Below are 110,621 nucleotides of genomic sequence, written 5' to 3' on the forward strand. Positions count from 1 at the left end.
CGAGCTGGCTGCGGGCTGGGCTGGCAAAGCGTGGAGCGTGGAGAGTGCAAATCAATGCCAAGACGAGAGAGCGACCGGAGGGCAGCCTCGTCGACCGGACTCAGGAAACCTTCTTCGCATAGACGAGAGAACGCCTGCTCAGCGGTATGTGGCAGTGAAAAATATCGATTGCCCGCCACGTCGAGGAGAATTGTTCGGCCGCCCGTCCGCGTGAAATATATCTGAGGGTGAATGGCCATATTGCGCCTATCACGAACGGGCGCGCGCAAGCGCGCGCCCGAGGCGATCATTCCGGATCGAGGCCGGGACCGAAGGCCAGACCAGTCAGTTCATCCGGTTGGCCCATCGATTGTAGTCCCTTGGTTTCCTCGGTGACAGCACCGAGATCGATGAGGTCGTCGTCCAGTTCATTCTCGCGGCTCATGGTGTCCTCCATTCGCATTGGGTACTGCGGTGTGCAGCACGCCAGATCCTATCCGCGCGGAGGTTGATCACCGATCTGATAAGCTATCATTGACGACACGAGTTGTGACGCAGTCATGGCGGGCGGTGATAGTAAACCGGTCGAATGTGTCGTTTCTGGCACGAATTCAGTCGGATCGGCCGCCGTGAACCATGCCGCCGACCGCGGCGACCAGGTCTGTTACGCGACGGAGGCGGCGCCTGTGGTAGGCCCATATGGCTGTCATCAGGTCCGAGGTTCTACCGGTCACGGTCAAGGCTTGGACCGCCCCGAGCTCATCGGCCACGCCGCCGAGTACTAAAGGCTCTCTGAGTCTCACCACATGAAGGCGCTCACCAGCGGCAAGGATTGCACTGCGATGTTGTGCGTTTGGTGAATGACCCGCAATATGCGAGAAGAGGTTCGCCGCAGCGGCCGCGATAGCCGCTGCTGCGATCAGGTTGGTCAGGCTTTCGAACTCTTCGCGGGGTCGTTCTGGTGCGGCGCGTTTCCCGACATGGAGAGCATTGCGGAGAAGCTGGCCATGCCAAAAGTAGAGATCGCGAAGGCCGTCTTCCGTGATGTCGGGGACATCAAAGCCGCCTCCCGGATGAAGCTTCAGCAGCTTCTCGCCGACAAGGCAGTACGCTGCACTGCGAACAGGGCTGATGCTCACACCATATTCTACGGCGAGAGCGCGTTCTACGAGCCGAGTGCGTGGAGGAAAGCGGCCCCCGATGATGTCCGCCTTCAATTGCTCATAGATACGCGTGGTCGTTACCGGATCGGAGGACATGGATCGCGCTTCACGGATAGGCCGAAGCGCGGAATACGGTCGCTCGTGCAAGGAGATCGAGCCAAGACCAGGGATGGCACCCGTTACGGACGGCCCGCGTTTTCGTTCGATCGAAGCGGCGGATTTGTGAGAACGAACGCCGTTGGAGGATGACAGGCTGCCGTCCTGGAGTTCGAAGAGGCCGACTGAGCTGCGCGTTGCCGTAGCGCGGAATTTCGCCATTCGCCAATCGCACGCCAACTCTCCTTACAGGTGCAGCGGCTCCGAATGTCGAATGATCGGTTCAACTCATTGTCCGGTCAAAAAGAATTAGTCTCGCATGCGATAGTATTCTCAGGGCTTCGCTCGGTTGCCCTGAGCTCCCAGATACGACTAGCTATCGAACGCTTCGGCATTAAGCAGCGGCATGAGCCCCCGTTCGGCCGCGACGACACGCGCTTGGGTGAGGGGCTTTTAGGTGGCGACCCGCGCGCCCGCTAACTCAGCTGTGTGCCAAGCCTGTCGTCGGACAGGACGAGAACACCACCCCGCTCCAACACGATTTCAAGCGTTCGCAATTTCCAGCCTGACGATGTAGCTCCGAACCTGCGCACTACCTCATTGCTTGCGCGTGTAGCGAATGATGTCCCGCAAATCCGCTTCCGCCGCCCTTGTCAGGATGTGGCTGGCGGTCAAGCGCGGCTGTCCTCGTCCAACTCTTCCTCAACGATTGCACCAATGCTCCGGGGCGATACGTCGCCCGCCAAGCCCTCCGCGATCCGCCGGCCCAACAGGGTTTTCAGCTCCTGCCATGGCTGATCTTCCCCCGCACCGGCCGGAAACAGCCGCTCGATCGCATATTGCCTGATCGTCTTGCCGTGGAGGGCGGCCAAAGCCTTCAGGGTCTGATGCTGCCGATCTGTAATGTCGATGGTCAACCGACTCATGATTGCCTCACACATAGGAACGGACTCACATTAGCACAAATGTGGGTCCGTTCTTATGCAGCGCTAATGCAGCCCGAAATCGCTCTCATGCCGTCTCGATGTCCGTATGGGGGAAGTCATCGCCCTTGTAGAGCAGCGCGACGCGGGCCTGTCTTGCACAGGCATAGGCAAAGCAATCGCCGAAGTTCAGATTGGCGGGATGGCGCGATTTCCCGAACCGGTCGTAGGCCTCGATCGCGATCGCGCGCGCCTCCGGCGAGACCGCCACGACCACGATGTCGGCTAGGCGCAAGAACTGTTCGACCGCATCATGCGCGTCGCGCACCTCGAGTCCGAGATTGCGGGCGACCGCGATCACGGACTCCCAGATCGCAAGCGGAGAGGTGAGGCGCTCCTGGGCCTTCTGCAGCCTCGCCAGGAGCTCATGGCCGTCATTTTCGTCGCACAGGATCGCGGTGAGCGCAGAGGCATCGACGAACATCAGCTCTCCCCGTAGAGGCTGTCGATGAAGGCCTTGTCGCTCTTGATCGTTTTCCGCGGATTCCCGCGCGCGCGAAGGGCACGGGCAAATTCGAGGCCCCGCTCCACAAGGGACGGGACCGCCTCTTCACGCTCCAGCTCATGCTGAAGCGCGCTGCGAACCGCTTCCTTCTTGCTGATCCGCCGTAGCATCGCCAGCCGTTCTGCCATGCGCGCGACCTCGGCATCCTTCACATAGAGCGCCATCGCATATCCTCCTTGGATATTGGATATATAGAAGTGGCTATCAAGTCACAAGTTCGAGGTTGGCACTTGCCTGCCGAGGCCGCCGAGGCGTCAGCTCACTCGTTCGCCCAAAGCGAACCGAGCGAATCCATGAGTTCGTCAAACGAAGACCGCATCTCCGGCGTCAACCTGACGTTTATCCGCCGGTTGTCCATCGGATCGAGCATCCGTTCGACCACGCCCAGCCTGGCCAGGCGCCTGGACTGCCGATGCGGGTTGGCAGGTGGGGCCCCCGGCGCCAGACAGGTCTGGTAGACCAGGCGTCCCTCGAATTCGGCGAGATAGATATCGAGCAAAATGTCCCAGAGCGGATTCGACACGAAGATCTTGTCGATCAGCCGTCCGGCGATTTCCCGCTCCGCGATCAGAAGCCGGCACACCCGGGCGCGTCGCTCTGCCGCCAAGCTGGTTTCTCTATCGACGGTGGGAAGGCAGGCCTGCGCGCCGCAGTTCACTTGCCCGCACTCGCAATCTGGGCACCGGTCGCGGTGACGTTGGCCTCCCGCGGGGCGGGGATCGGCATTTTCTGCCCGAGGAGAGGAGGGACGAACGCTCCGGTTGCGTGGACCTTGGTCGGGAGCCTGGCTCGCGTGCGTTGCTGAGCCGGTTCGGTAGCCCGCCTCCCGCTCAGCGGCGCAGCCAACCGGTCCTCGCCAGGCCGCAGGCGCCCCAGACCGGGAGCGGCAGGTAACGACGATAGCATCTCCTCCTCCTCAGTCCGAAGGCTCGCCCGACAGGGCCAGCGAACGAGACCTTGCGCCCGCTCGGCGATGCGCCGGCACGATCGTGTTGCAGCAAGACCGCCCGATCCGAGCGTGACAATAGCATGACAAGCCAGCAAGTTCCGCCGTTTCCTTCGGAAATCGTTGCCAGAATGGGAGCATGTGCGGCCAACCCTTGATCAGCCGGACCGTGGCCAGTGTATTCGGTCTTCTCTCTCTCTTTGGCCGCTGGCTGAGCTTCGGCTCCATTCCCACCGACGCTCGGCAACTCGTTGGCCACGCGCGTGCGTCAAGCACCGGACCGATGCACTGCGAAAGGAAGGAAAGAGGGTGGGGAACTGGCGGCGCCAGGTGGCCTGAATGGTCCGGCCTCCGCCGCCAGGAGTAACACCATGAATTATCCGATCGTCTACGTACCGGCGCGAAACTGCGTCGTCTCCCCGCTCAACGTGCGAACCCAGAGCGATCCCGAAGCCGATGCCGAGCTGGAGGCGCTCATCGGCGAGACCGGCTACGTCATCCAGAACCTCATCGGCGTGGCCGTGAAGCGTAAAAAGGACAGCTACAGCATCTTCGGCGGCGGCCGGCGTCTCACCCGCGTCCTCAGCCTCATCGAGAAGGGCAAGCTCCACGAGGACTTCGAGGTTCCTGTCATGGTGTTGCCCAACACCAAGGATGCGATCACGCTCAGCCTGGCGGAAAACCAGAAGCTGCCCACCAGTCCCGCCGACGAGTGCATGGCGTACAAGAACATGATCGAGAAGGAGGGCAAGACGCCGGCACAGGTCGCCGCTCGATTCCACAAGTCGGAGCGTTTCGTCCTCGGTCGCGTGCGGCTCGCCGACCTTGCCGAGGTCGTCTTCGAGGCGCTCCGCAAGGGCGAGATCACGCTCGAGATCGCCATGGCCTATGGCAGCAATCCCGACGTCACCCGGCAGGCCGCCGTCTTCGAGGAGATGAGCCAAGGCTATTACAGCACAAATGCGAGCGAGATCAGGCGCCGGCTCGCCCAGGGCACCTATCTGGGCGGCGATCCCAAGGCCCTGCTCGTCGGTCGCGAGGCCTATGTCGCGGCCGGAGGCCGGATCGATCCCGACCTCTTTTCCAACGAGGCGACGGAACGCTGGATCGATGGCGACCTCGTCGATCGGCTTGCCAACGAGAAGCTCGCCGAGGCTGCCGAAGCCATTCGCGAGCGCGAAGGTTTCGCCGAGATCCGCGTTCTGCCGACCACCCATGTCACCTATCAGGAGACCTATGATCTTCGGCCGGTCCGCGCCGAACTGCCGCCGCTCGCACCGGAGCAGGAGGCACGCTGCGAGGAAATCCAGGCCGAGCTCGAAACGATCGAGGAGCGGGCATCGGACGAGGATGGCGAGGGCTATACCGAGGACGACGAGGCCCGAACCCGCGAGCTCGAAGCCGAATATCAGGCCATCGTGGAGCGGACCCCGGTCCTGACCGACGAGCAGAAAGCGACCGCACTCGCCTATGTCGTCATCGGCAGGGACGGCCAGCCGCGGATCCACGAGCAGCTCTATGTCGCGCCGGCAGCCGTGGACGACGAGGAAAGCGAGCCGTCCGAGGTGGACGGCGAGGACGAGACGGTCGAGGATCAGGCGTCGGGCAAGCCCGTCATCAGCCAGCGGCTGGCCGACGAGCTCGCGACCATGAAGGCGGAACTGTTGCGCCTCCATGTCGCCAGCGATCCCCGGTTCGCTCTCGATCTCGGCACCTTCTACATGGCCGACAAGGCGCGCCAGCGCTATGGCGGCGGGGATCTCGCGACCGAGCTCCGCTCGGACGAGGCTCCCTCGCGCGTCATCGGCTTCCAGAGCGACACGCAGGCGGCCGAGGAATGGGCCAAGCTCGATGCCGCCCTCGATCGCAGCTGGACCGACCATGTCGATGTCCGCGATCGCTACGACGCCTTCTGCGCCCTGCCCGAGGAGGCGCGTGCCGCCTGGCTCGGTTGGGCGATCGCGCGAACCATCCATGCCGTTCCCGCCGGCAAGACGGGCAGCGCGTTCATCGACCATCTCGGTCAGAAGCTGGAGATCGACGTGGCGAGCTGGTGGCGGCCGACGGCGAAGAACTATTTCGACCGCATCAGCAAGGCGTCGATCCTCGCGCAGTTCGAGGATGTCGGCGGCGCCGAACTCCGGCAGCGTTATGGTGCCTCCAAGAAGCACGATCTGGCCGCCTCCGCCGAAAGGCTCTTCGCCGGGGACATGCACATCGGTGCGGACGACAAGGCCCGCGCTTTGGCTTGGGTACCCGAGGCGATGCGCTTCGAGACGATCGCACCCCAGGCGGCCAACGAGGCCGAGCCTTCGGACGACGGCCTGGCCGACGTGACGGTTTGCGAGGCCGAACCGCAGGACGACGCGCCGATCGCCGACGCCGCCTGACTGCCCGGCAGTAAGACTTCAGGGGCCGTGGCTTCCAGCTGCGGCCCCATTTTTCATGCTGTCTCCGTTCCTGGGAGGAGAGGGGGAAGGTGACGGGTGGCGGGGCTGCGGAGCCCCAAAAATCAAGGAGCCCCCAATGAACCTTCCTCTCCTTCGGCTGGTGGAGTCGGCCGACGACACCCGGGACAAGGCCGCTCGCCTCTTCGGTGTCGCCCGTTTGCTCGCGGACGGCCTCGCGCGCGGCGAGGTCCCCACCAGGCAAAGCCTCAAGCGTCGAATGACCGAGGCCTTCGACAGCTCGGACGCGACCGGCGCCTGGTCGATGCGCGACGCCTATGATGCGCTCGAAGCGGCCCAGGCGCTCTACCTTGGTCGGGCGGACTGTCCGCTTCGCAACGCCTCCGATCCCGCCGCGACATTTGCTGCCATGCGCCAGCTCCAGGAGAGGCTGCCGACGCAAACCTACCGCAGCGAGCACCAGGTGGCGATGCAGCAGTTCAGCACGCCGCTGGCTCTCGCATGGCTTGCCGCGCTCGCCGCTCGGTTGCGGGCCGGCGATCACGTCCTCGAACCTTCCGCCGGCACGGGCATGCTTGCCGCCCACGCAGCGTCCGACACGATCGCGCTGACGCTCAACGAGCGCGACCCCCAACGCGCACGCCTCCTTTCGCTCGCGCTCGATCGACCGGTCGCCGAGCATGATGCCGAGTTCATCCATGACCGCCTCCCGGCTGGTGTCGAACCGAGCATCGTCCTGATCAACCCGCCCTTCAGCCGTAGCGAGGGCAGGGGCCGAGATCGCCACGCGGGGGCGCGACACCTCCGCTCCGCTCTCCTGCGCCTCGCCGCGGGGGGTCGCTGCGTCGCCATCATGTCGCCGGCTTTCGCCGCGGACGGCAGCGACGCCGGCGGTTACAACGCCGTTGCCGAGCTCGTGCCACCCCGCGTCGAGATCACCATTCTCGGCCATCCTTATGCCAAGCACGGAACGGGTATCGCGGTCCGCCTTCTTGTCTTTGACAAAGGATGGACCGGAACGCCCGATCGTCGCACGGTCGACAGTCTCGACGCCGCGTTCGAGGCAGTGTTGGTCGTTCCGCCGCGGCTGGATCCGTCGACCCCGCCGATACCGCCAGCACAAGCCGCATACAGGCGGCCCGCTCCGCGCATCGCCAACGCGGCGGGTTCGCTCTTCGAAAACCTGTCACGCCCCCGGATCGTCGTCCCCGCCCGGATCGCCGCCAAGGGGGATGAGGCGAGGCCCCTGGCTTACGCCATCCGCGACACGCCGAGACCGGCTGGTGATCCCGTCGGCATCTATGCGCCCTGGCGCCTCGCCCGGATCGACATCGATGATGCCAAGACCCATCCGGACGAACTGGTCGAATCCATCGCCATGGCCTCGGTCCTGCCGCCGGCGCCCCGCCATCGTCCGACGCTGCAGCATCGCGCGTCCTCAAGTCTCTCGGACGCGCAGCTCGAGACGATCATCCATGCCGGCGAGGCATTTTCGCGCGATCTGCCTGGCACGTTCGTTCCGAACCAGGCCGGCGATCAGCTGAACGAGGATCCTGCCGGGAACACCTATCGCACCGGCTATTTCGTCGGCGACGGGACCGGCGTCGGCAAGGGTCGCGAGGGCGCCGCGATCATTCTCGACCAGTGGAATCAGGGCAACCGCCGCGCCATCTGGATCTCAAAAAGCGCGAGCCTCCTCGAGGACGCCCGTCGTGACTGGAGCGATCTGGGCGGTCTTCCCATCGATATCCAGCCGCTCGACGCCTTTCCGCTCGGCCAATCGATCGAGATGCCGAGCGGCATCCTTTTTCTTACTTATGCGACCCTTCGATCGGCGCGCCACGACCAGGCCTCGCGGCTCCAGCAGATCCTCGAATGGACCGGTCCCCGTTTCGAAGGCGTTATCCTGTTCGACGAATCCCACGCCATGGGCAATGCCGCCGGAACCGAAACCGAGTTCGGCAACGCCAAGGGATCGGAACAAGGGCTCGCAGGCGTCCGGCTGCAGAACGCGCTGCCACGCGCCCGGATCGTCTATGAATCCGCGACCGGCGCCACCAAGCCCGACAACCTCAGCTACGCCTCGCGTCTGGGGCTGTGGGGGCCGGGCACGGCCTTCCAGGACCGCGGCGCCTTCATGGCGGCCATGGAGGACGGTGGCATTGCCGCCATGGAGATCGTCGCCCGCGATCTCAAGGCGATGGGTCTCTACACCGCACGCGCGCTCAGCTTCGCGGGCGTCGAATATGACCCGCTCGAACACAAGCTCACTCTCGATCAGATCGACATCTACGATGCCTATGCCGATGCCTGGTCCGTAATCCACCAGCATCTCGGTGAGGCGCTGAAAGCCGCGAACATCGTCGACCGCATGTCGGGCGACACGATGAACGCCATGGCCAAGGGCTCGGCGCTCTCGCGCTTCGAAAGCTCCAAGCAGCGCTTCTTCTCGCAGCTCCTCATCTCGATGAAAATGCCGACGGTCATCCGCGCGATCGAGACCGAGGTCGCCGCCGGCCACGCCGCCGTGGTCCAGCTGGTCACCACCGCGGAGGCCATCCTCGATCGCCGCCTCTCCGATCTGTCGCCGGACGAGCGCGCCAATCTGTCCGTCGATGTCTCACCCCTCGACACGCTCATAGATTATCTGAAGACGGCATTCCCGACCCGCCAGATGCGCGCCTTCCGCGCGACCGACGGATCGATGCGATCCGAACCCATGGTCGACGAGGCCGGCCACCCGGTCCACTGCCAGGAAGCGATCGCCGCCCGTGACGATCTTATCGAGCGCCTCTGCGCCATGCCGCCGGTGCCGTCGGCGCTGGATGCTCTCATCTGGCACTTCGGAACAGACCAGGTGGCCGAGGTGACCGGCCGGTCCCGCCGTATCGTCCTCGATGCCCAGGGCAAGCAGAAGATCGAGCGCCGCAGCGCACGCTCGAACATCACCGAGACCGAAGCCTTCATGGGAAACAGGAAATCGATCCTGGTCTTCTCCGACGCCGGCGGTACCGGGCGTTCGTACCACGCCGACCTCAACAGCAAGAGCGCCCACAAGCGCCGTATTCACTTCCTCCTCGAACCCGGCTGGCGCGCGGACGTGGCCATTCAGGGGCTCGGCCGGACCCACCGCACCAATCAGGCGACCCCGCCGGTGTTCCGACCCGTCACCACCGATTGCAAGGGCGAGCGGCGCTTCATCAGCACGATCGCCCGCCGGTTGGACAGCCTGGGCGCCCTGACGCGAGGGCAGCGTCAAACGGGCGGGCAAAACCTCTTCAACCCGGCCGACAACCTGGAAAGCGACTACGCTCGGGAGGCGCTCACCCAATGGTATCACCTTCTTCATGCAGGCAAGCTCGCCAGCGTCACACTCGAGAAATTCCAGCTTATTACCGGGCTGAAGCTCGCCGACGACAATGGCTCCCTTCTCGACAAGCTGCCTCCGATCCAGCGCTGGCTGAACCGTATCCTCGCTCTGCGGATCGCGACACAGAACGCGATCTTCGAGGAATATATGGGCCTGATCCAGGCGCGCGTGGACGCTGCGCGCGAAGCAGGAACTCTCGATGTTGGTGTCGAGACCATTCGTGCCGAGCGCATCGTGCCCCTTTCCGAGCAGGTGCTGCGCGTGGATCCTCTCACTGGTGCGGAAACCAGGCTGCTGCGTCTGGAACTTCACCTCAGGCCTCACATAACCAGTTGGGGTCGCCTCATGCAGCTCTGGGACGGCACCGACGACATCGCCTTCCTCCGCAACGGCCGGTCGGGTCGGGTCGCGCTCCGCGTGCCGTCCTGGTCCATCACCGACGAGGAAGGGCGGCCGGTGCCGATGTGCCAGCTCGTGCGTCCCACCGGCAGCACCCGGACCCGGCTTGCCGAGCTCTGGCACACGCATTGGCAACCGATCGACCGCGACAGTTTCCAGCAATTCTGGGAAGCGGAGATGGCGGAAGCCGCTTCGAAGGTCGATGTCGAGATCATCACGGTCGCAACCGGATTGCTCCTGCCAGTCTGGCACAAGCTGCCCGAGGACGATGTTCGCGTCTGGCGGATCGATGATGCGGCGGGTACGTCTATTCTGGGACGCATCGTCATGCCGATGGCTGTCGAGAAGCTGGAGGCGGAATTCGGTCTGGCGAGTTCGATCCGGCTCACCTCCGCTGAATTGATCGATGCAGCGCGCCATGGGGATGGCGCACCCATTCCCGGACTGGACGGGGCGCGCCTGATCGCGGCGTTCGTGAACAACAGCCGCCGATTCGAAATCCGCGATTTCAAGCCCCATGACCGGGAATGGCTGAAAGCCAGGGGCGCCTTTAGTGAGGTCATCCAATACAAGACGCGGCTGTTTCTGCCCGTCGACCGCGCCAGCGAACTGTTGGATGCCATGATCGCGGAACGCTCATAGCCAGGCGGCTGTCAAAGCTGTCCCTTTGCCTTGAGCTCGGCCACGAACGATGCAAGCGGTATGACCAGCGTTAGCGGAATATTGGGCAGCGTTTCGGCGCCGTAGCTCGCATACCATTGCGCTGCCCGCTCATTCTTCGCATCGATGATCAACAGCATGCCATCAGCATCCGCCGCGACCCGCAGGCATCGCAGGGCTGCGGCCACGAGAAGCTGGCCGCCCAGTCCCCAGCCGCCAACCGCAACATCGGTCGCCAGCCGGAAACCAGCAACCTCGTGCGGGGCCAAGCCTTTCGTCAGCGGTGCCGGCACATTGTGGTATGCAATCGCCGACGGCATGACGGTGTAGAATCCCAGCACGCGGCCGGGTGCGGCCGGATCGATCGCGCAAAAGGTCTTCGACGCATTCTGTTCATGGCTCTGGCGGGCATAGGCCGTGGCTATCCCGCGATTAGCCATGTCGCAATCAGCATCGGGTCGAAACATTCTGCCGTCCGACGCATACCGGACGGCCTGAGCGCAAGAAGGGAAGGGGGCGGCGAAATGCGATCGCGCGGTTGCGATCGCGTTTCGGAGATACCTCATGTCCAAGAAACCTGTGGTCGACAAGGATTTTGTCGACGCCTTCAACCTCGACCTGACGAGGCTCGGCAGTGTGGCCCAGATCGCCATCACCAATCTCACCGGTAGCGGCGATGTCTTCGAGCTCCTCGATGATGAAGGCCAGTTCGTCACTCTCCTCCCCGTCACCGCGACACCCGAAGTCACCGCAGCGGCCTACCGGCTTTACGGACAGGGCCTCAATCGGGGCCTGCGCGCCGGGGAGGAACTGGCTTGGTCGAAGCTCCGGCATCTAATCGGAGCGGCGGGCAAGGATTGACACCGCTTTTCCCGTCGACCCGATTTCGACGGGCCACGGGACGTTAAGAACGTGAAATAGCGATCGCCCTCGATAGGGGCTGCGGCTTTCGAAGCGGTAAAACACTGTTCCTGCTCATTGAAACTGGCTGAGTCAAAGGGGGAGGGAGGAATGAAGGAGTGGGCATCGCAATTTGCCCGCACCAACTGCTTCTCCCGGGAGACCAACATGGCAGACCGCGCTTCCGCCTCCATGCAAATTGGGGGCACCCTTTCACGCATCCAACTTCCGGCGTTCATCGAGGCAATAGCAACCGACCACGGGCGGCTCGATTGGGAGGGCGAGCCCGTCGAGGAAGATACGATCACCACCGGCAATGTCCTCGAAATCTGCGCCTATGACCTTCCCGGGGGCATGTTCGAGACTGTCGAAAGCTTCTGCCGCCAGCACAAGCTTCCTTTCCGGCGAACTTCCGGCGGCTGCTCCGGAGTCTTCGGTCCCGAGCTCGTCGTCTACGACTTGCAGGGCCAGCCGCGCCATTACGAAATGAACGAAAGCGAGCAGGTCGTGCTCACCCGGAACGAGATCCACGATCTCGGTTCTATCGAGAAGATCGAGGACTGGTTTCGCAGCGCCGAATTCACTCCGCCTCCGATTGTTTTGCTCGAGGCAGGGGACCCGGGCTCGCTCGCGGCGGACTTCCACCATGACTGATCACGTCCTCAAGAGCGACTTTCGCTTCGCGTGCGCCGCTCGCGAAGCCGCGCTTGCCCAGAAGGCCCTCCTGGCATGCGACGAGCTTGCGCGAATGGAGCGACGTGCGCCATCAACCGCTTCGCTTCCCGCTGCGTTTCCCCCGATCGATCCCGCCGATCTCTGGTCCGGCTTTCGCGCCATATTCGCTGGCCCCGACTATCCGCATCTCGGCGCAGAACGTCACCTCGACACCGGAACCGAAACGGCCCGGATCGCTGCTCGGCAATCATCTTCGGGATGACCGACGTCCAGCCCGAGCCGATCGCCTCGCCTCTCCGGCAATGTTGCAGCGAGACACTCAAGGCCGGTCCGATCGGCTTCGGATGGGCGGAAGCCTGTTCCCGCGCCCGCGCAGGCGAATTCGGCGGCGAGTGCCGTGCGATCTTCACCGATCGCATCGAGTTCGACACGACCGGGAAAATGCTGGCCGAAGCTCTCGCGCAGGAGGGTCTGACATGATCAATTCCTTCCGGACATACGGCCCTTGGGGCGAGCATCCCGACCATCCGGTGGGCGATTGGAAAGCCCAGGTTGCGAACGATGACACGCGCCTCGGCTATTGGGCCTGGATAGCGGCCCGTGTGGACGCGCAGACCACGCCCGAGCTGCCACATCGCCCGCACTGACACGCGGGCACCAATCCTCCAATACCGCGCCCGCCGCGGATCACTTCGGCCAAAGGCTCGGGCGACCGGGCCGCTGCCGCTTTCGGAGCCTCCCCATGCCGCCAACGTTCCGGGACCGCCAGCTGGCGGCGATGGCCAGACATGCCGCCACGGGCGAAACCTGGTGCCTTCTTGCGCCAGGGACGTCCATCTGCATGGCGCGTGAGACGGACATCCTCGCCGGCGGCCAGCATCTGATCGACGCCATCGTCTGGAGCACCGACGCCGCGGATGAGGAACAGATCGATCCCGCGCTCCGCGCCTGAACTTCTTCCCGTTCCAGAAAGGCAAATCCATGAACGACGCATCCGCGGCGAATGCTGGCACGCGCCTGTTTAGCCAGATCGAGCATGATGAACGAGGCAATTTCCACTACGAGGGGGATCTTTACCCTCCGAACGAGCCATTTCCTTCGCTCTGCCGGCGCATCGAGACCCATCTCAACGCGACCTGCCGCGAGATGCGCTTCTCGGTTCGCGGCGAAACCTTCGCCCACGGGCGAAAGATCATCGCAGAACTTCTCGACGCGCAGGATGACCTTGCCGATCGCGAAGCACGCACCGAATTCGTCGTCCAGATCCGCGACCAGCTCGAGCGCTTCGGCTTCACCCGGTCCAACTTCTACCAGGACTATATGCGCTGCTCCTTCTATGCCGATGTGCGGATCGGCTCGGCATATTGGGCCGCGCTCGCAAATAGACGGGGCAGGGCCAATCCCGTCGACTCCCTTGTTTCGCTCGCCGCGTTCAAGCGCCGGCTCAAGCCGGGAGATCAACTCAGGCTCGTCGCTGCGCCGAAAGGCCATCGCGCGCTGGGCACGACCAGGACCGTCACGGCTGTCAGGTCCGGTGACCTCATCTTCGAGACCAAATCCTATCTGACGTTCCCGCGCGCCGCCGGCTTTGCCTGCGACGGCCGCTTCATTCGCATCGCCAACGGCAACGAATATGATCCGGACGAGCACCTCCTCTACGAGTGGTTGCCGGCCAGCGCCTAGCGGTCGGCCTCATGACGTGCCGAAGAGGTCCCGCCGCACCAGTCCGGCTTGGGCTTTCCACGCGGCCACCAACGCGCCACTCCGGCGTCGACGAGGATTGCCGAGACGTCGCGCCCCTCGAGCCGGACGTTCGCGACCGTGCGGTTATAGCTGCGACCGACCCGCGCTAATTCGACGATGCGCCCCTCCAGCAATGCTGTCGCTCGCCTCTTCGCATCGTTTCCGATCGTCAGTTCGCGCCGACATTTGGCATTTCCCGCTTGGCTTTCCGCGGCATCGACCCCGGCGATGCGAATGCGCTCTCCGCTCTCCATGCGGAATGTATCGCCATCAATGACATAAGCGATCCGGCCCTTCGCGCTGGGCTCCGCCGACGCCAGCGCGACTCCCAACATGCAAGTCCATATCGACACGACCAGAACAGCGTGCCCCGTCTTCCGGCCGACGCCGCTCAAGATTCCACCCACGTCGTCACTTACTTCCTTGCTCCTCACATCGGTTCGGCCACCCGGTTCATGCTACCCCAACTATCAGCAATAACCGATGAACCGCTTTCCGAGATTGGCGCCGGAATAGCCGCAGACCGTGACTCCGCGGAAACGACAGTGGTGCCACCATCATGCCGCGCCTCACCGTATCAGCCGGAATCGGCCGCACCTGTCACCCCCCGCGCGCGATCGAAACCTGGCTCTCGCGATCCGCGCAGACCGGATTGAGGGAGTATAGGGGGAGGGGGAAGGCAAAGCCTGTCGGGGTCTCGATGAAAGCTGCGCTCGCCAAGACCAAGGACCGCATGGTGGCCGAGGCGACGTCTTCTTCCGGCGAAGCATCCCCGTCGGCCGCCCGCTGGCAAGCCGTCCGGAGCCGAGCCATGATCGAACATATCCGCGGAGATATGCTGGAGGCGTCCGCCCACATTCTCGTGAACGCCGTGAACTGCGTCGGGGTGATGGGGGCCGGTGTCGCGCTCGCGTTCAAGCGACACTATCCTGCGATGTTTCTGGACTATCAGCGCGCCTGTCGCGCCGGGATGGTGCGGCCCGGGCGTCTCCATGTCTGGCAGTCCGCGACAGGCAGGCTGATCGTCAACCTGCCGACCAAGCGGCATTGGCGGGATGCCTCGCGCTACGAGGATGTCGAATCCGGCCTCGACGCGCTCCATGATTTCGTCCGGCCGCTCGGTCCGACGACCATTGCCTTGCCGGCGCTGGGTTGTGGGCACGGAGGTCTCGACTGGGCCCGCGTATCGCCGATCATCCACCGAAAGCTCGGCGATCTCGAAGCCCATACCCTTGCTGAATGCCCCGGCGGCTATGGCTATCTCTACATCACCGTGCGTTCCCGCGCTGACACCGTCTTCGCGTTCGCGGACGATGTCGCCGCGCGTGTCGCCGACACCCTCTTCCGGCGGCTTGGCCGAAGCGACGATCTGCGCGTCGGTCATGGCTACACCAGTACCCCCTATTCGCGACCGCCATCCCGGCGCTCGACCGGCGACGTCGGGGCCAGCCAGACGCCTCCTTCGATTGCACCCTGACCTGCGATCGCGCCGGCCGAACCCAGCCACCTGCCGAGGATCTTGATCATGACCGAACCCGATGACGCCATGTGGCGTGCTCTTGTCGATTTCCGCGCGCGCCATGGCCGGCGCTGGAAAGAGGCACTGTCCCTCAAGTGGATGAACGGCGGAGACGATTTCGAACCCTTTGGCGCTTCTCTGCGTCGGGTTCGCAATCAATTGGGGCCGTCCTGGCTCTGCGATCTGAAGAAGGCGACGCTCGACACCGCCGAACGCCGGCTCGCCAATCTCGCCAGGCTCCCCGAGATGTGCGCTGCCTTCCTGCCCAGCAGCGGCGAACCGATCGTCATCAAACGCGGCGAGCCCGGTTACTGGCCGCTTCCGGAAGGCATGACCGCCGATCGGATCAACGCGACCTTCGACGCGTCGCCCGCGCAGATCGCCGCCATGCTGGCCGGATCGATGTTCGGCTGGCACGTACCTGGAGCCGACCCCGGCCGGTACGACGAGACAGGACGGCCGCTACCGCCACCGTCGGTCTAGATGCCGCCATGGCTATCGAGATCATGGTCGGGCTGCCGCATCTTCGCGAAGGTCCCATCCTCCGGCGCGCCAAAGGCATGCAGATGCCGGCGCTCATCTCGGCAAATGCCCTCTCACGCTGGACCCGGCGCCGTGGCTGGCCGGAATGGCTCGGATGGAACCTTCAACAGCTCCAGCATGCACCCGGTCTCGCCAGCCTTGCGCTCGACTCCGCCGGCTTCGTCGCCTTGGCCCACTATGGCGCCTATCCGTGGACCGTTGACGACTATATGATCTTGGCCGCGAGCTACCCCTTTCGCTGGTTCGCAAGCATGGACTATTGCGTCGAACCCGAGATCGCCCGCGACCGCGACGAAGTGCTCGACCGCATCGCGCGCACCATCCGCGTCAATCTCGACTGCCGTACCCGCGCCCGCGACCTCGGTATCGATCGCCGCCTGATGCCGGTCATCCAGGGACGGCGTCCCGAAGACTATGAACGTTGTCTCGAAGGACTGGCGCATCCCCTTTCGCCGGGCACGCTGATCGGCATCGGATCGATGTGTCGCCGTCATGTGGCGGGCCCCGATGGTCTCGTGGCCGTCTTCGATCATCTCGACCGCGTCTTGCCTCAAGGCGTCCTGGTTCATGCCTTCGGCGTCAAGGGCACAGCGCTCTCCTATCTCAAGGGGCTGGAGCACCGGATAGCCTCGATCGACAGCCAGGCATATGGTCAAGCCGCGCGCCGCGACGCCTTCCGCCGCGGCATCGCGAAGACCGACGCCTTGGTGGCCGATCACATGCAGCGATGGGCGCGCAGCCAGCTCACCCGATCGTCCGGCCCTGCACGCGATCATCAGAGGCAACTGACTTTACTGATCGCCGACCGGCCTCCCGATGACCGCTGGGAATGGGCGATTGCCCGAGCCAGAGCCGAAATCCGCGGGCTGGTCGAGGAGGGAGCGCTGGATCATGACGCGATGACCGCGGGATGGATCGAGCAGTGGGCGGCGGACATCTATAATTCCGCCCCGCAGCCTGCGTCGAGCGTATAGTTCCAGTCGCCGGCGCTTTTCAAAGAACGGCCGACCGGACAGTCCGTTAGGTCGACGGATTTCGTGGCGGTAGACCATCAGCCGCCCGACAGAAGTCCGGATATTCATCCATGTCCGCAAGCGTAAGCCTCTTCGCGCTGCTTCCGCCCTTCGCCTTGCGGGAAACGTCGATCGCGAGGAGCATCATTCGCTTTGCGCGCTCGTCGTCCGATGCGACACATGGCTCATGGACGACAGGCAGGCTCATCCTATGATTTCCGATCAGAGCGCTTTGATTCCTTTTTCCCGAGAGCAACGGGTGGACCGTCAAACTCCCAGGTTCACGGAGGCCAGATAAACCCCAATCCCCGGAACGCGCAAGCCTTCCCCACCGAAGCGCTCTTCGCATCGGCGGCAACGATCCATGAAGAAATGTCCGGGCTCCGGATCCCGTCCAGGGCGATAGCGCGCTCCATCTCCCGGCTTTCGGTCGGTGGCCGTTGACGTCGGACCGGAGGAGGGAGGTGGGGATGGATGGGCGCCGGTAGGGGCGCTCGCGCCGCCGGTTCGTCCCAACCTTCTCGAGGAGAGCCCTCATGGCCAGCCTTGCTCCGAGCGTCGACCGTCCGGTCGACGGCGCCTACCGCGTCGACATTTCCCGAGGCCGCAACATCGGCCGCGTTTCGTCCGAATGGTTTTCGCGTCCCGACGATGAGAGATTTCTTTCGCTGACGGACCTCTATGACAGCGTCCGCACGCGCGCCGATCGCGCGACGACGCGGGTCATCGAAAGCAAGGCGGTCCGTGTCGAGGCGCGCAGCGAGGACGCCGAGCGCCTCTCGTTGATCGTCCCCGGCGAAGACCGTCCGATCGCCCCGACCAACTGGTCCTTTGGCCAGCTGTGCAGCCTGGTGAGCGCACCGGCCTCGTACCTGCGCAATCTTCCGGCCGCGCTGGCCGGCATCAATCTCCAGCACGGCCTGCTCACGCACCGCGGCGAACAGGTGAAGCTGCTCCAGACCAATGAGGGACGATCGGAGCTTCGGGCCGTGACCGGGCCGGACTATGGCCGGATCTGGGATCATGAGCTTGTCGGCGCCGTCATGAAGATCGCCGGCAACGGGGTTGACGACACGCGCTGGAAGGTCCCGGGCGTGCTCGACTGGGGCAGCATGCGCTACGATCCTTATGTCGACGTCAGCCTGGAGACGACGACCCTCTATGCGTCCGACAGGGACGTCTTCCTCTTTCTCGTTGACGATACGCATCCCATCGAAGCCGGGAAGCTTCCCAATGGCGATCCCGATCTCTACTTCCGCGGCTTTTACTGCTGGAACTCGGAAGTCGGTTCCAAGACATTGGGAATGGCGACTTTCTACCTCCGTGCCGTGTGCATGAATCGCAACCTATGGGGCGTGGAAAATTTCGAGGAAATCTCGATCCGCCATTCCAAGTTCGCGGCCAATCGCTTTGCCCATGAGGCGGCGCCCGCGCTCGAGAACTTCGCCGACTCCTCGCCCATGACCTTCGTCCAGGGCATCAAGACCGCACGCGAGCGCGTCGTCGCCCGCAAGGACGAGGATCGCGAGGCCTTTCTGCGCAAGCGCGGCTTCTCCAAGACCGAAACCTCGAAGATCATCGCCACTGTCCTCTCCGAGGAAGGCCATCCCCCGTCGTCTCTCTACGACTTCGTCCAGGGGATCACGGCCCATGCGCGCACCAAGACCAATCAGGACACACGTCTCGAGGTCGAAGCAAAGGCACGCACGCTCCTCGCCAGCGCCAATTGAAACGATCGCCGCCGGGACCAATCCGGTTCCGGTGGCCGGTCCTTGCTAGGATTTCACGCCATGCCCACGACCACTGCCCGCAAGGAGCTTCTCGACAGGCTCCATGACCTCATGTCGAGCTACCTCGGCGAGGAATGCCCGGACGATGAAAACTGGGAGGATTTCGACCCCGACATCGATCAGCTTCGCACCGAGGTTGGCGATCTCCTGAACGAGGAGATCAATCATATTGCGCAAATGCCGACCGAGCCATCCCGGTTCGTGATCGAAATTGCCTTTCTGAGCGAGGGCGAGCCGTTCGCGAGCGAAACCCACATCGTCGAGGCGATCGACTGGCCCTCGGCAAAGTGCGTCGCGTTTCGCCGGTCCGACGACAGCGTCTACACCGACGATCGCATTCCGGACCTGACCCGCCGGGCGATCGATCGCTCCACGCGATATCCCTCGGCGCCCCGGTAGCCGCTGGACGCTCCCCCCTGCGGTCGCGTGACCACGCCGCCGCGGGGCGGAACGCTTGGAAAGTCGAGCGCCACATGCAAGCCATGGAACCGTCTGGCGCAGCAGGTCGCCGCGAACGCCGCCGCCTGCGTCACAAGACGAGGCTGCGCGCCCCGACCGGCCGCTGGATCATCGAGACCGATCTTGCTCCCGAAGCCCCATTGGGATGGCGATTTTGGCCCGGATTTCGCGTTCACGCGCCTGGGTTGCGATGAGCAATTCCTTGAATTGGCTCAAGCCGGCAGAAGTCATAGTCGCGACGTCACCGCCGCCGAAATCGACACGCGTACCTGGAATAAGGAAACGATCGGTCGGGAGTGGACCGGACCGGTCCCAATCGCCAATGACGCGGAAAGCTGCTTCGAGCAGTGCCCGGTCAGCGTCATGCGAACTCCAATCAATCGTAGTTTCGAGACCTCGCTGTCGAACGGCTATGCGCACCGCAGGAATGATCGTAAGCTCTTTGCGGAAACGTGATGTCATAGGTCGCCTCGTCATCCATACGAAGGGCCATCCACATCATCACCATAATTCTGGTGGCTCCGTAATTCATCGCGAGCCAAGCGTCACCGAAATGGATGCGATTCACACGTCATCTGGCCGCCCAGATCCTATTACAATCTCCGTCCCACGGCGAATAATAACGGATCATGGTCAGCTATCTCGCCCTTTTGCTCGCAGGCTCAACACCATCCATAGCAGTCGTCGGTGGTTGGGACGATCGTCCGACTGCCACCGTCGCCGAAGGCTTCGGGACGCAACTCGCCTCCATCAAGGTTGCTGCCGAGAAGTGCGGTTTTTCGCGAACGTGGATATGGGATGACGAGACTGCAGGCTCCCAGCTCTGGGTACTGGCGTCGGAAGTCCAGGATGGTCGCGTGGCGTGCCTTCGTCGTTGGAGAGCAACCGCGCGCGCAACTCCCATCGTGACGTGGAAACTTAAGGGGCTTCGTACGGGGCCGCGCCGGGGGAAGTAACTGCCTTCCACCATCTTGTACTACTCAGCCGAACCAGCGCCACCCGTCGAAGCGCTCGCCCAGCCCCCTATGCCGCCTCCGCCGCCGGGATCGGCCGCATATCCGCCGGCCACGCCACGGGCCGGCCCGTCTTCAGGTCCATGCACACTAGCACCACGGCGATGCGCAGCCGCGTCTCCGCGCCGCAGCGCACCTCCACCGCCACGTCGGCGGAGCTGCGGCCGACGCGCGTCACCTCGATCAGGAAATCCAGCGCGTCGCCCAGCCGGCTCGGCGCGGCGAACTCGGTTTCCAGCTTCACGGTCGGCACGCCCAGGTGCCGCTCCAGATGCATGGTGGCGAAATCCACGCCCACGGCCTCGGCGAAATAATCCTCCACCGCCGCGTTGAGCATCTCGAAATAGCGCGGGTAGAAAACGATGCCGGCCGGATCGACATGGGCGAAACGGACGGTCTGGCGCGATACGAAAGTCATTCCCTCTCCCTCCCGCCGGCCCCGGCGGCTTCGGCATCCTCGATGGCTTCGTCCGCGATCGATGCCTTGAGCGTCGCGAGCAGGCCGTAGAGCGTGCGCAGGTCGGCGCCGGAAACGCCGGCGAACATCGCCTTGATCCAGCCATGGTGCGCGGCCGCCAGCTCGGCGAAATGCGCGCGGCCCTGCTCGGTCAGCGCCACGATCGAGGAGCGGCGGTCGTCGTCCGGCGATCGCGTCGAGACCAGCCCCTGCCCCTCCAGCTGCCGCACCAGCGCGGTGACGTTGCCGTTGGAAACCAGCAGCGCGCGCGAAAGCTCGCCCATCGTCACGCCGCCGGCATGGCGCTCCAGCGTCGCCAGCACGTCGAAGCGCGGCAGCGTCGTGTCATACTGGTCGGCGAAGCGGCGCCGCAGCCTCTTCTCGATGATCGTCGAGCAGCTCAGCAGCCGCAGCCAGACGCGCACGTCCATCCGCCCGGCCAGCTGCCCGTCATGCTTCTCGCGGATCGCCATTATCGGTTCCCCTCCACCGCCCCTTCTCGATACACGCCCATATCCCCGTCACCCGGACTTCCCTCCCCCGTTCGGTTCGAGCGAAGTCGAGAACCCCTTTCGAGCGTAGTCGGGAAAAGCACCGCGGAAACCCTCGACCTCGCCCGGGACGAGTTCTCGACTTCGCTCGAACCGGACGGGAAGGGCAAAGTCCACACTTAAAAGTCCACACTTATCCTGCATTCCCCAAGTGGCGTGTCGTTTGAGGTGAAGATCGCCTGTATCCGAGCGCTAGACAAGGATTTTCTGCCGCAAGCGGCACCTGCGGTCGCGCAGACTGCTGGATCTGGACGGATCAGACCGCGAAGCCGCTGTTTCCTTGCCCAGGGGCGGCGTTTTTCAGCGCAGCGGACAGATCTGTCCAGCCGCTTTCGTTCAGTTTGAGCGTGGATCGCGATCATGCGCATAGCGGTGGCGCTCGCAATCGGCGGATAGCGGCGAGGATGGCGCGTACCATCGTGCCGGTGACAGCGACCTCGGCCAGCTGGAAGGTGATGGTGCGGGCGTGACGGACCACACGTGCCCCGATCTTGATCAGCTTCAGTTGCAGGCTGGTCAACGACCAGTCGGCCATGGCCTCGGGCAGCTCGATGCAGCGCAAGAAGGTGGCCAGGTTGTACGCCAGGGCGTGCAGTTGCAGCCGCACCTCATTGTCGCGGAACTTCCGGCACGACAGCCGCGTCCAGCGAAAGGCGTATTTGCCCTCTTTGATGTGCTGCTCGGCGGTGCCGCGCTGGTTGTAGAACCGCACCACCCAGTCCGGCTCCATCGGCAGGTTGGTGACGATGAAGCCGACACGCGGGAACAGTTCGCCCGGATGCCATTCGATCTTGGCGATCACCCGGCGTTCCTTGTCCCAGGACGCCGCCTGATACTCGAATTCCTCGAAGAACCGCTTGACCTTGGTCAGTGACGGCCGCCCGACAGGGCGCGTTAGCCGATGCGCGATCTTGTCCTTGAGGACCGCGTTTGCGGGCAGCCGGATGGCGTAGAAGAACCGCGCTTCTTCCAATCGCTCATAGATCGCCGGGATCGCGTAGGCAGCATCGGCCCGGAAGAACCTGCCACCAAGGTCGCGCTCCGCGTAGCGCGCAATGACGGGGTCGAGAACATCACGCCAGCCATCGGCGCTGTGGACGTTGCCATGGCGCAGGGCGCAGCGTTCCAGCATCCCGAACTGGTTGAACAGAAAGTTGGGGTGATAGCAGCTACAGTCGAAATGGCCATTCCAGGCGGACCCTTCCTGGTCGCCATGGGTCGGGCTGACCGAGCTGTCCATGTCCAGAACGATGTACTTCAGCCCGTTACGGTCATGGAACCGGTCGATCCATTGCCCGTTCAGGTCGGCCAGCGCGGCACGGTTCCCGGCCAGAGCCAGCGTCTCGGTCTCGAACCGTCCCATCTGCGATGCCGAGGCCGCTTGTGCATCGACCGCTCTGCCGCCGACAACTTGGCGCATGACCGGATCGCAGGCGAGACGGTTGGCGTCGTTGACATCCTCGTATCCGGCCAGCCGCCCAAAGACTGATTGCCGGAACAGGCCGTCGAGCCGATGGACCGTGTTCTTGCCAGAGCGAGTATCGCGCAGCGCCGCTGACGCCAAATCGGACAACCCGAGCGCGTCATCAAGCTCGCGCATCACCAGAAGGCCGCCGTCGGAACTGAGCTGCGTGCCGCGAAATTCCAGCCGCACGCGAGGGTCGAAATCCACCCGATCTGCCCGTTGCAAGCCCGCACCCTCTGGGTGATCCATGAAACGCGCCCCTCGCAGCCTTCAACACCATGTTTTATATAGGAAATATAATGGTCAGGACAGCGAAATCAGCGCCTTACTTGGGAAATGTGGGTTTGGACACTTGCGGGTTTTCCGTCGGATCCGGTCGAACCGCGACCCTATGGCGGGAGCCGCTGCATTCCGCTGGCACAGGTCGAGTTGCAGGGCTCGACCTACTGGCTGTGCGCGATGGAGTTGGACGAAAGCTTTGGGCTCTTCACCGCGCACGAGCTCTTCCCGTGTCCCGCGCAGCAGGGCGCAGCGGGATTTGCGCGTCGCATGATTGCACTCCACGCGATCGAACCCACGCTCCTCTGACATTCCATGCCTCCGCTCGGCATGCAAAGGCTATGGCTGCCCCGAGCGGTTCTTGCGGATTTCCCGGATTTCCCGTATTGTGCCCGCCAACCCCAGATCAGCAATGCGAGCGCAACCATGGCGAAGGCCCTTGAAATCGTCTCCTCGGGAGATGTCCAGAAGCAGTTCGGACGCTATTCCGACGAGGCGATGATCCGTCCCGTCGGCGTCACCAAAAATGGCCATCTCCGGTTCGTCATGGTGCCCATCGACGAGTATCAGCGCCTGCGTCGCCGGGAACGTGTCGCTGGCGGGGTCGAAGACCTGACCGACGACATGCTGGAAGCCATCCGCAGGGTCGAGCCTGGCGCGAAGTCGCAGGATGCAGAGCCACGTCTTGGAGCCGCCTGAGCCCGGCGAGGTCATCAACTACAGTTATCTCTGGTGATACGAATATGAGCGGGGACGCGATGAGGGCGTGAAGGACCGCCCCGTCGCCGTCGTTGTCGTCGTGCAGACCGCCGATGGAATCGACAAGGTGCTCGTCGTCCCAATGACGACCACCCGGCCCAGCAAGGACCAGGCCGCGATCGAGGTACCTGATGCCGTGCGCCGACAACTCGGCCTGAAGGCCGACCGCAGCTGGATTGTCGTGAGCGAGTGGAACGAGTTCTCCTGGCCCGGCTTCGACCTTCGGCCGATCAACCGGAAATCAGGCGAAATCAGCTACGGCGCGCTTCCTGCTGGGCTCTTCCGCCGCGTCCGCGACGCGATCGTCGCGGGGGCAGCCGGCCGGCCGATTGACAGGGACGCCTGACGCGACCGTGACGCGGCCGCCATGGTCATAGCGATCACTCTTATGCTCATGCATCCATATCCGCCGGGTCCGCCGGATCGGCGATTTGCGTTCGCACCCTGAAAGTCGTCGCCGGCGCGAAAAAAACGTCGCGCCGGTAACCCATCGGCCTTTGAGGCGCAGCCATCTTCCCAATCGCCGGCAGCCTTCGCGGATGGCACGATCGCCACCCATCCCTTCGACACGAGGCCGGATGCAGCCCGCCATGGCTTGTGCGGACTCGCCGAGCGGTGATCGGTGACGGGAGGAGAGGGGGGGAAGAGACGGCGATCATCCTAGGAGATCGCCCGATGCTCACCACCCGCACCCAACGGTGGCGCGACCGCCGTTGCCGCTGGATCCCCGATGCCAGCGAGATCGATCCCACGCGCCTTTCGGTCGACGTCATCGACACGCGCTTGCAAGCCGCGCCTTTCATCAAGGCCCACCACTATGCCGCTTCCATGCCCGTGGCGCGTCTCTCGGTGGGGTTGTTCGCCAACGGCAAGGGCGGCCGGCCGGAACTCGTTGGCGTCTGCGTCTTCTCGCATCCGGTGAACGACGCCAGCGTGCCGAAGAGCGCGGGACTCACCAACGCGCGCACGGCGTGCGACCTCGGCCGCCTCGTCATCACCGACGCGACCGGCGGCAACGCGGAGACCTATCTGGTCTCCAGGGCCTTTCGGCTCCTGCGGCGCGAAAAGCCCGAAATCCTCTCGGTCATCTCCTATGCGGATCCGGTGCGACGTGTCGATGCCGACGGCAACGTGTTCATGCCGGGCCATATCGGCGGCGTCTATGCCGTCATGGGAAGCCAATATACCGGCCGGTCGAGCCCGCGCACCGACCTGGTCATGCCCGACGGACGCCCCATTTCGTCGCGGGCGATTTCCAAGATCCGCAACGCGGAATCTGGACAGCGCTATGCGATGGACGATCTGCTTCGCGCCGGCGCGCGCGCACCTCGCCTTGGCGAAGATCGCGCCTCCTGGCTCGCCGACCTCGAACGCACCGGCTTCCTGCGCCGTCTCCGCCACCCCGGCTGTCACGCCTATCTATTTCCGCTTACGAAAGCCGCGCGCATCGCAGCTCGGAAGGTTCCCAGCCTTCCCTATCCGATCCTCGACCGCGTCGCGACCGAAGGCGATGTCACCGCGTTGCCGCTGCTCCATCTCGCTGCGTGAGCCACCTCGCATCCCGATCGCGGCGCGATCCGAATTCGGCGGCGGTAAATTCATGAGGAAATGACATGGCAGACAATTATCTTTCGGCGAGCTTCGCCTTCACCTGCACCGATGCGGAAATGGCGCTGCTGGTCGAAGCATTCCAGGCCGCGACAGACCTTTCGATGGGCCTCGACCCCGGCAATCCAACCGTGGAACTACTCGCCGTACTGCCGCCCTCGAAGGCAGAAGATCCTTGGAGCGGCCTGCGTGATCTGTTCTGCGATCCGGACTATCCGACTTTTGGCGCTGACATGAGCATCGACCCCGACCCGACCGAACCGCGCACGATTGGCTTCCACGGCATGACTGACTTCCAGCCAGAACCGATCGCTACCCTCATTCATCGCTGCTGTCAGCCAACCCTGAAGCAAGCGCCGATCGGCTTCGAGTGGGCCGAGACCTGCTCGAAGCCTTGGGTGAACGAGTTCGGCGGCGGGTGGTGCGCCATCCATGCCGATCGTGTCGAGTGCCAGGCCACGCGCGAGGGTCTCGCGGCTGCTCTTCGGACCGAGGCTCCCGCTGCCGAGACGCTCTCGAAATTCCACGGCGCATGGGGTGCGCTTCCCGACCATCCCGTCACGGATTGGCAATATGAAGTCGCAAACGGCGACACCCGGCTGGGCTATTGGGACTGGGTGGTCATCCGGCAAACCGTCGACGACTGTGTCGCCTCGGACCCGTTCCCCGACTGATGTTCCCCGCCCTCGCTTCCATTTGACAGCATAACCCGGAGCAGGTCCTTCCAAACGGATTCATCCGCCATCGCAGGTCATGGCATCGCCTGCGAATCTGCCCGGCCGACAATATGTTCCACCAGGCAGGACCTCGCTGCGCCTACCTGTTCCCGCTAACCGGGGCAGCGCGTAGCGCAGCCCGCAAGCCGCCGAACTTGGTCTATCCGACACTAAGCCGCGCCGCGACCGAAGGCGATGTCACCGCGCTCCCGCTGCTCGCCCTCGCGGCGTAGCGCCAAGGCGGTCATCCGGCCGAAGCTCTGGGTCAGACGGACGCCGGATGATCGACAAGCTCCAGAAACAGCACTGGCCGCATCGCGAGCTGCGCGCCGATCCCGCCGTCGCGAAAGCTCTCGGGACGCTGGAACACCATGGCAAAGCCGCGGTTCACGCGTGTCGTCTCCGCGATCACGCGCGCGACATCGTGCCGGTCGTGCGCGGCGGTTTCATCGATCGCGAACAGTTCCGGCGGGACGTCCTCGGATGCTATAGGCGCGTCGCGCTCCGATCCCGGCCGGGCGTTGTCGATAATTCGAAGCGGCTTCAGCCGCTCGAGCAGGCAGGTCTTGCCTGCGCGCGGCCGCCCGACAACGACGAGGACGCCGCCGCCGGCCATATGCTCGCGCAGCCGCCCATGGAGTTCGAACCAGTCGCTGCTGTCCTGGCGGTGGCCGGGCGCCGTGACGCTATGCCACCGCCAATGGCTGAACGGGACAGGGTCGCTCCGGATTTGCTTCCAGGCCTCATAGACCCGCGCAACGATCTCATTGCCGACATAGGATCGCAAGCGTTCTAGCGCCGCTAAAGTGCCGCCATAATCTGCCAACCAGGCTGGCTGTGCCGCTGTCACCTCCGGTGCCTCCCTTACGATCCGCACAACCATGTGCCGCAAAACGCGGCGTCCAAGCATATTCGACCGCGACCGATTGTCGACCAATCCCGCTCCTTGATGAATAGCCGATGTGCGGGCGGCGGTTCAACGCGGCGCAGCGCGTCAGCGTCGAGCGCACGCAATTGATCGATTGTGAAGCATCTCATCGGCCGAGGGGCCGCACGGAGGATCTTCCATGAATAGTATTGACAGGCGCGACCCCGCCCAGGTGCTCGCGCGCCTTCGGGCGGCGCTCGCAACTCCCGCGGATACGGATGCGGCAACCGCGGCAACGCTGGTCGAGGACATCCGAGAGGCCGAGCAACGTTTCACCCGTATTTCGGAACCTTCAACTGAAATTCATCTCGGGCGGGTCGACCATGAAGGAAGCACGACCATCGTCGCGGCTCATTCGCGAAACACGCTTTTGCAAAAGCTCGTATCCTGTTGCGATCGCCGCTGGCCTCATGACAGCGAAACGCCTCCCGATCTCAACGAGAGGCCCGAGCAGCGCCTGGGAGAATTCCAGCAACGGCTCCCGGCGCTCACCATCGCCATTTGGACAGTTCGCGACAGCCACGACGAAGCGCTACCTGACGACAGGCTCGAGACTGGCCGCTATTGCGTGCTTGGCACCGCGCACCTCTGCGCGGCGACAGCCAACCAGCTCGATCGATGGTGCAGCGAAAATTCGGATGGCGGTCCATTCGTCATCGCCCGCAGCATCTACGGATGGTTCATACCCACTCGCGAGGTCGCTTCGGGGCTTCACGAACACATCCCCGAAGATCTGCTGGCCGCCCTGCGCTTCGGTCGCGAACGCGGCTTCGATCATATCCTGTTCGATTGTGACGCCGGCACGATTGCCGATCTTCCCGTCTATGATTGGTAGCCATCCACCTTTCGTCGAGAAGGGGGAGGGAGGGGGCGGGGCAGCGGCGCATGAGCGGGCAGACGGCCTGCTGCGAAAAAAATCGATCGGAGGCACCCCAAATGTCAGATCGCGATAGCATGGTGCTTCTGCTTGAGGCACTCGCGTTCCTCAACGACCATCCCAATTTCAGCTTGCGGCGCGACAGGCGCCGCACCTCCTATGACCTTGCGGCACGTATCGATCGCTACCTCGCGCGCCGGGCCGGCCCTACGCACCCGGCCATTCCCGAAGCCCGTGATCGCTGGGCCTCCACCTCTTTCCTGCGGATCGACCCCGACGAATATCTGGTCGAGCCTGCCGAGTTTGGCTACTGGGTCCGAGGCTGGATCCTGATCGGCCGCACAAGCCTCGGCGAAGCCGATCCTGAGCTCCGCGCCAGATATGAAGCCGCCGTCGCGGCGTTGCCCGATATCACCCGCCAGGCCTTCATCGCCCATCGCGTCGAAGGGCTCGAATATGGCCCGATCGCCGAACGCCTCGGCATCAGCGCCATTGATGTCCAGGTCCGCATCGCCGAGGCGCTTATCGCCATCGCCAAGGCCGTCGAGATCCCATAAGCGATAGATCAGGATTTGAGACCGGCCTCCAGCAGCTGCATCCGGTCCGCGGCAACCTCGGCGACCCGGGCCTGAATCACATGGCCGCGGCTCTGCAACACCTCGGCCAACCCCCGAACCATACCGATCAGCGCGGTTGTCCGCACGCCCTCATCGAGGACACGCAACAGCTCGGTTTCCTCTGCGTCCAGTTCACGCATCCTGGTTCCAGTCCTGCTCGGGGGCTGCATCGCTTCGCACGACCCGTACGCGCATGCTCGGGCGATCACGGCGAGTCGGCTGAGCCAAAGCATAACACCATCCCGACATCACCCAAATTGCGGAGGCGATCATGCAGGCCCGTGAAATGGAAATCGTGCTCGATCACTTCGCGCGATCGGGCGGCGTAGCACCCGTTCGCCCCTACTACATCTGGGGCGAGTTCCGCGTCGAGACCGATGGCGAGACGCTCTACAGCGATGAGGGGCATGAATATTGTCGCGACTGCGCGGATCGCCTCCTCGAAAAGGTGCTTCCCCACCTGTCGGCCAGCGAGCGGCACGATCACCGCATCTCATCGACCGAACTTCACCATGAGGACACGTGCAAACACTGCCTCATCTGTGGGGCGCTTCTCGACTATGCCCTGAACGAGACCGGCGTCGCCGCCGAGCTCGACCACTACGTGTCGCATCCACCGTCTCGGCCCCTGCGCGCCGGAGATGCCTTCCATATCGCCAGAATGCTCGAGGCGGCCCCAGCCGACCATGGCGTGCTGCGCCTCGCCCGGGAGGCGCTTCGCCGGATTCCTCGAAAGCATCGACGCAATTGAAAGCGCGTTTCCACTCGACCGCTGCGCATCGCCGACCAATGCCCGGCGCGCTCCCGCATCCATGCCCCGTGCGCCAGACTTCAGAGCGATGTCCTTTCGTGGTCGGCAAAGCGAAAACGTCGAGCGAGTGAGGAAAGCCAGTCGGGAGATCATGTCATGGGTGAACGAGAACTATTCGCCATCACAGCAAGCGAAGAGGGATGGAGCGATACGACGCAGATCGATCTTCTCCTGGACTATATCGAAAACCAGGACTCGATCGACGCCTTCGCGGATTTCCTCGCGGAACGACGCGCACACGTCCCAACCCCGTCGCTTTACACCGACCCGGCCGACGCATTTCTCTGGGAAGTGGCGGAACTGCTGCAGCACGCCGGTCTTATCCAGAGCCCCGAATTCCAGACTTTCTGCGCCACCATATTCGACACGATGACGGCCGAGCAGGCCGCCGATTTCTGGCGCATGCGCGACGGCGACTGAGCCGCCGCATCGCCGCAGACAGGAGACATTCCATGTCGGCAAATGCAAGGCGCGATTTTGCGCAACTCCTCGCCGGCGCCCGTATGGCGCTTCAAAATCCCGACCGTCGCAGCGAAGAAACGCGCCTCCGCCTGGTCGACCAGTTGGCCAAGGCCGAAGGGCTGATCGAAACGCACATGGTCCCCTGGGAAATCGCCGTTCATGTCGCCCGGATCGACCATCGCCATGGCAGCGAATTCTTTGCCGCGCTCACTCGCCAGGCGTTGATGGCGCAGTTCGGCAGCTATTGCCGCATATGGTGGTCCGAGATCGATGACAAGCGCGACCCCGCCGACCTTGATGACGACGCTGTCGCCAGCACCTATTTCGACCGGCACCATGGCGAATGTCTCGAAACGGACATGATTTCCATCCCCGCGCCCGAGGCGCTCGTGACCATGCCGGTTCGCAGCGATCGCTACGTCACCCTGAGCAACCACCATATCCAGCCGTCGACCGGCGATCTCCTCGACGAGTGGGCGCGGCTACCGCCCGAGGACAGGCCGCTGGGCGTCGCCGAAACGGGCTACGGTTGGTTCGTTCTGACCGACCCGATCCACCAGGATTCGGTCGAAGAGGTTCCCGTGGAACTCACCGCTGTGCTGTCTTTCGCCCGCGATCAGGGTTGCCGATATCTGCTCCTCGACCGCGACGGCGATGAAGTGAACGGCCTCAATCATTTCGACTGGTAGCCGGGGCGCCCGACACCGTGCGCCTGACGTCTGCAGGACCGATCGAAAGTCTTGCCTGAACCTCCGCGACCTCGTCGCGCCATCACTGACCGCCGGCTCGCCGTAACCCAGCGTAGCGGACCAGCCTGCCCGACGGCAGCGCCCAACTTCGCTTCCGTGACAGGAGCACCGCATGCCTGAACTTCCTTCCCTCGAATTGCTGCGTGAAGCTCGCGGCCGCCTGGCGTCGCATGACCTCAACGATCCGGCGACCACGCAGCTCATCCTGAAAATCGACGTGCATCTCGCGGCCCTGGCGCCGAACCCTGGCTCAGCCGAACTGGTCGAGGCTGCCTGCAAGGAGTGGCGCAGCTTCGACGAGATCGACATTGATTCGGACGAACAGCGCGTCAGCATCGGCGAAGACGGCACATGGGTCCGCGCTTGGATCTTCCTGTCTCATGACGACGCCGCGCGCCACGGCGTATCAGCAGAAATCTGCGCCCCGACCGACAGTGCCCAAACTCCCTGACATGTCCGTACGACGGAATTCGATCTCCCATCATGGAGGGGAGCGCGGTGGGAGGTTTTTTGAAGACTATCGGGGAGATCGAACCCATGTCCGGATTTACCAACCGCGACTATGCCCAGTTGCTATCGCGCGCCCGCGCCGCCCTTGAAACGCCGGCGGACCTCAGCCCCACTGAAATCAACTATGTGATCAAGGACATCGCCCTCGCTGAAGATGCCGCCGCCGGCGGCCATCTCCCCTGGCGCATGCAAATCCATGTCGCAACGATCGCCCACTGCGAAGGGATCAATCACTATGCAGCATGCACCCGCGCCGCGCTCATGGCGGAGGTTGCAGCTTATTGTCGCGAATGGTGGGACGAGATCTCCCACCAGGGTGATCCGGCCCAGCTCGAGGACGAGCAGGTCGCGCAGCTCTATTTCGACAAACATCCCAGCGAGACGCTTTCAACGAGCGAACTGACGCTCGATCCCGACCCAACGGATGACGATACCGGCGAGGAACCACCAGACCTCGGCGCACCGGTCCCGGACGAAGCGATCGACGAGCAAGATGTAGCGTCCCGACAACGGGCCGCGGCCTCCGCCATCTACGAATGCTATGGTTTCGGGCGGCCGGTCGGGGACGCCGACACCTGGTGGACAACGATACCCGGAGACATATTCAGCCGCACCATCTGGTTCGAGTGCGACCACACCGGCATTCCTGTCCCGCCGGCGACCCTTTTCATCACCTTCGAACCGGGAACCGATCGCCTCATCTCCGCCGTCGCGACCGACAGCGACGGCAATCCCGTCGGTAGGCCCGCTCCCCTGATCACGGGATAGTTTCCCACGCGGTTCTGCGGTGGTCGACCGGCCCCGCATCGCCCGAAACTGGCCGGCCACCGCCGGTCTGCAGTGGCCGGACCCGCTCCAACTTCACTCCAATCCGGGAGGCAGCAATGCTTCAGTCCCGCGATACCGTGCGCGTCTACCGCCACGGCCACATGGCGTGCGGCATCGGTGCCGGCGCACGCGGCTTCAACCAGGCCAACCCTCGCATCGGCAACGTCGTCGCCCGTTTCGAATGCGCTGGCGGGATCGACGTCGACCCGGGCGCCATCCGCAATTTCGAGCGCATGACCGGCGTGAAGGGCACGGTCATGGACCTGTTCGACCGCGACCAATATACCGCCTTCCACGGGCACGAACCCCCGCCGGGCTGGAAAGAGGCGGTGCCGGCCGACATTCGCGCGGTGTTCGGACGCCTCGACGTCTGCTTTGCGTCCTATCCCTGTAAAGGCTTCAGCGGACTTCTTTCCAACGCCGTTTCGAAGACTCAGAAATATCAGGCGCTCAACGCGCTGACCCTCCGCGGCATGTGGCTGACCCTCGAAGCCTATCGCGACGATCCCATTCCCATCCTGCTGTTCGAGAACGTCCCGCGCATCATGACGCGCGGCCGCTGGCTCCTCGACCAGATCATCGCCCTGCTGCGCGGCTACGGCTATCACGTCACCGAGGACACGCACGACTGCGGCGAGATCGGCTGGCTCGCCGAATCCCGCAAGCGCTATCTCATGATCGCGCGCCACCCCGACAAGGTTCCACCCTTCATCTACCAGCCGACCAAGCATCCGCTGCGCGGAGTCGGCGAGGTCATCGGCAAGCTGCCGCTTCCCGGCGATCCCGCCGGCGGTCCGATGCATCGCGTCCCCGCGCTGCAATGGCGCACCTGGGTCCGGCTCGCCTTCGTCAAGGCCGGGCACGACTGGCGCAGCCTCAACGACCTCGCCGTCGAGGACGGCTTCCTTCGTGACTATGGCATCGTCCCCGAGACCGAACTCAGGCCCAACGCTTATGGTGTCGCCCGCTGGTCTGATTCCGCCGGCGTCATCACGTCCGCGCGCGCTCCGGGACAGGGGCGCTTCTCGGTCGCCGATCCCCGGGCGCCCTGGGTCCGCGAAGGCAGCGGCTTCCTTGGCGTCAATCGCTGGGCGGGCTCGAGCGGTGTCATCTCGACCCGCGCGCTTCCCACCAACGGCGCTTACAGCGTTGCCGATCCCCGACCGGGTTATGGCGACGCCACCCATCGTCACGTCCTGGGTGTCCGTGGCTGGGGCGACAGCGCCGGCGTCGTCTCCTGCACGCCCAAGCCAACCACGGGGCCGCACTGCGTCGCCGATCCGCGCCCCGGCTACAAGCCCGGCGCACATCACAACCTCCTTTCCGTCGCGTCCTATCGCGGCAGCGCCAGGACGATCAGCGGCGCCTCCCATGTCGCCGGCGGCGCCGCCAGCGTGGCCGACCCGCGCCAGCTCTCGGGCAATCTCACCTACCAGCAATATGGCGTCCGGCCATGGCGGGAATGGGCGGGAACCGTCACGGCGCAGTCGCTGCCCGGCGGCGGTCCCCATTCGGTCGCCGACCCGCGCATCCACGGTCGGCCGCGCTTTAACAATGTCTATCGCGTCGTACCGTTCAACCGCGATGCGCCCGCCGTCGCCGGCCCGGGTGGACCTGCCGGCGGCCTTTGCGTCGCCGACCCGCGCGCCCCCCAAGGCCGCCACGTCAACGGCAAATACCGCGTCACCGGGTTCACCATGTCGGCCAACGCCGTGATCGGCGCGAGCTCGACCGGCATGGGCGCGTTCGTCGTCGCCGACCCCCGTTGCACCTGGGGGCCGGACAGCCACCGCAACAAGCTCAAGGTCGTCTCCATGACGGGCCAGGCGCCCACCGTCACCGGTTCCGATCGCGTCGGAAGCGGTGCGATCTCGGTCGCCGATCCCCGTCCGGCTTGCCTGTCCCGCCCCGGGCGAGACAGCTACCTGACCCAGGGCCATTATGGCGTGGTCTCGTGGACCGGCGCAGCCGGTGCGATCCCCGCCTTTGCCAAAAACAATAACGGTCCCTGGTCGCTTGCCGATCCGCGGATCGACGCGCCACCGAATTTGCCCGACCCGGCGAATGACTGGAGCCTGCCACCTCTCGACGAGCGTCTCGTCGCCAGGATCATCGCGCTCGACGAAACCTGGCATCGCCCGTTCACGACCCTGGAGCTTGCCGCTCTACAGTCGCTCTTCGATCCCGAGGAGATATTCGTCTTCAATCCGGCGCTCGACGCCTATGTGCGTCGCTGGGAACGCAGCTGGGCGACGCGCGGCTTCGATCTCGAAGCCAGTTCCGATTCCACCCGCCGCGAATGGATCGGCAATGCGGTCCCGAGCGCATCCGCCAAGGCGATGGCCGAGGTGATCGGAGAAGCGCTGCTGCTCGCGAGCATGGGCGAGACATTCACGCTGTCGTCGCGTGAGATATGGGTCCGGCCGCTCGCGCTGGCGCTGGCCGTCAATCCCGATCAGGCGGCCTTTCAGCTCGATATGGGGCAGGCGGCATGAACGCGCGCTCGCGCCGCGCCGAGGTCCGAAACCCGGTTCTTACACTGCCGTCCGCCCGCGCGCTCAAGGCCCAGCAGCCGCAAATCCTCGCCCTTCTGGCTGCGCTGTTATATGATCTGCAGCGTGACGCCCGGCAGCGTGCCGACAAGGCGTGGGGAACGCGCAAGGCCTTCATCGCCGCTTACTGGTTCACCGTCGCCGTCTATGCGGGCCACATCGCGAAGGCCATTCGTCCGGCGCATTACAGCCGGAACAAGGCGACGCCCTTCCGCGTGCGCCAGCATGGCTATGCCGCCCTGGCCGCCGTGGACTGGGCGGAGGCTTCCAGACTCTACAGCGAGAGGCGCGATCGCTTCGGTCTTGGAACCAGCCAGTTCCCCGAGGGCGAGGTGCTCCTTGACGACATCCCGATTGCCCGCATCAGCTATAACGGCCGGATCTGGCCGCTCGGACCCTTTCGACCGGAAATGGAGCCCATCTACGACAATCGGATTGCGGCGGATCGATCATGACACGCCCGGCCGAATGGGACGATCCGCCCGGTTACGACCGTCATATCGGCCGGGCTCGCACGCCAAGCGACGATTTCTATGACCACCGCATACTGGTCCTTGAGCGGACCAGGCACGCCCTCGCTCCAAGAAAAGGAAGTTTGGCCGATGGCAAAGACCCGAGAACAGCTGATCGACTGGCTGGTCGACGACACCTTCGACACATGCCGACAGGACGACCGTTATATGCGTTCGATCCTCCAGCAATATTGGTCCGGCATGAGCGATGAGGAACTGCAATGCGCCTATGACGATCTCGTACCCGACAATTTTCGCGAAGATCCAGCCGACCACGATGTCGTCTCGCGCGCTATAAGTCTTCGGTTCAACCCGCAAGCCTGGATCGATGATTACGCCGTGTCCGTCGATGCCGAGCATCCCGACACATGGACCGTCCCCTTGTCGCTTCTGCTCGAAAGGTTTCCGACCCGGGAGAGTTGGCATGAGCGCGACGAGGATCGCGATGCCATGCGCTTGGAAGGCAACGCGCCGAGATGGGTGCGGGACTGGACTGGCCCGTTCGAGGTCGAGCTGCTCGACCCGGACGCATGGCAGATCGGAGGCGGCGAATGACAGCCCGACGTCACTTCGTCCATGTCTACGCCACGATCCGCGTCAAGGTGGCAGTGGACGCGATAAACCACACCGAAGCGATTCGGGCGGCCGACCGCGCACTCTTCGACAAGGGGTTTGCCGTGCGGCTGATCCCCAACGCCAGGGATGTGCTGGATGCGGAATATGCCGAAGAGGTCGTCGGCTACATGGTCGACGAAGCCGGTGATCCGACCTTCGAGCACACGCGCAACTATGACAACAATTACCAGCCCGAAGGCTCCGCAGGATGAACACCCAAACAAGCACGATCGCGGCCATGATCTGCGAGCTGATCGAAACCCATATGGAGAAATGCGAGTCCGCGTTCGAGCGTTCCGAGGACGGGCCACATCATGTCGTCTCGGATGTGCATGAAACCCGCGCAAACATCGAAACCCTGTCCAGCAGGGACAATGAGGATGGCGTCGAAATCACGCTGCTGCTGGATGACGGTTCCGCTTTTCGCGTCATGGTGGAGGCGCTCTGATGGCAACGTTCAAAGTCAGGATCGTCCAGATCTTCCGGGTCGAGCGCGAAGTCGTCATGGACGTCATCGCCGCCTCCGAAGACGAAGCCTGCGAACTGGTCGACACCGGCGAAGCCGACAAGCCGGAGTGGGACGCCTGGAAAGATCACTGGACGCTCGAAGGCGAAACCGCCCAGCCGGCATAAGCTGTCCATCGAGGCGCTGCCCGGGAGCGGAGGAGGGGGACGGCTATGCTCCCGGCATGGGAGCAGTCCGGAGGCTCCCATGAAGATCGAACTGCGCCGCATCACCTACAGCGATGCCCTGTCGCAGGAAACCAGCGCCTACACCGCCGACGTCTACATCGATGGAGAGCTCGCCTTCCATGCCCGCAACCAGGGCACGGGCGGCGCGGATTTCTTTCATCAGGTCGGCCGCTGGACCGAGGCCGAAGTCAATAGCTGGCTCGAGGCCAACCGGTCGCCTCGGGTCGATGACGGCTTCAGCTATGATCATGATCTCGAGATCGAGGTCAGCGACCTTCTCTCCCGCGAACTCGAAGCTCGCAGGGTCAAACGCCTGCTTCGCACCAATCTCGTGACGATCGAGAACGGGCAGATTTTCCAGTACCCCCTCCGCAAGCGCCCAATCGAAATCGTCGTTCGCGCCGTGCGGGCCACCAACCCCGCTGCCATCGTCGTGAATGACGCCGGCGACGACGTGCTCGACGAGGCGCTCGCCATCCTGCTCGCCCCGCGCTGACGCGAGGCCTTCCGGACACCGATCCGGATCGCGACCACGCATGACGACAAACGCGATCCGCGCCGGCTCACCGGCTCACCGTCGGATTCCCGCCGACAGCTCCCCGAACTCCGGCTCGCATTCGATTGTCCCGGCAACGCGTCAAGGAGACCGCACATGGAAAGCACTCATCTGGAAACTGCATTCACGATTGGCGTCACGCCGGACGAAGCGGCGCTGCTCGAAGAATGTCTTGCGACCGCGGGTCAGATATACACGGGATTCGCCGCGATCCCGCTCGACGAGATGGACGCCGCCAGGGCCTGCTACGCCGAGCGTAGCGAGGCATTCAAGGCCACCTTCCCGTTGAGGGACGACGAGGAGAACCCCTTTGCCAGTTTCCTCGCGCTCTGGTCCGATCCGGACTTCCCCGACTTTGGCGCGCGTACCAGCATCGCTGACGACGCCGGTGGCAAGGGGAAGGTCGCCATCATCCAAGGCCACGAGGCAGATGTATCGGCGCTCGCATCGCTGATCCAGAAGGTCTGCAAGTCAGCACTACCCTTCGGCTTCGAATGGACGATCGTCTCCGACAAATCCGGGCGGGACGGGTTCGGTGGTGGCTATTTCGTGATCACCGAGGCCGGGATATTCGGCGACTCCACGCGCGCGATTGTGGAACGAACGCTGCAGACTCCCCGGGCGGGACGCTGACCATGGCAGGCGGCACCACTGCGAGCATCACCCTCCATGTAGAGATAATCGACTCTCAGGCCATGTGGGATCACGCCTTTGGCATCTATGCAGGCGTGCATCTTCGCTACGAGGTATATGACCCGGCCGAACCGACCCGCCTGGGCAGCGCGCTTCACGACGGGTTCGTCGCGATCTGCGGGGACCGCGATACGCCAGACATCGGCGAATGTCTCGGCATGATCTTCGATCCCGGTGCGAGCCCTCCCGGCATCCAGATCGATGACAACTCGGTCGAAATCCTGCCGCCCCCGTGGGATGAAAAATATTCCCAGTTCATCGGGGATCGCGGCGAACTGGGCACCGACGGCTTCGGCGGCGGCCATGACTAAGGCCATCCTCAAGCAGCCCTGCGATGAATGCCCGTGGCGCCGCAAGCATCCGGCCGGCTGGCTCGGCGGCTATCGCGCAGAGGAGTTCACGCAGCAAGTCCAGTTCGATGGGCCACCGCTGCCCTGCCACAAGACCATCCCGGGCGACGGAACCGACGCCCGCGCGATGTGCGCGGGCGCGCTCATCTTCATGAAGAACAGCTGCAAGGGCGCTCACCACTCCGATTATGGTGATGCGCTGACCACCGTCGAGGCGGATAGCGAGACCGTGTTCCAGTGGGCGCATGAGTTCCTCGAACATCACAACAATCCCGGGGCCTGGTCCGAGAAAGTCAGGGCCGCTCTGATGGAGAAGCGCAATGGGACAAACGCGGACCGTGACGGAGAAGACGCTCGATGAGGCGGAGCTGGATTTCCGGGAAGCGCCGGGCCGCGATAGCGCGGCCGACCTGCTGACCGTCGCCACCGGCTATTGGAACGACGCCATGATCGGCGATGAAACCTATGCCGGCAAAGTGGGCCTGGTTCGCAACTGGCTGGCCAAGGCGGTGGTACCCGTCGACCCAGATTCATGCGGAACCGATCGCAGGTGCCGCACGCCGCATCGTGAGCTATACCGATGGCGCCGCCCGTACCAACGTCTATAGGGCCGCAAAACAGGAGCTGGCACAGCATGGCGATAAGCTTCGAACACTGCTGATCGAGCTTGCCGGGATCATCGACGAAATCGATGCCTTGCCGATCAATGATGAGGGCGCGCGCGAATTGCCTCCCGGCATGCTGGACCGCGCCCGCGAAATCGCCGCCGTCGCTCAAGATCTGGAAAGCGCGACATGAGTGAAGATGAATTCGACCAGCTGGTCGACGAGGCGACCCATGCCGTCAATAATCTCATCCCCGATCGATTCCTCGACCGGTTGGGAGGAAACGCGCGCCGCGGTCTGCTCATCTCGATCAACGACGCTCTGACCGCAATCCTGCGCGACGTCATCGAACCGGACGACGAGGCCTGATACCATAAGGTGCCGCGCTCTTCACGAAGGCTTCTCGTTCAATCCAGCCCCGCGATCAGCCCGGGCGTCGGCATCACGTCACCGAACAATGGACATTTCGTTATGGTCATCATATATGACCAGTCACTAGACATAACCAGGAGCAACCGCCATGCGGGCAGAAACCTATGGCGCCGCGGACTTCAAGACCAACTGCCTTGCTATCCTCGATCGACTGGCCCGTCACGATGTCGACCAGGTGACGATCACCAAGCGCGGCCGAGCCGTCGCGGTGCTGACGCCGCCTCCCAGTACGACCGATGCGATCGAGGGACTGCACGGCTTCATGCGCGGGTCCGTTTCAGTGCCCACGGGCGTCGATCTCCTCGCTCCCGTGCTCGATGAACCGCTGAACGCCCAGGACGGAAAGCTCCACGGATGAGCGCGGCCGGAGGGGAAACCGACAACCCTCGAGCAGTGCTGCTCGACACATGTGCCGTTATCTGGCTGGCCAATGGCGATCCAATCGCTCCGGCAGCGCTCGGGGCCATCACCCATGCGGCCCTGGCCGATGGGGTGTTCGTCTCGCCGGCGAGCGCGTGGGAAGTGGGATTGCTGAGTCGCGTTCGCGGCGACAAGGCACCGGCCATCTCCTTCCTGCCAGATCCGCAAAGCTGGTTCGCTCGCTTCATGAGCGGACCAGCGATCCGGGAAGCGCCCTTGCTCCCGGAAATCGCGATTGCGTCCTCGCTCCTGCCCGACCCGCTGCACGGCGATCCCGCCGACAGGTTCATCATCGCGACCGCCCGGCTTCACCGGATGCCCGTTGTCACACGTGACGGCAAAATTATCGACTACGCCGCCAAAGGACACGTCGCTGCCATAGAATGCTGACCACACTCCACGTCAAACGCCTCGCGCATCACCGTCGCCTGAGCCATGATCTTCGATAGATCCTGACCACGCGCCTCGACGAAGGGGAGGGAGAAAGGAGGCGTGCGCTCCCTTCGGGAGCGGTCAGGAGCTTTCCATGCCAAAGCCATGCCCGGCGATCCGGCCTTGTCCCGGATCGGCGCCTGCCGTCGCGCTCGATCCCGCCATTCTCGCCACCATCGAGCGCCACGCCTGGTTCGCGTTCAGTCTGTCCGGCGGCAAGGACTCGACGGTCGCCGCGCATGCCACGATCGCATTGCTCGACCGGCTCGGTCATCCGCCTGACCGCCGCCTCGCCATTCATGCCGACCTCGGCCGCGCCGAATGGCGATCGACACCGGCCACCGTCGACGCGGTAGCGGCCCGACTCGGCTTGCCGCTGCTGGTCGTCCGGCGCGGTGCGGGCGATATGGTCGCGCGGTGGGAACAACGCTTCGAGAGCGGCAAACGCCGCTACGAGGCGCTCGAAACCTACAATCTCATCGGGCCATGGTCGTCATCCTCGCTCCGCTTCTGCACCTCGGAGATGAAGGCCCAGATCATCGGACCGGAGTTGGCGCGCCGCTTCCGCGGAGAAACGATCGTGTCCGTCGTCGGTCTGCGCCGCGAGGAAAGTGCCGTCCGGCGCACGACTCCCATCTCGCGCATCGACGACCGCTTCGCCAAAGCCCGAAATCAAGCGGGCACCCGCATGATCAGCTGGCATCCGTTGGTCGATTGGACCGCCGATCAGGTTTTTGCGGCCCATGAGCGGCACGATCTCCCGCTCCACGAAGCCTACTGCCGCTATCATTCGACGCGTCTCTCCTGCGCCTTTTGCGTGCTCGCCTCGGGCCGCGACCTTGAGGCTGCCTCCCGTGCCAGCTCTAACCGCGATCTCTACCGCCATCTCGTGTCGATCGAGGCCCATTCGACATTCTCCTTCCAGCCGCAACGCTGGCTTGCAGACGTTGCGCCCGGACTCCTGCCCGCTTCCTTGCAGAAGGACATCGAACGGGCCAAACGCGATGCGGCCGGGCGCCGACATATCGAAGCAGCGATGCCGGTAGGGCTGCGCTTCGTCAAAGGCTGGCCGCCACGCATGCCCAGCCTTGCCGAGTCCACGCTGATCGCAGCTGCCCGCTCGCGGATCCTGCGCCGGCACAACCTCGACGATCTGTATCCCGACGCGGCGGCAGTACGAACCCGTTTCGCCGCTCTGATCGCCGCCAAGCACGGCCGGGCCACGAAGACCGCCATTCCGCGTCCCTGAAGCGCCGCCATTTCGCCGTCATCATGCGCTATCGTCGCAACGAGGACCCCATGCTCGATGGCCGATCCAGCACGCGCCGATCAACCCGCGAACTCACCCGCGAACAAGCGATCCGCTTTGCCGAGGGCGACCGCTAGAAATCGCTCTCGCTTTGAGGAATGCGCCCTCTTTCAGCTCGGACAGGATTGTCTATGCATGCCGTTCACGCGCTTCATGGAAGGCGTGAGCGCCTTGCTCCGCCGCCCGGTCTTTACTCATGAATTTGCCAATCCGGACGTCCTGTGGGCCGAGTTTTGCCAGTAATGGCCCGCGTCTGACATCATCACGATCATCCAGCGGATTCGATGGGATGATCGCGATTTTGATCGAAGCCCACGATCGCGAGCCGCGAACTAGCGCGTGACACCAAGCGCGTCCTCTTTCACCCGACCTAGTTCAAGGTCCGCTCGCCATGCATGAGCGGATATCGCGAACGCATCTCCTCGACCTTCCTGATCTCGGCAATCTTCCGCTGAACAACGCTTTCGGACAGACCAACCCGCCGCGCAATGTCCTTGCGCGTCAGACCCTCCCGGTCGTGTAGATCCCTCAGCGCGCCGGCGCGCTCCAGCGCTTCACGCCGCTGCGTCGCCAGATGCGCGCGGGCTGCCAGGGCTGCCTCCATCCTGCGGCGGTCTTGCTCGGTCTCGCGCTCCAAAGCGTGGCCCCAGGACCAGCCGAACATCTTCATCGCGGCGTAGAGATCAAAATAGCAGCGGCGGCCGAAATTGGGCACTCTCAACATGTCGCGTGCCGAAACGACCGCCACATCGCCGAGCCGAAGCGCTTCAATCGCAATTCCGCCCGGTCCCTCTCCCGGTTCGAACCAGCGAGTAGCCGTCACCAGGCAACCATATGTTCGGATGCTGATCAGATCCCAAGCGCTGAGCGCAACGATCAGGGGATTGGCCATCGGCACCGCGGATGATCCGCTCTCGAGAAGAGCTCCAGACGTCGCATGTTTCGACATCATCCGGCAAGTTTCTCCAGCAAGCATCGGCGCCGGCTGATCCGGCGGTTCAAGCTCAGCGCCAAGCCAATATTGCCACAACGCCTGCAGCCATCAACAGTTGACGCGCCATTTTGGATGAAATCTCCGCCTCGGGCGCCTCAACGCTTTCCGCGACAGGCTCTTCTGAACCATCCATTGCCCAATCCGGATTCTCGCGCGTCGTTGGTTCGAACATCCGCGCGTCGCGAAGGGAAGCGGAGAGGGGGGGCGATGGGCGGGCGTGACGACGCGTCCGTACGCCGGGAGCCACCTCCGTGTCCTACGATATCGCTTTTCGCTTCCAACAGGCGCTCGATCCTGCCGCCCTCACGACCTTGTCGGCCTGCCTCCATGCGCTGACCGCCGCCATCGAGGACTGCCGCAACGCCGGCAAATCCTCGGACACCGATCCTGCGGTGTTGCTGCTCGCACGGCACCTTGGAACGGTCGCCGCTGGACTCGGCGCCAACGATACGACCCTGCGTCGCGCCTGCATGGACGCAGTTGCCGAGCTTCGGCGCCGGCCCGCGCTGATCGCGCTCGCGCACAAGGGCGTCAGCTACGATGCGCCCGCCAAGAAGCTCTTCCACAGCGACGGCCGCAAGGCCCTCAAGCGGCTCGCCGCGGCGCTCGGTCTTGCCGATGACAGCTACGACATCCGTTCGAACAAGGCCGGACCGGCAGCCAGCGGCGATATCACCCTGCATGGTGAGGAAGTCTACGTCCAGCTGAGTCTCAGCGCCCTCGGTCCCGGTCATGAGGTCATGTTCCGCCGGGTCAAGGGCCGCAAGGACCACTGCGGCGATCGGAATCGCTGGGCATCGGTCCATGACCTCCTCCAGTGCGATCGCTTCGCCGCGCGACTGCGCCGCGAACTCCACCTCACAGAACCCGACGCTGCGCCCGCTCGGCTCGTAGCCTGAGGAAATCTCCCATGGACATTATCGTCACACGGACCCGCATCCGCGGGACGCTGCCCTTTTATGAATATCGCGCCCTGGTCCCTGCCGAGGATATCGGCACGGATCGACGCGCTTTGGTCAGCTGCGTTGCCGCACCGCGCGTGGCGGGTCGCCTGGCCTGTGTTCGCCTGGCCCAAATCATCGCACCGGACCGCTATTTCCTCATTCCCGATGGCCGACGGCGCGCACTGGCGGCCGATATCGGCCTGCTGGCCAAGCGTCTCGAGACCGCGGCGGTACGCACCATCTTCCCTGAAATGACTGCGGACCTCCTGCCCGTCGTCTTCCTCCTCGACAGCGATCCAGGGAACGCATGCACCTGGACATCGATCAAGGATCTCACCGCCGCTTTCGATCGGCTCGCAGCAAATCCCTCGATGCCGACGGCATCCGACCTCGGCCTCGCCGCCGACTGCGCCCGGCAAGCAGCCTGATCGCGCGTCCAGCTCAGTTCACTGGAGTAGAAACGATGATATCCGCCACCAGCGACTTCGCACTCGAGACCGCCGCTTGCCTCTGGGAAGCCGTGCTCGCAATGCGCGACTATCGCGGCGTCGACGCCGACTGCATCGCGCGTGGCGCCGCCATTCAGAATGCTTTCGGCACGCTCGGAACAGCTGCCGTCCGGCTGCTCGTGATCGGATGGACGCCGGTAGTCGATGCCGCCTGGGCTCGGATCGGCTCGGACTACCAGTTCTGCTTCGACTGGGATTTCGTTCCTGCCTGGATCATCGACAATGTCGACTGGTCCGACCCCAGCGCTCCTCGCCTGGCCCAGGACAGCGCATCGCGACAATCGTTTCTCATTCAGATTCCGATGCAGCTTTCGGCGATCGTTCGCACCGGCGATGGGCTCACCTCTGCGCAGCATCTCGCCGGCTTGCTTCTCCAATCCATCGAATGCGTCGACCAGCCCGCGCCCGATGAAGCCGTCGCGGCCGCGATCCCAAGCTTCAGCCTTGTCCGCGCCAGCGCCGCCATCACCCTCAACCCGATTTTCGAGGAGGATTGAACGATGCTCATCTATGTCACAAGCGGCCGGCATTTCGCGCATCCGTCTATCCTTCGCCGCCATTTCGGAACCTTTCGGGCCGCGCGAGAAGCGGCCGCCGAAATGGTCAATCTCCTGCGGGACTCCATAGACCGCGACAGGCTTCCGCCTGTTCCGACCGATGGATGGCAGCAGGGGCTCCACGAGGCACAGCGTGAGCGCCTTCTGCAAGAGAGCCACGATCCTGGGTCTCTCGCCTCCGAGGACCTCGCCGCCAAGGCCGACTGCAACGTCTGGATCGAACGCGCGCATGTGGAGGATCCGATTTCGTTCCCCGTCGTCGACGACCGCGAGCTCGGTGCCCTTCTCGCCGCCTTGCGCCTTTTGCAGCAGCAGGGCTGTCCGGAAGAACTGCTCGATGTCGCCACCGATGGCGCTGCGTTCAGGACGATCGACACCAGCGAGATCGACGCTCTTTGCGAACGCCTGAACGCCGCCGGCACATCCACGGAGATCCCGCGAATCGTGGTTGCCCTCGAAGGTGGCCTCGTCTCCGGCGTCGTCACGAACAGGCCGGTCATTCTCCACACTGTCGACTATGAAACCGAAGGGGCTGACGACGACGACATCACTCTCGTCCCCCAGGACGACCATGATCCCGTCGAAGCCATCGTCAACCAGTGGGCCGGCGACGCGCTGACGCTGGATCCCGACTGGATCGCCCGGCTGGAAGCCGCGATCGCAGACACATCCGAGGCCTGAACCATGGGGAAATTCTTCGCAACCGCCCGCTATTGCACGCGAAGCGGAAACCTCGGACGTTGGTCCGACACCATCGACGCCGACGACATCGACGATGCCTTGCGCCTCGCGCAGGCTGCCGTCGAAAGGCGGCACCGCGGTGCGTCGAAAATCGATGTGACCGTCTCGCCGGATCTCCGCCCATCGTCGATGACACGGCCGTCCGCGTGATGGGGCTGCGATCCGGTGATCGGGGGAAGGGAAGGAGGGAAGGCAAGGGCGATCGGAGGGCCGGCACGGGCCCCGCCGCATCTCTCCCCTCAAGCCAGAGGAAACATCCATGTCCCGATTCCTGATCATCGCCCACGACGCTGAATTTGGCCCACCCATCAACGGCGTCCGCTTCGTGAAGTTCGAACCGTTCAAGCCGATTCTCCGCGAACAGTTCGAAGCGACGAAACTTGCCGAGGTAAGAATGAGGCTCGACGAGGCCGGCGACCGTCTGCGCGCGACCGGTCGAAGCTTCGTTGCGACGGTCGTTCATGTCCGCAACTCGGGCAGAAAGCCTGCCGGATTCGACAAGGCTCGCCTCAAGATCGAGCATGACGTGAGCCACCCAGCCCAGCTGGTGGCTGCAGCATGAACGCGGCGGTCCTCGACACAGCGACCACGCCGGATACGGCTGCCGTCCATGTAGCGCTCAGCAGCTTCGAACTTTCCGCGCTGCGCTTCATCGACTTCGATCCCGATGTCGCCCATGCTGTCCGGCAGGGGGCATGTATAAACGCCATCGATGGCGATGACAGTGGCGCCCTCTGCTATATCGTTCCGCTGCCGGGATTTCCCGAAGCGGCGTGGCGGGCGCTGGCGTCGGCCGTGCCGGGCCTTTCGGAGGGAGCCGCCAACCGCCCGCTGATCGACGTCTATAAATCGCGAATTATTCCGCCCGCGCTTCCCGAGCCGCCCTTCTACCGCCTCGATCCGCTCGAACTGGCCGCAGGCCTTCGGGTCGATCATCCCGATGCCTTCTTCGACGACGACGCCATCGGCGCCCGAATCCATACCCTCGAGTGCCTGAAGGGTATCGACGATTTCTATTTTCCGGTCGCGCCCGACGAGCTCACCGATGCCGGGTGGCGCGCGGCGGTCGCGGCGATGCCGAAACCTGTGGGCACAACGATCTGGTCGCCGGCATTGCTTCGCCAGCGCCGTGCCATCGCTGGCCGCGACGCTGTCGAGGAGCGTGCCTGGTCGGCAATCGCCGAGCTTCATTCGGCGATCTGCGTTCTGCACGAGGCCCCGTTCAGTGCCGGCCTCGATTTCGCGACCTATCTGACCGACCTTATCAACCGCCTGCGGGACAACCCGGTTTCCGTCGCACAGCTTCAGGCGGCTGACGCCGAATTCTATCAGCGTTATCATGACTTGACGCTTGACTCCGACGCCATCGGCATGGCCGCCGCAACAATGATGAAGGCGCTCGCCGACGAGGCACGCCGCCGCGGCAGGAAGCCCGGCCCCCGGATCGCCATCTTCGCCGACGAAGAAGAGATGCTGAAAAGGGAGGGGGGCATCGGCAGCAACGTCGATCCGATCCCTGGCGACAGCGATCCCTCGCCCGAACTCTCGCCGCCGGACTGAATATCGTCGACGGCCGTTGGCGCTGCCCGACGAGGCTTCCAACATTCACGGTCCCTCCGCCTGTCCGCAAGAACTCGGACAAGCGTGGACAGCCGAATGCAGGCGCCCCGGGGACCCATGCGTTTGCTGCGGGCAACCCGCCAATTGCCCCTACGAACCCATGCGAGCGGGTTATCCCCGAAACGCGCTGAGCAGGCGCTCGCGCCGGCAACGCCAATCTGCACCCACCGGCCGCCGAACCTCCAGGGCCTTGGGAAGAAAGGCGGGGGGAACGGGCTGGACCGATTGGGTCTGAGGCCAAGGAGCGACCAAATGCTACCCAGCACAATCTCAGCACGCGTCAGCCAGGACGCGATCACCAAGGTCACGCGCCTGTTCAACGGTACGATCACCGACGTTCTCAACGAGATGCTTCAAAACTCCCGGCGCGCCCGCTCGACCGGGATCGACGTCGATATCGCCCAATTCGACGGACAACCGACCCTCCTCATCAGCGATGATGGTTCTGGAATCGATGACCCGACAACGATCCTCACGCTTGGTCAATCGGACTGGGGCGCGGATCTCGTTCGCCGTGAAGACCCGGCTGGCATGGGCGTGTTCAGCCTTGCCGGTCAGCGCGTAAGAATCCGCTCCTTCTCCAGCAGCGCGGCGCAGGGATGGCAGGCCGATATTTCGGCGGACGCGTGGCTTGGTTCGGTTCCGGTTGCCGTCGAGCCCTGCGAAATCACCCGGGGCACCGCCTTCCTGATTGCCATGCCCGCCGCGTGGGCACAGCAACTCGATGGCGCTATTAAGGACGCTGCCCTCTATTATCCGCTTCCGGTCCGTTTCCGGGGGCGGGAGCTTCCGCGCGCCGATTTTCTCTCCAAGGCACACCGCGTCGAGGACTGGAACGGATGTCGGATCGGCATCTTCCGTGATCACGAACACGAACCGCCACATCCGCCGCGCATCAACTTCCATGGCGTCAAAGTGCCGTGCCACCTTCCGACTGTGTCCGAAATCGATGCTCCCCACAAGTGGATCGCCAAGATCGACATAGTCGACGCGCCGACACTCCAGTTGGTGCTGCCTGCTCGCAAAGAGATGGTCGAAAATGCAGCCCTCGACGATCTCCGGCTTGAGATCGAAGCGGCGATCTATCGCACTATTGCCCTGGAAGCGCAGCATCGCCTCTCATTTGCCTCGTGGACGAGGGCAGGCGAACTCGACATCATACTCGCCGAGGCAGCCCCATGGCTCGAATCCTGGAAACCAACGAGCGCCGAAGGGTACAGAAACGAAATCGGTCGACACGTCGCCGACGAGCCCATGATCATCATGCCGGCCCATGAACCCGACATCGAACAATGCGCGGCTCAGGCGCTTCTCCAGGAAGGCCTGCCGCTCGGCTATCAACCGGTCCGCGCAGAACGCAGCCTCGAAGGCTATAGCTGGTACGACGAACTGCCTCGCGTGACGGGCTTGTCTTTCACGATCAATCGGGGCGACCACCAGTTTTCCTATGACGAAGAACATATGCTGCCGACGGAGACTCTGTCCGGCCGCGTCGCCGACATCAGACTGATCGTCCCCATCGCCCGTTCCGGAAAATATGACGACCCGATTGCGCTTCTCGGCTTTTCCCTCGACATGTTGGTCTGTCGCAATGATGGATCCGACCTTGATGACGCGATCATCTTCGTCAGGGAAGGGGCCTCGGTAAAGCCCTCGAGCCTCGCGTGGCTGATGGAATTATGCTGCTTCTGGCACAATGACGATAGCGACTGCGACAGCTGGGACACGCAGCACCGCGACTTTGAACGATATGCCCGGAATCTCGCCAACAAACTGCTCCTCGGTGAAGAGGAAGCGCTTCTCGAGCGCATCCGCAATGCGGTGCGTGAGGAAATACTCTGGCTGATCCCCAAGGATCGCAAAATCGAATTAAGCGCTTCCTACAATGACCTCTCCCTAAGTTTCGCTAGTCCTGCATGACGCCTTCGGCCTCAAAGCGGGTAAGTAAAGGACGGCGAACGGCATGAATGGGGCGAAATGGGCTGGTTCGGCCTGTCCCACGGAGACATGCCGGCCCATATTTGGGACGCAGAAGTGGCCAAGATGCTCGACAGTCTTCCGCCGTCAGCATGGCTCACCGTTATCGACTGCCACATCTGAGCGTCACCGACGGCAATCCCTTCGACGCTTACGTCCCGCCCAATATGCCCGGTGGCCCGACCAGCCGGCTTGAATGGAGACGTTCCGTGGCCTTCATTCCCTATAATATCGAAAAGCGCCGCTTCCGCGCCCATTACTCCCACGCACCCTATCGGGCATGGGATGGCGCGGGACGGGTCTACTCCGTCTCGCGGAACGTCGACGTGTGGGTCGCCTGGTGTCGCGACCACAACCTGCCTTCCCTCAAGGCGCGGACGTTCGCGCAGCTCTCCGCGTTGCTCGAAGCCGTGCGATGAGCGCTGCTCCACCGCGGCCTCGCGCTCATCGTGTGGAAGGGAGTGGGTCAGGGCTACGGTAGCGCTGTCGCAAATGAGACCGGAGGCAGCAATGCCCCTCCGCCACCTCCACGAAGCAAGGAAATCACTATGTCAGCCTGGTCCCCGCTACGCGCGAGGCTTGCCTCGTTCGAGCATGCCTATGCGGTCGCCGTGCAGCGGCGCGATGCGACCGGCAGGCATCAGTTCGTCATCCAAACCGGCGACCCGACACAGCCTTATCGCGTCACCGCCATTCCGCCGGCCGACACCCACGATCTGGTCACCCGTGTCGCCTGAGCACCGCCGGATATGCATCGGCCAACGCATGCGCATCCGTGAACGTCCACGAATCGGCGATGACCGCATCAAGAACCGGGAGGACATCGTCCTCCGGAAAAACAGCGTGAACGAATATTACGTCCGCCTCGACATACCGCCACGCCAACGCGTTCAGAACACCGCGCCCGCCGAAGCCCAACGCCTCGAAATCATTTCCATGCGGCCCTCGCCGCCGGCCGCCTGACCTTTCGGAAATTTCGCCATGCCAATCAATGCGCCTTCTGCGCCACCGATGGCGCACGCCCCCGATTTTTCGTCTCCCGTCGTCGCGGCCTGGGGCATGGGTGTCGACAGCACTGCCATGATCATCGAGTGGGCGGCACGTCGATATCGCCTCGATGCCGTGATTGCAGCCGACCCTGGCGCAGAAAGGCCCGAGACCTACGCCTTTCTGCCGATCTTCCAAAAATGGATGAATGATCGCGGAATTCCCAATCACATCGTCCGCTATCAGCCAAAGCGCTTCAAGAACTGGCCGCCATATTACACGATCATCGAGAATTGCCTCACCAACGGTACGCTGCCCTCGATCAGCTTTGGCGTGAACCACACCTGCAGCCAGAAATGGAAAATTCAGCCTCAAAACAAATGGGTAGAGGAGTGGGAGCCGGCCCAGCGCACCTGGGCCACGGGCGCAAAGGTGCTCAAACTGATCGGCTATGATTCCTCACCCGCAGACAGTCGACGCTATGCCCATCGTGAAGGCCATGTCGATGATCGCTACGATTATCGATATCCTCTTCGCGAATGGAGTTGGACCCGCGAAGACTGCATCCGCCGCATTACGGAGGAGGGCTTGCCGGTTCCCCACAAGAGCGCCTGTATATGCTGTCTCGCAGCTCGCCCTTCAGAGATCAGGACACTTCCGCCCTGGTGCCTCCGCTTGATCGTTCTGCTCGAGGCGCGCGCAGCGCCACGTCTGCGCACTATCGACGGTCTCTGGCGGAAAGGCACCAAAGGGATGCGCGGCCGCGAAGCTCATCCAGGCTCGATGACGGAGTTCATTCGCATCGAAGGACTGCTTCCAGCCAGCGACATCGACAATATCGTCGCCAATGCGCCAGCCGATCTCATCCGCTTCCAGGATGCCGCCGCGTTCGTGCCGGTCGAAGAGCGCGAGCCGCTGCGGAGCTGGCTTGATCGTTTCAACGCTGGCGCCGAGCCCGTGGACGCGATCCTTGAGCGCCGCGCGGCCTGATCAAGCGAGCGAATGATTGATGTCTCCTCGGCACGCTTCATTATGGTGAGACCTGACCATCTACCGATCAAATCCTGATTTGATAACTGCGCATATCGGATCGACTAGGAGGACGCCGTGATAATCTTCACCGCCCATGCTGGCCCGTCGACGAACCTCTCCGACGCGTGTCACGAAGCAACAGACCTCTGCAATCGCCTCGGCGTCGGCATAGACCTGACCTTTGAAGGGCGCGTGATCGCGGTTCGAGCAGGGAATCATCTCTACAACCTCATTCAGGCGCATAAGCACCACGTCGGCGGGCGCTCCTGAAGAGCGCCAATATGCGTCTCGTTGACGAACTCGCCGCGCACCGGATGCTGTATGTCCGAGCCCTTCCGACGCTCCCCGACATCCTCCTGATCGACATACCGCCGCGCTTCGCCGCGCCAACCCTCCCGATGGGCCGCTACTATCCCATCATCCTCGAGACCCCGACAGAACTCTTGGAGATGGAAGCGTTTCTCCACGCCGAGCGCCCAACCGCGATTCCGCCGAACCTCTTCGATCGGCGGTCCTCGGCTCTCCTGACCGAAGACATCATCTTCGCCCGCTATGCGCCTCCAGGGCCCGCATGGCCTTGGCTATTGCTGTGCTGCTGGCCCGCGGCTTACCGTTCCCTGGTCCCGTCCGAGAGCGATCAATTCGCACGCGAAATTTATACGATCGAGCTCTTCGCGACCCTCGCCGACTTGGAAGCCACCGAAATGCTTCTCTTGGAAACGCTCGGGACGCAGCAGGTGCTGCAGATCAAATATCTCGCTGATAACGAGGGAAACGCCTGAGCGTTGGTGCGGTCCTATCCGTTCGGCAAGACGGGCATCGGTGCACCCGCCGCCCTGATCACGCGATACATGTCGGCGCGCACGCCCATCAGGTCGGAAAGCCACCGCAGATATGCCAGCGCCTCCACAAAGGTCAAATCCGCCAAGGCATCGTGGAGGCTTCGCTGATAGTGGCACCCCGGGCGGTCGATCAGTTCCATCAGGTCCCGAGCAGCGTCGCTCTCCAGCATATCGAGGCCCAGATCATGATCGGAAGCCACACCGAGCACCAGATCCGCCAGTTCTTGGCTATCATAATAGCCGCCATCCAGACCCTGCCGCAGCGAAAGGGATGCAAGCTGCCGCTGCCGTTCATCCGTCTCAGGATCCTCGATCACATCAAGCAGAGGCAGGTTGAAATCATAGGTCCGTAGCAGCGAAGCAATCATGGTTTCCTCCATGTCCGTTAAGAACATAATCGGAACGCGATTGCAAGAATCGGCTCACGCGTGGCACATCGCAATCGAGAGGGAATACTGAACATGATGCCTACGATCCACTCGCGCCATCTCCGAACAGGCGCATCACGGCCGCGTCCGCCTGTGATTCGGCCATGACGAACGGCCCATATCGTCGGCTGACGGGCATACTTCGATCAAACGGACGCAGTTCGGTCCTAGCCCGCCTTATTCACCAAAAGTGTCCTGAAGGGTTGGCGGGAGTGGCGTAAGCCTCTGATCTGAATTAGGAACTGGGTGTCTAAGCCGAACCTGCCGCAGGGCAGAAAATGCCACGGGCCACACCCGCCATGAACGATGATATCGCAAGCTCATTTGGATTCCCAGCAGTCGGCCGCAAGAAAATCACAGCTGCGTTCGACGGTGGCCGGCTTACCTCGGATGGCGGTGTTCTACTGCTTGCACAGGCCGAGCGCGCGATGGGGATTTGCCAGCGCCTGGCGGCTTGTATTGCCGATCCGCGCGATCCAGCGCGGGTGATCCATCGCCTGGATGACATTCTGCGTGCCCGTGTGTTCGCGATTGCGTGCGGCTATGAGGATGCCGATGATCTCGATGCTCTGCGCGACGATCCAGGCTTCCGCCTGGCGCTCGGCAAGCTGCCGGAATCGGGCGCGGGGCTGGCCAGCCAACCGACGATGAGCCGGTGGGAAAATGCACCGACTACGCGCGAACTGGCCAGCATGATGGCCGCGATGATCGACATCTACTGCGCCAGCTATCCCGCCCCTCCGACAGCGGTCACGCTGGATATCGACGACACGTGCGACGTCGTGCATGGCTATCAACAGCTCTCGTTCTGGAACGGGCATCATGGGGAGCGCTGCTTCCTACCGATCCATATCTACGACACCGCGACCGGCAGGCCGGTGGCCATGCTGCTGCGCACAGGCAAGACGCCTTCTGGAAAGGAGGCGGCGGGGCACATCCGACGCCTGGTGCGTCACCTGCGCCGTAATTGGCCCGATACCCACATCACTATCCGCGGCGACGGGCACTATGGTCGACCCGAGGTCATGGCCTACTGCGATGCGGCCCGCGTCGATTACGTGTTCGGCCTGCCCACCAATTCAGCGCTGCGCGCCGATCCCGCCATTGTTGCGGTCGCCGATGCCTGCGCGGTCAAGCGCGCCCAGCGTCAGTGTCCCGTCCTGCGCAACTATGCCGAGACCCGCTATGGGGCAAAGACCTGGAAGTGCCAGCGTCGCGTCGTTGCACGGATCGAGGCCAGCACGCTGGGCATGGACATCCGCTATGTCGTCACCTCGTTGGCAACAGGATCGGCCGAGCACATCTACGACACGCTCTACTGCGCGCGTGGTCAGGCCGAGAACCTGATCAAGCGCCACAAGTCCCAGCTCGCCAGCGACCGAACCTCGTGCCGCTCGGCCAATGCCAATCAGATGCGCCTGATACTGCACACTGCCGCATACTGGCTGCTATGGCGCATCCAGCAGGCGATGCCCAGGACCGCTGCTCTGGCAAGCGCGGAGTTTACCACCTTGCGCCTGCGGCTGCTCAAGGTCGCTGCGCGCGTCGTAGAAAGTGCTAGCCGCATCCGCATTGCCTTCGCTTCCGCCTGTCCGGATGCCGACCTGTTCCGCGCCCTCGTTCTCCGGCTGAAGCCTGCGCCGACGTAGCCCATGCGGCAGCGCCGCAGAACTCCGAGCCCAGCCCTTCAACCCGAAAAGCCCATCAATCCGAATGCGGTGAAACAAACGCCAGCGATGCCGGTCGTCCGCGCAATACAGCCAGCCGCAGCAAATGCCCAGAGCGGGCCCGAAACCGAGCGTCGTGAATAAGAGAGGCTAGAGACCGATGACGGCGAAATAGTCCGCCTTGCGACCTCTGATGACCATACCGTCCACGATGGAACCCGCGTCATCGTCGAAGGCCGGATGTCCGGACCGGACCTCCTCAAGCTCGTCTGGATCGGGTCGGCAACCGTCTAGTCGGTCACACTCGCCGATCTTGAGCACGACCTGCCTCGCGACCGATGCGAAACCAATCGGCAAGCCATTTTGGCTTACCAGAACCTTTCCCCGAAGTAGTGCGACATGCGCGCCTCCTGCGCGCTCCAAGGTAGCAAGCCGATCCCAGCAAATTTGGTGGTCGCGCGGGTGAGGTAAGGAAAGCTGCGGTGGGGAGGGCGGTCGCGCGGCGCGTGTCCGCCGCGTGGATGACGTTTCGCGTTTTGCATCACGCCTGCTGCTCCCGGGATCTTCGACGTCGCCGGGATCGTCCGCGGATACCACCTCGCTGCATCGATAATCCCGAGTTGGAGTCTCTCCAGCCTCATCAATCCAGACGGCGAACCACGCGGCCATGAAGAGGACTGGCGGCGAACAAGGCGCGCCAGCCGCAGCGGCGCGCCAGGCGGAGCCGTCCGCGCCATAGAGGAGAGAAGGACTTGAGAGAGTGTCGCCGGAAATGAGTTCCGAGCGATACTCGAAAGGTTAAGTCCATGAATATCGGTGAAATTCGGAACGTGAACGGTCGTCTGATGGGATCGATCGCCACTCGCACGATCGACCTCCCCCGCATTGGTCTGCGGATGGTCGAGAGCGACAACGAGCGCGCACCCGTATGCGAAGTCGTTGCCCTCAACGTGGCGCGCCGCTGGGTGCAGATCGGCGCCCTGTGGAAGGCCTATTCAAAGCGCACGGGCGAGGAGTTCCTCGCGGGCAGCATCGACGATCCGAGCCTGCCTGAACCGCTGCCGGTCGCCCTGTTCCCGACCGAGAATGGCGGCTTCATGATCGCATGGCGTCGCGAGACCGTCCGCGCCGAATTTGGCGGAGGCTTCGGCGCTACGCCCGCCAACAGCCCGCTCGGTGGCGGCTTCGGATCTCCGCAGCGCAGCTATGATGAGCGTGCTGGCGGCGGCTTCGGGGAGAGCACGGCCGGCGACGACGGCTCGCTGGTCGGCGCGGGTGCGGATCTCGACGACGACATCCCGTTCTCCTGAGCACCAAGGGCTGAATCTCAGCCTCAGCCGGGCCGGGGGAGCGCTGAGCCGCTTCTCCGGCCCTTTGGCTTCCCCAGATCCGAAGGAATTGCATCATGGCCAGCAAGGCACAGTCGCGCCGCGTCAGCAGCTTGGCGGACCTCAAGGAACTTTACGCAGAACAGATCGCGACGCCCGAGTTTCAGGCGTCATTTGGTGATCCGATCCCGCTCTCGATCGTCGAGCCCGGTGAAGAGCCGGGCGAACATGATATGCCGAACCCCTTCGCGGCGCAGGCGGAATGCGGTGGCATCATCGCCGCCATCTTCGATCTGTTCGCCGGAACACGGCTCGAAGCGCTCGCCCCTGAGATCGCTTGGGGGTTCGTGAACAGCTTCCACTTCGTCGCGACGAAGCTGGAGCGCCGCGAGGACAGTCTCGCTTCGGAGATCGGCGACATGGTGCGCCGTCCCGACATGAGCGAGGTGTTCAGCAGCCAGCTCGAAGAAAAGCAGCTCCTGTGCCGATCGACCACCGAGCAACGCGACGCGATCGAATGCATGCGCGACTATGCCGCCGAAATGTATCGTGCGCAGTCCGGCTGGCCTTGGTCGCCGGCCCGCGGCTCACGCGCATCCTCTGCCTCGACGGCAAGCGTGATCGCGGCCCAGGACTTCCTGCGGGAACGTGCGCTCGCCGAACGCGAGAAGCATGTCCCGCAAGGGCCGATCGTCGTCTTCTCGGGGCCGGCGCAGTGGCACGACTGGGAGATGCTCTGGCGCAAGCTCGACGAGGTCCATGCGCGCGTTCCGCACATGACGCTGGTCACGACAGGCCAGCGCAAGGGAGCCGACGCGATCGCCGCTGCATGGGCTGCCCGCGCCGACGCCCGAGTGCCCGTGGTTGCCTATGGCCTCTACGGGACGGGCAAGAAGACCGCCTTCACACGTAACCGCAAGCTTGCCGAACTGAAACCGGTCGAGGCGGTCCTCTGCGAGGGCTCCGGACTTCAGGCCAACCTCTATCAAACACTGCGGAAGGCGGGCGTTCCCATCCATGCTTTCCGCAAGGTTGATCAGGCTCCGGACACGCAGCTGCCCCTGCCAAGGCCTGCCGCTCGGGGCTTCGGAAGACGTTCGCAGGCCGATCAACTCTCTGCGGCGGCCTAACGAAGGCCCATTATCCGCGTAGAATATCGAGCCGGTCACTCCGTGGCCGGCTCTTCCCTCCAACGGAGGTGGTCATGAGCCGGCACACCCTTCCACCATTGCTCAATGACGGTCCCCATCCACTCGCTGTCGCGATCGGATGGGATCCCCCATTGGCGACCTTCTTCGCCGTGGTGTCGCGGCCCGGCGGGGACGACGACGAGGACGATATCATCCTTTGGGTCGGCACCGATTATGCTGAACTGCCGGAAGTCCGGGCAGCCATCGAGGCGGTGCGCCCCTATGCGGCCATACCGGACGATCTGGTTTCCCTGCTGGAGAGCGATCGCCTTAACGAGGGCGCGCGACCGCGCCCGGTTTGGCTCACCTGATACCCGCGATCATCTCGATGCTACTCGATGGGCCGGCCGCGGCTTCGCGCGCCGGCCCTTTTTTTGCTGCGCGCGAAGTGTCGGCAGCCTCGCCTTGGCGAGCGCAGCACGGCCGACACGGACGAAGCGCCCGCGTTACCCGTGCGATCCGAGGGGCGTCGAACCCCCCGAATCGCAGCCTCTTCCTCTCTCTCAACTCTTCCAAGGATGGCACGGGGTCAGCACCGGCCTCAAGGACGGCGGGGCCCCACCATTTTCTTTGGCGGATCAGGCGGAGGCGCGCTCCTTCGACCTTGGAGGGCCGCCAAAGAAAATCGTGACCCCCACCGCCGCTTCGCGGTCGCGGACAGGCTCGCGATCCTTGACCCCTACGCTCAGAGCCCGTGCCGGGGATGAGCCTCATCGATCAGTGTTGAAGGAGGCAAGCATGTGCAGGGTGCTCAACAAGCGCGTGGTCGGATTGCCGCGTGGCGCGGTCTATATCGGACGCGGCAGCAAATGGGGCAATCCGTTCGTCATCGGACGGGACGGGGATCGCGCGACTGTCATCGCGAAATATGAGCGTTGGCTGCGCACGCGGCACGATCTATTGCGCGCGCTGGACGAACTGCGCGGCAGGGATCTCGTGTGCTTCTGCGCGCCGCTGGCATGTCATGGCGATGTGCTGCGACGGCTTGCGAACGCCACGCGCGAAGAGCGTATCGCATGGTGGGGAGCGGCGGCATGACCCATGATCGAGAACCTGCCGAGCCTGGCGGCTCTGCAGCGTTCTCAGTCCCATTTTAGGGCGCTGGAGCGCCGAGGGGCGTCAAGGACGGCGGGGCCCCACCATTTTCTTTGGCGGATCAGGCGGAGGCGCGCTCCTTCGACTTTGGAGGGCCGCCAAAGAAAATCGTGACCCCCACCGCCGCTTCGCGGTCGCGGACAGGCTCGCGATCCTTGACTCCCAGGTCGCGCCAAGCCGCACCCATTGCGAATCAGGGGCATCGAGCCCCCGATTCGCAAGCCTCCTCCTCTCTCTCAAGTCTTCTTAGCGTGGCACGGGACCGCGCCGGCCTCAAGGACGGCGGGGCCCCACCATTTTCTTTGGCGGTTCGAGCGTCAGCGTCTCTTCCCCGACCTTGGCTAACCGCCAAAGAAAATCGTGACCCCCACCGCCGCTTCGCGGTCGGCTTCGCTCGATCCTTGACCCCGTCGCTCGGCGCCCGTGCCGACGGAAGAGCCTCTTTCAATTCAAAGGAGGCTATCGTGGCTCAGTTCAAGCGCAGCATTCGGGACTTCAGGGACATCGCCGCTCTCATCGCCGAGGAGACAGGACAGGCGAACGACAACTTCGCGACAGCCTTCGCTTCCGACCTCGACGGGGTCCGCTTCGGCCGTGGCGACGAGGAAATGACCACCGACATGCCGGATGCGATGCAGGCCCAGCTCGCCGTCGAGTTGATCATCGCCACGATCTTCGATGTCCTTCGCGACACACGCCTCGAACGCGCAGCCGAACGCATCGCATGGGGCGTCGTTCACAGCTTCCACCGGGTATCGAACGAATGGTCCGGCATCGCCGACAAGGCCGTTCGAGAGGTGCAGGACCTGCTCAAGTCCGTCGACGGTTCGGAAATCCACAGCGTCGAACTCGAAGCCGCACGGGACGCTGTGGCGTTCCTCGACGAAGCGACCGACGCTCTCGCCTGCATGCGGGACCATGCCGCCGCAACATACCGTGTCGAGGTTGGCCGTCCGTGGTCAGCGCCGAAGGCGACGCTGGTGTCCTCAAAGCGCACCCACGCCGTCATTCAGGGCACCGATTACCTCGCAGCACGTCGCCAAAGGCGGATAGGGCAGCACCATCCCGAAGGCCCGCTGGTCGTCTTTTCCGGAGGCAAGCGGTGGAGCAACTATAGGCCGATCTGGAAGGCGCTGGACGAGATGAGGGCGATCCGGCCGAGGATGGTTCTGCTCACCACCGCGCAGGACGCAGGCGCGGACGCGATCGCCGAAGCGTGGGCCGCGCGGACCAAGACGCCGCTGGTCAAGCTTGGCCTCGATGTTCCGCGCTGGGGGCCGAAGCGGGCCGGGTTCGTCCGCAACGACCAGATCGCGCGGTTGCAGCCAGCGGACGCAATCGTCGCCGAGGGAACAGGCGTGCAGGCGCAACTGGTCCGGGTGCTGCGCTCCATAGGCATCGCGCCGACATTGCTTACACTCTACGGCGGTCCGGCGGATTGGGCCTGCTGATCCGGCGATGCGCGGGGCCGCTTCGGGATGCTTCCCGGATCGGTCCCGCTTTCTCTTCTGTCGATCCAGCAATCGTCGCCTTCCGGGGACCAGGCGCGCGCGCACCTGGTCCCGTCAGGCGACGATGCGACACCTACGGTGCCGGCCTCCTGTGCGCGGCTCCGCCGTGCTCGTCGCTGGGTCATCCCTTCGGGATGAATCGGGCGCTCAGGCGCCCTGCGCCGGCACGGCCTTGAGCGCCGCAATCGCAGGTGGTCCGCCGACGCGTATCGCCTGCGCCAGAATATCGCGGAACTCGCGTTCCGTCAGTCTTTCGATCTCCAGCTCCGGCACCAAACCGGCGTATCGGCCCCGCAAAGCGCGGCGCGCGCTCTCGACTTCGTCGTCGAGCTTCCGCCGACGCGCTTCGAGATCGGCAAGTAGTTCTCGTTCACTCTTCTTGGGCATTTCCACGATCCTTCTCATGGGTCTGCCCGCCAACCCATGACATCGCTCAACGGAGCGTCCGTTGCAACCCAGCGCAGGTGATAGCCGGCGCTCCGCCGGCGATGAAAAGCTTCTCCCTGAGCGATTCCAGCGCCCGCCACCCCTGACGGACATATCTCCTGCCTCGGCCGCTCGTGCGCAGCTACGTTCGGTCCGATCAGCGGTGCTTTGCTGTTAACCCCGAACCCCTGCGGGGCTCGGGGGCAAAGCAGGGCGCTCTCACATCTCGACATCAGACTGAGCCTCATCGCCAAAGCATGACGCTGGGTGTCCATCGGCCGTCAAGGATCAGCGGTCCCCCCAATTTTGCCGCCGCTCCGCTACGCTCCGCGACAACAAAATCGGTTCCCCCGCTGCCCGCTGCGCGGCGGCTGCGCCGTCCCTGACTGCCTCAACACCGCGTCCCGATGCTTCCATCCTCATCTGATGGAGATGGGGAGCGCCTGACGATGGAGGCTCTCATGGACGATTTCGAGGACAATTTCTCTACCATATTCTCTGCCCCAATCTGCCCGACCTGCGCGACAAGCTTCGACTCGGATCAATATGACGACGTCGATGACTGCGCGCGTTGCTCGAACTGCGGCACGACCTACAAGATACCCGACGATTGCCGGCCGCTTCACCCGGAAGACAACGCCGAACATGCCTTCTTGGAGACCGCTCAGTCCGTCGCTCTCGACCAGTTCCGGGCCGACGCCAAGCGGGTCTCCGAGGCAATGATGCGCCAGACCGCCGGCGGAACCTACGAGATGTATGAGCGCTGGTTCACCGAGGCCCTAGAGCCCTATCTCGACGACCTCGATCCGGCGCTGCGCCACCACGCCATCGCGATCGCCCGCGACCTCGGTTACATCGACGATCCCGACGTTATTGCGGCAGGATTCGGTCCCGGCCTCTGCTCCATATCCGGCATCGAGGAACACTATTGTCACTGCGGCCGGCACGAATGACCAACCCCGGGATCGGGCCTTGCGCCCGGTCCCTTTTCTTTTGTCGCTTGACCTCCCTTCGGCTCGCTCGCGTACCGCGCGGACCGTTCGGTCCGCACGCCGCTACGCATTGCCGGGGTCTCCCGACCGAGAGGAAAAATCTCTCACAGACTTCCCATCCTGTCGGACGGCCGAGCCCGCCTCAAGGACGGCGGGGCCCCACCATTTTCTTCGGCGGGCCGAGGCCAGCGCTCTCCCTTTGACGTCGTGGGCGCCGAAGAAAATCGTGACCCCCACCGCCGCTTCGCGGTCGCTTCGCGATCCTTGACCCGGTCTCGGCCGCCCGACGCCCGCTCCGCTGTCATTCAAGACAGCAGGAGGCCCACATGCAGATCATCTCGACCATCGCCGCTTACGATCATGCCGGGTTCATGGCCGCAATCGCGTGCGCAGAGCGTCGCGCTCTCCATAGCTACTTCGACCAGCACGTGATCGAGGACCCCGAAAACGGCTACATCGCCATCGACCAAGGCGACTATGACGCGCTGCCGATGACGATCATCGACCGGGTGGTCCACACAGTCCCCGGCGGCATGTCCGACGAGTTCTGAAATGACAGGGAGGGGCGGTAACGCCTCTCCTTTTTTTGTTCGAGCACACCAACATGAAGAGGCTGTCGATCACCTTGTGGGGAAGCCCCGCCCGTGCCCGGACGAGGCTACGCAGCGACGCTGTCGCTGCGAAGAAGGAACGCACGCCCGGAGGCGTTTGTAATGCACCCCACGCACGGGTGCTGCGGCGATAAACGCCTGCGAATCAATGGTTTGCTTTGGGTGCCACGGGAGCCATCGGCACCATGAATTGGCATCCGTGGCACCCAGGACAGCATTTGACCGCGATGAAGCCCAGCATTTCCGCCATTTCAATGCGGGTGCCATGGCACACAGTCATTTTTATTGAGAGTCCGGGCGACTTCGGCTATAAGGACGACGCTTCATGACTTCCGGCATCGGGGCTCCACCTGTGGAGCGCCGATATGTTTCGAGTAAGTGTGCGGGTCGACGCCGACCTGTACCAGCGACTTTCCCGCCGGGCCGCCGGCGCTGATCTCTCCCTTTCCGACTTCGTTCGATCGGTCCTGACGCAGGCTGCGGACCCCGGCGGGCGGTACATCTATTCCTCGCAGGACGAGATACTCGCCACCTGCATTCAGATCCTCTCGATCGTCGCAACCGCCACTGGGCAGCAGTCGCCGAAGGCTCTCGAACAGGCGAAAGCGGGCGCCCGCGATATGCTCCTTCAGCGCGGCCTGCTCGGTCAGGAGGGCGCCCGGTGAGCATCTTCCGCAACGACACGCTCGGCTCCTGGACACGGGGTGGTCAGGCTATCGTCCACAACGTCCGGATGACCACCCAGGTCTTCTTCCAGACCATGGTTGCTGGGCTGGTGATCTGGGTCATGGGGATCATCTGGTACGCGCTTGAGAAATCCAGCGACTACGAGCGCTTCGTGCTGATGAAGCTCGTCGAGGCAAGCTTCAAGGTCGACGCGGCCGCCGGCACCAACGACCCCGTGCTCTTCAAGACGCCGGCCGGAAAACAATATTGGACGTCTTCCGATTGGCTGATGGCATCGAGCCTCGCCAAGAAGACGCTTCACAGCTTCGAACTCTACCTTATCCATGGTGCCCTAGTCTCCGGGATATTCGCGCTCGGCGCGCTCGCCTGGGCCTGGTTCTACTTCACGCGAACAGGAAAGGGACTTGGCTCCAATCAGTATCTGCGCGGGGCGCGGTTCGGCACCCTCCGGCAGGTGAAGCGGGCGCTGCTCTGGCAGAAGAAGGGGGGGCTCACGATCGGGGGCGTCACCGTTCCGGAAGCCTTCGAGCCCGAGCATATTCTCCTGTGCGGGGCTCCCGGGACGGGCAAGACCAACCTCATCATCAAGATGCTCGACGGGATCCGCAAGGCGGGAAAGCGCGCCATCGTCTACGACACCGCGGGCACATTCGTGGAAAAATTCTATCGGCCCGAAGTCGACTCGCTCCTCAATCCGCTCGACCAGCGGACGGCGCGCTGGTCGCCGTGGGTCGACGTGCCACGGGACTATCATTACGACCAGATCGCGGAGTCGACGATCCCCGATAAAACCGGCGATCCCTTCTGGGCGAAGGCAGCACGCGGGACCCTTGTCGCGGTCATGCGCAAGCTCGCCAAGCAGAAGCATACATTCGTTTCCGTCCTGCTTGACCGGCTGCTGCGCTCCAAGCTGAGGGATCTCGCAGCCTTCGCGGCGGGTACGGATGCCGCCGCCTTCATCTCCACCGAGGGGGAGCGCACGTCCGCCGGCATCCAGGCTGAACTCGCGTCGGTGATGCGCAGCTTCGCCTATCTCGATGACACCGAAGATGGCTTCTCCATCCGCGACTGGGTGGAGACGGGGGCGGCCGGCAGCTGGCTGTTCATCACCGTCAAAGCGGACCAGCTTCCTTCTCTCAGACCCCTGATCACGGTTTGGCTCGACATCGCGATCTCGGCGATCATGAGCCTCGTTCCTGATCGCGACCGGCGGCTCTATTGCGTGATCGACGAGCTGCCGACACTCCAGAAGCTGCCGTCCCTGTCCGACTTCCTCGCCCGCGCCCGCAAATATGGCGGGTGCGGCATTTTGGGCTTCCAGTCCTATCCCCAGCTGGAGGCCACATACGGCATCCAGGATGCCGCAGCGATCACCGGCTATTGCTCGACCTGGGTCGCGCTGCGCGCCAACGACTCCCCCACCGCCAAGCATGTCTCCGAGAATCTCGGCCAGGTCGAGCAGGTCGAGGCGAACGAAGGCATGTCCTATGGCGTCAACGATATGCGGGACGGTGTGAACCTCTCGCGCATGCAGGTGACCCGGCCGCTGGTGATGCACACCGAGGTCACCAATCTCCCCAACCTGTCCGGTTTTCTCCGCTTCGGGCGCAATCTCCCGGTGGTTCGGTTTGCCGACCAATATAACGAGGTCGCCTCTTTGGCCGAGCCATTCGTCGAGCGCACGACGCCGCCGGTCCGTCTCTCGCAGGCCAGCAAGCTCATAAGGCTGGCCCATGCGGAGGCGCGGATCCGTGAACAGATGGAGCGGGAACAAAAACAGGGGAATCCGCCGCCGCAGGACAAGCCAAGGCCGGACCGGAAAGCCGCGCCGCCGTCCGACAAACAGCCGGACCTCTTCGCGCCGGGCATACCTGTCGATCAGGAAGATCAGGTCGATGCCATCCTCTCCGCTGGCGAGGGTGAGATGCCCGTCCCTGTCAGCGTCGCCTGGGATATTCTCGCGGCCCGACAAGGCGATATCAAATCGGATCTGGTTCAGCACGGTCAGGCGAACGGCCCGCGTGAACCGGCGAGGCCGGCATGATCAATCCCGTCCGCCTCAAGGGCACGCCCGCCAACATCGCCCGCTATTATACGGTCGGCGACTACTACACCAAGGGAGCCGAAGAGCATTCCGAATGGGACGGCAAAGTTGCCGCCGAGCTTGGCCTCGAAGGCAAGGTTGATCACAAAATTTTCAAGGAGCTGCTCGCCGGCAAGGTCGGCGATCAGCAGCTAGGGCGGCATCGTCAGAACGGTGAGATCGAGCATCACCCGGGATGGGACTTTTCGGTCAACGCTCCCAAGTCGATCTCGATCATGGCGCTGGTGATGGGCGACGAGCGCATCCTCGCCGCTCATGAGCGCGCCGTCACCGCCGCCCTCGACTATCTGGAAGAACACGCCACGCTCCGCCGGCGCGATGAAGGGGAGATACTGCACGAAACAACCGGCCGCCTGATCATCGCCCGTTTCACTGAGCACGCATCGCGGGAGCGTGATCCCCATCTCCATACCCACGCCGTGGTCATGAACATGACCAATCGCGAGGATGGAGCACCGATGGCCAGCCTCGAAACCCGGGCCATGTTCGCCGAGCAGATGGTCGCCGGACAGGTTTACCGCAATGAGCTGGCCCGCGATCTTCTCGAGCAGGGTCATGAAATAGAATTCGACGCCCGCACGGGACTCTTCGAACTGGCCAACTTCCCGAAGGAGCTCCTTCAGGAATTCTCCCAGCGCGGCGAACAGATCAACGATCACGCAAAGGAGCATGGCTTCTCGGGCCAGGCCGAAAGGCAACGGTCCTTCTATGCCACGCGACCCCCCAAGGTGAAAATCGGCCTCGACGATCTGCATCGGCAATGGACGGATCGATCGCAGCCGCACCGCCCATTTCTGGAATCGGTCGCCACTAAGGCCGAGCAGAAGGAGGAGCGCCCCTCCGAGGCCGATCCGGTCATGGTCGGAAGAGCCGCCCTATTCGGCATTCGTCAGGCGGAAACCCGGGAAGCCGTCAACAACCGCGGCCGTATCTTGAGGCTCGGCCTTGCCAGCCATGTCGGCGATGTGCGCCTTTCGGATCTGCTGCCACAGGTCGAGATGCATGAAGAGCGCCGCAAGCTGCTCGCCACGCGCGCGCCTACGGGGGATCAGACCCTCACCCGTGGGCGGACGACACGGCGAACCGCCCGCCTCGAACTCGCGCTCACCCAGCACCTGGCTTTGTCATTGAATGATGCCCGGCCGATTGCCTCATCGGATCGTCTCCTCCTGGCTCTCGAAAGTGCAGGGCTCAAGCCGGCACAGGAACAGGCCCTGGTCGATGTCGCGACATCGCGTGACCGCGTGTCTGGCATTCACGGCGTCGCCGGTTCAGGCAAATCGACGCTGGTGAGGACGCTCAAAGACGCTGCCGAACCGGGCACGACGCTGTTGGCGCTCGCACCGACATCGTCGGCAGCAGCCGACCTGGGTCGGAAAGCGAATATCGAGTCGCGGACCGTCGCCAGCCTGCTCGCCGGAGGCGGCCACGGCCTCACGGACCGGCACGTCCTTGTCGTCGATGAGGCAGGCCAGCTCGGCAACCGGCAGGCTCTTCGCGTTCTCGAGATCAGTCGCGCGACCGGCGCCCGGGTGCTCCTGCTGGGGGACAACAAGCAGACGGGCGCCATCGAGCAGGGGAAGGCCTTCTGGCTACTTCAGAAGCTGGGAATGCCTACCGCACAGCTCACCGAAGCAATCCGTCAGGAAACGAAGGTGATGAAGGCTGCGGTCGCGCAGGCGCGTGCCGGAGACTATGCGGCATCTATCACCAGCCTCGACAAGGTCATGAGCGGCGAGACCGCCGACAAGCTCGCTAAGGGGCTCGTCGAAGAATGGACGCGGCTCAAGCCGGAGAACCGGGCCAATACCAACATCCTCGTCCTCGACAATGCCACTCGGCTCATCGTCAACACCCAGATCCGGGAGACCCTGAAGAGGGAAGGGGTCGTCGCCGCCGAAGACACCCGACTCTCCGTCCTGACCGCGTCCGGCATGACCGACGAGGAAAAGCGCAATGCCCGCTTCTATTCCGGCGGGCAGGTCGTGACCTTCGGCCGTGATATCGCCGGCGCGGGGATCGCACGCGATACGGAATATCGCGTCATCGGGCTTGGACGCGATGCCAACGGCCGCCAGATGGTCCGGCTCGTTGACGAAAATGGGCGCACCATCCGCTGGGATCCTCGGCTCGGTTCAGCGCGCCGGGTCAATGTGTTCAATCGGGAGGAGCGCGACCTGGGCGAGGGAGATCGCATCCAGTGGCGGCTGGCGAACAAGGACCTGCATCTCAAGAACGCTGAGCGGGGTACCGTCGAGAAGCTGGATGGAACGATCGCCACAATCCGCTGGGATCGTGACGAGCGCGTACAGAAGGTCGATCTCTCGGTCCATAAGACCTGGGATCATGGCTACTCCGAAACGGTCTACTCCGCCCAGTCGAAGACATACGATCGCGTCTACGTGCTGGCGCCCGTCAACTCAGGCCTCGTCAACGGCCAGAATTATTACACGGCGATCACGCGGGCTCAGTATGGCGTGAAGCTCTGGACCGAGGACGTGAAGCGGCTCGCGCAGCGGCTGGCCCAGCGTTCCGGAGAAAAGACATCGTCCCTCGAAGGCCTTGGCCGCCTCGATCGCGACAAGCACAGCCAGTTTTCGGAACGTCATCCGGATCATTTGCGTGAGACGCGCGAGGAGCAGGAGAAGGCCAGGCAGGAGCGTCGCGACGCCATGCTCGAGCGGCAGCTCGCTCGCCGCGGCCCATCGCACAGCAGCTTGGCCGACCGCCTTGCGGGCGGAGCGAGAAGCATCGCCGAGGTGCTGGATCGCTTCCTGCAGTCCGTCCTCGATCGGGGCGGTGCGGCCGATCCGCACGACGCGCGAGAGGCGCATGACGATCGCGCGTCCCCGGCGCCCAGCCAACAACCTGAACCCTCCCATGGCCCAGAGCGATGACAGGACATCGACCATGTTGCTTGCCATACTGACCGTGCTGCTGATCGTCGCTGCGCTGATCGCGCGTGCGGCACATATTCCGCTTCGCCATCGGTGGAGACGCCGACAGGCGAGGACCATGTGCATCGCACTTCACGGTCCCGACCGCTCCCAGCCGCCGGGGCGCATCTATGCGCGATTGCGGGCTATGGATGCGCTCGCATTCGAGGAGCTGCTTCTCGAGAGTTTCGCGATGCGAGGCCACAAGGTGGTGCGCAATCATCGTTATACGGGCGACGGCGGCGTTGATGGACAGGTGACGATTGGCGGCGAGACCTGGCTCATCCAGGCCAAGCGCTATGCCAGTGCGATCCGGCCTGAGCATGTGGAAGCGTTTGCGTTGCTCTGCAGACGCCGCGGGATGCCTGGAGTTTTCATCCACACGGGGCGGACAGGTGGACTGAGCCGCAGCCTCATCGATCGTCATCAGCATGTCGAACTGATCTCGGGTGAGCGGCTGATTGCTCTCCTCACCGGCGGACAACTCGCGCTCAAGGGAGTTGGCATATGAGCGGCTGGCAACAGGCTTCCCGCAGATTGCTGCCGCTGTGTCGCCATGCGGCGATCCTGCTTCCCGCGATCATGTTGTGCGATCTCTCTGCGGCTGTCGCTAGCCCGAGCACGCGTTCGATGAATGAGCGTGAAGTGGCGCGCTGCATCCAGAAGGCAGCCGAAGGTAGACTGTGGCTGGAGAGGACGCTCTGGGGCCTTCGGGACCAGGAGGGGGGCTGGGTCGGCGCCGAGGTACGAAACACCAACGGCTCGCACGATCTTGGTCCTCTTCAAGTCAATAGTTGGTGGGTCTCGAAGATCGCCGCCACTACGGGCCGGCCGGCCGCGCACGTACGATGGTGGCTCACCCACGACGCCTGCTTCAATGTCAGCGCCGCCCGTTGGATATTTCTGTCCGGCTTGGCTGCCACCCGGGACTACTGGAGCGCGGTCGGCGTCTATCACAGCCCAACGGAATGGCGCCAGCGTCGCTACGCAGCCAGCGTCTCGCAACATCTCAAACAGCGATTTGGCGAGCATGTCTTCGCTGTCGCCAGCGTTAGTCCGGTGCCGCGATGAGACGCGCCCGCCTCGAGACTACCGCCTATGGTGATTTGCAGCCACCGGCGCACGGCGAAATCGCACCTCCGGAAAAGCCGTCGCCTGCTCGCGAAGCAGGTCGCGACGATCGTTGGGTCATACGGCGGAGCGCCCTTTCGCGCCAACTGGTCCTTGAGGCGCAATCCTTCTTCGAAAACGGGCTGCAGCGATCGGTCTCCGAAAGCGAAGCGCGCAACCTGCTGGGCAACCTCGGCGATTATATGTGGATCCTGGTCAAATGGGAGGTCGGCCCATTCGAGCCGGGTCCTGAGAAAACTTTAGGCAGGCAGCGTGGCCCCTCCCGCAAGGTCCGAAGACCAGAGATCGCGTCTCGGCCGCGCGGACGGCCTCGAAAAACTCCGAAGCCGGATTCTGATTAGTCGTTGCTGATCCAATTGGCCCCCGGGGAAGGAGCCGCGAGGCGGCCCGGGAAGGGAAATATCTCGTTCGCGATATGGGAAATTAATGGCAAGACCGCGTAAACCGAAACCTAAAGCACCTCGTCGCGACCGGTCGACGACGGGGCACAAAGCCGTTCTCTACGCCCGTGTTTCCACACCGGAACAGGAGAAGGAGGGGTTCTCCATCGACGCCCAGGTGAAGCTCATTCGCGAATATGCGGCACAGCAGGGACTTACCGTCGCCGAGGAATATGTGGACGTCGAAACGGCGAAGAAAACGGGCCGGACGCAGTTCGAGGCGATGCTCAAATATCTCAGAGCGCACGCCGCGGTCCGTCACTTGCTCGTCGAGAAAACGGATCGGCTCTACCGGAACCTGAAGGATTGGGTGACGCTAGATGACTTCGATATCGAGATTCACTTAGTCAAGGAAGGGACTGTCCTCTCGCGCGATTCCCGATCGTCGGAAAAATTCATGCATGGGATCAAGGTCCTCATGGCCAAGAATTACGTCGACAATCTCTCGGAGGAGGCCCGCAAGGGAATGTTGGAAAAGGCGAAACAGGGTATTTGGCCGTCGGTCGCCCCGATCGGCTATGCGAATGTTGTCGGCCCTGTTGGTAAGAAGATCATCGTGCCAGACTCGGATGCGGCGCCGCTTGTGACGCGCGTCTTCGAATGGTTCGAGACGGGAAACTATTCTCTCAAGGAAGTGACGAAAATGGCTCGCGCGGCGGGGCTGAGATACCGTAGGAGCCAGCTTCCCGTCGGTATCAGCACCATCCATTTCATGCTGCGCAATAGGCTCTACGCCGGCGCCTTCGAATGGGCGGGCCGGCTATATCAAGGTAATCACGAACCGCTAGTCACGACCGAGACTTGGGAAAACGTCCAAGAGGTTCTGGATGGTCGCAGCATCAGTAACGTCCGGGCGGCGCCAATGCGCTTCGCCTTCACCGGGCTCATCACCTGCGGCCACTGTGGGTGCGCGGTGGTGGCCCAGATGCAGCGCGGCCGGTACGTTTACTACCACTGCTCAGGATTCAAGCAGAAGTGCCCGGAGCGATATGTTCGCGAGGAAACGCTCACCCACGCGTTCGCTCAACATCTCGCCCGCCTTCGAATGGATGACAGTGTGTTCGCCCTCATCGAACGAGTGGTTCGCGAATCGCATGTCGATAGAAGCAGGGAGCGGCTCGAGACAATATCCCGTCTACGCGCTGATTTGGACCGGCTGCAGCAGCGATTGGACGCGCTCTACATCGATCGCCTCGATGGGCGAATAACGACGGACACGCACGACCGTATGGCAACAACCTGGCGTGAGGAGCGGGAGCGGTGCCAGCATGAACTGGAGATACTCTACAAGGCGGAGGATGGGTATGTCCAAGACGCAGTTGCTCTGTTCGATCTCGCCCGCAAAGCTCACCAAACCTTCGGTACCCAAACGCCCGATGCCAAGAACAGCGCTTTGAACTTGTTGGTTTTAAGTAGCACATGGGCAAACGGCATCCTCACAGTGACGTTCCGCGAACCCTTCGGAATGCTTGAGCAGATTTCCATCTGACCGCCGTCTCCCGCGCCACAGATGAATTCGGAATGGTCTCGCACCGTCGTGCCTCCCGCTGTAGGAGGAACGGAGGAGAAAGCATTCGGCATCAGGTAGGCAGGAAATTCAATGGCGAGACCACGCAAACCCAAGCCCGCGCCCGTACGCCGTGGCCGGCCAGCTGCGGAACAGAAGGCTGTTCTCTATGCCCGTGTCTCAACGGCTGAGCAGGAGAAGGAGGGCTTCTCGATCGACGCGCAGGTCAAGCTCATACGGGAATATGCCGAGAAGCAGGGCCTGGCGATCACTGAAGAATATGTCGATATCGAATCCGCCAAGAAGACCGGCCGCACTCAGTTCGAGGCAATGCTCAAATTTCTAAGAGCGCGTGCTGGCGTCCGTCATGTCCTCGTCGAGAAGACGGACCGGCTCTATCGGAACCTGAAGGATTGGGTGACGCTCGATGATTTCGACATCGAGATTCATCTGGTGAAGGAAGGAACCGTCCTCTCGCGGGATTCCCGATCATCTGAGAAGTTCATGCACGGGATCAAGGTCCTGATGGCAAAGAACTACGTAGACAACCTTTCCGAGGAAGCTCGCAAAGGAATGCTGGAGAAGGCAAAGCAGGGCATGTGGCCCTCGGTCGCTCCTATCGGCTATGTCAATGTTGTCGGTCCGCTCGGAAAGAAGATTATCGTCCCGGATACCAACGCTGGCTCAATCGTGGCACGCGTCTTCGAGTGGTTCGAAACGGGAGCATATTCGCTCAAGGAAGTGACCAAGATGGCTCGCGATGAGGGCCTGAGATATCGGCGAAGCCAGCTTCCCATCGGAGTCAGCACGATTCATTTTATGCTCCGCAATCGGCTCTATGCTGGAGCCTTTGAATGGGCGGGGCGCCTTTATCAGGGCACACACGAGCCCTTAGTCACCACCGAGACCTGGCAAAACGTCCAGGATGTGCTGGATGGCCGGAGTGGTGGCAATCTCAGGGCGGAGCCGAGGCGCTTTGCCTTCACAGGTCTCATCAGCTGCGGCCATTGCGGGTGCGCGGTGGTGGCGCAAATGCAGAGGGGTAGGTACATTTACTACCACTGCTCAGGCTTCAAGCAGAAGTGCCCGGAGCGATATGTTCGGGAGGAAACGCTCGCCGCGGCGTTTGCCCAGCAGCTCGCCCGCCTTGAAATGAATGACACCGTATTTGCCCTAATCGAGCGTGCGCTGCGTGATGTCCATTCAGAGAGCAGTCGGGAGCGGACTGACACCATCGCACGCCTGCGAACCGAATCGGATCGGCTGCAGCTGCGACTGGACAAACTCTATGTGGACCACGTCGACGGGCGGATCACGGCCGACATGCACGATCGAATGGCAGCCACCTGGCGAGAGGAGCGAGAGCGGTGCCAACGCCAAATGGACGCCCTCTACAGCGCCGAGGACGCACTCGTCGATGATGGAATCGCCCTACTCGATCTCGCTAGAAAGGCACACAAGACATTCAGCATACAGTCGCAAAGCGCCAAAAACACCGCTTTGAATCTGTTGGTTTTGAACAGCACCTGGGCCAACGACACCCTCACAGTCACATTCCGCGAACCTTTTGGAATGCTTGAGGAAATGTCATTCCTGGTGCCGGCTTCCGAGCCCGCCAAGGGCTCGGAAAATCCGCCGCGTACGGAATGGCTCCCCGAGTAGGATTCGAACCTACGGCCATTCGATTAACAGTCGAATGCTCTACCGCTGAGCTATCGGGGAGCGACCCGGCTTTCGCCGGGCAGGCCGCGCCTATAGCAGCGGCTTTTGCGGAATGGCAAGGGTCTGGAAACCCTCCCGCCTCAAAAAATGGATAAACCGCCCCGACTGCACGAAGCATGGGGCGCGATCCAATCAAAAGCGCCGATCTATTTGATTATGGAAGGTTTTTCCGGCCTCAGTCGCCGGATGAAAAGTGGCTCCCCGAGTAGGATTCGAACCTACGGCCATTCGATTAACAGTCGAATGCTCTACCGCTGAGCTATCGGGGAGCAACCCGGATTTCGCCGGGCAGGCCGCGCCTATAGCAGCGGCTTTCCGACAATGGCAAGCGCCAAATTGCGGAATTTTTACGCGATGAACTGTTCCGCCGCGATCCGGTCGTCCAGCGTATGTTCCGGGTCGAACAGCAGCGTCAGCGGCGTCGCGCGATCGATCTTCACCTCTACCTGCGCGATGTCGCGCACTTCGCGCTGATCGGCCACGGCGCTGACCGGGCGCTTCACCGGATCGAGCACAGTGAACTGGATCGCGGTATTTTCCGGCAGGATCGCGCCGCGCCAGCGCCGGGGACGGAAAGGGCTGATCGGCGTCAGCGCCACCAGCGCCGATCCCAAAGGCAGGATGGGTCCATGAGCCGAGAGATTATAGGCCGTCGATCCCGCAGGCGTGGCCACCAGCACGCCGTCGCAAACCAGTTCGGGCAAGACGGTGCGGTCGTTGACCTTCACCTCCAGCTTGGCGGTCTGGCGCGTTTCGCGCAACAGCGAGACCTCATTGATGGCGGGGATCGAGAATCGCTCTCCATCCACCGTATCGACGGTCATGCGCAACGGATTGACCTTGAACAGCTTAGCCGCCTCGATCCGCTGTTCCAGCCGTTCCAGCCGCCATTCGTTCATCAGGAAGCCGACCGTGCCGAGGTTCATGCCGAACACCGGCAAAATCCGCCGCCCCTCCAGCATGGCGTGCAGCGTCTGGAGCATGAAGCCGTCGCCGCCCAGTGCGATGATCATGTCCGCCTGATCGACGGGCACGAAATCATAGGCGGCGCGCAGCCTTTCCTCCGCCGCCTTGGCTGCCGGACTGGGGGAGGCGACCAAGGCGCGCCGAACGTCTTCGGTCATCCGCCGGTCACGCTCATATGCCGCCTGACCGCCGCCTCAGTTCCTGCGCCGATGCGGAAATCATGGGCCGCGGGTTTCAGCCGCAGCGCGCGATCGATCAACGGTTCCACCGCATCCAGCCCACCTTCGCGGAAGGCGGTTTTCAGGTCGACATGATCCTCATGACCCAGACACATGAAGATCTTGCCCTCGCAGGTCATGCGCATTCGGTTGCAATCGGCGCAGAAATTATTGGTGAGCGGCGTGATCAGCCCCAAGCGGACACCTAGACCCTCGACCGCATGATAGCGTGCCGGTCCGCCGGTGCGATGCGCGATCGGCGTCAGTGCATGATGCTGCTGGATCGAATCGGCCACCTGCGTCAACGGCAGATAATGGTCGGTCCGATCTTCCCCGGTTTCGCCCAATGGCATCGTCTCGATCAGCGTCAGGTCGAAGCCCTGAGCATCGCACCAATGCAGCATCGGCAGGATTTCATCCTCATTAATGCCCTTGAGCGCCACCATATTGATCTTGACCGCGAGTCCGGCTGCCCGCGCAGCCTCCAGCCCTTCGAACACCAATCGAATGTCGCCATTGCGCGTCACATTGGCGAAGCGATCCGGATCGCGGCTGTCCAGGCTGACGTTGATCCGCCGCACGCCTGCATCGGCCAGCGCCTGCGCATGCTGCGCCAGCCTTGTGCCGTTGGTGGTGAGCGTCAGTTCATCCAGCCCCTCGCCCAGATGCCGCCCGATGCGTCGGACGAGGTCGATAATGTCCCGCCGCACCAGCGGCTCGCCGCCGGTCAGCCTGATCCTGCGCACGCCCCGCATGATGAAGAGGTCGGCCAGCAGCGCGATCTCCTCCAGAGTCAGCACCTGGTCCTTGGGCAGGAAAGTCATCCGCTCCGCCATGCAATAGCGGCAGCGCAGGTCGCAGCGGTCCGTCACCGAAATCCGCAAATAGCTGATCCGGCGGCCGAGTGCATCGGTCAGCGCCCTACGCCCAAGATCGACCTTCTCCATATTTCCTAGCTAGGCGATGGACCCGCGCCGTGCAAGCGTCCCCGGTTGCGACAACGTAAACAGGTCGCTAACCGATAAGGGTTAGAATGGGACGATGGGCCGTCCCGGGGAGCATCATGTGAGCGGCGAGACCGCACTGGACGGACAGCGCAGCCTTTTCATCCTGTCGCCAGGTGACCGCGATGGGCTGTCACAGCAGGCGCGGACGGCTGGCTGGCGGGCGATGGCGGCCCGGCGCGCCACCGACGCCGCGCAACGCTTCCTCCACAGCGATGCCCAGATCGCCCTGGTTGACATGCGGGGCGCGCGCGACGGCGACGTGCGTTTGATCACCGCCTTGGTCCCGGCGGTGGATGCGGGCGGCGGCGCGCTGATCGTGCTGGTCGACGGACAGGACATCGCCGTCGTGCCGCGGCTGCTGGAGGTGGGGGCCACGCATTTTCTCGCCGCGCCCTTCACGCCCGGCGACTTGCGCGCCACGCTCGCTTCCGCCCAGCGGCTGGTCGACCGGCTGGTCGGCGGCGCCACGCATAGTCGACGCGCCCAGCGCATCAGGCGCGGCGACGCGCTGTTCTGGGAGAGGGAGGGGGATCGCATCCGCCTCAGCGACAATCTTGCCCGCCATCTCGGCCTTGATGAACAGAGCATCGGTCCGGCGGGCTTCATCCGCTGCCTGCCGCGTTCGGAGCGCCGTTCGGTGATGGCGGCCTTGCGCGGCATGATGCGGTCCGGTCGCCCCGAAGCCTTCGCCCACGCCGCGCCCGGCCGCCCCGGCGACCGGCTGGTTCACCATCTGCGGCTGATCGATGGCGTGGTCGCGGCGGATGTGGAGTGGCTATCCGACGCCCATGGCCCTGACGAGACGGGCCGCGACGACCTGACCGGCCTGCGCTCACGCCCGGCGGCGCTCGACTGGCTCGAACGGCGCAAGGGGCTGGCGACGACTGTCCTGCTGCTCTCGATCAGTCAGTTCGACCGGATGAACGCTGCCTATGGTCAGGTGGTGGGGGACGCGCTGCTGGGTCGCATCGCCCGCCGGATCGAGCGCATGACCGTCGACATGGCCGTCGGCGCCATGGTGGCGCGCATCGCCGGGACGGAATTCCTGATCGGCCTAACGGGGGAAGCAGCCACAGCCGAGAAAGCGACTTTTCTCGCCCGGCAACTGATCGGCGCCATAGGCCGCCCTTTCAGCGCGGGTGACCATCTCATCCGCCTGACCGCCCGTTGCGGCATCGCCCAGTCGCGGTCCGACGACGACGCCACTCGCCTCATCCGCCGCGCCGGCACGGCCCTGGCCGACGCCAGAGTCGGGGGAGGGGAGGGTATCCGCATCTTCTCTTCGGAAAAACGCAGCCGTCAGGTCGACGCCGACCAGTTGGAAACCGACCTGCGCCTTGCCCTGCATCGCGGCGAAATCGCCATCCTGTTCCAACCGCAATATCCCGTCGATGGCGAACATATGATCGGGGTCGAGGCGCTGGCCCGCTGGAACCACCCCCAATATGGGGCGCTAGGCGCGGGGATGCTGTTCGCGACGGCGGAGCGTTCCGACTATATGCTTCCGCTCTCGGCGCATATTCAGGCCGAAGCGCTTCGCCAGGCGGCCGCATGGCCGCGCGCGCTGTCCCATCTCCGCCTGTCGATCAACGTCACGGCGGAGGATATCGCCCAGCCCGGCTTCATGCCGCAATTGCTCAATCTGGTCGACACCAGCGGCTTTCCTCGTTCGCGCCTGACGGTGGAGATCACCGAAAGCGGTCTGATGGAGGATGTGGACAACGCCACCGCCCTGCTGACGGCCCTGCGCGCCGAAGGGCTGGCGGTCGCGGTGGACGATTTCGGCACCGGCTATTCCAGCCTCGCCTATCTGAAAAGCCTGCCGCTTGATTATCTGAAGATCGACAGCGGCCTGGCGCAAGACATCGCCGGCACCGCCCGCGACCGCATCATCGTGCGCGGCGTCATCCACATGGCCAAATCGCTGGGCCTGCATGTGATTGCGGAAGGGGTGGAAACCGAACAGCAACTCGATCTCCTGTCCCGCGAAGGCTGCGACTATTATCAGGGCTTCCTCCGCTCGGCGGGAGTCTCCTCCGCCGATCTGGTCGCGCTGGCGTTGAAACCCTGAGCCTCACATAATTCTACCCTGCCGCCTTCGCCAATCCCTTCGAAAGCTGCAAAGCCCCGTTCAACCGCGCCCCCGGATCGGCCCAGGCCCGGTTCACCACGATCTTGCTGTCCGGCCGCAACCGGGCGACTCCATTCAACCGCTGAATATAAGCCACCAGCGCCTCGGGCCGCGGGAAGCGATCCTCGAAGAAGCTGACCAGCGCGCCCTTTGGCCCCACATCGATCTTGGCGATATTGGCGGCCACGCAATTCTGCTTGATCTCGATGATCTTGAACAGATTCTGCGTCGGCGCTGGCAGCTTGCCGAAGCGGTCGATCAGTTCCGCTGCGAAAGCCTCCAGCCCCTGCCGGTCCTCGACCTCGTTCAAGCGCCGGTAAAGTCCCATGCGCAGATCCAGATCCGGCACATAATCCTCCGGAATCATGATCGGCGCATCGACGCTGATTTGCGGCGAGAAGCTGTCGCGCGCCTTCTCCAGACCCGCGCCGCCCGCCTTCGCCTCCAGGATCGCATCCTCCAGCATCGACTGGTACAGTTCGAATCCGACTTCCTTGATATGCCCGGACTGCTCGTCCCCGACGAGGTTCCCCGCGCCGCGAATATCCAGATCGTGGGAGGCCAACTGGAACCCGGCCCCCAGCGTATCCAGATCGGACAGCACCTTTAGCCGCTTTTCCGCCGTTTCGGTGATCACCCGATTCGCAGGCGTGGTGAAATAGGCATAGGCCCGCGTCTTCGCGCGCCCGACCCGCCCGCGAAGCTGGTAAAGCTGCGCCAGCCCAAAGCGATCGGCCCGATGGATGATGAGCGTATTGGCCGAAGGAATATCCAGCCCGCTCTCGACGATGGTGGTGGACAGCAGGACGTCGTAGCGCTTGTCGTAGAAGGACGACATGCGCTCCTCGACTTCCGTGGCGCTCATCTGCCCGTGCGCGACGACGGGCCGAACCTCCGGCACCTCGGTTCGCAGGAACTCCTCTATCTCGGTCAGGTCGGAAATGCGCGGCACCACGAAGAAGCTTTGTCCCCCGCGATAATGCTCGCGCAGCAACGCCTCGCGGATCACTACCCCGTCCCAGGGCATGATGTAGGTCCGCACCGCCAAACGATCCACCGGCGGCGTCTGGATCACCGACAGTTCCCGCAAGCCCGACATTGCCATCTGCAAGGTGCGGGGAATAGGCGTCGCCGTCAGCGTCAGCACATGCACATCGGTCTTGAGGCTCTTCAGCCGCTCCTTGTGCGTCACGCCAAAGCGCTGTTCCTCGTCGACGATGACCAGCCCCAGCCGCTTGAACTCCAGCCCCTTCGCCAGCAGCGCATGGGTTCCCACCACAATATCGACGGTTCCATCGGCCAGCCCCGCTTTCACGGTCTTGGCCTCCTTGTCCGGTACAAGCCGCGACAGGCGCCCGATATTCACCGGAAAGCCACGGAAGCGCTCCTCGAAATTCATATGATGCTGCCGGGCGAGCAGGGTGGTGGGGCAGATCAGCACCACCTGCATTCCCGCCATCGCCGCCACGAATGCGGCGCGCAAGGCCACCTCCGTCTTGCCGAAGCCCACATCGCCACACACCAGCCGATCCATCGGGCGGCCTGCGCCCAGATCCTCGACCACATCCATGATGGCGCGGTCCTGATCTTCCGTCTCCTGATAGGGGAAGCGGTCCACGAACGCCGGATATCCGGCGCTGTCCGGCTCCGCCACGGTCGCGGCGCGCAAGGCCCGCTCCGCTGCCGTCTTGAGCAATTCACCCGCAATCTCGCGGATGCGCTCCTTCATCCGCGCCTTGCGCCGTTGCCAGGCCTCTCCACCCAGCTTGTCGAGGCTCACGCCCTCGCTGTCGGAGCCATAGCGGGAGAGAACCTCTAGATTCTCCACCGGCACATAGAGCTTGTCGCCGCCCGCATATTCCAGCGCCACGCAATCATGCGCCGCCTTGGCCACCGGAATCTGCGTCAGCCCTTCATAGCGGCCGATGCCATGATCCATATGCACGACCAGATCGCCGGGGGAGAGCGTCGCCAGTTCCTGAAGGAAGGCGTCGGCATTCTTCTTCCGCTTGGCCCGTCGCACCAGCCGGTCGCCCAGCATGTCCTGCTCTGTCAGCACAGCCACGTCGGGCGCGGTAAAACCATGATCCAGCGGCAAGACGGTCAATACAGCGCTGCCGCCCGCCGCGATTCCCAAAGCCTCCTGCCAGCTATCCGCCGCCGCTATCCGCTTCAGCCCATGATCGGCCAGCAGCCCCGAAAGCCGCTCCCGCGCGCCCACCGAGTAACTGGCGATGACGACCTTTTTCTTCGCCCGCTGGAGCGAAGCGATATGCTTGCCGACCGCCTCATAGACATTGGCGTTCTGCGCCCGCTCCGGCGCGAAATCGCGAGGGCCATCAACCGCGAAATCCAGGACCGAGGCGCTTTCCGGCTCATGAAAAGGGGTGGTGGCATGCATCGGCCACTCGCGCGCGACGGCATCCCATTCTTCGGCATCCAGATAGAGCGCCTTGGGCTCCAGCGGCCGATACGCCCCCGGATCGGAGGACTTCGCCTGCACGCGATTGGCGTGATAGTCCCGGATCGCCTCGAACCGCGCCTCGGCCGCGCCCGCCACGCCATGATCCAGCACGACCAGCGTGTCGTCGCCCAGATGCTCGGTCATCGGCACTAGCCGTTCCTCGAACAGCGGCAACCAATGTTCCATACCCGCCAACCGCCGTCCGTCGCTCACCGCCTGATAGAGCGGATCGCCCGTCGCCGTGGCCCCGAAAGTCTCGCGATAGCGCCCGCGGAACCGCTTGATCGTCTCCTCGTCCAGCAAAGCCTCGGACGCAGGCAGCAGCGTGAAGCCCTCGACACTGCCGCTGGTCCGCTGATCGGCGGGATCGAAGCGCCGCACCGTCTCGATCTCATCCCCGAAGAAATCGAGCCGCAGCGGCTGTTCCTCGCCGCCGGGAAACAGATCGACAATGCCGCCGCGAATGGCGAATTCGCCCCGGTCATGCACGGTATCGGTCCGCACATAGCCATTGGCCTGCAACATCTCCGCCAGCCGCGAAATCGCGATTCGTTCCTTGGGCGCGAGCTTCGCCACCAACTGCCGCACGCGAAAAGGCGTCAAAGTCCTCTGCGTCAACGCATTGAGCGTCGTCAGAACAAGCTGCGGCCCCTTGGGCTTCGCCTGCAAGGCATGCAAGCCAGCCAATCGCGCCGAAGCCGTCCGCAGCGAAGGACTGGCCCGGTCATAGGGCAAGCAGTCCCAGGCGGGAATTTCGACGATCTCGATCTCCGGCGCGAAATAATGCGCCGTATCCGCCACCGCCCGCATGAGTTGCTCATCCGGCGCCACGAACAGCGCGCGCGAAGGCGCCGCCCGAGCGATGTCCGCCAGCAACCAGGGCTGGAAGCCGGCGGGCACCCCGGAAAGCGTAATCGGGGTGGAGGCTTTGAGAATCTTGAGAAGGTCGGTCAAACTAACAACATCCGTTCGCGCTGAGCTTGTCGAAGTGCCCGGCTGAGCGAAGGCGAAGCCGGGTTGGGATGATCTCATTTCGTTCGATCAAGGGGCTTCGATTTCGCCTTGCCCGAACGGGGAGAGGCTTATTTCTTCCCGATTTCCACAAAATCCAGCTTGGCGAACTTGTCCCACATCGCGCCCTGCCACTCCTCCGGCACCGGCAGCACGCCCATGGCCCAAGCCATGATGTCGGCATCCTGCTCATCCATGAACCGCTCGAACCACTGAATCTCTTCCTCACCCCACTGGGCATGGTAGCGATCGAAATACCCGCCCACCGCAAGGTCCGCTTCCTTGATGCCGCGATGCCAGGCCCGGAATTGCAGGCGGCGTATACGGGGATCTTCGTTCACAATTTGTTCCTTAACCGGACATGCTAAAATCACCGATCGGATGTTTGCGCATCGTCCCGGCTGGGCTAGACACCGCCAGATAGCCATGCGACCCGATATCCTCAACCCACTCTTCACCGAAATCGAAGCGCTGAAAGGCGTAGGCTCCGCGCTCGCAAAACCGCTGGAGCGGCTGGGGCTGGCCCGGGCCGTCGACGTGGCCTTCCATCTCCCGGTCAGCTTCATCGACCGTCGGATGGTGGACGAACTGATTCTCTCCGACTCCGGCCGGGTCATCGGCATAGAACTCACCCCCACCGACTATCGGGCATCCGGCAGCGCCCGCGCGCCCTTTCGCGTCATCGCGCAGGACAAGCACGGCAACAGCGTCGCGCTGGTTTATTTCGGCCGCAACAGCGCCTGGCCCCGCAAGCTATTGCCCTTGAACGAGCCCAAATTCATCTCCGGCAAGCTGGATGCCTATGGCGACAATCTCCAGATCGTCCACCCGGACTATGTCCTTCCCCCCGAGGAAGCCGCGACGATCCCTGCCCGCGAGCCGGTCTATGGTCTTTCCGAAGGCCTGACCAACAACCGCATGCGCGATCTGGCCACCCAAGCCCTGACCCGCGCCCCGGACCTTCCCGAATGGATCGAACCCAGCCTGCTCGCCCGCAAGGGCTGGCCCACATGGCACGAAGCGCTCATCCGCATCCACGCCGACCCCTCCGACGCGCAGGCACGCGAACGCCTCGCTTATGATGAAATCTTCGCCGGCCAGCTCGCGCTGATGCTGGTCCGCCAGTCCTCCCGCAAACGCAGGGGCGTGCCCATTGCCGGAGACGGCCGCCTGCGCGCCATGCTTCAATTGCCCTTTGCGCCGACCGGAGCGCAACGCCGCGCCTTTTCGGAGATTGAAGGCGACATGGCCCAACCCGTCCCCATGCTCCGCCTGCTGCAAGGCGATGTAGGCTCGGGCAAGACGCTGGTCGCGCTGATGGCGCTCCTCAACACGGTCGAGGCGGGCGCCCAGGGCGCGCTCCTCGCACCCACGGAAATCCTCGCCCGCCAGCATTATGAAACGCTGCGCAAAATGGCGTCGGGCCTGCCTGTCACCATCGCCATCCTCACTGGCCGGGAAAAGGGCAAGACCCGCGAATCCACCCTCATGGGCCTGGCGGACGCCAGCATCGATATCCTCGTCGGCACCCACGCCATCTTCCAGGAAGCCGTGCGCTACAAGAATCTCGCGCTGGCGGTGATCGATGAACAGCATCGCTTCGGGGTCGCCCAACGCATGATGCTTGCCTCGAAAGCTGAACGTACCCCCCATCTGCTGGTGATGACCGCTACCCCGATCCCGCGCACGCTGACGCTCACTTATTATGGCGAAATGGACGTCTCCCGCCTCGACGAGATGCCCCCCGGCCGCCAGCCGATCCAGACGGTCGTCATGTCCGCCAACCGCCTGGATGAAGTGGTCGAAGCGCTTGCCCGCCATGTCGAAGGCGGCGGTCAGGCCTATTGGGTCTGTCCCCTGGTCGAGGAAAGCGAAACCAGCGACCTCGCCGCGGCCGAAGCTCGCGCCGAAATGCTGAAAATGCGCTTTGGCGAGTTGGTCGGCCTCGTTCACGGCCGCATGAAGGGGCCGGAAAAGGACGCCGCGATGGAAGCCTTCGCTTCGGCCCGCACCAGGATACTTGTCGCCACCACGGTCATCGAAGTCGGCGTCGATGTTCCCAATTCCAACCTCATCATCATAGAAGGCGCCGATCGTTTCGGCCTCGCCCAACTTCACCAGCTCAGAGGCCGCGTGGGTCGGGGCCAGAACCATTCGGTCTGCATCCTCCTGCGCGGCGGCGCGCTGAGCGAAACCAGCCGCGCCCGCCTGGCCCTGATGCGAGAAACCAATGACGGCTTCCGCATAGCCGAAGAAGACCTCCGCCTGCGGGGCGCGGGCGAAATTTTGGGCACCCGCCAATCGGGCGAACAGCAACTCAAACTCGCCACCCCGGAACATCTCTCGGCGCTGCTGGATTCGGCCCGGGATGACGCGCATCTCCTGATCGACCGGGACGGCGGCCTGACCGAAACGAGAGGGGAGGCTGCCCGAACCTGTCTCTACCTCTTCGAACGCGATGCCGCCGTGGGCCTGCTTCGCAGCGGCTAAAGTTGATGTGCTCCTGCGAAGGCAAGAGCCCAGTCCTGCCGATCGAACTGGACTCCTGCCTTCGCAGGAGCACGTTTCACCTAGTCCCATGGCCCGCAATTGCTGCAACCGCGAAACCATCCCGCCGCCAAGCCGTTGCTTGCATCATGCAATCGGACATCAGCCTGCACCACATCACGCCGATGGCGGCGATCTCCATCGCCCTGTCGGTGGTCGCCGCCTTCCTCTTCCACTGGCTCGCCTACTGGACAGCCACCCGCATATTTCGCCGGATGCGCATAGAGCCGATCATCCTCCCGGCCATCTACCAGCCGACCCGCTGGATCATCGTCCTGATGACGCTCGCCGCAGGCATCCAGCCCCTGACCTTCAGTCCCAATGTCGAGGCGATCTGGTCGATCGGCTCGAAAATGCTGTTCATCCTCCTCAACGGCTGGCTAATCTTCGCGGCCATGCGCGCAGGCCGCATTTTCCTCGAACGGCGCAGCGACATCACGGTCGAGGACAATCTCAAGGCCCGCCGCCACCACACGCGCATCCGCATCCTCTATCGCGTGGCGCAGTGCATCATCGGTTTCCTCATCCTCTCGCTGATGCTGATCGCCATTCCCGGCGTTCGCAGCATCGGCGTCACCCTTATGGCGTCGGCAGGCCTTGCGGGCCTCGCGGTAGGCGCAGCCGCCCAACCCGCGCTCAAGAACCTGATCGCCGGTATCCAGATGGCCTTTTCCGAACCCATCCGCCTGGATGACGTGCTGATCGTGGAGGGCGAATGGGGCAGGGTGGAGGACATAAAGCTCACCTATGTCGTGATCCGCATCTGGGACGACCGCCGCCTGATCGTTCCCGTCTCCTATTTCCTGGAAAAGCCTTTCCAGAACTGGACGACCAGGACGTCGGACCTACTCGGCACTGTCTTTCTTTATGTCGATCCCGCCACGGACATAGAGCCGATCCGCGCCAAATTCATCGAAGCGGTCCGGTCAAACAGCCGCTGGGACGGCCGCGTCGCGATCCTGCAAGTGACCGACCACCGCGCCGACGCGCTGGAGCTACGCGGTTTGCTGAGTGCGCGCAACGCCGGCACCGCCTTCGACCTGCGTTGTGAAGTGCGCGAAGCTATGATGAATTTCCTGCGCACGCACATGCCGCAAGCGCTGGTCCGGTCGCGTCAGCGTCTGGAAGCAGGGGAGGGGTTTGCGGAAGCCGTTACCAGGCCGTCTGCCGCGGCGGGATGAGGGACAGCATCGCGTCATAGACGTGCGGCTCGATCTTCTTCAGAAACTCGACGCCTATGCGGCCATCTTCGGCCCAGCGCACTTCCCCGGCATGATCCTTCACGACCGGCAGCCATATCGTCACCCGCTCACCGATCGCCAGTTGCGCCTCGGTCCGGCACATCAGTCCCAGCGCGGAGATATTGATGATCCGCGTCCCATGGGTCCGGCCCTGCGCCGTGATATGGCTCACCATATCGACCAGATCGCGCTGTGCGCGTCGCTGGTTGACGGCAGGATCCCGCGACTGGTTCAGGTGAGAGAGGCTTGCGAACATCGAAGGCATGCCCGCAGGATAAGGTAAGGAAGATAGCCCCTTCCTTACCTCATCTGGTTAACGCGCCATATACGCTCTTTTGATTTCAGGCGGTTACCAGCCCGTGCTTCTTCGCGCCGAAGCTGACCTTGTCGCCGGGTTTCAGCACCAGAGCAGGATCGCTGACCACTTCGCCATTCACGCGAATGGCGCCCTCGGAAAGCTTGCGCCGCACTTCTTTGTTGGAGGCGGCAAAGCCCAGCGCCGTCGTGCCCTGAACGATATTCAGCCCCTCGGCCCCCAGGCTGACGGTCGGCAGATTGGCATCCGATGCGCCCTCCTCAAAGGTCCGTCGCGCCGTCTCAGCCGCCAAGGCCGCCGCATCGGCACCCCGGCAAAGCGCCGTCGCCTCATTGGCCAAAATCTTCTTCGCCTCGTTGATATCCGCCCCTTGAAGCGAAGCCAGCCGCTCCACCTCATCCATCGGCAGGTCGGTGAACAGCCTCAGCCGGTTCGCGACGTCGGCATCGGCGGTATTCCGCCAGAACTGCCAATAATCATAGTTGGAAAGCTGATCCTCGTTGAGCCAGACCGCGCCGCCTACGGTCTTGCCCATCTTGGTCCCATCGGCGTTGGTCAGCAGCGGCGTGGTGAGGCCGAACACATGAGTCCCGTCCACGCGCCGGGCCAGTTCGACGCCGTTGACGATATTGCCCCACTGGTCCGATCCGCCCATCTGCAACCGGCAGGCCGACCGCCGGGACAGCTCCAGAAAGTCATAGGCCTGAAGGATCATATAGTTGAATTCGAGGAAACTCAGCGACTGCTCACGATCCAGGCGCAGCTTCACCGAATCGAAGCTCAACATCCGGTTCACGGAGAAATGCTGTCCGATATCCCGCAGGAACGGGATATATTCCAACTTGTCCAGCCATTCGGCATTGTCCAGCATGATCGCGTCCGTCGGCCCGTTACCGAAGGTCAGGAAGCGCTCGAACACCCGTTTGATGCTCGCGACATTCTCCGCGATCAGATCGGTGGTCAGCAGCTTGCGCGCCTCGTCCTTGAAGCTCGGATCACCGATCTTGCCGGTGCCGCCACCCATCAGAACGATCGGCTTGTGCCCGGCCTTCTGCAACTGCCGCAGCATCATGATCGACACCAGATGACCGACATGCAGCGAGGGCGCCGTCGGATCGAAGCCGATATAGCCCGGTACGATCTGCTTGGCGGCCAGGGCGTCCAGCCCCTCCGCATCGGTCAACTGATGAATGTAGCCGCGCGTTTCGAGCAGGCAGAGCAGATCGGATGAGTAGCTGGTCATAGTGCGGCGCCCTTAGCATCGCGGTTTGTCATCGTCACCATTATGTTGATAGTCACGCCAAAGTTGATTCTCCGCATTTTAGGGGCAGCAGGACAGGCCATGACAGACAGTCACCCCATGCTGGCAATAGGCCTGATGTCGGGCACCTCGCGCGACGGCATAGACGCCGCGCTGATCGAAACCGACGGAGAGGGCGCCAGCATAGGCATCGCCTTCCACGCCATGCCCTATGGCGACGGCTTCCGCATGCGCCTGGCCGAAGCCTGTCAGCGTGCCATGACAATGGAAAAGCCCGGCTTCGAACCCCTAATCCACGCGGTCGAGGAAGAATTGACCGAACTCCATGTCGAGGCGGTATCTGACCTTCTCGCCCGTAGCGGCCATGTCACGCAGGACATCGCCGTCATCGGCTTCCACGGCCATACCGTCGCCCACCGCCCCGAACGCCGCTGGACCTGGCAGATCGGGGACGGCGCCGCCCTCGCAGGCGCGTTCGGCATTCGCGTTGTCGCGGACCTGCGCAGCGCCGACGTCGCCGCGGGAGGGCAGGGCGCTCCGCTGCTTCCGGTCTATCACCGTGCTCTCGCCTATGATCTTCCCAAGCCGGTCGCCGTCCTGAACCTAGGCGGAGTCGCCAATATCACCGCCATCGCCTCCGACGGCGAGATCGTCGCCTTCGACACCGGCATGGCGAGCGGCCTCATCGACAATTGGATGCAGACCCATAGCGACCGCAGCTTCGATGAAAATGGCGCCGCGGCTGCCAGGGGCAAAATCGACGAAGCGCGCCTGGCGTCCATGCTCTCCGACCCCTGGTTCGTCGTCGCGCCTCCGAAAAGCATAGACCGGGAAGCCTTCACCATCGAAGCCATGCGCGCGCTCTCCCTGGAGGACGGCGCGGCAACCCTCACGGCCTTTTCCGCCGCAGCCGTCGCCAAAGCCCTCGGCCATCTGCCGGAACGCCCGAAACATATCTATGCCGCCGGCGGTGGCCGCCACAACGCCACGCTCATGCGGATGCTGGCGACCTATACCGGCACGGAGGTCCGCCCTGTGGACGAACTGGGCTGGGACGGCGACGCCCTTGAAGCGCAAGGCTTTGCCTATATGGCCGTCCGTCATCTGAAAGGCCTGCCGATCAGCTTCCCCGGCACGACTGGCGCGCCGCAGCCCATGACGGGCGGCGTGCTCTTCGAACCGGCTTAGCCTGTCGACGGCTCGAATTGGCCATTTCCGGACATTTTCGAAGGTCGTCATCCCCGCGAAGGCGGGGATCCATCTCCCAGCGTTGCATCAAGCGGTTAGGTCAGGAGATGGATTCCCGCCTTCGCGGGAATGACAAAACAGGAAGCGTCCGCCTTCCACCCATTCCCGCCAATCCACACGCCCTTTGTCGCCCATTTTGCACATATCATCTGATAATCCGAGAGAGCGAACCTCAGGACAGTATCAGCCCATTCTTCTATCCTGCCGAAAAACATGATGAATTTCGGTCGATAAAGCTTCATCGGCGCATGGTCATTTCGATTTTCCCGAAACTAATTCTTTCGATCGATTCCACGCCGGAAAGAAATCAGCAACATACAGGGCGGGCCTTCGAACCGGAAGCGCCCGGGGGTGTCACAACATAGGAGAGTCGCAGTGACCAGATTTACCCTTCCCCTCATCGGCCTTGCCGTCCTGACCGCCGCTACGGGCGCACAGGCGCAGGATAGCGGCGTCAAGGGAACCCTGCAGGACAGCAATGTGAAGGGAACGCTGCAAGATGCCAATGTGAAAGGCACCTTGCAGGACGCCAATGTCAAAGGCACGCTGCAGGATGTGCAGAGCGCCACGAGGGCGGCGCAGGATGCGCGTACCGCGTCGACCGAAGCGCGCTCCTCGGCTGCTGAAACCCGCAGCGCTGCGCAGGATGCCCGCGCCAACGCGAGCGCTGCCCGCGAAACGGCCACGTCGGTCAAGGAAACCGCGCGTTCGACCCGCGGCAGTTGATCGCATCCCAAGCATGAAGAGTGGAGGGCGGGCCCATCAAAGGCTCGCCCTGCTTGGCATATGGAGGGGAAATCGATGAAGGGGACCATGAAGCTGGTCGCTGCCGGCATGGCCATGGCTGCCGCGCCCGCGCCGGCACAAATCGCGGCGCAAAGCGGCCCGCAAACCATGCAGGCCGAAGAGCCGTCCACAGCCTTATCTACAGGCGGCAGTCTCACCGCGATCACTGGCGTCGACTATAGCAGCGGCGATTACGGCACCGGCTCCGACACCCATATATGGGTCGTGCCGATGAGCCTGCGTTATCGCACCGGCCCGCTCCGCTTCACCGCGACCTTGCCATGGCTGCGCATCAACGGATCGTCCGCGATCGTCGGCGGCGGATCGGGCGGCGTCATCATCGATCCGAACGCCCCCCGCACCACTCGCAGCGGCCTTGGCGACCTGACATTGGGCGTCGGCTACCAGATTCCGGAGGAACAACTCGGTTTCGGTCTAGACCTCTCAGCCCGCGTCAAGCTCCCCACCGCCTCGCGCTCCAAGGCGCTGGGGACCGGCAAGACGGATGTGACGGTCGCGGCGGAAATCTCCAAAAGCTTCGGCATCGTCACGCCCTTTGCCAATGTGGGCTATCGCATGCCCGGCGACCCTTCGGGCTTCAATCTGCACAACGCCTGGACAGCATCGGGCGGCGCAAGCGTGATGCTGGGCAAGTCGGCGCTGATCGTCTCCTACGACTATCGTGAATCCACCAGCGACCTTGCCCGCGACAGCCGGGAACTGTTCGGCGCCTTCAGCACGCCGGTCGCGGAAAAGCTGATCTTCACCCTCTATGGCACCGGCGGCCTCAGCAAAGGCGCCGCCGACTATGGCCTGGGCTCCATGGTCAGCGTGAAATTCTGATCCTGCTGCCAGCCGGTAAAGCTTACCGCTTCCGGGTCAGCTCCCGCATCGCGTCGTCAATCCCCTCGATCGTGAGCGGATACATGCGCCCGTTCATGATCTCGCGGATGATCTTCGTCGACTGGCTATAGCCCCAATGCGCCTCCTGCGCGGGGTTCAGCCAGACCGCGGCGGGATAGGTGTGTAGCACACGGCTCAACCATGTCGCGCCCGGTTCCTCGTTCATATGTTCGACCGATCCGCCGGGATGGCTGATCTCATAAGGACTCATCGCCGCGTCCCCGACGAAGATCACCTTATAATCATGCCCATATTTGTGGAGGATGTCCCAGGTCGGCGTTCGTTCCGAAAAGCGCCGCTTATTGTCCTTCCACACGCCTTCGTAGAGGCAGTTATGGAAGTAGAAGAACTCCATATTCTTGAATTCGCTGGTCGCCGCCGAGAACAGTTCCTCGCAGAGCGTGATGAACGGGTCCATCGACCCGCCGACATCCAGGAACAGCAGCAGCTTCACCGCATTGTGCCGTTCGGGCCGCATGCGGATGTCGAGCCAGCCCTGCCGCGCCGTGCCCCGGATCGTCTCGTCCAGGTCCAGCTCGTCGGCCGCGCCCTCCCGCGCAAAGCGCCGCAGCCGCCGCAGCGCCACCTTGATGTTGCGGGTGCCCAGCTCCTTCTGATTGTCCAGATTGGCGAATTCGCGCTTTTCCCACACCTTGATGGCGCGCTTGTGCTTGCTTTCGCCGCCGATCCGCACGCCTTCGGGATTATAGCCGCCATGGCCGAAGGGGGATGTGCCGCCGGTGCCGATCCACTTGTTGCCGCCCTGATGGCGCTCCTTCTGCTCCTCCAGCCGCTTCTTCAGCGTTTCCATAATCTCGTCCCAGCTTCCCAGCGACTTGATCTTCTCCATCTCCTCGGGGCTGAGGAATTTCTCCGCGACCAGGCGCAGCCATTCCTCCGGGATTTCCGCTTCGACGCCCTCCGTGCCCAGCACGCCCTTGAACACGCGGGCGAACACCTGATCGAAGCGGTCGATCAGCCCCTCATCCTTCACATAGGTGGCGCGGGCGAGATAATAGAAATCCTCCGGCCGCTGCCCGATCACATCGCGATCCAGCGCCTCCAGCAGCAGCAGATGTTCCTTGATGCTAGCGGGGATGCCGGCAGCACGCAGCGCGTCGAGAAAGTTGAGCATCATGACGGCGCTCTTGTCTGCCAGCTTGGTCAGCGATGCAAGCTCTGCCGCGTTGTCGGAATGTTAAGTGTTGCAATGCATCGTTAACAAGGCAGTATCCATATCGAGCGGAATAGGGCAGCGATCATTGGAAAACGGGGATTTGTTGACCGACCTAGGGGAACGATCGGGCGACATCGCATTGCAATGCAGCGAAACGGCGGGCTTCCTGGGGGAGCTTACGCGTCGCATCCAGGCCGATTCCGCGCATCTGGGAGAATTGCAATCGACCATGGAAACGCTGGCCGTCAGCCAGAATGAAAGCGTGCTGGCGGCGCAGGAACTCAGCCTCACCGCTCGTCGCGCCGGAACCATCATCGCCCAGGGGCACGAAACCATTGGGCGTTCGCTGGGGCAGATCACGGAACTCATCGAGAATGTGACGGGACTGGAAGGGCATTTGCGCCAGTTTCTGGATGTCATCGAAACGGTGGGCGATATTTCCGATCAACTCGGCGCCATTGCGCGCCAGACCCGGCTGCTGGGCGTCAATGCGGCGATCGAGGCGGCGCGGGGTGGGGAGGCGACCCTGGGGTTCGCCGTGGTGGCGGATGAAATCCGACGGCTGGCGGGACAGGCGGGCGAGTCCGCCGCGTCCGTCGGAGACAAGCTGGGCCAGCTCGACCGTGACGCGCGCCAACTGATCGGAGGGGTGGAGGCCAATATCCTGCGTGGTCGCGATGTCGGTTCCCATATCGACACCTTGCGGATCAGCATGGCCGAAATCGCCTCTCTTGTGACGCAGTTCGGGGCACGGTCCGACACGATCGTCACCTGCACGGATGAGGCCGACAGCGATGTGGCGGCGCTGCGGCAAGGCCTTGCCCGGTTCAGCCGTTCCTCGACGGAAAGCGCCACCCGCGTCGAAACCGCGCGCAGCCATCTGGAAGGTCTGGAGGGGATGGCGAATGCGATGCTCAACACCGCCGCGCACAGTGGTCATGTCACGCGCAACAGCCGCTATATCGCCATGGCCGAAGAGGGCGCCGAAGAGATGCAGGCGCTGATCGAACAGGCGCTGGCCGAGGGGCAATTGGACATGGCCCGCCTGTTCGATACCGCCTATCGGCCGCTTCCCGGTTCCGAACCGGCGCAATATGAAAATGGCTTCACCGCCTTTGCTGACCGCTTCGTGCGGCGCTTGCTCGACCGGCGGACGGCGCAGGACAGCGCGATCGTCGGCTGCTGCCTGATCGACATGAACGGCTATCTGCCCACCCATATCAGTGCGCGCAGCCAGCCGCAGCGGGCCGGCCAGACGCGCTGGAACATGGAACATGCGCGCAACCGCCAGATATTCATGGACAGCCAGACCCGCCGCGCATTGGATGGGGAAGGGGACTTCTTCCTGTTCACCTACCGGCAGGATCTGGGCGAAGGACGCTATCGTGCGCTGCGCAGCGTGTTCGTGCCGCTGATGTTCGGCGGTCGGCGCTGGGGCCTTTATGAAGTCGGCTATCTCATTTAAATTCTAGCGCAGCTTCGCGTCCGCCGTCCGCATCGTAATCTCGCCATTGGCGGCATAATCGGCAGTTGCTCCGGCCTGGGCGGTCTGGGGATCCTTTCCATCCAATATCTGCGCAATCTGACGAGCGCTCGGCACCTTGTCATAGATGCCGTAAAGGTCGGTTTGACCCACCGAATGGATCGAAAGTTGATAACCTTGGCCGGCTTTCGCCGGGTCGAACGCCACTACAGTGCCTGCATCGTCTACCGGGACGATGATCGCGCCGTTGGCGGCGTCCGCCTGCTGAAGAATGTCGTAGCTGCCGTCAGCCGTATCGACCTTGCCCCGCACGCAGAGCGGTTCCCGCCCTTCACGCGGCAGGGAAATATCGGCTGGCTCAGCTACCGTTTGCGTGGTGAGGCGCGCGTCCCCGCCGTCATTGGCCGGGCAGGCAGCCAGTCGCGCCGGCTTTGTCGCATGGAGGGAGGCCGGGTCGTCAAAGCGAAGGCCGGCCAGCATGCCATCCAGCCCGGCCAGCACTTCCTTACGGCGCTCCGCTGGTCCGGTAACGCGCATCTTCACCACCCAGTGCCCCGCATGCAGGAAAGCCGCCGCTGTGGTGAGCGCGCCGTCCGCCGCATCGTCATAAACGGCGCGGATCGCGCCATCGGCATGGCCCGCCACAGCCACGGCTGCATAAGCGGTGCGATGCGTCCTGGCGCCGAAACGCTCCATCACCGCCTTGTCCGTCATATAGGCGGCGAGGGAGGCGTCGGCATAGCTCGGCAGATAAACATAGAGCGTCGCCTGAATCGCGCCATCATCCGACAGATATTGGGCGTAATTGTCGATGCCCTTGCCGCCGTTGGAAACCTCCCCGCTCTTGGATAGCGACAGGCCTGCCACGCTTTGCGGCATGCTGATTCCGGCGGCATCGGCGCGCAGGGTTGTGGCAGTCGGTGTCCAGGCTTCCCGTTCCTCGGCGGCGCGCACGAGCGCAGGCGCTGACAAGGCCAGCACCGCCGATAAAAAGGACAACGCACGCTTGGGCATTGGCATCCTTCCCTTATTCTTTACCGTCTTTTCGCGGCTTTGAATGTCAGGAGGAAGATTGAGCCGAAATGCAGAGCCTGCGCAAGCGGGCTTTTAGGCGACCGGCGGAATTTGTGCCGGATAATGGGGCAGATCCGGGTCCAGATGCGCCCAAGCGGGGGCCGCATCGGTCCAGATGACCGCCTGAGGGGCCAGAAGATCGGGATCGTCCAGCGCTCCGGCCCGGATGAAGGTCAGGTGCGGACGCGATTCGGCCAGGCTGAACAGAGGCGTGCCGCATGCAGGACAGAAACCGCGCCGCATCGCATTGCCGCTGTCCGCGACGGCGTGATGCCAGCGCACCTCACCCGTGGTCGCCACTTTGTCGGAGGGGAAGCAGACATTCACCGTCCCCGACCCGCCGCCCAGATATTGGCAGAGCCGGCACCAGCACATGCGCGCCGCCATGGGTTCCGCGTCGATGCTGATCCGGACCTGTCCGCACAGGCAACCCGCACCATGCGCCATGGTCTCAGCGCCCCTGTCTGCGCGCCATGAAGGCGAGCCGTTCGAACATCATGACGTCCTGCTCGTTCTTGAGCAACGCACCATGGAGCGGCGGGATCGCCTTGGTGGGATCACGATCCTGCAACACGTCGAGCGGCATGTCCTCGGCCAGGATCAGCTTCAGCCAGTCGAGCAGTTCGCTGGTCGAGGGTTTTTTCTTGAGGCCCGGAACCTCCCGGATTTCGTAGAAAATCTCCAGCGCGCGGTTGACCAGGATTTTCTGGATGCCGGGGAAATGCACGTCGATGATTGCCTGCATCGTCTCCCGGTCGGGGAATTTGATATAGTGGAAGAAACAGCGGCGCAGGAAGGCGTCCGGCAGTTCCTTCTCGTTATTGGAGGTGATGACGACGACCGGCCGTTCCTGCGCCGCCACCGTCTCGCCCGTCTCATAGACATGGAAGGCCATGCGATCGAGTTCCTGCAACAGATCGTTGGGAAATTCGATATCAGCCTTGTCGATCTCGTCGATCAGCAGCACCGGCAAGGTCGGGGAAGTGAAGGCCTCCCACAGCTTGCCCTTGCGGATATAATTGCCGATCTCATGGACGCGTGGATCGCCAAGCTGGCCGTCGCGCAACCGGGCCACGGCATCATATTCATACAGTCCCTGATGCGCCTTGGTCGTCGACTTCACGTTCCATTCGATCAGCGGGGCATTGAGCGCCGTGGCGATTTCCTGTGCCAGCACGGTCTTGCCGGTGCCCGGTTCACCCTTCACTAATAAGGGGCGGCGAAGCAACACCGCAGCGTTGACGGCCACCTTCAGATCATCGGTGGCGACATAATCCTGCGTGCCTTCAAACCGCATATTCTTGTTCACTCATCCTGCCTGCACTGGCCCAACTATGGCAAAGCAGGGATGGAGCGCAAAGCCTTTATGCGCGATTCAAGACTTGGTCTTTGCCGGTGCGGATCTTTGCGCGGGCTTGAAGCACATCCCAAAGCCCGCGATGCTGGTTGAGCAATTGGCGCGCGCCGAACAGGATGGCGCGATCGATCGCATCATCCCCGCCGATTTCCCGGGCAACCTCCAGCGTCGCTGCGCGGTCCGGCAGGTCGCAGACATGGGGTTCCAGTCCGACGCGGATCGCGGCGATATCCAGAATGTGGCGCACGGCCCGCCAATCGAGAACCAGCGCGATCGCCGCGCCCATGGCGCAGCCGCGACGGTCCGATTGTGCCAGCATGTCGAGCGCGTGGCGCTGCTGGCTGACGACCGTTTCGCAATCGCTCTGTCCTGCGGTGCTGGGGGCGGGGCCGACCGCGACCGTCACCTGCGTCAGATAGGCTCGTTCCCGCGCAAAGGCATCCGCCGCCTGGATCAGCCAGCCGCGCGCAGCATTGTCGGCCGATCGCGTGGCGGCATGGTCGATGACGCCTGGATGCCGGCCATGGAGCAGGCAAAGATAATAGGCTCCGTCCGCCAGATCGGGCAGTGAGAGCGTCGCATTCGGCCCGAAGCTTGCGCGGGCGCCGCTGGCATAGCCGTGGCCGGCGGTGCCATCGGCGGCCACGACGGCCTCCAAAATCTGCGATACATTGCCAAATTGATAGCGCGGTGCTGCTTCGCTCATCATCTTCCCCTGGGCCCCGGTGCTGGCGAGGCATCATCGGAACGACCCTAGAGAGACGAGGTAAAAGAGGAGTTTACGCCAAGAAAAAAGGGCGGCCCGAAAACCGCCCTTTTTGATCATTTTACCGCGCCTTAGCCTCGGCCTGCCGAGGCGCCCTTACCCGTAGAAGCCTCGGCCTGCCGAGGCGCCCTTACCCGTAGAAGCCCCGGCCTGCCGAGGCGCCTTCGCCTGTCAAAGCGCCTCTATTGGTCGAGGAAGCTGCGCATCTTGCGGCTGCGGCTGGGATGCTTGAGCTTGCGCAGTGCCTTCGCCTCGATCTGGCGGATGCGTTCACGGGTCACGCTGAACTGCTGGCCGACTTCCTCCAGCGTATGGTCGGTGTTCATGCCGATGCCGAAACGCATGCGCAGCACGCGTTCCTCACGCGGCGTCAGCGAGGCGAGCACGCGGGTGACGGTTTCCTTGAGATTCGCCTGAATCGCGGCATCGACCGGGATGATGGCATTCTTGTCCTCGATGAAATCGCCCAGATGCGAATCTTCCTCGTCACCGATCGGGGTTTCGAGGGAGATCGGCTCCTTGGCGATCTTCATCACCTTGCGCACCTTCTCCAGCGGCATGGACAGGCGCTCGGCCATTTCCTCCGGAGTCGGCTCGCGGCCCTGCTCGTGCAGGAACTGGCGGCTGGTGCGAACCAGCTTGTTGATTGTCTCGATCATATGGACCGGGATACGGATGGTCCGCGCCTGATCCGCGATCGAGCGGGTGATCGCCTGTCTGATCCACCAGGTCGCGTAGGTGCTGAATTTGTAGCCGCGGCGATATTCGAACTTATCGACCGCTTTCATCAGGCCGATATTGCCTTCCTGAATAAGATCAAGGAATTGCAGGCCACGGTTCGTATATTTTTTAGCGATGGAAATCACGAGACGCAGGTTCGCCTCGACCATTTCCTTCTTCGCGATGCGCGCCTCGCGCTCGCCCTTCTGCACCATGTTCACGATGCGGCGGAATTCGCTCAAGGACATGCCGGTCGCCTGCGCGATCTCGCTGACCTCGGTGCGGATACGCTCCACCGCGCGGCCCTCGGCGGCGGCAAAGGCGGCCCATTTCTTGTCGAGCCCCGACACCCTGTCCATCCAGCCGTCATCCAGCTCATGGTTCACATAGCGGTCGAGGAAGTCCTTGCGGCTGACCTTGTGGCGCTCGGCCAGGCGCAGCATCTGCCCGCCCAGCGCGGTCAGGCGGCGGTTATAGGCATAGAGCTGGTCGACCAGATATTCGATCTTCTGCTGGTGGAACTGGACGCTCTCGACCTCGGCGGTTAGTTGCTCGCGCAGTTCCTGATAATCGTCCTCTTCCTTCTGGCTCAGCGTTTCGCCGATCGCCATGGCAATCATGCGCGTTTCCTGCGCGTTGGAGAAGGCGCGGAAAATCTCGGTGATGGTCGCGAACTTCTCCAGAGCCATGGGCTTCAGAGTCTCTTCCATCTGGGCGAGGGAGAGGGTGTTGTCCTCCTCTTCTTCCTCTTCCACCCGGCGCGTGCGGCGTTCGGTCAGGCCGTCCTCATCCTCATCGGCGTCGGCGGATTCTTCTTCCGGCTCTTCCTCTTCCTTGAAGCTGGGGCCAGCGGTCTTCTCGCTGATTTCGCCATCATCGTCCTCGGCGCCTTCCTCCAGATTTTCCGGAGCCGGATCCTTGGACAGCATCGCGTCGAGATCGAGTATCTCGCGCAACTGCATCTCGCCATTGTTGAGCGCGGTCGACCATTCGATGATCGCGTTGAACGTCGTCGGGCTTTCGCATAGCCCCAGGATCATGGTGTCGCGGCCGGCCTCGATCCGCTTGGCGATGGCGATTTCGCCCTCACGGCTGAGCAGCTCCACCGCGCCCATTTCGCGCAGATACATGCGCACCGGGTCATCGGTGCGATCGACGGTCTCTTTCTTTTTCTCGGCTACCGGACGCGGCGAGCCATCGTCTTCGGCGCTGTCATCGCTGCTGTCGTCATCGCTGTCGTCTCGGCTGTCGTCGCCATCCTCGCTGGCTTCCTCATTCTCGACGATGTTCACGCCCATTTCATTGAGCGCGGACATGATGTCCTCGATCTGCTCGGAGGACATCTGATCCTGCGGCAGGGCGTCGTTCAGCTCGTCATAGGTGATGTAGCCGCGCTTCTTGGCGCGGGCGATCAGCTTCTTTACCGACGCTTCATTCAGATCCAGCAGCGGCGCATCGCCGGTATCCTGTTCCTCGCCCGCACCCTTGCTGTTCGCCTTGCTCGCCATTTATTCGCCTTAACTGCGTCGACCCGAAAAGGGGCGATCTAATCAAACAATATCTTCGGGCTGCGCCAGTTCCGCTATGCGAGCCAGATGGTTCCGATGAGCGCTCAGAGCCTGCTGTTGAGCAGTCAGATTCTCTTCGTTCACATCTTCCATCAGCCGCCGGGTGGCTTCAGCCAAATTCAATTCGAGCTCCGGCCCTAACGCAATTTCCCCAATGACCTCATCCAGATCGCGCTGCACGCGATCCGAGTCGGTCTTGCTTCTGTGGGGGGTGAATGTGAACGTGTCGGCCCGAAGCATCCCCTTCGCCATATTATACACTTCACCTTGCCCCAATATGGTAAGGAGGCCACCGGTTTCAACTGTTTCTTTGCCGAATGAGGCCGCGATCATCACGTTCAGCAATTCCGCCAGGGCAGCGTCAGCGATTCGCAAGCCTGAAAGCATTTCCCGATGCAGCGCGATCTGCTCCGGATGCCGCAGCAGACTGGCGAGAACGGCGCGCAAAAGCCTTTGTTCCATGCCGCTTGCGCCGATCGCCCGAGCCTCGTTTCCGGCGGGTGGAAGAGGTGGCTTCCAATTGCCCCGCCGATCCCGTTGCCAGCCGGAGCGCGCGCCACCACCACGTTGATGCCGGGGTTGAAAAGGCGCCCGCGCAAAGAACAACGCATCGTAACGCTCGCGAAAGGCATGAATATAATGCGCCCGCACATCGGGATGCGCGATGGCGTCGGTGATGGCGGAGAGCCGCTGCTTGAGCGCGGCCTTCTGTTCCGGCGTGTCGAGTGGGGCCGCCGCTTTCTCATATTTCCACAGACGTTCGACCAACGGCTCGGCCGCGCTCAGCACGGCCTCCATGGCCGCAGATCCCTCGGCACGGATCAGGTCGTCGGGGTCCTGTCCGCCCGGCAAGGTCGCGAAGGCCAGGCTCATCCCCGGTTGCAGCATGGGCAGGGCACGCGTCGCTGCCCGGATCGCCGCCTTCTGCCCCGCCGAATCGCCGTCGAAACAAAGGATCGGCACGTCGGCCATTTTCCACAGCCGCTCGATCTGATGCTCGGTCAGCGCTGTCCCCATTGGGGCCACCGCCTCGCCAAAACCCGCCTGCGCCAGCGCGATCACGTCCATATAGCCTTCGACGACGATGATCCGTCCCGTCTGGCGACTGGCCGGTGAGGCGCGGTCGATATTGTATAGCGTCCGCCCCTTGTCGAAGAGCGGGGTGTCGGGCGAGTTCAGATATTTGGGTTCGCCCGCGCCAAGGATGCGCCCGCCAAAGGCAATGACGCGGCCCCTAATGTCCCGGATCGGCAGCATCAGCCGACCCCGGAAGCGATCATAGCTGTCGCGCTTTTTGATTTTGCCGTCGTCCGGCTCGGCTCCATCAGGATCGATCAGCAACCCGGCTTCGATCAGCAAAGGTTCGCCAAAATCCTTGAGCGCGGCCTTGAGCCGCCCGCGTCCGTCAGGCGAAAAGCCGAAGCCAAAACTTTTGACGATCGTCGCGCTCATCCCCCGCTTCTGGAGATAGGCCCGCGCCTCCGCGCCCTCGATCCCGCCTAGCTGCTCCTCGAAAAAGCTTTGCGCCGCCGCCATGACGTCGTGCAGCCCCTTGGCCTGCTCCGCTCGCTTTGCCGCGCGAGGATCGGGGGCAGGGACCTCCATCCCCGCCGTCTGCGCCAGTTCCTTCACGGCCTCCATGAAGGGCAGGCCGCGCTGATCGGTCATCCAGCGGATCGCATCCCCATGCGCACCGCAGCCGAAGCAATGATAAAAGCCCTTCTCGTCGTTGATGGTGAAGCTGGGCGTCTTCTCATTATGGAAGGGGCAGCAGGCCTTATACTCGCGGCCCGCCTTCTGCACCTTCACCGTCCGCCCGATCAGGGTGGAGAGCGATGTCCGGGCGCGCAACTCATCGAGAAAGGCGGGGGATAGGCTCATCCTTGCTGCATATCCTCATGCGCGGGTCCATTTCTTCCACACCCGTTCGTTTCGAGCTGCCCGATCCGATACTCCAGATTGCCCGCATGCCCGGTATGATAGCGCCCGTCCGAGCATCGCAGCATGTAGGTCCAGAACGCCATCATCCGATTATGCCGGAACCCATGCTAATGTCGAGCGGGCGCCTGCTTCCCTGAACGGAGGCTGGCCTGAACGGAGGCGGGGCAAGGAAGAATGCCGTCCGCTCCGCAGATCAGGTCAGAGCCGCCTTCACCAGCCCGCTGGCCTTGCTCATGTCGATCACCGACCCATGCCGTTCCTTCAGCACAGCCATTACCTTGCCCATATCCTTGACGCTCGCCGCGCCCACTTCAGCCTTTATCCCTTCGATCGCGGCCCTGGTCTCATCCTCGCTGAGCTGCTGCGGCAGGAAGCTTTCGATCACGTCAAGTTCGGCCTGTTCCTTCGCGGCCAGCTCATCGCGCCCGCCATTCTTGAACATCTCGATGGATTCGCGCCGCTGCTTGGCCATCTTCTGCAGCACTTCGACCACGACCACATCGTCATCCGGCACATTCGAAGCGGTACGCAGCTCGATATCCCGGTCCTTCAGCTTCGCGAGGATCAGGCGCACGGCGGCCAGCCGATCCTTCTCCCCGGCTTTCATGGCAGTGACCTGGGCACTCTTAACAGCGTCGCGAATCATGCGAATGAGTCCTGTTCGTTGGGAAAGGATCAGATATAACGCCAAAAGAGATTTTTAACAGGAGTTGACCCGACGGCCTCACGCGCATAGGTGACCGGCCGTTTAACCCGCTTGAGACGGGTTCTTAGCAAAAGCATAAAAGGACGATATGACCATGGCTGACGCCAAGACCCTCATTGTGCCCAAAGGAGCGACAGGGGTATTGGTTTTTGCCGATGGCTCCGTGGTGTTCGGCCGCGGTTTCGGTGCGACCGGCGATGCGGTGGGCGAGCTTTGCTTCAACACGGCGATGACCGGCTATCAGGAAGTGATGACCGACCCCAGCTATGCGGGCCAGATCGTCACCTTCACCTTCCCGCACATCGGCAATGTCGGCACGAATCTGGATGACGTGGAGGCGGACGCCCCCCACGCGCTGGGCTGCGTGGTGCGTCAGGATGTGACCGAGCCGAGCAATTTCCGCAATGTCGAACCCTTCGACCAGTGGATGAAGGAAAAGGGCCGCATTGGCCTTGCCGGGGTCGATACCCGCGCGCTGACCCGCATGATCCGTGTGAAGGGCGCGCCCAATGTCGTGATCGCCCATGATCCCGAAGGCCGGTTCGACCTCGAAGCCCTCGCCGCCAAGGCTGCGTCGTGGCCGGGCCTCGAAGGCATGGACCTCGCCATCGAAGTGTCGGGCAAGGAAAGCCGCCTCTGGAAAGACGGCGTCTGGAAGCTGGGCTTCGGCTACGGTCTCGATGAAGCGGGTGAAGAGCGCCCCCATGTCGTCGCCCTCGATTATGGCGCGAAGAACAATATCTTCCGCAATCTGGTGAAGGCGGGCGCCCGCGTCACCGTGCTGCCCGCCACCGCCAGCTACGAGCAGGTGATGGAGCAGCAGCCCGACGGCGTGTTCCTCTCCAACGGCCCCGGCGATCCGGCCGCGACCGGCGCATATGCCGTGCCGGTGATCCGCAAGCTGCTGGACGCGGAAAAGCCGATCTTCGGCATCTGCCTTGGCCACCAGATGCTGGCGATTGCCGCTGGCGCCAGGACGATCAAGATGCATCAGGGCCATCGCGGCGCCAACCATCCGGTCAAGCGCCTGTCCGACGGTCTGGTCGAGATCACCTCTATGAACCACGGCTTCGCGGTCGATGCCGACACGCTGCCCGCCAATGTGAAGCCGACCCATGTGTCGCTCTTCGACGGTAGCAACTGCGGCATCGAACTGACGGATAAAAAAGCCTTTTCGGTCCAGTATCACCCCGAAGCCTCGCCCGGCCCGCAGGACAGCTTCTATCTGTTCCAGCGCTTCGTCGAGGGGCTGAAGTGAGCCTCAACCTGCCTCCGGTTGATCCCGCCCGGCTCGAAGCGGAGTGGGAGGCGGACAAGGCCGTTCTCGCCAATCTGGCCGAGAATGGCGACAAGCCGCGCATTCCGCGGCCCGTCGATGTCAGCTTCCGCGGGAGCGAAAAGGATTTCGAGCGCGTGCTGACGATCGCCAGCCAGTTCGGCTTTGTCGAACTCGACCGCGAAGAGGATGAGGAGGGCGATCTCTACCTGTTCCTCGAAACCGAGCAGGCGGTCGATGAAGCCTCCATCCGCGCACTGACGAAGAAGTGTCTCCAGATCGAAATCCTCTGCGGCGTCGAATATGACGGCTGGGGTTGCGAGGCCCGGACGGGGGCGGTGCATTGACCGCAATGAATCAAGTTAAAATATCAACTCGAACACCCCCTTGGGCCGTAGGACTGCTTTTATCTGTCCCAACGGTTCGGAGAGGACGCATGGTAAAAGCTTTGTTGTCGCTCATGTTGTTGATGGCATGTTCGGACAATCCGACAAGCGCCGAGATAGCTGAGCATTGCAAAGTGACTGAGCAGGCCTTGAACGCAATCAAATCAGACCTCGCACTGAAACCGAGCGGATCGCTTCAAAAATTGGGCGAAAAATGCTGGGTTAAGAAATCCGAGGACGGCCATCTTACTTTCGCTTCGATCGAGCAACCGGGACAAGAGCAATAATGCCCAAAAGAACCGACATCTCCTCCATCCTCATCATCGGCGCCGGCCCGATCATCATCGGCCAGGCTTGCGAGTTCGACTATTCGGGTACGCAGGCGGTGAAGGCGCTCAAGGAAGAGGGCTATCGCATCATCCTGGTGAATTCCAACCCGGCCACTATCATGACCGACCCGGAATTTGCCGACGCGACCTATGTCGAGCCGATCACGCCCGAAATCGTGGCGAAGATCATCGAGAAGGAGCGCCCGGACGCGGTGCTGCCGACTATGGGCGGCCAGACGGCGCTCAACACGGCGCTGGCGTTGTTCAACGACGGCACGCTGGAGAAGTTCGGCGTCAAGATGATCGGCGCCGACGCCGAAGCCATCGACAAGGCCGAGGATCGTCTGAAGTTCCGCGACGCGATGGACAAGATCGGCTTGGAATCTGCCCGCTCACGCATCGCGCACAGCATGGAGGAGGCGCTGGAGGCGCTGGAGTTCACCGGCCTTCCCTCGATCATCCGCCCCAGCTTCACGCTCGGCGGCACCGGCGGCGGCGTCGCCTACAACAGGGAAGAGTTCAAGCGGATCGTGATGGAGGGGCTGGATGCTTCGCCCACCACCGAAGTGCTGATCGAAGAATCGCTGCTGGGCTGGAAAGAATATGAGATGGAGGTCGTGCGGGACCGCAACGACAATGCCATCATCATCTGCTCGATCGAGAATGTCGACCCGATGGGCGTCCATACCGGCGACTCCATCACGGTCGCGCCCGCGCTGACGCTGACCGACAAGGAATATCAGATCATGCGCAACGCGAGCATCGCGGTGTTGCGTGAAATCGGCGTGGAAACAGGTGGTTCCAACGTACAGTTCGCAGTCAATCCGAAGGATGGCCGCCTGATCGTCATCGAGATGAACCCGCGCGTCTCCCGTTCCTCGGCGCTGGCGTCGAAGGCGACCGGCTTCCCGATCGCCAAGGTCGCGGCGAAGCTGGCCGTCGGCTACACGCTGGACGAGATCGAGAATGACATTACCGGCGCGACGCCCGCCAGCTTCGAGCCGACCATCGACTATGTCGTGACCAAGATTCCGCGCTTCGCCTTTGAGAAGTTCAAGGGGAGCGAGCCGCTGCTCGGCACCGCGATGAAGTCGGTGGGTGAGGTGATGGCCATCGGTCGCAACATCCATGAATCGATGCAGAAGGCGCTGCGCGGTCTGGAAACCGGCCTGTGCGGCTTCAATGAGGTGGAGCATCTGGTCGGTGCGCCCAAGGATGACATCGTCGCCGCGCTCGCCCAGCCGACCCCGGATCGCCTGCTGGTCGCCGCGCAGGCTCTGCGCGAAGGGCTGAGCGTCGCGGAAATCCACAATATCGCCAAGTTCGACCCCTGGTTCCTGGAGCGGATCAAGGAAATCGTCGACGCCGAAGCGGAAATCCTCAGCAACGGCCTGCCGCAGGATGCGGATGGCATGCGTCGCCTCAAGGCCATGGGCTTCTCCGACAAGCGCCTTGCTTACCTTGCGCTCAAGTCCGCCAATCTGCGCGGCATGGAGCGCGGCATTGCCCGTGGTTCGGGCCTGATCCACGAAGCGGTCAAGGCCATGACCGGCGGCGTCACCGAGGACGAAGTGCGGAGCCTGCGCCACAAGCTCGGCGTGCGTCCGGTCTTCAAGCGCATCGATACCTGCGCCGCCGAGTTCGAGGCGAAGACGCCTTACATGTACTCGACCTACGAAGCCCCGATCTTCGGGCAGGCCGAGAATGAGGCGCAGCCCAGCGACCGCAAGAAGGTCGTGATCCTTGGCGGCGGTCCCAACCGCATCGGGCAGGGCATCGAGTTCGACTATTGCTGCGTCCACGCCTGCTTCGCGCTCAGCGAAGTCGGCTATGAGACGATCATGATCAACTGCAACCCGGAAACGGTGTCGACCGACTATGACACGTCCGACCGCCTCTATTTCGAGCCGCTGACCGCCGAAGACGTCCTTGAAATCCTGAACGTCGAAATGTCGAATGGCACGCTGGCCGGGGTCATCGTCCAGTTCGGCGGCCAGACGCCGCTCAAGCTGGCGCAGGCGCTGGAGGATGCGGGAATCCCGATCCTGGGCACCTCGCCAGACGCCATCGATCTTGCCGAAGACCGCGAACGGTTCGCCGCGCTGATCGACAAGCTCAAGCTCAAGCAACCCGCCAACGGCATCGCCCGCAGCCGCGAGGAGGCGATCGCGGTCGCCAACCGCATCGGTTATCCGGTGCTGATGCGCCCGTCCTACGTCCTTGGCGGCCGCGCCATGGAGATCGTCGACGGCCAGGCCCAGCTTGAGGAATATATCGCCACCGCCGTTCAGGTGTCGGGCGACTCGCCGGTGTTGATCGACCAATATCTGCGCGATGCGGTCGAGGTCGACGTGGATGCCCTGTGCGACGGCGAAGATGTCGTGGTCGCCGGCGTGCTCCAGCATATTGAAGAGGCGGGCGTCCATTCGGGCGACAGCGCCTGCTCGCTGCCGCCCTATAGCCTGTCAGACGAGGTGATCGCGGAAATCGAGCGCCAGACCGAAGTGCTGGCTCATGCCCTGTCGGTGCGCGGCCTCATGAACATCCAGTTCGCGGTCAAGGACGGTGTGGTCTATCTGATCGAGGTCAACCCGCGCGCCAGCCGCACCGTGCCCTTCGTCGCCAAGGCGATCGGCACGCCCATCGCCAAGATCGCCTCGCGGGTCATGGCTGGCGAGAAGCTCAAGGATCTGCCGAAGATCGACCGCAACGCGATTTCGCATATCGCGGTCAAGGAGGCGGTATTCCCCTTCGCGCGCTTTGCCGGTGTCGACCCCGTATTGTCGCCGGAAATGAAGAGCACCGGCGAAGTCATGGGCATCGACAGCGATTTCGCGACGGCCTTCGCCAAGGCGCAGCTCGGCGCGGGCACCGTTCTGCCCAAGAGCGGCACGGTGTTCGTGTCGGTCAAGGACAGCGACAAGCCGGTGATCCTGCCCGCCGTCCAGAAGATGGCGGCGCTTGGCTTCACCATCATCGCGACCGGCGGCACCGCCCGCTATCTGGAAGAGCAGGGCGTCGCCGTACAATTGGTGAACAAGGTGGCGGAAGGCCGTCCGCACATCGTCGACAAGATCACCGACGGCGACGTCGACCTGATCTTCAACACGACCGAGGGCTGGCAGTCGCTCAAGGACAGCAAGGCGATCCGTACCAGCGCGTTGCGCGCCAAGGTCTCCAGCTTCACCACGGCGGCGGCCAGCGTCGCGGCGGCGAACGCGATCGAGGCTCTTCGGGGCCATGCCCTTGAAGTGCGATCGCTCCAGTCCTATTATCCCCTGTCGCAAGCCTGATCCCCTGCATAAGGAAGCACGCTGCGGGTGGCTCCATGGTGGGGGCCGCCAAAGGGAAGTTTTGACGAAGGATTTGCAATAATGGCGACCGTCGAGAAGATGCCGATGCTGCAAATGGGCTATGACAAGCTCAATACGCAGCTCCGCGAGTTGAAGGCCGAACGGCCCCTGATCGTGGACGCCATCGAAGAAGCGCGCGCACATGGAGACCTCTCCGAAAACGCCGAATATCATGCGGCAAAGGAACGGCAGGGCCAGGTCGAAGCGACGATCGCTGACCTGGAAGACAAGCTGTCGCGTGCCCAGATCATCGATCCCACCACGCTTTCGGGTGACAAGATCGTGTTCGGCGCGACCGTCACCTTGCTCGATGAAGATGAAAAGCCGGTGAAATATCAGATCGTGGGGCAGGCCGAGGCGGATGCCAAGGTCGGTATGATCAGCTATAACAGCCCGATCGGCCGTGCGCTGATCGGCCGTCAGATCGGTGAAGAGGTCGAAGTGTCGGTCCCGTCGGGCGACAAATTCTACCTGGTCGACAAGATCGATTTCATCTGAAATCCATGAAGCTGCCTGCTGGCCGCATGACCAACGGGATCGCTGCGATCACCTTCGTCGCGTTCCTGTTGATCTATCTGACCGGGCAGGTCGACAATGCCGCGATCATCGCGGGCTTCATCCCTGCACGGGTGGAGGATGGCGCTCTGCTCGCCGGAATGACAGCGGTGCCGGTCTGGCTGACGCCGCTCAGTTGCACGCTGGTTCACGCAAACTGGCTGCACATCGCCTTCAACCTGTTCATGTTCGTCTTTTGCGGACGGCAGGTGGAACATGTGCTGGACAAGGGCGCCACGCTGGCTCTGTACGTGGCGGGTGCTTATGGGGCGACAGCGCTGCAATGGGCGGTAGACCCGCACTCGACCAATCCGATGGTGGGAGCGAGCGGCGCGATTTCCGCGATCATCGCGACTTATGCGCTGCTTTACAGCCAGCAGAATGTCCGGCGGATCGGTCCGTTTTCGGCCAACCTGGTGCGCGCGCTCTGGCTGGCGGCAAGCTGGATCGCGATCCAGTTGATGATTGGCCTGGCTGGAGGATTTGGCGATCTGGGCCAGATCGCCATTGCCGCGCATATTGGCGGCTTCCTGGTGGGGCTGGTGCTGACGCGCCCGCTGCTCCGCTGGCGTTTCCGCAAGCGTCCTCAGCCCCTGTCCTGAACGATCAACGTCCTTATCCGGTCGGCAGTTCCGGTTCCAGCAGACGGTGCAGATGCACGATCACATAGCGCATCTCCGCGTCGTCGACCGTCCGTTGCGCCGCGCCGCGCCAGGCATTTTCCGCCGTGGCATAATCGGGATAAACCCCGACCAGCTCGATGGAGTTCAAATCTTCGAATTCGAGCGTCTGGGGATTTTTGACGCGACCACCCATCACAAGGTGCAGCTTGCTCATGGTATCTTATGTTCTCCTATACGGTGAACATATACCCTAGCAGGCCGCCCGCACCCGTCCAAGGGGGCAGGCGGCCAGATCAGCATGCTTTTGGCGATGAAGCGATTAAGCTTTTGGCAACCGCGCTTTCAATGCGTCGCTGATCGCCTCGACCTTGGCCGCGACCAGCGCGATCACATCGTCCGCGAGGCGAGAGGTCTTCCCTCCCAGACCGGCGGAAGCCACCGCATCCCGAGCCGAAATGACTGCCTCTTTCGTTCCCTCGGCGGCATTGTTCAGCGCGTCGCCCGTGCTTGATTTCAGGCTTTCCGCGCTTTCCGCCGCCACTGCCTTGGCAGCGAGCGCGGTCTCCAGCATTTTTGCGCTCGCGCTTGAGGCAATACCGGGCAAAGCTTTCATCGCAGCGCGGCTCTTGGGGAACATCCATGCGATGACCGCGCCCGCCGCCACGGCTCCGGCTACGGCTGCTATGGGATGTTCCTGAACGATCTCATTGGCGCGCGCCGCAACGCGCTGGGAGCGTTCCCGCGCATCGGCATAGGCGGCGTTGGCCTTGTCGCGCGCATCGCCGGCCCGCTCGCGGCTCGTCTGGATCAGGCCACCGGCGCCTTCCATGGCCCGGTCTGCCGTATCGCGGAACTTGCCTGATGCGGTTTCAGCGATGTCGTTCGCTGCCTCGCGGGCGCGGGTGATTTGAGCGCGGATATCAGCCATCATCAGTCTCCGGAGTCTCTTCTGTGCGGTTCCTTATCCGAACGTATATCCGCTGGAAAAGGGTCCCAAGCGGACGGCGCAGCAAATACAGCGCCAATGCGCCGATCGCTGCCGCCGTTGCGGCCGGCCGTTGCCGGACCTTCGCGGCGGCGTAGGCGGTGCCGTCCAGAAGGGTTTCAGTCGCCTTGCCCTTCGCGTCCTGCTTCAGCCGCGCAGGCGTGATGCGCGCCTTGGCGGCAAGGGCGCTGGACATGAAGGCAGTCCTGCGGGCATCCGCCCGCGCCACCGCGTCGCGATAGGCTTCTTCCCGTTTCATGACTTCACCGCCTTCTTCATCCGGTCGATCCGGCCCTTGGCGATCAGCAACAACAGCAATGCGACGATCAGGGCACCGCCGAACACGGCGCAGGTCGCCCAGCCCGTTCCCAGATGGGGCGCTAGCGCCAGGATGAAGCCCACAAGGCAGGCGACGATCGCGGCAAAGATGAGCATGATGCCCACCGCCGCGAAAATCACTGCGTTGCGCAACCCCGCGCCGACAATGCCTGCGCGCAGTTTCTGCCGTTCGACTTCCGCTTCCGCATAGGCGCGCCCGTCGGCGTATAGACGCGTGAAAACATCCCGGACGGACTCGTCCTGTGCCTCGGTCTGCAGGGGCTCTTGCGTCAAAACTTCCTCCGCCCCGGCGCCGGGGCCTTATCGTCCGTCACTTGCGTAGGACGTGCTCAGGCGTCTTCGTCGGAACCCTTGGCAAGCCGCATCAGCACGAAGCCGACCACCGCAGCCGCGCCGATCGCCACGGCAGGGCTTTTTCGCACGAAATCGCGCGCTTCGGTCATCAACTGATCGACATCCTTGCTATCCAGCGTCTTTGCAGCACCGGCTACCGATTCTGCCGCCTGGCGGGCATAATCGCCATATTGAGGGCCAAGCTTGGCATCGACCGTGCCGGCCGTATCGGAAATCAGCTTGGCCAAGCTCTGCATGGCCGATCCGGTCTTGTCCTTGGCGACGCCGGCCGCCGACTTGGCGGTCTTGGAGGCCTGATCCTTGATCGGGTCGATATGCGCTTTCCAGTCGACGGCGTTGATCTTGTCGGCGGCTGCCTTCGCCGCCTTTTCGGCTTGCGCCTTGATCGGTGCGATCTGCGCGGTCCAGCCATGCGCGGCGGCGCCATTGCCAGCAGTCTTGGGAGCGGCTGCCTTGCGGGTGGCGGCGGTCTTGACGGGCGCGGCCTTCACAAGCGTACCGGAGGAGGCGGCCTTGGCCGGCTTGGCCTTGGCGGTCTTGGCCGGGCTGGCTTTTCTGGCGCGCTTGACGGGCGGGGTTTCCGGGGTGTCGGCCATCGTCCTATGTCTCCCTTTGAAATACGGTCGAATTGCGAAGTGGGGTCAAATTGCGAAGGGGGTGGGCGGCTTTGCTTCTAATGCTTCGCCACCGCCCACAGTTCCGTTGCCGTTACTATTTTGAGCATCGGCATTTTTCGAGTCCTTGCAAGCCCCCGCATTGCCAATCGGGAAGGTGGTAGCTAAGCGAGGCGCGAAAAGCGACCCAGCGCCACTCCAAGGAGCGATCCATGACCGCCATTCTCGATATTCACGCCCGCCAGATTCTGGACAGCCGCGGCAATCCGACCGTCGAAGTCGACGTGATGCTGGAAGATGGCAGCTTCGGACGCGCCGCCGTGCCGTCGGGCGCTTCCACCGGCGCCTATGAAGCGGTCGAGAAGCGCGACGGTGACAAGAGCAAATATCTCGGCAAGGGCGTCCTGACGGCTGTCGCTGCCGTCAACGACCAGATTGCCGAGCAGATCATCGGCCTGGATGCCGAGGACCAGGCCGAAGTCGACGCTGCGATGATCGCGCTCGACGGCACGGAGAACAAGTCGAACCTGGGCGCCAACGCGATCCTGGGCGTCAGCCTGGCCGTGGCCAAGGCCGCCGCCGATGCGCGCGGCCTGCCGCTCTATCGCTATGTCGGCGGCGTCAACGCGCATGTCCTGCCGGTGCCGATGATGAACATCATCAACGGCGGCGAGCATGCCGACAATCCGATCGACTTCCAGGAATTTATGATCATGCCGGTCGGCGCCGAGAGCATCGCTGACGCGGTTCGTATCGGTTCGGAAATCTTCCATACGTTGAAGAGGGGCCTGCACGACAAGGGGCTGGCGACCTCGGTCGGGGATGAGGGCGGTTTCGCGCCGAACATCGCCTCCACCCGCGACGCGCTCGACTTCATCATGCTGTCGGTCGAGAAGGCCGGTTACAAGCCGGGTGACGATGTCGTGCTGGCGCTGGACTGCGCGGCGACCGAATTCTTCAAGAACGGCAAATATGAAATTTCGGGCGAAGGCCTGTCGCTTAGCCCCGTCGAAATGGCCGATTATCTTGCCGCTCTTTGCGCGGACTATCCGATCAAGTCGATCGAGGACGGCATGAGCGAGGATGATTTCGAAGGCTGGAAGGCGCTGACCGACAAGATCGGCGCCAAGGTCCAACTGGTCGGTGACGACCTGTTCGTGACCAACCCCAAGCGCTTGGAAATGGGCATCGGTAAGGGGCTCGCCAATTCGCTGCTGGTCAAGGTGAACCAGATCGGCTCGCTGACCGAAACGCTGGCGGCCGTCGACATGGCCCACCGTGCGCGCTACACCGCCGTCATGTCGCATCGTTCGGGCGAAACCGAGGACGCGACCATCGCGGATCTCGCCGTCGCCACCAATTGCGGCCAGATCAAGACCGGGTCGCTTGCCCGCTCCGACCGGCTTGCCAAGTATAACCAGCTTATCCGTATCGAAGAAGAGCTGGGCGACATTGCCCTTTACGCGGGCCGTTCGATCTTCCGCTAAGTCAATTTTTCGACGGTCGGCCGCAAGGGCAATAAATTTTGCTTGCGGCCGGCCCGTCCCTGTGATTCAACTGGTCCATGGCGCATATCGCGAAACTCCGCATGTTGCTTTTTTCGGCCTTCGGGCCGGCGATTGCGGTTCTTCTTCTTCTTTTCTTCGCCGGCTATGTGGTGCTGGGCTCCAACGGCGTTCTGGCCTGGGGCGATTATAAGCGCCAGCTTCATCATGCGCAGGCTGAGTTGAAGCAAATTCAGACTCATCGGCAAGAGCTTAAGAACCGGGTGGATTTGCTCAATCCCCGGCGCGTCGACCCCGACCTTTCCGACGAACTGATCCGGCGCGAGCTGGGCGTCGTCCATCATGATGAAGTGATCGTTCCACTGAACTGATCTTCAGGGGGCTGATTGATCGCTTTTGCTGCGTTTCGAGGCTCCATGCCGCGTTGCATTTAGAGGCGGACTGCCGCTATACCGGCCTTCCTTCCATCCTCACCCACGCAAAAGGATAAAAGCCTTGGCGAAACCAACAACGCCGCGTCCGTCACGCGCAAAGGCAGCCAGTCCGGCTGGCGCGGACCATAACCGGCCTCGCCCCGACGCTCCCAAAGATTATAAGGCCACCAAGGAAGAGCTGCTGGAATTCTACCGGCAGATGGTCCTCATTCGCCGTTTCGAGGAAAAGGCGGGTCAGCTTTACGGCCTTGGCCTGATCGGTGGCTTCTGTCACCTCTACATCGGTCAGGAAGCGGTTGCCGTGGGCATCCAGTCGGCGCTCAAGCCCGGCAAGGACAGCGTCATCACCGGCTATCGCGACCACGGCCACATGTTGGCCTATGGCATCGATCCCAATGTCATCATGGCGGAACTGACCGGTCGTGAAGCGGGAATCTCCCGCGGCAAGGGCGGCTCGATGCACATGTTCAGCGTCGAGCATAAATTCTTCGGCGGCCACGGCATCGTCGGCGCGCAGGTGTCGCTGGGCGCGGGTCTGGGCTTTGCGCATAAGTATAACAATGACGGCGGCGTGTGCGTCGCCTATTTCGGTGACGGCGCGGCCAACCAGGGCCAGGTCTACGAAAGCTTCAACATGGCCGAGCTGTGGAAGCTGCCGATCATCTTCGTGATCGAGAACAACCAGTACGCCATGGGCACCAGCGTCAACCGCTCATCGGCGGAAGACCAGCTTTACCGCCGGGGCGAGAGCTTCCGCATTCCGGGCATTCAGGTGAACGGCATGGATGTGCTCGCCGTGCGCGGTGCGACCGAGGAAGCGCTCAAATGGGTGCAGGGCGGCAATGGTCCGATCCTGCTCGAAATGAAGACCTACCGCTATCGCGGCCATTCCATGTCCGACCCGGCCAAATACCGGTCGCGCGAGGAAGTGCAATCGATGCGCGACAAGTCCGACCCGATCGAGGGCGTCAAGAAATATCTGGCCGATGTCGGCGTTTCCGAAGACGAGTTCAAGAAGATCGATCAGGATATCCGCAAAATCGTCAGCGACGCCGCGGATTTCGCTGAAACCTCTCCCGAACCGGAACTGCACGAGCTTTATACAGACGTGCTGGTGGAGCAATATTAATGGGTATCGAAATCAAGATGCCGGCGCTTTCCCCGACCATGGAGGAAGGCACGCTGGCGAAATGGCTGGTGAAGGAAGGTGACGAGGTCCGCTCGGGCGACATATTGGCCGAGATCGAGACCGACAAGGCGACGATGGAATTCGAAGCCGTCGACGAAGGCAAGATCGGCCAGATCATGATAGCCGAGGGCACCGAAGGCGTGAAAGTCGGCACCGTCATCGCGACGATGGCGGGTGAGGGTGGTGAGGCGGTCGCTCCTGCTCCGGCTGCCAAGGCGGAAGCGCCTGCAAAGGTCGAAGCGGCGCCTGAGCCGAAGAAGCCGGTCGAGGTCAAGGCGACGGTCAAGGACCCGGCCCTGCCCGAAGGCACGGACTATGTGAAGACGACCGTGCGCGAAGCGCTGCGCGATGCCATGGCGGAGGAAATGCGCCGTGACGAGCGCGTCTTTGTCATGGGCGAAGAGGTGGCCGAATATCAGGGCGCCTACAAGGTGACCCAGGGGCTGCTGGAAGAATTTGGCGACAAGCGCGTCATCGACACGCCGATCACCGAATATGGCTTTGCCGGCATCGGTGCGGGCGCGGCGATGGGCGGTTTGAAGCCGATCGTCGAGTTCATGACCTTCAACTTCGCGATGCAGGCGATCGACCACATCATCAACTCGGCGGCCAAGACCAATTATATGTCCGGCGGCCAGATGCGCTGCCCGATCGTGTTCCGCGGTCCCAATGGCGCCGCGAGCCGCGTTGCCGCGCAGCATAGCCAAAACTATGGTCCCTGGTATGCGGCGGTTCCGGGCCTGATCGTGATCGCGCCCTATGACTCGGCCGACGCCAAGGGCTTGCTGAAAGCCGCGATCCGTTCGGACGATCCGGTCGTGTTCCTTGAGAACGAACTGGTCTACGGCCGCAGCTTCGAT

At 63.2% G+C, this 110,621-nt stretch carries 127 protein-coding genes and 2 tRNA genes (2 of these 129 only partly in view); 90 read left to right on the top strand and 39 right to left on the bottom strand.

Annotated features, from left to right (window positions below; translation table 11 throughout):
- The 7 genes from K426_RS33075 to K426_RS11285 form a co-directional block, all read right to left on the bottom strand.
- Positions 1-290, bottom strand: the 5' portion of a protein-coding gene (locus K426_RS33075) for a lasso peptide biosynthesis B2 protein (RefSeq protein WP_082748585.1). 415 nt of this gene lie to the left of the window's left edge; the window shows 290 of its 705 coding nt (coding positions 1-290); it begins with the start codon at positions 288-290; its stop codon lies beyond the left edge, outside the window.
- Entirely contained in the window at positions 287-424 is a 138-nt protein-coding gene (locus K426_RS31280; RefSeq protein ID WP_158511745.1) for a benenodin family lasso peptide, read from the bottom strand. Before K426_RS31280 ends, K426_RS33075 begins: the two co-directional genes overlap by 4 nt.
- A 166-nt stretch (positions 425-590) precedes the next feature.
- Complete coding sequence (locus K426_RS30315) at positions 591-1,460, bottom strand: GntR family transcriptional regulator (RefSeq protein WP_082748586.1); 870 nt, start codon at positions 1,458-1,460, stop codon at positions 591-593.
- A gap of 449 nt (positions 1,461-1,909) precedes the next feature.
- Complete coding sequence (locus tag K426_RS11270) at positions 1,910-2,164, bottom strand: antitoxin (protein WP_066561685.1); 255 nt, start codon at positions 2,162-2,164, stop codon at positions 1,910-1,912.
- 85 nt (positions 2,165-2,249) lie between these two features.
- Positions 2,250-2,645, bottom strand: a complete 396-nt coding sequence (locus K426_RS11275; RefSeq protein ID WP_066556967.1) for a type II toxin-antitoxin system VapC family toxin — start codon at positions 2,643-2,645, stop codon at positions 2,250-2,252.
- On the bottom strand, positions 2,645-2,890 hold the full coding sequence (locus K426_RS11280; protein ID WP_066556969.1) for a type II toxin-antitoxin system VapB family antitoxin: 246 nt from the start codon (positions 2,888-2,890) through the stop codon (positions 2,645-2,647). The genes K426_RS11275 and K426_RS11280 overlap by 1 nt, the downstream gene beginning before the upstream one ends.
- 95 nt (positions 2,891-2,985) lie before the next feature.
- Positions 2,986-3,384, bottom strand: a complete 399-nt coding sequence (locus K426_RS11285; RefSeq protein WP_066556970.1) for a MarR family transcriptional regulator — start codon at positions 3,382-3,384, stop codon at positions 2,986-2,988.
- Between the two features lie 659 nt (positions 3,385-4,043).
- On the opposite strand from K426_RS11285, the gene K426_RS11295 reads away from it, so the two are divergent.
- Together K426_RS11295 and K426_RS11300 are read left to right on the top strand one after the other, a co-directional pair.
- A complete protein-coding gene (locus tag K426_RS11295; RefSeq protein WP_066556976.1) occupies positions 4,044-6,062 on the top strand; it encodes a ParB/RepB/Spo0J family partition protein in 2,019 nt (672 codons plus the stop codon).
- Positions 6,063-6,198: 136 nt separating this feature from the next.
- The gene (locus K426_RS11300; protein WP_066556980.1) at positions 6,199-10,491 is read left to right on the top strand and encodes a strawberry notch family protein; all 4,293 of its coding nucleotides are present in this window, start codon (positions 6,199-6,201) and stop codon (positions 10,489-10,491) included.
- An 11-nt stretch (positions 10,492-10,502) separates the two neighbouring features.
- Here the strand turns inward: K426_RS11300 and K426_RS11305 are convergent, their stop codons facing one another.
- A complete protein-coding gene (locus K426_RS11305) occupies positions 10,503-10,949 on the bottom strand; it encodes a pathogenicity island protein (protein ID WP_145907293.1) in 447 nt (148 codons plus the stop codon).
- A gap of 124 nt (positions 10,950-11,073) precedes the next feature.
- Between K426_RS11305 and K426_RS11310 the strand changes: the two genes are divergently transcribed.
- The 7 genes from K426_RS11310 to K426_RS11335 all read left to right on the top strand — a co-directional run bounded on the left by K426_RS11310 (position 11,074) and on the right by K426_RS11335 (position 13,767).
- Positions 11,074-11,370: a hypothetical protein gene (locus tag K426_RS11310; protein ID WP_066556982.1), complete on the top strand. Its 297-nt coding sequence runs from the start codon at positions 11,074-11,076 to the stop codon at positions 11,368-11,370.
- Between the two features lie 150 nt (positions 11,371-11,520).
- Positions 11,521-12,063 carry a hypothetical protein gene (locus K426_RS11315; protein ID WP_237229778.1) on the top strand — a complete coding sequence of 181 codons (543 nt, stop codon included), beginning with the start codon at positions 11,521-11,523 and terminating at the stop codon, positions 12,061-12,063.
- Positions 12,056-12,346 (top strand): hypothetical protein, encoded by a 291-nt coding sequence (locus K426_RS11320; protein WP_066556990.1) that lies wholly within the window; start codon positions 12,056-12,058, stop codon positions 12,344-12,346. The genes K426_RS11315 and K426_RS11320 overlap by 8 nt, the downstream gene beginning before the upstream one ends.
- Positions 12,343-12,564: a hypothetical protein gene (locus tag K426_RS11325; RefSeq protein ID WP_066556992.1), complete on the top strand. Its 222-nt coding sequence runs from the start codon at positions 12,343-12,345 to the stop codon at positions 12,562-12,564. The genes K426_RS11320 and K426_RS11325 overlap by 4 nt, the downstream gene beginning before the upstream one ends.
- Positions 12,561-12,731, top strand: a complete 171-nt coding sequence (locus K426_RS32130; RefSeq protein WP_197672703.1) for a hypothetical protein — start codon at positions 12,561-12,563, stop codon at positions 12,729-12,731. The genes K426_RS11325 and K426_RS32130 overlap by 4 nt, the downstream gene beginning before the upstream one ends.
- A gap of 95 nt (positions 12,732-12,826) precedes the next feature.
- Complete coding sequence (locus K426_RS11330; protein WP_066556993.1) at positions 12,827-13,036, top strand: hypothetical protein; 210 nt, start codon at positions 12,827-12,829, stop codon at positions 13,034-13,036.
- A 29-nt stretch (positions 13,037-13,065) separates the two neighbouring features.
- The gene (locus tag K426_RS11335; RefSeq protein ID WP_066556995.1) at positions 13,066-13,767 is read left to right on the top strand and encodes a hypothetical protein; all 702 of its coding nucleotides are present in this window, start codon (positions 13,066-13,068) and stop codon (positions 13,765-13,767) included.
- Here K426_RS11335 and K426_RS11340 read toward each other — a convergent pair.
- Positions 13,764-14,162, bottom strand: coding sequence for a thermonuclease family protein (locus K426_RS11340; RefSeq protein ID WP_066556998.1), 399 nt, complete (start codon positions 14,160-14,162; stop codon positions 13,764-13,766). The genes K426_RS11335 and K426_RS11340 overlap by 4 nt on opposite strands.
- A gap of 365 nt (positions 14,163-14,527) precedes the next feature.
- Here K426_RS11340 and K426_RS11345 point away from each other — a divergent pair, with 365 nt between their 5' ends.
- From K426_RS11345 to K426_RS11370, 5 genes are all read left to right on the top strand, one after another.
- A complete protein-coding gene (locus tag K426_RS11345; protein ID WP_066557001.1) occupies positions 14,528-15,304 on the top strand; it encodes a macro domain-containing protein in 777 nt (258 codons plus the stop codon).
- 48 nt (positions 15,305-15,352) lie between these two features.
- On the top strand, positions 15,353-15,829 hold the full coding sequence (locus K426_RS11350; protein WP_145907294.1) for a hypothetical protein: 477 nt from the start codon (positions 15,353-15,355) through the stop codon (positions 15,827-15,829).
- Between the two features lie 8 nt (positions 15,830-15,837).
- Positions 15,838-16,863: a deazapurine DNA modification protein DpdA family protein gene (locus K426_RS11355; RefSeq protein WP_066557006.1), complete on the top strand. Its 1,026-nt coding sequence runs from the start codon at positions 15,838-15,840 to the stop codon at positions 16,861-16,863.
- Positions 16,864-17,438: 575 nt separating this feature from the next.
- Positions 17,439-18,632, top strand: coding sequence for a hypothetical protein (locus tag K426_RS11365; protein WP_066557011.1), 1,194 nt, complete (start codon positions 17,439-17,441; stop codon positions 18,630-18,632).
- A 60-nt stretch (positions 18,633-18,692) separates the two neighbouring features.
- Entirely contained in the window at positions 18,693-19,091 is a 399-nt protein-coding gene (locus K426_RS11370; RefSeq protein ID WP_066557013.1) for a hypothetical protein, read from the top strand.
- 168 nt (positions 19,092-19,259) lie between these two features.
- On the opposite strand, the gene K426_RS31290 is transcribed toward K426_RS11370, so the two are convergent.
- From K426_RS31290 to K426_RS11390, 4 genes are all read right to left on the bottom strand, one after another.
- Complete coding sequence (locus K426_RS31290) at positions 19,260-19,613, bottom strand: hypothetical protein (RefSeq protein WP_145907296.1); 354 nt, start codon at positions 19,611-19,613, stop codon at positions 19,260-19,262.
- A gap of 561 nt (positions 19,614-20,174) precedes the next feature.
- Positions 20,175-20,582, bottom strand: a complete 408-nt coding sequence (locus tag K426_RS11380) for an acyl-CoA thioesterase (protein WP_066557023.1) — start codon at positions 20,580-20,582, stop codon at positions 20,175-20,177.
- Positions 20,579-21,094, bottom strand: coding sequence for a MarR family winged helix-turn-helix transcriptional regulator (locus K426_RS11385; protein WP_066557025.1), 516 nt, complete (start codon positions 21,092-21,094; stop codon positions 20,579-20,581). The genes K426_RS11380 and K426_RS11385 overlap by 4 nt, the downstream gene beginning before the upstream one ends.
- 436 nt (positions 21,095-21,530) lie before the next feature.
- Positions 21,531-22,886, bottom strand: coding sequence for an IS1380-like element IS1247 family transposase (locus tag K426_RS11390; protein ID WP_006473457.1), 1,356 nt, complete (start codon positions 22,884-22,886; stop codon positions 21,531-21,533).
- A gap of 87 nt (positions 22,887-22,973) precedes the next feature.
- On the opposite strand from K426_RS11390, the gene K426_RS11395 reads away from it, so the two are divergent.
- From K426_RS11395 to K426_RS11415, 5 genes are all read left to right on the top strand, one after another.
- A complete protein-coding gene (locus K426_RS11395; RefSeq protein WP_066557027.1) occupies positions 22,974-23,225 on the top strand; it encodes a hypothetical protein in 252 nt (83 codons plus the stop codon).
- Between the two features lie 117 nt (positions 23,226-23,342).
- Positions 23,343-23,615, top strand: coding sequence for a type II toxin-antitoxin system Phd/YefM family antitoxin (locus K426_RS11400; protein WP_066561687.1), 273 nt, complete (start codon positions 23,343-23,345; stop codon positions 23,613-23,615).
- A gap of 67 nt (positions 23,616-23,682) precedes the next feature.
- Positions 23,683-24,021, top strand: a complete 339-nt coding sequence (locus K426_RS11405) for a hypothetical protein (RefSeq protein WP_197672704.1) — start codon at positions 23,683-23,685, stop codon at positions 24,019-24,021.
- 329 nt (positions 24,022-24,350) lie between these two features.
- Positions 24,351-25,223 (top strand): Mom family adenine methylcarbamoylation protein, encoded by an 873-nt coding sequence (locus K426_RS11410; protein WP_066557030.1) that lies wholly within the window; start codon positions 24,351-24,353, stop codon positions 25,221-25,223.
- 65 nt (positions 25,224-25,288) lie between these two features.
- The gene (locus K426_RS11415) at positions 25,289-25,957 is read left to right on the top strand and encodes a hypothetical protein (RefSeq protein ID WP_197672705.1); all 669 of its coding nucleotides are present in this window, start codon (positions 25,289-25,291) and stop codon (positions 25,955-25,957) included.
- Between the two features lie 307 nt (positions 25,958-26,264).
- Here K426_RS11415 and K426_RS11420 read toward each other — a convergent pair whose 3' ends face one another.
- On the bottom strand, positions 26,265-26,849 hold the full coding sequence (locus tag K426_RS11420) for a hypothetical protein (protein ID WP_145907298.1): 585 nt from the start codon (positions 26,847-26,849) through the stop codon (positions 26,265-26,267).
- A 217-nt stretch (positions 26,850-27,066) separates the two neighbouring features.
- Here K426_RS11420 and K426_RS32520 point away from each other — a divergent pair, with 217 nt between their 5' ends.
- Both K426_RS32520 and K426_RS11430 read left to right on the top strand, forming a co-directional pair.
- A complete protein-coding gene (locus K426_RS32520) occupies positions 27,067-27,762 on the top strand; it encodes a DUF5983 family protein (protein WP_066557038.1) in 696 nt (231 codons plus the stop codon).
- A 101-nt stretch (positions 27,763-27,863) separates the two neighbouring features.
- Complete coding sequence (locus K426_RS11430) at positions 27,864-28,361, top strand: sigma factor-like helix-turn-helix DNA-binding protein (protein ID WP_066557041.1); 498 nt, start codon at positions 27,864-27,866, stop codon at positions 28,359-28,361.
- Positions 28,362-28,369: 8 nt separating this feature from the next.
- On the opposite strand, the gene K426_RS11435 is transcribed toward K426_RS11430, so the two are convergent.
- Positions 28,370-28,561 (bottom strand): hypothetical protein, encoded by a 192-nt coding sequence (locus tag K426_RS11435; protein WP_066561689.1) that lies wholly within the window; start codon positions 28,559-28,561, stop codon positions 28,370-28,372.
- 131 nt (positions 28,562-28,692) lie between these two features.
- Here K426_RS11435 and K426_RS11440 point away from each other — a divergent pair, with 131 nt between their 5' ends.
- The 22 genes from K426_RS11440 (at position 28,693) to K426_RS33080 (ending at position 41,193) form a co-directional block, all read left to right on the top strand.
- The gene (locus tag K426_RS11440) at positions 28,693-29,172 is read left to right on the top strand and encodes a hypothetical protein (RefSeq protein ID WP_082748589.1); all 480 of its coding nucleotides are present in this window, start codon (positions 28,693-28,695) and stop codon (positions 29,170-29,172) included.
- A gap of 156 nt (positions 29,173-29,328) precedes the next feature.
- On the top strand, positions 29,329-29,652 hold the full coding sequence (locus tag K426_RS11445) for a hypothetical protein (protein ID WP_066557046.1): 324 nt from the start codon (positions 29,329-29,331) through the stop codon (positions 29,650-29,652).
- 32 nt (positions 29,653-29,684) lie between these two features.
- Complete coding sequence (locus K426_RS11450; RefSeq protein ID WP_066557049.1) at positions 29,685-30,383, top strand: DUF5983 family protein; 699 nt, start codon at positions 29,685-29,687, stop codon at positions 30,381-30,383.
- A gap of 172 nt (positions 30,384-30,555) precedes the next feature.
- Positions 30,556-30,894: a hypothetical protein gene (locus tag K426_RS11455; protein ID WP_066557051.1), complete on the top strand. Its 339-nt coding sequence runs from the start codon at positions 30,556-30,558 to the stop codon at positions 30,892-30,894.
- 86 nt (positions 30,895-30,980) lie between these two features.
- A complete protein-coding gene (locus tag K426_RS11460) occupies positions 30,981-31,721 on the top strand; it encodes a hypothetical protein (protein WP_145907300.1) in 741 nt (246 codons plus the stop codon).
- A gap of 116 nt (positions 31,722-31,837) precedes the next feature.
- Positions 31,838-34,276, top strand: coding sequence for a DNA cytosine methyltransferase (locus K426_RS11465; protein ID WP_066557055.1), 2,439 nt, complete (start codon positions 31,838-31,840; stop codon positions 34,274-34,276).
- A complete protein-coding gene (locus K426_RS32525) occupies positions 34,273-34,788 on the top strand; it encodes a hypothetical protein (protein WP_237229779.1) in 516 nt (171 codons plus the stop codon). The genes K426_RS11465 and K426_RS32525 overlap by 4 nt, the downstream gene beginning before the upstream one ends.
- Before the next feature lie 147 nt (positions 34,789-34,935).
- Positions 34,936-35,400 (top strand): hypothetical protein, encoded by a 465-nt coding sequence (locus tag K426_RS11475; RefSeq protein ID WP_145907302.1) that lies wholly within the window; start codon positions 34,936-34,938, stop codon positions 35,398-35,400.
- Positions 35,397-35,672, top strand: coding sequence for a hypothetical protein (locus tag K426_RS11480; RefSeq protein WP_066557063.1), 276 nt, complete (start codon positions 35,397-35,399; stop codon positions 35,670-35,672). Before K426_RS11475 ends, K426_RS11480 begins: the two co-directional genes overlap by 4 nt.
- Positions 35,669-35,908, top strand: a complete 240-nt coding sequence (locus K426_RS11485) for a hypothetical protein (protein WP_066557066.1) — start codon at positions 35,669-35,671, stop codon at positions 35,906-35,908. The genes K426_RS11480 and K426_RS11485 overlap by 4 nt, the downstream gene beginning before the upstream one ends.
- The gene (locus tag K426_RS11490; RefSeq protein ID WP_066557069.1) at positions 35,908-36,093 is read left to right on the top strand and encodes a hypothetical protein; all 186 of its coding nucleotides are present in this window, start codon (positions 35,908-35,910) and stop codon (positions 36,091-36,093) included. The genes K426_RS11485 and K426_RS11490 overlap by 1 nt, the downstream gene beginning before the upstream one ends.
- A 79-nt stretch (positions 36,094-36,172) precedes the next feature.
- Positions 36,173-36,649, top strand: a complete 477-nt coding sequence (locus K426_RS11495) for a hypothetical protein (protein WP_066557072.1) — start codon at positions 36,173-36,175, stop codon at positions 36,647-36,649.
- A 156-nt stretch (positions 36,650-36,805) separates the two neighbouring features.
- Positions 36,806-37,342 (top strand): hypothetical protein, encoded by a 537-nt coding sequence (locus K426_RS11500; RefSeq protein WP_066557076.1) that lies wholly within the window; start codon positions 36,806-36,808, stop codon positions 37,340-37,342.
- A gap of 2 nt (positions 37,343-37,344) precedes the next feature.
- A complete protein-coding gene (locus K426_RS11505; RefSeq protein WP_145907303.1) occupies positions 37,345-37,713 on the top strand; it encodes a hypothetical protein in 369 nt (122 codons plus the stop codon).
- On the top strand, positions 37,706-38,113 hold the full coding sequence (locus K426_RS11510) for a hypothetical protein (RefSeq protein WP_066557081.1): 408 nt from the start codon (positions 37,706-37,708) through the stop codon (positions 38,111-38,113). Before K426_RS11505 ends, K426_RS11510 begins: the two co-directional genes overlap by 8 nt.
- The gene (locus K426_RS11515; protein WP_145907305.1) at positions 38,073-38,360 is read left to right on the top strand and encodes a hypothetical protein; all 288 of its coding nucleotides are present in this window, start codon (positions 38,073-38,075) and stop codon (positions 38,358-38,360) included. Before K426_RS11510 ends, K426_RS11515 begins: the two co-directional genes overlap by 41 nt.
- A complete protein-coding gene (locus K426_RS11520; RefSeq protein ID WP_066557086.1) occupies positions 38,320-38,550 on the top strand; it encodes a hypothetical protein in 231 nt (76 codons plus the stop codon). Before K426_RS11515 ends, K426_RS11520 begins: the two co-directional genes overlap by 41 nt.
- A complete protein-coding gene (locus tag K426_RS11525) occupies positions 38,547-38,726 on the top strand; it encodes a hypothetical protein (protein WP_066557089.1) in 180 nt (59 codons plus the stop codon). Before K426_RS11520 ends, K426_RS11525 begins: the two co-directional genes overlap by 4 nt.
- A gap of 151 nt (positions 38,727-38,877) precedes the next feature.
- The gene (locus K426_RS11530) at positions 38,878-39,147 is read left to right on the top strand and encodes a type II toxin-antitoxin system Phd/YefM family antitoxin (RefSeq protein WP_066557092.1); all 270 of its coding nucleotides are present in this window, start codon (positions 38,878-38,880) and stop codon (positions 39,145-39,147) included.
- On the top strand, positions 39,144-39,599 hold the full coding sequence (locus tag K426_RS11535; protein WP_066557095.1) for a type II toxin-antitoxin system VapC family toxin: 456 nt from the start codon (positions 39,144-39,146) through the stop codon (positions 39,597-39,599). Before K426_RS11530 ends, K426_RS11535 begins: the two co-directional genes overlap by 4 nt.
- Before the next feature lie 136 nt (positions 39,600-39,735).
- The gene (locus tag K426_RS11540; RefSeq protein ID WP_066557098.1) at positions 39,736-40,890 is read left to right on the top strand and encodes a phosphoadenosine phosphosulfate reductase domain-containing protein; all 1,155 of its coding nucleotides are present in this window, start codon (positions 39,736-39,738) and stop codon (positions 40,888-40,890) included.
- Positions 40,891-40,947: 57 nt separating this feature from the next.
- Positions 40,948-41,193: a DUF7736 domain-containing protein gene (locus tag K426_RS33080; RefSeq protein WP_443018188.1), complete on the top strand. Its 246-nt coding sequence runs from the start codon at positions 40,948-40,950 to the stop codon at positions 41,191-41,193.
- Positions 41,194-41,320: 127 nt separating this feature from the next.
- On the opposite strand, the gene K426_RS11545 is transcribed toward K426_RS33080, so the two are convergent.
- Entirely contained in the window at positions 41,321-41,842 is a 522-nt protein-coding gene (locus tag K426_RS11545; RefSeq protein WP_066557100.1) for a hypothetical protein, read from the bottom strand.
- Positions 41,843-42,195: 353 nt separating this feature from the next.
- Between K426_RS11545 and K426_RS11550 the strand changes: the two genes are divergently transcribed.
- The 14 genes from K426_RS11550 to K426_RS11615 all read left to right on the top strand — a co-directional run bounded on the left by K426_RS11550 (position 42,196) and on the right by K426_RS11615 (position 51,093).
- Positions 42,196-42,843, top strand: a complete 648-nt coding sequence (locus K426_RS11550; protein WP_066557104.1) for a hypothetical protein — start codon at positions 42,196-42,198, stop codon at positions 42,841-42,843.
- A gap of 11 nt (positions 42,844-42,854) precedes the next feature.
- Positions 42,855-43,316 (top strand): hypothetical protein, encoded by a 462-nt coding sequence (locus tag K426_RS11555; protein ID WP_066557106.1) that lies wholly within the window; start codon positions 42,855-42,857, stop codon positions 43,314-43,316.
- A gap of 35 nt (positions 43,317-43,351) precedes the next feature.
- Positions 43,352-43,894, top strand: coding sequence for a hypothetical protein (locus tag K426_RS32140; RefSeq protein WP_197672706.1), 543 nt, complete (start codon positions 43,352-43,354; stop codon positions 43,892-43,894).
- A 3-nt stretch (positions 43,895-43,897) separates the two neighbouring features.
- Positions 43,898-44,635, top strand: a complete 738-nt coding sequence (locus K426_RS11565; RefSeq protein WP_066557109.1) for a hypothetical protein — start codon at positions 43,898-43,900, stop codon at positions 44,633-44,635.
- Between the two features lie 3 nt (positions 44,636-44,638).
- Entirely contained in the window at positions 44,639-44,845 is a 207-nt protein-coding gene (locus tag K426_RS11570; protein ID WP_066557112.1) for a hypothetical protein, read from the top strand.
- 109 nt (positions 44,846-44,954) lie between these two features.
- On the top strand, positions 44,955-45,257 hold the full coding sequence (locus K426_RS11575) for a hypothetical protein (RefSeq protein ID WP_066557115.1): 303 nt from the start codon (positions 44,955-44,957) through the stop codon (positions 45,255-45,257).
- Entirely contained in the window at positions 45,254-46,255 is a 1,002-nt protein-coding gene (locus K426_RS11580; RefSeq protein WP_066557117.1) for a hypothetical protein, read from the top strand. The genes K426_RS11575 and K426_RS11580 overlap by 4 nt, the downstream gene beginning before the upstream one ends.
- A 312-nt stretch (positions 46,256-46,567) precedes the next feature.
- Positions 46,568-48,235 carry an ATP-binding protein gene (locus K426_RS11585; protein WP_066557119.1) on the top strand — a complete coding sequence of 556 codons (1,668 nt, stop codon included), beginning with the start codon at positions 46,568-46,570 and terminating at the stop codon, positions 48,233-48,235.
- A 149-nt stretch (positions 48,236-48,384) separates the two neighbouring features.
- Complete coding sequence (locus tag K426_RS11590) at positions 48,385-48,711, top strand: hypothetical protein (protein ID WP_066557121.1); 327 nt, start codon at positions 48,385-48,387, stop codon at positions 48,709-48,711.
- A 129-nt stretch (positions 48,712-48,840) separates the two neighbouring features.
- Positions 48,841-49,029, top strand: a complete 189-nt coding sequence (locus K426_RS11595) for a hypothetical protein (protein WP_066557124.1) — start codon at positions 48,841-48,843, stop codon at positions 49,027-49,029.
- Between the two features lie 28 nt (positions 49,030-49,057).
- Positions 49,058-49,255, top strand: coding sequence for a hypothetical protein (locus K426_RS11600; protein ID WP_145907309.1), 198 nt, complete (start codon positions 49,058-49,060; stop codon positions 49,253-49,255).
- 18 nt (positions 49,256-49,273) lie between these two features.
- Entirely contained in the window at positions 49,274-50,269 is a 996-nt protein-coding gene (locus tag K426_RS11605) for a hypothetical protein (RefSeq protein WP_145907311.1), read from the top strand.
- 117 nt (positions 50,270-50,386) lie between these two features.
- Positions 50,387-50,581, top strand: coding sequence for a hypothetical protein (locus K426_RS31300; RefSeq protein WP_145907313.1), 195 nt, complete (start codon positions 50,387-50,389; stop codon positions 50,579-50,581).
- Between the two features lie 11 nt (positions 50,582-50,592).
- Positions 50,593-51,093 (top strand): hypothetical protein, encoded by a 501-nt coding sequence (locus K426_RS11615; protein ID WP_066557133.1) that lies wholly within the window; start codon positions 50,593-50,595, stop codon positions 51,091-51,093.
- 14 nt (positions 51,094-51,107) lie between these two features.
- Here the strand turns inward: K426_RS11615 and K426_RS11620 are convergent, their stop codons facing one another.
- Positions 51,108-51,521 (bottom strand): hypothetical protein, encoded by a 414-nt coding sequence (locus K426_RS11620; RefSeq protein WP_145907315.1) that lies wholly within the window; start codon positions 51,519-51,521, stop codon positions 51,108-51,110.
- Positions 51,522-51,880: 359 nt separating this feature from the next.
- On the opposite strand from K426_RS11620, the gene K426_RS11625 reads away from it, so the two are divergent.
- From K426_RS11625 to K426_RS11660, 7 genes are all read left to right on the top strand, one after another.
- On the top strand, positions 51,881-53,230 hold the full coding sequence (locus tag K426_RS11625; protein ID WP_013039775.1) for an IS1380-like element ISSp1 family transposase: 1,350 nt from the start codon (positions 51,881-51,883) through the stop codon (positions 53,228-53,230).
- A gap of 189 nt (positions 53,231-53,419) precedes the next feature.
- On the top strand, positions 53,420-53,542 hold the full coding sequence (locus tag K426_RS33085; protein ID WP_443018224.1) for a DUF5818 domain-containing protein: 123 nt from the start codon (positions 53,420-53,422) through the stop codon (positions 53,540-53,542).
- Between the two features lie 512 nt (positions 53,543-54,054).
- Positions 54,055-54,558, top strand: coding sequence for a DUF736 domain-containing protein (locus tag K426_RS11640; protein ID WP_066557151.1), 504 nt, complete (start codon positions 54,055-54,057; stop codon positions 54,556-54,558).
- 95 nt (positions 54,559-54,653) lie between these two features.
- Positions 54,654-55,706, top strand: a complete 1,053-nt coding sequence (locus K426_RS11645; protein ID WP_066557154.1) for a DUF2493 domain-containing protein — start codon at positions 54,654-54,656, stop codon at positions 55,704-55,706.
- Between the two features lie 74 nt (positions 55,707-55,780).
- A complete protein-coding gene (locus tag K426_RS11650; protein ID WP_145907317.1) occupies positions 55,781-56,077 on the top strand; it encodes a hypothetical protein in 297 nt (98 codons plus the stop codon).
- Between the two features lie 427 nt (positions 56,078-56,504).
- Positions 56,505-56,804, top strand: a complete 300-nt coding sequence (locus K426_RS11655) for a DUF4326 domain-containing protein (RefSeq protein ID WP_066557159.1) — start codon at positions 56,505-56,507, stop codon at positions 56,802-56,804.
- A gap of 521 nt (positions 56,805-57,325) precedes the next feature.
- Positions 57,326-58,312: an SLOG family protein gene (locus K426_RS11660; protein WP_066557161.1), complete on the top strand. Its 987-nt coding sequence runs from the start codon at positions 57,326-57,328 to the stop codon at positions 58,310-58,312.
- 207 nt (positions 58,313-58,519) lie between these two features.
- On the opposite strand, the gene K426_RS11665 is transcribed toward K426_RS11660, so the two are convergent.
- Entirely contained in the window at positions 58,520-58,759 is a 240-nt protein-coding gene (locus K426_RS11665; RefSeq protein ID WP_066561692.1) for a hypothetical protein, read from the bottom strand.
- A gap of 500 nt (positions 58,760-59,259) precedes the next feature.
- On the opposite strand from K426_RS11665, the gene K426_RS11670 reads away from it, so the two are divergent.
- The 9 genes from K426_RS11670 (at position 59,260) to K426_RS11715 (ending at position 70,868) form a co-directional block, all read left to right on the top strand.
- Positions 59,260-59,751 carry a hypothetical protein gene (locus K426_RS11670; protein WP_082748898.1) on the top strand — a complete coding sequence of 164 codons (492 nt, stop codon included), beginning with the start codon at positions 59,260-59,262 and terminating at the stop codon, positions 59,749-59,751.
- 365 nt (positions 59,752-60,116) lie between these two features.
- On the top strand, positions 60,117-60,341 hold the full coding sequence (locus tag K426_RS11675) for a hypothetical protein (protein ID WP_066557165.1): 225 nt from the start codon (positions 60,117-60,119) through the stop codon (positions 60,339-60,341).
- A 425-nt stretch (positions 60,342-60,766) separates the two neighbouring features.
- Positions 60,767-61,066, top strand: coding sequence for a ribbon-helix-helix protein, CopG family (locus K426_RS11680; protein WP_066557167.1), 300 nt, complete (start codon positions 60,767-60,769; stop codon positions 61,064-61,066).
- Positions 61,063-63,132, top strand: a complete 2,070-nt coding sequence (locus K426_RS11685) for a type IV secretion system DNA-binding domain-containing protein (protein ID WP_066557169.1) — start codon at positions 61,063-61,065, stop codon at positions 63,130-63,132. Before K426_RS11680 ends, K426_RS11685 begins: the two co-directional genes overlap by 4 nt.
- Positions 63,129-66,089, top strand: a complete 2,961-nt coding sequence (gene mobF, locus K426_RS11690; RefSeq protein WP_066557170.1) for a MobF family relaxase — start codon at positions 63,129-63,131, stop codon at positions 66,087-66,089. The genes K426_RS11685 and mobF overlap by 4 nt, the downstream gene beginning before the upstream one ends.
- A gap of 13 nt (positions 66,090-66,102) precedes the next feature.
- Positions 66,103-66,639: a restriction endonuclease gene (locus K426_RS11695; RefSeq protein WP_066557173.1), complete on the top strand. Its 537-nt coding sequence runs from the start codon at positions 66,103-66,105 to the stop codon at positions 66,637-66,639.
- The gene (locus tag K426_RS11700; protein ID WP_328805332.1) at positions 66,636-67,199 is read left to right on the top strand and encodes a lytic transglycosylase domain-containing protein; all 564 of its coding nucleotides are present in this window, start codon (positions 66,636-66,638) and stop codon (positions 67,197-67,199) included. The genes K426_RS11695 and K426_RS11700 overlap by 4 nt, the downstream gene beginning before the upstream one ends.
- Positions 67,200-67,685: 486 nt before the next feature.
- Positions 67,686-69,188: a recombinase family protein gene (locus K426_RS11710; RefSeq protein ID WP_066557179.1), complete on the top strand. Its 1,503-nt coding sequence runs from the start codon at positions 67,686-67,688 to the stop codon at positions 69,186-69,188.
- A gap of 111 nt (positions 69,189-69,299) precedes the next feature.
- A complete protein-coding gene (locus tag K426_RS11715) occupies positions 69,300-70,868 on the top strand; it encodes a recombinase family protein (RefSeq protein WP_082748590.1) in 1,569 nt (522 codons plus the stop codon).
- Here the strand turns inward: K426_RS11715 and K426_RS11720 are convergent.
- From K426_RS11720 to moaA, 4 genes are all read right to left on the bottom strand, one after another.
- Positions 70,854-70,928 (bottom strand) — tRNA-Asn (locus K426_RS11720). The genes K426_RS11715 and K426_RS11720 overlap by 15 nt on opposite strands.
- A gap of 194 nt (positions 70,929-71,122) precedes the next feature.
- Positions 71,123-71,197 (bottom strand) — tRNA-Asn (locus K426_RS11725).
- Between the two features lie 78 nt (positions 71,198-71,275).
- Entirely contained in the window at positions 71,276-72,052 is a 777-nt protein-coding gene (locus tag K426_RS11730) for an NAD kinase (RefSeq protein ID WP_066557182.1), read from the bottom strand.
- On the bottom strand, positions 72,049-73,059 hold the full coding sequence (gene moaA, locus K426_RS11735; protein WP_066557183.1) for a GTP 3',8-cyclase MoaA: 1,011 nt from the start codon (positions 73,057-73,059) through the stop codon (positions 72,049-72,051). Before moaA ends, K426_RS11730 begins: the two co-directional genes overlap by 4 nt.
- 94 nt (positions 73,060-73,153) lie before the next feature.
- On the opposite strand from moaA, the gene K426_RS11740 reads away from it, so the two are divergent.
- Positions 73,154-75,190 carry a putative bifunctional diguanylate cyclase/phosphodiesterase gene (locus tag K426_RS11740; protein WP_066557185.1) on the top strand — a complete coding sequence of 679 codons (2,037 nt, stop codon included), beginning with the start codon at positions 73,154-73,156 and terminating at the stop codon, positions 75,188-75,190.
- Between the two features lie 13 nt (positions 75,191-75,203).
- On the opposite strand, the gene mfd is transcribed toward K426_RS11740, so the two are convergent.
- Both mfd and K426_RS11750 read right to left on the bottom strand, forming a co-directional pair.
- A complete protein-coding gene (mfd, locus tag K426_RS11745; RefSeq protein ID WP_066557190.1) occupies positions 75,204-78,668 on the bottom strand; it encodes a transcription-repair coupling factor in 3,465 nt (1,154 codons plus the stop codon).
- A 128-nt stretch (positions 78,669-78,796) separates the two neighbouring features.
- A complete protein-coding gene (locus tag K426_RS11750; protein WP_066557193.1) occupies positions 78,797-79,066 on the bottom strand; it encodes an FAD assembly factor SdhE in 270 nt (89 codons plus the stop codon).
- Between the two features lie 85 nt (positions 79,067-79,151).
- On the opposite strand from K426_RS11750, the gene recG reads away from it, so the two are divergent.
- The gene (recG, locus tag K426_RS11755) at positions 79,152-81,215 is read left to right on the top strand and encodes an ATP-dependent DNA helicase RecG (RefSeq protein WP_066557196.1); all 2,064 of its coding nucleotides are present in this window, start codon (positions 79,152-79,154) and stop codon (positions 81,213-81,215) included.
- A gap of 146 nt (positions 81,216-81,361) precedes the next feature.
- A complete protein-coding gene (locus K426_RS11760; protein ID WP_066557200.1) occupies positions 81,362-82,453 on the top strand; it encodes a mechanosensitive ion channel family protein in 1,092 nt (363 codons plus the stop codon).
- On the opposite strand, the gene K426_RS11765 is transcribed toward K426_RS11760, so the two are convergent.
- Together K426_RS11765 and tyrS are read right to left on the bottom strand one after the other, a co-directional pair.
- Positions 82,425-82,778 (bottom strand): PilZ domain-containing protein, encoded by a 354-nt coding sequence (locus K426_RS11765; protein WP_066557202.1) that lies wholly within the window; start codon positions 82,776-82,778, stop codon positions 82,425-82,427. The two genes, K426_RS11760 and K426_RS11765, sit on opposite strands and share 29 nt — an antisense overlap.
- A 76-nt stretch (positions 82,779-82,854) precedes the next feature.
- Positions 82,855-84,072, bottom strand: a complete 1,218-nt coding sequence (gene tyrS, locus K426_RS11770) for a tyrosine--tRNA ligase (protein WP_066557205.1) — start codon at positions 84,070-84,072, stop codon at positions 82,855-82,857.
- A 117-nt stretch (positions 84,073-84,189) separates the two neighbouring features.
- Here tyrS and K426_RS11775 point away from each other — a divergent pair, with 117 nt between their 5' ends.
- The 3 genes from K426_RS11775 to K426_RS11790 all read left to right on the top strand — a co-directional run bounded on the left by K426_RS11775 (position 84,190) and on the right by K426_RS11790 (position 86,967).
- Entirely contained in the window at positions 84,190-85,278 is a 1,089-nt protein-coding gene (locus K426_RS11775; RefSeq protein ID WP_066557207.1) for an anhydro-N-acetylmuramic acid kinase, read from the top strand.
- Positions 85,279-85,713: 435 nt separating this feature from the next.
- Positions 85,714-86,064 (top strand): hypothetical protein, encoded by a 351-nt coding sequence (locus K426_RS11785; protein ID WP_066557213.1) that lies wholly within the window; start codon positions 85,714-85,716, stop codon positions 86,062-86,064.
- A gap of 75 nt (positions 86,065-86,139) precedes the next feature.
- A complete protein-coding gene (locus tag K426_RS11790; RefSeq protein WP_066561700.1) occupies positions 86,140-86,967 on the top strand; it encodes a transporter in 828 nt (275 codons plus the stop codon).
- Between the two features lie 22 nt (positions 86,968-86,989).
- Here the strand turns inward: K426_RS11790 and K426_RS11795 are convergent, their stop codons facing one another.
- Entirely contained in the window at positions 86,990-88,165 is a 1,176-nt protein-coding gene (locus K426_RS11795) for a vWA domain-containing protein (RefSeq protein WP_066557215.1), read from the bottom strand.
- Between the two features lie 139 nt (positions 88,166-88,304).
- On the opposite strand from K426_RS11795, the gene K426_RS11800 reads away from it, so the two are divergent.
- Positions 88,305-89,669, top strand: coding sequence for a methyl-accepting chemotaxis protein (locus K426_RS11800; RefSeq protein WP_197672707.1), 1,365 nt, complete (start codon positions 88,305-88,307; stop codon positions 89,667-89,669).
- Positions 89,670-89,672: 3 nt separating this feature from the next.
- On the opposite strand, the gene K426_RS11805 is transcribed toward K426_RS11800, so the two are convergent.
- The 7 genes from K426_RS11805 to K426_RS11835 all read right to left on the bottom strand — a co-directional run bounded on the left by K426_RS11805 (position 89,673) and on the right by K426_RS11835 (position 97,759).
- On the bottom strand, positions 89,673-90,701 hold the full coding sequence (locus K426_RS11805; protein WP_066561701.1) for a hypothetical protein: 1,029 nt from the start codon (positions 90,699-90,701) through the stop codon (positions 89,673-89,675).
- A 93-nt stretch (positions 90,702-90,794) separates the two neighbouring features.
- Positions 90,795-91,208, bottom strand: a complete 414-nt coding sequence (locus tag K426_RS11810) for a GFA family protein (protein ID WP_066557221.1) — start codon at positions 91,206-91,208, stop codon at positions 90,795-90,797.
- A 4-nt stretch (positions 91,209-91,212) separates the two neighbouring features.
- Positions 91,213-92,058, bottom strand: coding sequence for an AAA family ATPase (locus K426_RS11815; RefSeq protein ID WP_066561703.1), 846 nt, complete (start codon positions 92,056-92,058; stop codon positions 91,213-91,215).
- A gap of 67 nt (positions 92,059-92,125) precedes the next feature.
- Positions 92,126-92,824 (bottom strand): DUF6975 family protein, encoded by a 699-nt coding sequence (locus tag K426_RS11820; RefSeq protein WP_066561705.1) that lies wholly within the window; start codon positions 92,822-92,824, stop codon positions 92,126-92,128.
- A gap of 242 nt (positions 92,825-93,066) precedes the next feature.
- Entirely contained in the window at positions 93,067-95,112 is a 2,046-nt protein-coding gene (gene rpoD, locus K426_RS11825; protein WP_066557224.1) for an RNA polymerase sigma factor RpoD, read from the bottom strand.
- 42 nt (positions 95,113-95,154) lie between these two features.
- Positions 95,155-97,053 (bottom strand): DNA primase, encoded by a 1,899-nt coding sequence (gene dnaG / locus K426_RS11830; RefSeq protein WP_066557227.1) that lies wholly within the window; start codon positions 97,051-97,053, stop codon positions 95,155-95,157.
- Between the two features lie 253 nt (positions 97,054-97,306).
- Positions 97,307-97,759, bottom strand: coding sequence for a GatB/YqeY domain-containing protein (locus tag K426_RS11835; RefSeq protein ID WP_066557231.1), 453 nt, complete (start codon positions 97,757-97,759; stop codon positions 97,307-97,309).
- 154 nt (positions 97,760-97,913) lie between these two features.
- On the opposite strand from K426_RS11835, the gene carA reads away from it, so the two are divergent.
- The 6 genes from carA to K426_RS11865 all read left to right on the top strand — a co-directional run bounded on the left by carA (position 97,914) and on the right by K426_RS11865 (position 104,320).
- Positions 97,914-99,077, top strand: coding sequence for a glutamine-hydrolyzing carbamoyl-phosphate synthase small subunit (gene carA, locus K426_RS11840; RefSeq protein ID WP_066561707.1), 1,164 nt, complete (start codon positions 97,914-97,916; stop codon positions 99,075-99,077).
- Entirely contained in the window at positions 99,074-99,442 is a 369-nt protein-coding gene (locus tag K426_RS11845; protein WP_066557233.1) for a ribonuclease E inhibitor RraB, read from the top strand. Before carA ends, K426_RS11845 begins: the two co-directional genes overlap by 4 nt.
- Before the next feature lie 89 nt (positions 99,443-99,531).
- The gene (locus tag K426_RS11850; protein ID WP_066557234.1) at positions 99,532-99,768 is read left to right on the top strand and encodes a hypothetical protein; all 237 of its coding nucleotides are present in this window, start codon (positions 99,532-99,534) and stop codon (positions 99,766-99,768) included.
- Positions 99,768-103,103, top strand: coding sequence for a carbamoyl-phosphate synthase large subunit (gene carB, locus K426_RS11855; protein WP_066557237.1), 3,336 nt, complete (start codon positions 99,768-99,770; stop codon positions 103,101-103,103). The genes K426_RS11850 and carB overlap by 1 nt, the downstream gene beginning before the upstream one ends.
- Positions 103,104-103,184: 81 nt before the next feature.
- Positions 103,185-103,661 (top strand): transcription elongation factor GreA, encoded by a 477-nt coding sequence (greA, locus tag K426_RS11860; RefSeq protein WP_066557239.1) that lies wholly within the window; start codon positions 103,185-103,187, stop codon positions 103,659-103,661.
- A gap of 5 nt (positions 103,662-103,666) precedes the next feature.
- On the top strand, positions 103,667-104,320 hold the full coding sequence (locus K426_RS11865) for a rhomboid family intramembrane serine protease (protein ID WP_066557246.1): 654 nt from the start codon (positions 103,667-103,669) through the stop codon (positions 104,318-104,320).
- 13 nt (positions 104,321-104,333) lie between these two features.
- On the opposite strand, the gene K426_RS11870 is transcribed toward K426_RS11865, so the two are convergent.
- From K426_RS11870 to K426_RS11890, 5 genes are all read right to left on the bottom strand, one after another.
- Positions 104,334-104,555 (bottom strand): DUF4170 domain-containing protein, encoded by a 222-nt coding sequence (locus K426_RS11870; protein WP_066557253.1) that lies wholly within the window; start codon positions 104,553-104,555, stop codon positions 104,334-104,336.
- A gap of 105 nt (positions 104,556-104,660) precedes the next feature.
- The gene (locus K426_RS11875) at positions 104,661-105,269 is read right to left on the bottom strand and encodes a hypothetical protein (protein ID WP_066561709.1); all 609 of its coding nucleotides are present in this window, start codon (positions 105,267-105,269) and stop codon (positions 104,661-104,663) included.
- Positions 105,262-105,585: a hypothetical protein gene (locus K426_RS11880; RefSeq protein WP_066557263.1), complete on the bottom strand. Its 324-nt coding sequence runs from the start codon at positions 105,583-105,585 to the stop codon at positions 105,262-105,264. Before K426_RS11880 ends, K426_RS11875 begins: the two co-directional genes overlap by 8 nt.
- Entirely contained in the window at positions 105,582-105,938 is a 357-nt protein-coding gene (locus tag K426_RS11885; RefSeq protein ID WP_066557275.1) for a phage holin family protein, read from the bottom strand. Before K426_RS11885 ends, K426_RS11880 begins: the two co-directional genes overlap by 4 nt.
- Positions 105,939-105,994: 56 nt before the next feature.
- The gene (locus K426_RS11890; protein ID WP_066557276.1) at positions 105,995-106,615 is read right to left on the bottom strand and encodes a hypothetical protein; all 621 of its coding nucleotides are present in this window, start codon (positions 106,613-106,615) and stop codon (positions 105,995-105,997) included.
- Between the two features lie 230 nt (positions 106,616-106,845).
- On the opposite strand from K426_RS11890, the gene eno reads away from it, so the two are divergent.
- From eno to K426_RS11910, 4 genes are all read left to right on the top strand, one after another.
- Positions 106,846-108,120, top strand: coding sequence for a phosphopyruvate hydratase (eno, locus tag K426_RS11895; RefSeq protein ID WP_066557277.1), 1,275 nt, complete (start codon positions 106,846-106,848; stop codon positions 108,118-108,120).
- Positions 108,121-108,197: 77 nt separating this feature from the next.
- Positions 108,198-108,509, top strand: a complete 312-nt coding sequence (locus K426_RS11900; RefSeq protein ID WP_066557279.1) for an FtsB family cell division protein — start codon at positions 108,198-108,200, stop codon at positions 108,507-108,509.
- A 124-nt stretch (positions 108,510-108,633) separates the two neighbouring features.
- Positions 108,634-109,701 (top strand): pyruvate dehydrogenase (acetyl-transferring) E1 component subunit alpha, encoded by a 1,068-nt coding sequence (gene pdhA / locus K426_RS11905; protein ID WP_066557282.1) that lies wholly within the window; start codon positions 108,634-108,636, stop codon positions 109,699-109,701.
- Positions 109,701-110,621: the 5' portion of a pyruvate dehydrogenase complex E1 component subunit beta gene (locus tag K426_RS11910; RefSeq protein WP_066557283.1), read on the top strand. 435 nt of this gene lie beyond the right edge of the window; 921 of the gene's 1,356 nt are visible here — the first part of the coding sequence; its start codon is at positions 109,701-109,703; its stop codon lies off the right edge, out of view. The genes pdhA and K426_RS11910 overlap by 1 nt, the downstream gene beginning before the upstream one ends.

This window comes from Sphingobium sp. TKS, assembly GCF_001563265.1.
Classification (GTDB): domain Bacteria; phylum Pseudomonadota; class Alphaproteobacteria; order Sphingomonadales; family Sphingomonadaceae; genus Sphingobium.

Excerpts from the sequence above, each read along its gene's own strand:
- K426_RS31280 (WP_158511745.1), bottom strand. The coding sequence starts at position 424 with ATGAGCCGCGAGAATGAACTGGACGACGACCTCATCGATCTCGGTGCT.
- K426_RS30315 (WP_082748586.1), bottom strand. The coding sequence starts at position 1,460 with ATGGCGAAATTCCGCGCTACGGCAACGCGCAGCTCAGTCGGCCTCTTC.
- K426_RS11270 (WP_066561685.1), bottom strand. The coding sequence starts at position 2,164 with ATGAGTCGGTTGACCATCGACATTACAGATCGGCAGCATCAGACCCTG.
- K426_RS11275 (WP_066556967.1), bottom strand. The coding sequence starts at position 2,645 with ATGTTCGTCGATGCCTCTGCGCTCACCGCGATCCTGTGCGACGAAAAT.
- K426_RS11280 (WP_066556969.1), bottom strand. The coding sequence starts at position 2,890 with ATGGCGCTCTATGTGAAGGATGCCGAGGTCGCGCGCATGGCAGAACGG.
- K426_RS11295 (WP_066556976.1), top strand. The coding sequence starts at position 4,044 with ATGAATTATCCGATCGTCTACGTACCGGCGCGAAACTGCGTCGTCTCC.
- K426_RS11300 (WP_066556980.1), top strand. The coding sequence starts at position 6,199 with ATGAACCTTCCTCTCCTTCGGCTGGTGGAGTCGGCCGACGACACCCGG.
- K426_RS11305 (WP_145907293.1), bottom strand. The coding sequence starts at position 10,949 with ATGGCTAATCGCGGGATAGCCACGGCCTATGCCCGCCAGAGCCATGAA.
- K426_RS11310 (WP_066556982.1), top strand. The coding sequence starts at position 11,074 with ATGTCCAAGAAACCTGTGGTCGACAAGGATTTTGTCGACGCCTTCAAC.
- K426_RS11315 (WP_237229778.1), top strand. The coding sequence starts at position 11,521 with ATGAAGGAGTGGGCATCGCAATTTGCCCGCACCAACTGCTTCTCCCGG.
- K426_RS11320 (WP_066556990.1), top strand. The coding sequence starts at position 12,056 with ATGACTGATCACGTCCTCAAGAGCGACTTTCGCTTCGCGTGCGCCGCT.
- K426_RS11325 (WP_066556992.1), top strand. The coding sequence starts at position 12,343 with ATGACCGACGTCCAGCCCGAGCCGATCGCCTCGCCTCTCCGGCAATGT.
- K426_RS32130 (WP_197672703.1), top strand. The coding sequence starts at position 12,561 with ATGATCAATTCCTTCCGGACATACGGCCCTTGGGGCGAGCATCCCGAC.
- K426_RS11330 (WP_066556993.1), top strand. The coding sequence starts at position 12,827 with ATGCCGCCAACGTTCCGGGACCGCCAGCTGGCGGCGATGGCCAGACAT.
- K426_RS11335 (WP_066556995.1), top strand. The coding sequence starts at position 13,066 with ATGAACGACGCATCCGCGGCGAATGCTGGCACGCGCCTGTTTAGCCAG.
- K426_RS11340 (WP_066556998.1), bottom strand. The coding sequence starts at position 14,162 with ATGTTGGGAGTCGCGCTGGCGTCGGCGGAGCCCAGCGCGAAGGGCCGG.
- K426_RS11345 (WP_066557001.1), top strand. The coding sequence starts at position 14,528 with ATGAAAGCTGCGCTCGCCAAGACCAAGGACCGCATGGTGGCCGAGGCG.
- K426_RS11350 (WP_145907294.1), top strand. The coding sequence starts at position 15,353 with ATGACCGAACCCGATGACGCCATGTGGCGTGCTCTTGTCGATTTCCGC.
- K426_RS11355 (WP_066557006.1), top strand. The coding sequence starts at position 15,838 with ATGGCTATCGAGATCATGGTCGGGCTGCCGCATCTTCGCGAAGGTCCC.
- K426_RS11365 (WP_066557011.1), top strand. The coding sequence starts at position 17,439 with ATGGCCAGCCTTGCTCCGAGCGTCGACCGTCCGGTCGACGGCGCCTAC.
- K426_RS11370 (WP_066557013.1), top strand. The coding sequence starts at position 18,693 with ATGCCCACGACCACTGCCCGCAAGGAGCTTCTCGACAGGCTCCATGAC.
- K426_RS31290 (WP_145907296.1), bottom strand. The coding sequence starts at position 19,613 with ATGACATCACGTTTCCGCAAAGAGCTTACGATCATTCCTGCGGTGCGC.
- K426_RS11380 (WP_066557023.1), bottom strand. The coding sequence starts at position 20,582 with ATGACTTTCGTATCGCGCCAGACCGTCCGTTTCGCCCATGTCGATCCG.
- K426_RS11385 (WP_066557025.1), bottom strand. The coding sequence starts at position 21,094 with ATGGCGATCCGCGAGAAGCATGACGGGCAGCTGGCCGGGCGGATGGAC.
- K426_RS11390 (WP_006473457.1), bottom strand. The coding sequence starts at position 22,886 with ATGGATCACCCAGAGGGTGCGGGCTTGCAACGGGCAGATCGGGTGGAT.
- K426_RS11395 (WP_066557027.1), top strand. The coding sequence starts at position 22,974 with ATGTGGGTTTGGACACTTGCGGGTTTTCCGTCGGATCCGGTCGAACCG.
- K426_RS11400 (WP_066561687.1), top strand. The coding sequence starts at position 23,343 with ATGGCGAAGGCCCTTGAAATCGTCTCCTCGGGAGATGTCCAGAAGCAG.
- K426_RS11410 (WP_066557030.1), top strand. The coding sequence starts at position 24,351 with ATGCTCACCACCCGCACCCAACGGTGGCGCGACCGCCGTTGCCGCTGG.
- K426_RS11415 (WP_197672705.1), top strand. The coding sequence starts at position 25,289 with ATGGCAGACAATTATCTTTCGGCGAGCTTCGCCTTCACCTGCACCGAT.
- K426_RS32520 (WP_066557038.1), top strand. The coding sequence starts at position 27,067 with ATGAATAGTATTGACAGGCGCGACCCCGCCCAGGTGCTCGCGCGCCTT.
- K426_RS11430 (WP_066557041.1), top strand. The coding sequence starts at position 27,864 with ATGTCAGATCGCGATAGCATGGTGCTTCTGCTTGAGGCACTCGCGTTC.
- K426_RS11435 (WP_066561689.1), bottom strand. The coding sequence starts at position 28,561 with ATGCGTGAACTGGACGCAGAGGAAACCGAGCTGTTGCGTGTCCTCGAT.
- K426_RS11440 (WP_082748589.1), top strand. The coding sequence starts at position 28,693 with ATGCAGGCCCGTGAAATGGAAATCGTGCTCGATCACTTCGCGCGATCG.
- K426_RS11445 (WP_066557046.1), top strand. The coding sequence starts at position 29,329 with ATGGGTGAACGAGAACTATTCGCCATCACAGCAAGCGAAGAGGGATGG.
- K426_RS11450 (WP_066557049.1), top strand. The coding sequence starts at position 29,685 with ATGTCGGCAAATGCAAGGCGCGATTTTGCGCAACTCCTCGCCGGCGCC.
- K426_RS11455 (WP_066557051.1), top strand. The coding sequence starts at position 30,556 with ATGCCTGAACTTCCTTCCCTCGAATTGCTGCGTGAAGCTCGCGGCCGC.
- K426_RS11460 (WP_145907300.1), top strand. The coding sequence starts at position 30,981 with ATGTCCGGATTTACCAACCGCGACTATGCCCAGTTGCTATCGCGCGCC.
- K426_RS11465 (WP_066557055.1), top strand. The coding sequence starts at position 31,838 with ATGCTTCAGTCCCGCGATACCGTGCGCGTCTACCGCCACGGCCACATG.
- K426_RS32525 (WP_237229779.1), top strand. The coding sequence starts at position 34,273 with ATGAACGCGCGCTCGCGCCGCGCCGAGGTCCGAAACCCGGTTCTTACA.
- K426_RS11475 (WP_145907302.1), top strand. The coding sequence starts at position 34,936 with ATGGCAAAGACCCGAGAACAGCTGATCGACTGGCTGGTCGACGACACC.
- K426_RS11480 (WP_066557063.1), top strand. The coding sequence starts at position 35,397 with ATGACAGCCCGACGTCACTTCGTCCATGTCTACGCCACGATCCGCGTC.
- K426_RS11485 (WP_066557066.1), top strand. The coding sequence starts at position 35,669 with ATGAACACCCAAACAAGCACGATCGCGGCCATGATCTGCGAGCTGATC.
- K426_RS11490 (WP_066557069.1), top strand. The coding sequence starts at position 35,908 with ATGGCAACGTTCAAAGTCAGGATCGTCCAGATCTTCCGGGTCGAGCGC.
- K426_RS11495 (WP_066557072.1), top strand. The coding sequence starts at position 36,173 with ATGAAGATCGAACTGCGCCGCATCACCTACAGCGATGCCCTGTCGCAG.
- K426_RS11500 (WP_066557076.1), top strand. The coding sequence starts at position 36,806 with ATGGAAAGCACTCATCTGGAAACTGCATTCACGATTGGCGTCACGCCG.
- K426_RS11505 (WP_145907303.1), top strand. The coding sequence starts at position 37,345 with ATGGCAGGCGGCACCACTGCGAGCATCACCCTCCATGTAGAGATAATC.
- K426_RS11510 (WP_066557081.1), top strand. The coding sequence starts at position 37,706 with ATGACTAAGGCCATCCTCAAGCAGCCCTGCGATGAATGCCCGTGGCGC.
- K426_RS11515 (WP_145907305.1), top strand. The coding sequence starts at position 38,073 with ATGGGACAAACGCGGACCGTGACGGAGAAGACGCTCGATGAGGCGGAG.
- K426_RS11525 (WP_066557089.1), top strand. The coding sequence starts at position 38,547 with ATGAGTGAAGATGAATTCGACCAGCTGGTCGACGAGGCGACCCATGCC.
- K426_RS11530 (WP_066557092.1), top strand. The coding sequence starts at position 38,878 with ATGCGGGCAGAAACCTATGGCGCCGCGGACTTCAAGACCAACTGCCTT.
- K426_RS11535 (WP_066557095.1), top strand. The coding sequence starts at position 39,144 with ATGAGCGCGGCCGGAGGGGAAACCGACAACCCTCGAGCAGTGCTGCTC.
- K426_RS11540 (WP_066557098.1), top strand. The coding sequence starts at position 39,736 with ATGCCAAAGCCATGCCCGGCGATCCGGCCTTGTCCCGGATCGGCGCCT.
- K426_RS33080 (WP_443018188.1), top strand. The coding sequence starts at position 40,948 with ATGGCCGATCCAGCACGCGCCGATCAACCCGCGAACTCACCCGCGAAC.
- K426_RS11545 (WP_066557100.1), bottom strand. The coding sequence starts at position 41,842 with ATGGCCAATCCCCTGATCGTTGCGCTCAGCGCTTGGGATCTGATCAGC.
- K426_RS11555 (WP_066557106.1), top strand. The coding sequence starts at position 42,855 with ATGGACATTATCGTCACACGGACCCGCATCCGCGGGACGCTGCCCTTT.
- K426_RS32140 (WP_197672706.1), top strand. The coding sequence starts at position 43,352 with ATGATATCCGCCACCAGCGACTTCGCACTCGAGACCGCCGCTTGCCTC.
- K426_RS11565 (WP_066557109.1), top strand. The coding sequence starts at position 43,898 with ATGCTCATCTATGTCACAAGCGGCCGGCATTTCGCGCATCCGTCTATC.
- K426_RS11570 (WP_066557112.1), top strand. The coding sequence starts at position 44,639 with ATGGGGAAATTCTTCGCAACCGCCCGCTATTGCACGCGAAGCGGAAAC.
- K426_RS11575 (WP_066557115.1), top strand. The coding sequence starts at position 44,955 with ATGTCCCGATTCCTGATCATCGCCCACGACGCTGAATTTGGCCCACCC.
- K426_RS11580 (WP_066557117.1), top strand. The coding sequence starts at position 45,254 with ATGAACGCGGCGGTCCTCGACACAGCGACCACGCCGGATACGGCTGCC.
- K426_RS11585 (WP_066557119.1), top strand. The coding sequence starts at position 46,568 with ATGCTACCCAGCACAATCTCAGCACGCGTCAGCCAGGACGCGATCACC.
- K426_RS11590 (WP_066557121.1), top strand. The coding sequence starts at position 48,385 with ATGGCTCACCGTTATCGACTGCCACATCTGAGCGTCACCGACGGCAAT.
- K426_RS11595 (WP_066557124.1), top strand. The coding sequence starts at position 48,841 with ATGTCAGCCTGGTCCCCGCTACGCGCGAGGCTTGCCTCGTTCGAGCAT.
- K426_RS11600 (WP_145907309.1), top strand. The coding sequence starts at position 49,058 with ATGCGCATCCGTGAACGTCCACGAATCGGCGATGACCGCATCAAGAAC.
- K426_RS11605 (WP_145907311.1), top strand. The coding sequence starts at position 49,274 with ATGCCAATCAATGCGCCTTCTGCGCCACCGATGGCGCACGCCCCCGAT.
- K426_RS11615 (WP_066557133.1), top strand. The coding sequence starts at position 50,593 with ATGCGTCTCGTTGACGAACTCGCCGCGCACCGGATGCTGTATGTCCGA.
- K426_RS11620 (WP_145907315.1), bottom strand. The coding sequence starts at position 51,521 with ATGATTGCTTCGCTGCTACGGACCTATGATTTCAACCTGCCTCTGCTT.
- K426_RS11625 (WP_013039775.1), top strand. The coding sequence starts at position 51,881 with ATGAACGATGATATCGCAAGCTCATTTGGATTCCCAGCAGTCGGCCGC.
- K426_RS11640 (WP_066557151.1), top strand. The coding sequence starts at position 54,055 with ATGAATATCGGTGAAATTCGGAACGTGAACGGTCGTCTGATGGGATCG.
- K426_RS11645 (WP_066557154.1), top strand. The coding sequence starts at position 54,654 with ATGGCCAGCAAGGCACAGTCGCGCCGCGTCAGCAGCTTGGCGGACCTC.
- K426_RS11650 (WP_145907317.1), top strand. The coding sequence starts at position 55,781 with ATGAGCCGGCACACCCTTCCACCATTGCTCAATGACGGTCCCCATCCA.
- K426_RS11655 (WP_066557159.1), top strand. The coding sequence starts at position 56,505 with ATGTGCAGGGTGCTCAACAAGCGCGTGGTCGGATTGCCGCGTGGCGCG.
- K426_RS11665 (WP_066561692.1), bottom strand. The coding sequence starts at position 58,759 with ATGCCCAAGAAGAGTGAACGAGAACTACTTGCCGATCTCGAAGCGCGT.
- K426_RS11670 (WP_082748898.1), top strand. The coding sequence starts at position 59,260 with ATGGACGATTTCGAGGACAATTTCTCTACCATATTCTCTGCCCCAATC.
- K426_RS11675 (WP_066557165.1), top strand. The coding sequence starts at position 60,117 with ATGCAGATCATCTCGACCATCGCCGCTTACGATCATGCCGGGTTCATG.
- K426_RS11680 (WP_066557167.1), top strand. The coding sequence starts at position 60,767 with ATGTTTCGAGTAAGTGTGCGGGTCGACGCCGACCTGTACCAGCGACTT.
- mobF (WP_066557170.1), top strand. The coding sequence starts at position 63,129 with ATGATCAATCCCGTCCGCCTCAAGGGCACGCCCGCCAACATCGCCCGC.
- K426_RS11695 (WP_066557173.1), top strand. The coding sequence starts at position 66,103 with ATGTTGCTTGCCATACTGACCGTGCTGCTGATCGTCGCTGCGCTGATC.
- K426_RS11700 (WP_328805332.1), top strand. The coding sequence starts at position 66,636 with ATGAGCGGCTGGCAACAGGCTTCCCGCAGATTGCTGCCGCTGTGTCGC.
- K426_RS11710 (WP_066557179.1), top strand. The coding sequence starts at position 67,686 with ATGGCAAGACCGCGTAAACCGAAACCTAAAGCACCTCGTCGCGACCGG.
- K426_RS11715 (WP_082748590.1), top strand. The coding sequence starts at position 69,300 with ATGGCGAGACCACGCAAACCCAAGCCCGCGCCCGTACGCCGTGGCCGG.
- K426_RS11730 (WP_066557182.1), bottom strand. The coding sequence starts at position 72,052 with ATGACCGAAGACGTTCGGCGCGCCTTGGTCGCCTCCCCCAGTCCGGCA.
- moaA (WP_066557183.1), bottom strand. The coding sequence starts at position 73,059 with ATGGAGAAGGTCGATCTTGGGCGTAGGGCGCTGACCGATGCACTCGGC.
- K426_RS11740 (WP_066557185.1), top strand. The coding sequence starts at position 73,154 with ATGGGCCGTCCCGGGGAGCATCATGTGAGCGGCGAGACCGCACTGGAC.
- recG (WP_066557196.1), top strand. The coding sequence starts at position 79,152 with ATGCGACCCGATATCCTCAACCCACTCTTCACCGAAATCGAAGCGCTG.
- K426_RS11760 (WP_066557200.1), top strand. The coding sequence starts at position 81,362 with ATGCAATCGGACATCAGCCTGCACCACATCACGCCGATGGCGGCGATC.
- K426_RS11765 (WP_066557202.1), bottom strand. The coding sequence starts at position 82,778 with ATGCCTTCGATGTTCGCAAGCCTCTCTCACCTGAACCAGTCGCGGGAT.
- tyrS (WP_066557205.1), bottom strand. The coding sequence starts at position 84,072 with ATGACCAGCTACTCATCCGATCTGCTCTGCCTGCTCGAAACGCGCGGC.
- K426_RS11775 (WP_066557207.1), top strand. The coding sequence starts at position 84,190 with ATGCTGGCAATAGGCCTGATGTCGGGCACCTCGCGCGACGGCATAGAC.
- K426_RS11790 (WP_066561700.1), top strand. The coding sequence starts at position 86,140 with ATGAAGGGGACCATGAAGCTGGTCGCTGCCGGCATGGCCATGGCTGCC.
- K426_RS11795 (WP_066557215.1), bottom strand. The coding sequence starts at position 88,165 with ATGATGCTCAACTTTCTCGACGCGCTGCGTGCTGCCGGCATCCCCGCT.
- K426_RS11805 (WP_066561701.1), bottom strand. The coding sequence starts at position 90,701 with ATGCCCAAGCGTGCGTTGTCCTTTTTATCGGCGGTGCTGGCCTTGTCA.
- K426_RS11810 (WP_066557221.1), bottom strand. The coding sequence starts at position 91,208 with ATGGCGCATGGTGCGGGTTGCCTGTGCGGACAGGTCCGGATCAGCATC.
- K426_RS11815 (WP_066561703.1), bottom strand. The coding sequence starts at position 92,058 with ATGCGGTTTGAAGGCACGCAGGATTATGTCGCCACCGATGATCTGAAG.
- K426_RS11820 (WP_066561705.1), bottom strand. The coding sequence starts at position 92,824 with ATGAGCGAAGCAGCACCGCGCTATCAATTTGGCAATGTATCGCAGATT.
- rpoD (WP_066557224.1), bottom strand. The coding sequence starts at position 95,112 with ATGGCGAGCAAGGCGAACAGCAAGGGTGCGGGCGAGGAACAGGATACC.
- dnaG (WP_066557227.1), bottom strand. The coding sequence starts at position 97,053 with ATGAGCCTATCCCCCGCCTTTCTCGATGAGTTGCGCGCCCGGACATCG.
- K426_RS11835 (WP_066557231.1), bottom strand. The coding sequence starts at position 97,759 with ATGATTCGCGACGCTGTTAAGAGTGCCCAGGTCACTGCCATGAAAGCC.
- carA (WP_066561707.1), top strand. The coding sequence starts at position 97,914 with ATGGCTGACGCCAAGACCCTCATTGTGCCCAAAGGAGCGACAGGGGTA.
- K426_RS11850 (WP_066557234.1), top strand. The coding sequence starts at position 99,532 with ATGGTAAAAGCTTTGTTGTCGCTCATGTTGTTGATGGCATGTTCGGAC.
- carB (WP_066557237.1), top strand. The coding sequence starts at position 99,768 with ATGCCCAAAAGAACCGACATCTCCTCCATCCTCATCATCGGCGCCGGC.
- greA (WP_066557239.1), top strand. The coding sequence starts at position 103,185 with ATGGCGACCGTCGAGAAGATGCCGATGCTGCAAATGGGCTATGACAAG.
- K426_RS11865 (WP_066557246.1), top strand. The coding sequence starts at position 103,667 with ATGAAGCTGCCTGCTGGCCGCATGACCAACGGGATCGCTGCGATCACC.
- K426_RS11870 (WP_066557253.1), bottom strand. The coding sequence starts at position 104,555 with ATGAGCAAGCTGCACCTTGTGATGGGTGGTCGCGTCAAAAATCCCCAG.
- K426_RS11875 (WP_066561709.1), bottom strand. The coding sequence starts at position 105,269 with ATGGCTGATATCCGCGCTCAAATCACCCGCGCCCGCGAGGCAGCGAAC.
- K426_RS11880 (WP_066557263.1), bottom strand. The coding sequence starts at position 105,585 with ATGAAACGGGAAGAAGCCTATCGCGACGCGGTGGCGCGGGCGGATGCC.
- K426_RS11890 (WP_066557276.1), bottom strand. The coding sequence starts at position 106,615 with ATGGCCGACACCCCGGAAACCCCGCCCGTCAAGCGCGCCAGAAAAGCC.
- eno (WP_066557277.1), top strand. The coding sequence starts at position 106,846 with ATGACCGCCATTCTCGATATTCACGCCCGCCAGATTCTGGACAGCCGC.
- K426_RS11900 (WP_066557279.1), top strand. The coding sequence starts at position 108,198 with ATGGCGCATATCGCGAAACTCCGCATGTTGCTTTTTTCGGCCTTCGGG.